General features: G+C 42.7%; 92 protein-coding genes, 1 tRNA gene, 2 pseudogenes and 2 other annotated features (1 of these 97 running past the window's edge). Of the genes and pseudogenes, 28 read left to right on the top strand and 67 right to left on the bottom strand.

Annotated features, from left to right (window positions below; all coding sequences use genetic code 11):
* Positions 1–96 precede the first annotated feature (96 nt).
* Together TY16_RS21425 and TY16_RS21420 are read right to left on the bottom strand one after the other, a co-directional pair.
* Entirely contained in the window at positions 97–375 is a 279-nt protein-coding gene (locus TY16_RS21425; protein WP_043933799.1) for a DUF1292 domain-containing protein, read from the bottom strand.
* Positions 376–450: 75 nt separating this feature from the next.
* Positions 451–711 (bottom strand): hypothetical protein, encoded by a 261-nt coding sequence (locus tag TY16_RS21420; RefSeq protein WP_043933798.1) that lies wholly within the window; start codon positions 709–711, stop codon positions 451–453.
* Positions 712–827: 116 nt separating this feature from the next.
* On the opposite strand from TY16_RS21420, the gene TY16_RS21415 reads away from it, so the two are divergent.
* Both TY16_RS21415 and TY16_RS26385 read left to right on the top strand, forming a co-directional pair.
* Positions 828–1127 (top strand): hypothetical protein, encoded by a 300-nt coding sequence (locus tag TY16_RS21415; RefSeq protein ID WP_043933797.1) that lies wholly within the window; start codon positions 828–830, stop codon positions 1125–1127.
* Positions 1128–1172: 45 nt separating this feature from the next.
* Positions 1173–1256, top strand: a tRNA-OTHER gene (locus TY16_RS26385).
* Positions 1257–1334: 78 nt separating this feature from the next.
* On the opposite strand, the gene TY16_RS21410 is transcribed toward TY16_RS26385, so the two are convergent.
* From TY16_RS21410 to glgB, 14 genes and pseudogenes are all read right to left on the bottom strand, one after another.
* The gene (locus TY16_RS21410; protein WP_043933796.1) at positions 1335–3260 is read right to left on the bottom strand and encodes an endonuclease MutS2; all 1926 of its coding nucleotides are present in this window, start codon (positions 3258–3260) and stop codon (positions 1335–1337) included.
* A gap of 434 nt (positions 3261–3694) precedes the next feature.
* Positions 3695–4354, bottom strand: a complete 660-nt coding sequence (locus tag TY16_RS21405; RefSeq protein WP_269320316.1) for a 3-oxoacid CoA-transferase subunit B — start codon at positions 4352–4354, stop codon at positions 3695–3697.
* Positions 4355–4506: 152 nt separating this feature from the next.
* The gene (locus TY16_RS26380; protein ID WP_155922296.1) at positions 4507–4668 is read right to left on the bottom strand and encodes a hypothetical protein; all 162 of its coding nucleotides are present in this window, start codon (positions 4666–4668) and stop codon (positions 4507–4509) included.
* A gap of 350 nt (positions 4669–5018) precedes the next feature.
* Complete coding sequence (locus TY16_RS21400; RefSeq protein WP_043933795.1) at positions 5019–5783, bottom strand: DUF429 domain-containing protein; 765 nt, start codon at positions 5781–5783, stop codon at positions 5019–5021.
* Position 5784: 1 nt separating this feature from the next.
* Entirely contained in the window at positions 5785–6753 is a 969-nt protein-coding gene (locus TY16_RS21395) for a ring-cleaving dioxygenase (RefSeq protein WP_043933794.1), read from the bottom strand.
* Positions 6754–7217: 464 nt separating this feature from the next.
* Complete coding sequence (locus tag TY16_RS21385; RefSeq protein WP_043933792.1) at positions 7218–8072, bottom strand: manganese catalase family protein; 855 nt, start codon at positions 8070–8072, stop codon at positions 7218–7220.
* A 152-nt stretch (positions 8073–8224) separates the two neighbouring features.
* The gene (locus TY16_RS21380) at positions 8225–9217 is read right to left on the bottom strand and encodes a zinc-binding dehydrogenase (protein ID WP_043933791.1); all 993 of its coding nucleotides are present in this window, start codon (positions 9215–9217) and stop codon (positions 8225–8227) included.
* 123 nt (positions 9218–9340) lie between these two features.
* Complete coding sequence (locus TY16_RS21375) at positions 9341–9790, bottom strand: DUF6376 family protein (protein ID WP_043933790.1); 450 nt, start codon at positions 9788–9790, stop codon at positions 9341–9343.
* A gap of 71 nt (positions 9791–9861) precedes the next feature.
* Positions 9862–10442 (bottom strand): annotated as a pseudogene (locus TY16_RS21370) (YdcF family protein).
* A 78-nt stretch (positions 10443–10520) separates the two neighbouring features.
* On the bottom strand, positions 10521–12923 hold the full coding sequence (locus tag TY16_RS21365; protein WP_043933789.1) for a glycogen/starch/alpha-glucan phosphorylase: 2403 nt from the start codon (positions 12921–12923) through the stop codon (positions 10521–10523).
* A complete protein-coding gene (gene glgA, locus TY16_RS21360; protein WP_043933788.1) occupies positions 12913–14364 on the bottom strand; it encodes a glycogen synthase GlgA in 1452 nt (483 codons plus the stop codon). Before glgA ends, TY16_RS21365 begins: the two co-directional genes overlap by 11 nt.
* On the bottom strand, positions 14364–15389 hold the full coding sequence (locus TY16_RS21355) for a sugar phosphate nucleotidyltransferase (protein ID WP_043933787.1): 1026 nt from the start codon (positions 15387–15389) through the stop codon (positions 14364–14366). The genes glgA and TY16_RS21355 overlap by 1 nt, the downstream gene beginning before the upstream one ends.
* 20 nt (positions 15390–15409) lie before the next feature.
* Entirely contained in the window at positions 15410–16555 is a 1146-nt protein-coding gene (locus tag TY16_RS21350) for a glucose-1-phosphate adenylyltransferase (protein ID WP_043933786.1), read from the bottom strand.
* Entirely contained in the window at positions 16473–18431 is a 1959-nt protein-coding gene (gene glgB / locus TY16_RS21345) for a 1,4-alpha-glucan branching protein GlgB (RefSeq protein ID WP_043933785.1), read from the bottom strand. Before glgB ends, TY16_RS21350 begins: the two co-directional genes overlap by 83 nt.
* Before the next feature lie 572 nt (positions 18432–19003).
* Between glgB and TY16_RS21340 the strand changes: the two genes are divergently transcribed.
* Positions 19004–19837 carry a superoxide dismutase gene (locus TY16_RS21340; protein WP_081773161.1) on the top strand — a complete coding sequence of 278 codons (834 nt, stop codon included), beginning with the start codon at positions 19004–19006 and terminating at the stop codon, positions 19835–19837.
* 360 nt (positions 19838–20197) lie between these two features.
* Here TY16_RS21340 and TY16_RS26995 read toward each other — a convergent pair whose 3' ends face one another.
* The 22 genes and pseudogenes from TY16_RS26995 to TY16_RS21240 all read right to left on the bottom strand — a co-directional run bounded on the left by TY16_RS26995 (position 20198) and on the right by TY16_RS21240 (position 42177).
* Positions 20198–20320 carry a putative holin-like toxin gene (locus TY16_RS26995; RefSeq protein ID WP_231505660.1) on the bottom strand — a complete coding sequence of 41 codons (123 nt, stop codon included), beginning with the start codon at positions 20318–20320 and terminating at the stop codon, positions 20198–20200.
* 70 nt (positions 20321–20390) lie between these two features.
* The gene (locus tag TY16_RS21335) at positions 20391–23000 is read right to left on the bottom strand and encodes a helicase-related protein (RefSeq protein WP_043933784.1); all 2610 of its coding nucleotides are present in this window, start codon (positions 22998–23000) and stop codon (positions 20391–20393) included.
* Between the two features lie 287 nt (positions 23001–23287).
* Positions 23288–23965: a TerC family protein gene (locus tag TY16_RS21330; RefSeq protein ID WP_043933783.1), complete on the bottom strand. Its 678-nt coding sequence runs from the start codon at positions 23963–23965 to the stop codon at positions 23288–23290.
* A gap of 557 nt (positions 23966–24522) precedes the next feature.
* Positions 24523–27192, bottom strand: a complete 2670-nt coding sequence (gene ppdK / locus TY16_RS21325; RefSeq protein ID WP_043933782.1) for a pyruvate, phosphate dikinase — start codon at positions 27190–27192, stop codon at positions 24523–24525.
* Positions 27189–28010 (bottom strand): pyruvate, water dikinase regulatory protein, encoded by an 822-nt coding sequence (locus TY16_RS21320; protein WP_043933781.1) that lies wholly within the window; start codon positions 28008–28010, stop codon positions 27189–27191. The genes ppdK and TY16_RS21320 overlap by 4 nt, the downstream gene beginning before the upstream one ends.
* 23 nt (positions 28011–28033) lie before the next feature.
* A complete protein-coding gene (locus TY16_RS21315; RefSeq protein ID WP_043933780.1) occupies positions 28034–28657 on the bottom strand; it encodes a helix-turn-helix transcriptional regulator in 624 nt (207 codons plus the stop codon).
* A 591-nt stretch (positions 28658–29248) separates the two neighbouring features.
* A complete protein-coding gene (locus tag TY16_RS21310; protein WP_043933779.1) occupies positions 29249–30643 on the bottom strand; it encodes an FAD-binding domain-containing protein in 1395 nt (464 codons plus the stop codon).
* A gap of 99 nt (positions 30644–30742) precedes the next feature.
* Positions 30743–31495, bottom strand: coding sequence for an exodeoxyribonuclease III (locus tag TY16_RS21305; RefSeq protein WP_043933778.1), 753 nt, complete (start codon positions 31493–31495; stop codon positions 30743–30745).
* Between the two features lie 151 nt (positions 31496–31646).
* Positions 31647–32084, bottom strand: a complete 438-nt coding sequence (locus TY16_RS21300; RefSeq protein ID WP_043933777.1) for a peptidylprolyl isomerase — start codon at positions 32082–32084, stop codon at positions 31647–31649.
* 208 nt (positions 32085–32292) lie between these two features.
* Positions 32293–32802 carry a mismatch-specific DNA-glycosylase gene (locus TY16_RS21295; RefSeq protein ID WP_043933776.1) on the bottom strand — a complete coding sequence of 170 codons (510 nt, stop codon included), beginning with the start codon at positions 32800–32802 and terminating at the stop codon, positions 32293–32295.
* A gap of 122 nt (positions 32803–32924) precedes the next feature.
* The gene (locus TY16_RS21290) at positions 32925–33194 is read right to left on the bottom strand and encodes a hypothetical protein (protein WP_043933775.1); all 270 of its coding nucleotides are present in this window, start codon (positions 33192–33194) and stop codon (positions 32925–32927) included.
* A 144-nt stretch (positions 33195–33338) separates the two neighbouring features.
* On the bottom strand, positions 33339–33524 hold the full coding sequence (locus tag TY16_RS21285; protein ID WP_043933774.1) for a hypothetical protein: 186 nt from the start codon (positions 33522–33524) through the stop codon (positions 33339–33341).
* Positions 33525–33681: 157 nt separating this feature from the next.
* Positions 33682–34410 (bottom strand): ATP-binding cassette domain-containing protein, encoded by a 729-nt coding sequence (locus TY16_RS21280; RefSeq protein ID WP_043933773.1) that lies wholly within the window; start codon positions 34408–34410, stop codon positions 33682–33684.
* Positions 34411–34436: 26 nt separating this feature from the next.
* Positions 34437–35201, bottom strand: coding sequence for an aliphatic sulfonate ABC transporter permease SsuC (ssuC, locus tag TY16_RS21275; protein ID WP_043933772.1), 765 nt, complete (start codon positions 35199–35201; stop codon positions 34437–34439).
* A 17-nt stretch (positions 35202–35218) separates the two neighbouring features.
* Complete coding sequence (locus TY16_RS21270) at positions 35219–36187, bottom strand: sulfonate ABC transporter substrate-binding protein (RefSeq protein WP_043933771.1); 969 nt, start codon at positions 36185–36187, stop codon at positions 35219–35221.
* A 247-nt stretch (positions 36188–36434) separates the two neighbouring features.
* Complete coding sequence (locus TY16_RS21265) at positions 36435–37109, bottom strand: RNA-guided endonuclease InsQ/TnpB family protein (RefSeq protein WP_081773067.1); 675 nt, start codon at positions 37107–37109, stop codon at positions 36435–36437.
* A gap of 18 nt (positions 37110–37127) precedes the next feature.
* Positions 37128–37595, bottom strand: coding sequence for a hypothetical protein (locus TY16_RS21260; protein WP_043933769.1), 468 nt, complete (start codon positions 37593–37595; stop codon positions 37128–37130).
* A gap of 27 nt (positions 37596–37622) precedes the next feature.
* Positions 37623–37694, bottom strand: a pseudogene (locus TY16_RS27345) (helix-turn-helix domain-containing protein); the annotation flags it as partial.
* Positions 37695–38143: 449 nt separating this feature from the next.
* Entirely contained in the window at positions 38144–39250 is a 1107-nt protein-coding gene (locus tag TY16_RS21255; RefSeq protein WP_043933768.1) for a GerAB/ArcD/ProY family transporter, read from the bottom strand.
* Positions 39247–39471 (bottom strand): hypothetical protein, encoded by a 225-nt coding sequence (locus TY16_RS21250; RefSeq protein ID WP_043933767.1) that lies wholly within the window; start codon positions 39469–39471, stop codon positions 39247–39249. Before TY16_RS21250 ends, TY16_RS21255 begins: the two co-directional genes overlap by 4 nt.
* Positions 39472–39475: 4 nt before the next feature.
* Positions 39476–40624 (bottom strand): Ger(x)C family spore germination protein, encoded by a 1149-nt coding sequence (locus TY16_RS21245; protein WP_043933766.1) that lies wholly within the window; start codon positions 40622–40624, stop codon positions 39476–39478.
* Positions 40621–42177 carry a spore germination protein gene (locus TY16_RS21240; RefSeq protein ID WP_043933765.1) on the bottom strand — a complete coding sequence of 519 codons (1557 nt, stop codon included), beginning with the start codon at positions 42175–42177 and terminating at the stop codon, positions 40621–40623. Before TY16_RS21240 ends, TY16_RS21245 begins: the two co-directional genes overlap by 4 nt.
* A gap of 137 nt (positions 42178–42314) precedes the next feature.
* Here TY16_RS21240 and TY16_RS21235 point away from each other — a divergent pair, with 137 nt between their 5' ends.
* From TY16_RS21235 to TY16_RS21225, 3 genes are all read left to right on the top strand, one after another.
* Positions 42315–42587 (top strand): YqhV family protein, encoded by a 273-nt coding sequence (locus TY16_RS21235; RefSeq protein ID WP_043933764.1) that lies wholly within the window; start codon positions 42315–42317, stop codon positions 42585–42587.
* A gap of 245 nt (positions 42588–42832) precedes the next feature.
* Positions 42833–43333 (top strand): DUF3231 family protein, encoded by a 501-nt coding sequence (locus TY16_RS21230; RefSeq protein WP_043933763.1) that lies wholly within the window; start codon positions 42833–42835, stop codon positions 43331–43333.
* 18 nt (positions 43334–43351) lie between these two features.
* Positions 43352–44602, top strand: a complete 1251-nt coding sequence (locus tag TY16_RS21225; protein WP_231505721.1) for an MFS transporter — start codon at positions 43352–43354, stop codon at positions 44600–44602.
* Between the two features lie 9 nt (positions 44603–44611).
* Here TY16_RS21225 and TY16_RS21220 read toward each other — a convergent pair whose 3' ends face one another.
* Positions 44612–45229 (bottom strand): YitT family protein, encoded by a 618-nt coding sequence (locus TY16_RS21220; RefSeq protein ID WP_331281068.1) that lies wholly within the window; start codon positions 45227–45229, stop codon positions 44612–44614.
* A 679-nt stretch (positions 45230–45908) separates the two neighbouring features.
* On the opposite strand from TY16_RS21220, the gene TY16_RS21215 reads away from it, so the two are divergent.
* The 3 genes from TY16_RS21215 (at position 45909) to TY16_RS21205 (ending at position 48173) form a co-directional block, all read left to right on the top strand.
* Positions 45909–46439 (top strand): D-glycero-alpha-D-manno-heptose-1,7-bisphosphate 7-phosphatase, encoded by a 531-nt coding sequence (locus TY16_RS21215; RefSeq protein ID WP_043933761.1) that lies wholly within the window; start codon positions 45909–45911, stop codon positions 46437–46439.
* Positions 46440–46456: 17 nt separating this feature from the next.
* The gene (locus tag TY16_RS21210; protein ID WP_043933760.1) at positions 46457–46705 is read left to right on the top strand and encodes a sigma-G-dependent sporulation-specific acid-soluble spore protein CsgA; all 249 of its coding nucleotides are present in this window, start codon (positions 46457–46459) and stop codon (positions 46703–46705) included.
* A gap of 196 nt (positions 46706–46901) precedes the next feature.
* Complete coding sequence (locus TY16_RS21205) at positions 46902–48173, top strand: erythromycin esterase family protein (RefSeq protein ID WP_043933759.1); 1272 nt, start codon at positions 46902–46904, stop codon at positions 48171–48173.
* 39 nt (positions 48174–48212) lie between these two features.
* Here the strand turns inward: TY16_RS21205 and TY16_RS21200 are convergent, their stop codons facing one another.
* From TY16_RS21200 to TY16_RS21190, 3 genes are all read right to left on the bottom strand, one after another.
* The gene (locus TY16_RS21200; protein WP_043933758.1) at positions 48213–48821 is read right to left on the bottom strand and encodes a hypothetical protein; all 609 of its coding nucleotides are present in this window, start codon (positions 48819–48821) and stop codon (positions 48213–48215) included.
* A gap of 27 nt (positions 48822–48848) precedes the next feature.
* Entirely contained in the window at positions 48849–49877 is a 1029-nt protein-coding gene (gene ltaE / locus TY16_RS21195; RefSeq protein WP_043933757.1) for a low-specificity L-threonine aldolase, read from the bottom strand.
* A gap of 319 nt (positions 49878–50196) precedes the next feature.
* Positions 50197–50850, bottom strand: a complete 654-nt coding sequence (locus tag TY16_RS21190; RefSeq protein WP_081773066.1) for a potassium channel family protein — start codon at positions 50848–50850, stop codon at positions 50197–50199.
* 306 nt (positions 50851–51156) lie between these two features.
* On the opposite strand from TY16_RS21190, the gene TY16_RS21185 reads away from it, so the two are divergent.
* The gene (locus TY16_RS21185; protein ID WP_043933756.1) at positions 51157–52644 is read left to right on the top strand and encodes an MFS transporter; all 1488 of its coding nucleotides are present in this window, start codon (positions 51157–51159) and stop codon (positions 52642–52644) included.
* Positions 52645–52696: 52 nt separating this feature from the next.
* Here TY16_RS21185 and TY16_RS26375 read toward each other — a convergent pair whose 3' ends face one another.
* On the bottom strand, positions 52697–52843 hold the full coding sequence (locus tag TY16_RS26375) for a lmo0937 family membrane protein (protein ID WP_139070012.1): 147 nt from the start codon (positions 52841–52843) through the stop codon (positions 52697–52699).
* Between the two features lie 434 nt (positions 52844–53277).
* Complete coding sequence (locus TY16_RS21180) at positions 53278–54048, bottom strand: LysM peptidoglycan-binding and 3D domain-containing protein (RefSeq protein WP_043933755.1); 771 nt, start codon at positions 54046–54048, stop codon at positions 53278–53280.
* A 237-nt stretch (positions 54049–54285) separates the two neighbouring features.
* Between TY16_RS21180 and TY16_RS21175 the strand changes: the two genes are divergently transcribed.
* Entirely contained in the window at positions 54286–55284 is a 999-nt protein-coding gene (locus TY16_RS21175) for a DoxX family membrane protein (RefSeq protein ID WP_043933754.1), read from the top strand.
* A gap of 184 nt (positions 55285–55468) precedes the next feature.
* Here the strand turns inward: TY16_RS21175 and fdhF are convergent, their stop codons facing one another.
* Together fdhF and TY16_RS25415 are read right to left on the bottom strand one after the other, a co-directional pair.
* A complete protein-coding gene (fdhF, locus tag TY16_RS26985) occupies positions 55469–57526 on the bottom strand; it encodes a formate dehydrogenase subunit alpha (protein ID WP_442853236.1) in 2058 nt (685 codons plus the stop codon).
* 337 nt (positions 57527–57863) lie between these two features.
* Positions 57864–60404, bottom strand: coding sequence for a PAS domain S-box protein (locus TY16_RS25415; protein WP_081773159.1), 2541 nt, complete (start codon positions 60402–60404; stop codon positions 57864–57866).
* Positions 60405–61008: 604 nt separating this feature from the next.
* On the opposite strand from TY16_RS25415, the gene yhfH reads away from it, so the two are divergent.
* The 3 genes from yhfH (at position 61009) to TY16_RS21140 (ending at position 61821) form a co-directional block, all read left to right on the top strand.
* Entirely contained in the window at positions 61009–61143 is a 135-nt protein-coding gene (gene yhfH / locus TY16_RS25925; RefSeq protein ID WP_081773065.1) for a protein YhfH, read from the top strand.
* A gap of 127 nt (positions 61144–61270) precedes the next feature.
* Entirely contained in the window at positions 61271–61588 is a 318-nt protein-coding gene (locus TY16_RS21145; protein ID WP_231505659.1) for a hypothetical protein, read from the top strand.
* A 47-nt stretch (positions 61589–61635) separates the two neighbouring features.
* Positions 61636–61821: a hypothetical protein gene (locus TY16_RS21140; RefSeq protein WP_043933750.1), complete on the top strand. Its 186-nt coding sequence runs from the start codon at positions 61636–61638 to the stop codon at positions 61819–61821.
* 29 nt (positions 61822–61850) lie between these two features.
* On the opposite strand, the gene TY16_RS21135 is transcribed toward TY16_RS21140, so the two are convergent.
* The gene (locus tag TY16_RS21135; RefSeq protein WP_043933749.1) at positions 61851–62036 is read right to left on the bottom strand and encodes a cold-inducible protein YdjO-related protein; all 186 of its coding nucleotides are present in this window, start codon (positions 62034–62036) and stop codon (positions 61851–61853) included.
* Between the two features lie 165 nt (positions 62037–62201).
* On the opposite strand from TY16_RS21135, the gene TY16_RS21130 reads away from it, so the two are divergent.
* Positions 62202–62927, top strand: a complete 726-nt coding sequence (locus tag TY16_RS21130) for a Crp/Fnr family transcriptional regulator (RefSeq protein WP_231505658.1) — start codon at positions 62202–62204, stop codon at positions 62925–62927.
* A 52-nt stretch (positions 62928–62979) separates the two neighbouring features.
* Here the strand turns inward: TY16_RS21130 and TY16_RS26705 are convergent, their stop codons facing one another.
* Entirely contained in the window at positions 62980–63117 is a 138-nt protein-coding gene (locus TY16_RS26705; protein WP_197028437.1) for a hypothetical protein, read from the bottom strand.
* A gap of 241 nt (positions 63118–63358) precedes the next feature.
* On the opposite strand from TY16_RS26705, the gene TY16_RS21125 reads away from it, so the two are divergent.
* Positions 63359–64975, top strand: a complete 1617-nt coding sequence (locus tag TY16_RS21125; RefSeq protein ID WP_043933748.1) for an ABC-F family ATP-binding cassette domain-containing protein — start codon at positions 63359–63361, stop codon at positions 64973–64975.
* Between the two features lie 269 nt (positions 64976–65244).
* On the opposite strand, the gene TY16_RS25920 is transcribed toward TY16_RS21125, so the two are convergent.
* Positions 65245–65376 (bottom strand): YuzL family protein, encoded by a 132-nt coding sequence (locus TY16_RS25920; RefSeq protein ID WP_081773064.1) that lies wholly within the window; start codon positions 65374–65376, stop codon positions 65245–65247.
* Between the two features lie 106 nt (positions 65377–65482).
* Between TY16_RS25920 and TY16_RS21120 the strand changes: the two genes are divergently transcribed.
* The 3 genes from TY16_RS21120 (at position 65483) to TY16_RS21110 (ending at position 67357) form a co-directional block, all read left to right on the top strand.
* On the top strand, positions 65483–65725 hold the full coding sequence (locus TY16_RS21120; protein WP_043933747.1) for a YkuS family protein: 243 nt from the start codon (positions 65483–65485) through the stop codon (positions 65723–65725).
* A gap of 144 nt (positions 65726–65869) precedes the next feature.
* Complete coding sequence (modB, locus tag TY16_RS21115; RefSeq protein ID WP_043933746.1) at positions 65870–66529, top strand: molybdate ABC transporter permease subunit; 660 nt, start codon at positions 65870–65872, stop codon at positions 66527–66529.
* Between the two features lie 120 nt (positions 66530–66649).
* Positions 66650–67357: a DUF421 domain-containing protein gene (locus tag TY16_RS21110; protein ID WP_043933745.1), complete on the top strand. Its 708-nt coding sequence runs from the start codon at positions 66650–66652 to the stop codon at positions 67355–67357.
* On the opposite strand, the gene TY16_RS21105 is transcribed toward TY16_RS21110, so the two are convergent.
* The 3 genes from TY16_RS21105 to hutU are packed head-to-tail and all read right to left on the bottom strand — an operon-like array spanning position 67329 to position 71262.
* Positions 67329–68312: an agmatinase family protein gene (locus TY16_RS21105; protein WP_043933744.1), complete on the bottom strand. Its 984-nt coding sequence runs from the start codon at positions 68310–68312 to the stop codon at positions 67329–67331. The genes TY16_RS21110 and TY16_RS21105 overlap by 29 nt on opposite strands.
* Positions 68306–69583: an imidazolonepropionase gene (gene hutI / locus TY16_RS21100; protein ID WP_043933743.1), complete on the bottom strand. Its 1278-nt coding sequence runs from the start codon at positions 69581–69583 to the stop codon at positions 68306–68308. Before hutI ends, TY16_RS21105 begins: the two co-directional genes overlap by 7 nt.
* Positions 69577–71262: a urocanate hydratase gene (hutU, locus tag TY16_RS21095; protein ID WP_043933742.1), complete on the bottom strand. Its 1686-nt coding sequence runs from the start codon at positions 71260–71262 to the stop codon at positions 69577–69579. The genes hutI and hutU overlap by 7 nt, the downstream gene beginning before the upstream one ends.
* A gap of 134 nt (positions 71263–71396) precedes the next feature.
* Between hutU and TY16_RS21090 the strand changes: the two genes are divergently transcribed.
* The 7 genes from TY16_RS21090 (at position 71397) to yidC (ending at position 78509) form a co-directional block, all read left to right on the top strand.
* A complete protein-coding gene (locus TY16_RS21090; protein ID WP_043933741.1) occupies positions 71397–71843 on the top strand; it encodes a cupredoxin domain-containing protein in 447 nt (148 codons plus the stop codon).
* Between the two features lie 342 nt (positions 71844–72185).
* The gene (gene pflB / locus TY16_RS21085; RefSeq protein ID WP_043933740.1) at positions 72186–74438 is read left to right on the top strand and encodes a formate C-acetyltransferase; all 2253 of its coding nucleotides are present in this window, start codon (positions 72186–72188) and stop codon (positions 74436–74438) included.
* A 262-nt stretch (positions 74439–74700) separates the two neighbouring features.
* Positions 74701–75447 carry a pyruvate formate-lyase-activating protein gene (pflA, locus tag TY16_RS21080; RefSeq protein ID WP_043933739.1) on the top strand — a complete coding sequence of 249 codons (747 nt, stop codon included), beginning with the start codon at positions 74701–74703 and terminating at the stop codon, positions 75445–75447.
* 320 nt (positions 75448–75767) lie between these two features.
* Positions 75768–76496: an urease accessory protein UreH domain-containing protein gene (locus tag TY16_RS21075; RefSeq protein WP_043933738.1), complete on the top strand. Its 729-nt coding sequence runs from the start codon at positions 75768–75770 to the stop codon at positions 76494–76496.
* 132 nt (positions 76497–76628) lie between these two features.
* Positions 76629–77207, top strand: coding sequence for a biotin transporter BioY (locus TY16_RS21070; protein ID WP_043933737.1), 579 nt, complete (start codon positions 76629–76631; stop codon positions 77205–77207).
* 209 nt (positions 77208–77416) lie between these two features.
* Positions 77417–77698, top strand: coding sequence for a hypothetical protein (locus TY16_RS21065; protein ID WP_043933736.1), 282 nt, complete (start codon positions 77417–77419; stop codon positions 77696–77698).
* Positions 77699–77726: 28 nt separating this feature from the next.
* Complete coding sequence (gene yidC / locus TY16_RS21060) at positions 77727–78509, top strand: membrane protein insertase YidC (protein ID WP_043933735.1); 783 nt, start codon at positions 77727–77729, stop codon at positions 78507–78509.
* A gap of 38 nt (positions 78510–78547) precedes the next feature.
* Here the strand turns inward: yidC and TY16_RS21055 are convergent, their stop codons facing one another.
* Genes TY16_RS21055 through TY16_RS21035 form a run of 5 tightly spaced genes read right to left on the bottom strand, consistent with a single transcriptional unit; the run spans position 78548 to position 80449 of the window.
* Complete coding sequence (locus TY16_RS21055) at positions 78548–78889, bottom strand: fluoride efflux transporter FluC (protein WP_043933734.1); 342 nt, start codon at positions 78887–78889, stop codon at positions 78548–78550.
* The gene (crcB, locus tag TY16_RS21050; RefSeq protein WP_043933733.1) at positions 78886–79275 is read right to left on the bottom strand and encodes a fluoride efflux transporter CrcB; all 390 of its coding nucleotides are present in this window, start codon (positions 79273–79275) and stop codon (positions 78886–78888) included. Before crcB ends, TY16_RS21055 begins: the two co-directional genes overlap by 4 nt.
* Positions 79276–79334: 59 nt before the next feature.
* On the bottom strand, positions 79335–79931 hold the full coding sequence (locus TY16_RS21045; RefSeq protein ID WP_155922295.1) for a GNAT family N-acetyltransferase: 597 nt from the start codon (positions 79929–79931) through the stop codon (positions 79335–79337).
* A gap of 51 nt (positions 79932–79982) precedes the next feature.
* Entirely contained in the window at positions 79983–80177 is a 195-nt protein-coding gene (locus tag TY16_RS21040) for a DUF6501 family protein (RefSeq protein WP_442853261.1), read from the bottom strand.
* A 38-nt stretch (positions 80178–80215) separates the two neighbouring features.
* Positions 80216–80449, bottom strand: coding sequence for a hypothetical protein (locus TY16_RS21035; RefSeq protein ID WP_043933731.1), 234 nt, complete (start codon positions 80447–80449; stop codon positions 80216–80218).
* A gap of 256 nt (positions 80450–80705) precedes the next feature.
* Between TY16_RS21035 and sda the strand changes: the two genes are divergently transcribed.
* On the top strand, positions 80706–80834 hold the full coding sequence (sda, locus tag TY16_RS21030) for a sporulation histidine kinase inhibitor Sda (protein ID WP_043933730.1): 129 nt from the start codon (positions 80706–80708) through the stop codon (positions 80832–80834).
* A 91-nt stretch (positions 80835–80925) separates the two neighbouring features.
* Here the strand turns inward: sda and mnmH are convergent, their stop codons facing one another.
* The 10 genes from mnmH to TY16_RS20980 form a co-directional block, all read right to left on the bottom strand.
* The gene (gene mnmH, locus TY16_RS21025) at positions 80926–82002 is read right to left on the bottom strand and encodes a tRNA 2-selenouridine(34) synthase MnmH (RefSeq protein ID WP_043933729.1); all 1077 of its coding nucleotides are present in this window, start codon (positions 82000–82002) and stop codon (positions 80926–80928) included.
* A 137-nt stretch (positions 82003–82139) separates the two neighbouring features.
* Positions 82140–82712, bottom strand: coding sequence for a hypothetical protein (locus tag TY16_RS21020; protein ID WP_043933728.1), 573 nt, complete (start codon positions 82710–82712; stop codon positions 82140–82142).
* Positions 82713–83033: 321 nt separating this feature from the next.
* Positions 83034–83819 (bottom strand): tryptophan synthase subunit alpha, encoded by a 786-nt coding sequence (gene trpA, locus TY16_RS21015; RefSeq protein ID WP_043933727.1) that lies wholly within the window; start codon positions 83817–83819, stop codon positions 83034–83036.
* On the bottom strand, positions 83812–85020 hold the full coding sequence (gene trpB, locus TY16_RS21010; protein WP_043933726.1) for a tryptophan synthase subunit beta: 1209 nt from the start codon (positions 85018–85020) through the stop codon (positions 83812–83814). Before trpB ends, trpA begins: the two co-directional genes overlap by 8 nt.
* Positions 85017–85637 (bottom strand): phosphoribosylanthranilate isomerase, encoded by a 621-nt coding sequence (locus tag TY16_RS21005; RefSeq protein WP_043933725.1) that lies wholly within the window; start codon positions 85635–85637, stop codon positions 85017–85019. The genes trpB and TY16_RS21005 overlap by 4 nt, the downstream gene beginning before the upstream one ends.
* Positions 85634–86425, bottom strand: coding sequence for an indole-3-glycerol phosphate synthase TrpC (gene trpC / locus TY16_RS21000; RefSeq protein ID WP_043933724.1), 792 nt, complete (start codon positions 86423–86425; stop codon positions 85634–85636). Before trpC ends, TY16_RS21005 begins: the two co-directional genes overlap by 4 nt.
* Complete coding sequence (trpD, locus tag TY16_RS20995; RefSeq protein WP_043933723.1) at positions 86425–87447, bottom strand: anthranilate phosphoribosyltransferase; 1023 nt, start codon at positions 87445–87447, stop codon at positions 86425–86427. The genes trpC and trpD overlap by 1 nt, the downstream gene beginning before the upstream one ends.
* Positions 87413–88030, bottom strand: a complete 618-nt coding sequence (locus tag TY16_RS20990; protein ID WP_043933722.1) for an anthranilate synthase component II — start codon at positions 88028–88030, stop codon at positions 87413–87415. Before TY16_RS20990 ends, trpD begins: the two co-directional genes overlap by 35 nt.
* Positions 88027–89433 (bottom strand): anthranilate synthase component I, encoded by a 1407-nt coding sequence (gene trpE, locus TY16_RS20985; RefSeq protein ID WP_442853235.1) that lies wholly within the window; start codon positions 89431–89433, stop codon positions 88027–88029. The genes TY16_RS20990 and trpE overlap by 4 nt, the downstream gene beginning before the upstream one ends.
* 56 nt (positions 89434–89489) lie before the next feature.
* Positions 89490–89731 (bottom strand) — a binding site (T-box leader).
* Positions 89732–89771: 40 nt separating this feature from the next.
* Positions 89772–90018 (bottom strand) — a binding site (T-box leader).
* 69 nt (positions 90019–90087) lie between these two features.
* Positions 90088–90753, bottom strand: coding sequence for an MOSC domain-containing protein (locus TY16_RS20980; protein ID WP_043933720.1), 666 nt, complete (start codon positions 90751–90753; stop codon positions 90088–90090).
* Between the two features lie 125 nt (positions 90754–90878).
* Here TY16_RS20980 and TY16_RS20975 point away from each other — a divergent pair, with 125 nt between their 5' ends.
* Positions 90879–92103, top strand: partial view of an MFS transporter gene (locus TY16_RS20975; RefSeq protein WP_043933719.1) — the 5' portion only. It continues 47 nt past the right edge of the window; only the first 1225 of its 1272 coding nucleotides appear in the window; the start codon lies at positions 90879–90881; its stop codon lies beyond the right edge, outside the window.

The following is a 92103-nucleotide window of genomic DNA, read 5'->3' as shown; positions in this document are numbered from 1 at the left end:
GGACAATAAATGATGTAATTAAACAAGATGGGCTAGTGACTAAGAATTAGGCACAAAAATAGGGAGAGCTTGGTTTTATAAGCTCTCCCTTGTTTTTTACTCGTTATCTTCTTCCTCGTCCATTACTCTCTCGAATTCTGCCGCCACTTTATCAAACTCTTCATCTGTTTGAATTGCATCGAGGTCGCCTTCCTCATCAACTTTCAGGAAGAAAATGTCGATATCGTCCTCGGTATCTTCCTCCAGATCCTCGATAAAGCTTACTGCAACGTATTCAGCACCATCAAGTTCCATGACAGCAAGTACTTCAACCTGCTGTTCTTCATCATTTTCATCAGCAATGGTGAAAATTTCACCAACTTCAATCTTTTCCATAAAACGTCTCCTCTCTACAGATGGTTAGGACATTCCTTCATTATTTTCCCAAAAAGAGAAGAATTCATGCCCTGATCACACATCAAATTCTTTAACTTTTTCTAACTTCTCGACAAGCACCATGCAGCGTTTTTCGCCAAGTTCATAAATGTACATCGAGTTTTCTTTTTCGACAAGCAGTTTTTTAAACTGGATGTCGCCTTCAATATTATACTGATTGAGCAACTCAATCAACTTATTATAGATTTGTTCCTTCTTCGGCTCAATGGTTGAAGCAATCTTAATCGGCATCGGCAGGCCGGGAATTTTATAGGTTGTTAAAATCACTGTCTCCAATTGGCTTCACTCCTTACTCTTGCAATTCGACATTTCCCCGGATTTCCCTGCATGAACGTGAAAACTTTTTATCAATCGCGTATACTTAAGCTAACATGGCAGAAGGAGAACAAGAGATGAATAACAAAGAACTTCAGGATAGAATCATCGAGAATTACCAGGCCGATGAGAAAATGATGATCCTAGTTTTCGCGCAGTGGTGCATCAACAATGACCTTGACCCTGAGGAAATCTATTTAAAAGCCTATCCCCATCAAGGCTCCAACCATGCCTTGCGGGAAGCGCTTGAATTGACTGTATCAAAAGACGAAGCCGGCGAAGTGCCTGATCAGACCTTACTTGGCGTATTATCACTTTTTGGTAATGACGATCTTGCATTTATCGTAACCGAAGAAATCTCGAAAAGAAAAAGATAGGGAAATTTGCATAATTTCCCTTGATTGTCCCTATACTTATTATGAAAGCTTGTAGCTCAACGGCAGAGCAGCCACCAGCCTAATCGCAGGCTGATGTGCATCTTGCGGGTTCAAGTCCCGCCAGGCTTTCTTTTATTTTGTCCTAAAAAAGCTCTCGAAATGGTATCTCCGAAATAGTAGACACCATTCCTCTAATACCCGGTTTCCCTACTCCTCATGCTCTATCACAATATCCCCATGCCGCTTTGACATGATTTTGCTCTTTTTTCGATAATCCTTGGACTTAAACACAATATTAAAATCATAGTCCTCGGGATAAAGTTCAGCAGCTGCTATTTTCAGCGTTAATCGTTTGTGGTTGATTATTCGCTTTTCACCTTTAATCTGGACAACGTAATTTCCTTGCTCATCCGGACCCTTATAAACGATACCAAATTCATTGTCAGGAGATATCGTGACATTATCACCCATGGAATAGTGCTGGACATGCCCTTGGGCCTTTTGCACCTGTTTTTTTCGCTGCTGGTGACGATTAACGATTATTTGCCTATCCATATCTTTCTTTTTACTATCCTCAATGCGGATATCTCCGTATACCTTTTCTTCCTTATACGTTATTTGATGTGCCCTTTCAATCAGCTTCGGGTGGACCCCAAGCTTCAATGCGATGGCAAATGCCTGGCTTTCCCCGCCCTTGCCGATAGTGAGCCGATATGTTGGCTTCAGGGTATTGATATCAAACTCCATCGATCCGTTTATGAATCCCTCATGGCGGTCCGCAAAATCCTTGATTTCACTATAGTGGGTCGTCGCCAGCAGGGTTGCCCCTTTAGCGTAAAGCTGTTCAAGTATAGCTGTGGCAAGCCCCATTCCTTCACCAGGATCAGTTCCGGATCCCAGCTCATCCAGCAAGACGAGGGACCTGTCATTTGTTTCTTTTAAAATCTCTATGATGTTGACGATTCTTGAACTGAACGTGCTTAGATTTTCTGTAATACTCTGGCCATCACCGATATCGACGAGAATATTCTGGTAGACGGCGATTTCACTTCCTTCCTCCACCGGTAAAAATAGACCCGATTGAGCCATGAGTGTCAAAAGTCCGACAGTTTTAATGGAAACTGTTTTTCCTCCGGTATTGGGGCCGGTAATGACCAATGCATTTTCCGGAACACCAAGCTCGATGGTAAGCGGGACTGCTTGCTCACCGAGTAATGGATGTTTCGCGCCCTTAAGTCTGATGATATGAGATTCGTTTACTGAAACCTTCTTCCCATCCATTGCCCGGCTGTATTTTGCTTTTGCAAACAGAAAGTCGTAATGGACCATAGTTTCGACAGCGAGGCGCAATTGCTGCTCATTTGCCTCCACAAGTCCGGTCAAGTAACTAAGGATTTTTTCTACCTCCGATTCTTCATCGGACTTTAGCCAAAATAATTCATCATGGTAAGAAGATATTTCCTCGGGCTCAATATAAACGGTCGAACCGGAAGCCGATGTATCTAGAACTGCACCTTTTATCTTTGTCCTGTATTCCTTTTTAACAGAAATAACATAGCGGCCGTCTCTTAATCCTACTGTATTCTCCTGCAAATACGTTTTGTATTTAGCGGAGCGGACCAGCTGCTGAACCTTCTCCTTTAGACGTTCTTCCTGGACAGCAATTTGCTTTCGTATTTTTAATAGCTCCTTACTGGCGTAGTCATCCACACCGCCATGGCGGATGCAGCGGATAATTTCAGCACCAAGTGCAGGCAATTCATCGATGGCAAAAATATAACTGGTTACCCTCGGTGCAACAAAATCCTTATCCTTCATAAACCGCTTCATTTTAACGCAGCAATCCAAAAAATCATACAGGCGGCTGAATTGCTCCGGCTTCAAGGCTGAACCTTTATTGATTCCCTTAAGTATTGAATCAATTCCTTCGAGCCCATGAACAGGGACGCTCGTACTGATCTTCATAATCTCCACGACTTCGGAAAGTTCGTCCAGTAAAGATTCAATTTGGTTTATATTCGTTGATGGCATCAAGTTAACAAGTTTTTCTTTTCCCGCAGTCGTTAATGCATATGCCGCAAGTTCTTCTCTAATTTTCTCAAAATCGAGAACCTTAAACGTATGAGTATTCATTTTTTCCAATCCTCCAAAAATAAAAATAGCCGCGCTGAACAGATCAGCGCGGCTTAAAAATGGCGGTTATTATCCACCACTTCTCCTCAAAAAAACCAAAATAAATAGCATATGCACATTGTACACAGCTACAGTCGGTTTAAGGAATGCATGCTTGTATGTCCATTTGTTCTTAACTACCATTCCTGACCATAACGAAATAAACCTGCTAAATGAGGCTTTCTGGCCTGAAACGAGTTATCCAATTGTGTTGGATTAGTTAAGAACGGCTCCCGACATAAAACATACTCCCTTGGTAAAGTAATCATTTTCCAATGAAAGCGTACCACATGACTAAAATGAAGTAAAGCGGCAGCTGCCTAAACTTTCAGACAGCTGCAAAATATCCTTTCTGCCGGATTCATTTTCCCCGTTTATAATATTACTTCTAAAAATCACCACTTCTTCAAGCTGTCTGAAATACTGAAATCCGCGCCAGTTTTTTTCCTGAGCTCTTCAATAGAGATGCCATCAGCTATCTCAATCAGCTGCATCTCCTCATTATTGAGGATAAACACACCTAGTTCGGTAACGATCATCTGCGCACACTTTAACCCTGTAACAGGATAATCAAGTTCTTTCACAAGCTTAGGTGTGCCATCCTTGGAAAGATGTGTCATCGCAACAATGATTCTTTTCGCCCCTGGCACAAGATCCATTGCTCCGCCGACTCCAAGGATATCGGACCCGGGCACAGCCCAATTGGCAACTTCACCTTTTTCGCTCACCTGGAGCGCTCCGAGGACGACAACATCAATATGCCCGCCGCGAATCATTCCAAATGAATCGACACTTGAGAAAATCGAAGCACCTGGATCGAGTGTGACTGGATGCTTGCTGGCGCTAATGCAATCCATATCCATCTCGTCAGGAAACGGCGGCGGGCCCATGCCGAGGATACCGTTCTCCGAGTGAAGATAAACTCCCTGGTCCTCCATTAAATAGTTTGGGATAAGCGTTGGAATCCCAACACCAAGATTAACTATCTCCCCCTTTTTTAACTCCATTGCCACTCTCTTGGCAATTCGTTCTTTAGAACCTAACTGTTTTTCCAACCACACCGCACTCCTTGGCAGTAAAAATGAATTAACAAACTGTCTCTATAGGTATTGTTCTTGAAAAAGGTGACCCCGCTCCGAAGACACCTGAAAAATCATTAACAATTCTTTTTTAAATTTAAAATTTCCGTGGACTTTCCTCGCTGATGTCATCCCGATTCAATAGCCCCATCCATAAAGCTGGCCCATCCATTTACAAAGTAGTTCCCGCCAGGAAAACATAATTCTCCAATCTGTACCACTCTGCTGTCAGCCCGCAAAAACCTCCCCCCCACACCTATAACATCGTAGTCTTGGTTTCCTGCCTGCATGCGCCTCCCCTCTTGCTGCAATCTGCATTACTATAAATATTTATGAATTAAATTAGGAGATAAGTAGCTTAAGCCAGAAAAAGTGGCTTTTTTACTTTATAAACAGGTAAAATGACCAGACAGCACTTTAATGTTCACAGGGGCGGCGAAGGGTCATATTTATTGCCGGGGGCACGCTTTTGGCTATTAGAACAAAGCTCAAAAAGCCAGCCAAGACATGTCAAGATAAATTGTTACGCACGAACCAATTTATTAACTAAAAAAATAGGGAGGCATCCTCCTTGAGGACCCTCTCCTATTAATCTTGTTTTGTTCGCACTTTGAATTTTAAATTAAACCCACTAGTACAGTTATATACATTTCATTTTTTCCAAATCCTCTTTGGAAAAATGATAAATCCAGCCATCACATTTTCCAATCGGCCCAACATGGGCAGGAAGGAGCGTGCCGCTGCTTCCAAAGGCTATCGCATATAGCGCGCAGATAGCTGCATCGTATGCATCTGTACCCGGCACTAATGCTGTAGGGAGAAGCTGTTTAATTCCTGGGAAAGCTTCTGCTGACTTCCGTTCTTTTACAAGAGCAGGATAAACCTCCAGAATAACCTTATTGGTCTCAGCATTCAAAGCATGAAAAGGGTATGTCACAAAATCCCCATCTTTTTCCCACATTTTAATATGTGCCATTGCAACGGTAGCATTATTGCCAATCCTGTCGAACGTGGCGGAAAGAGGCTTTTTTCCAAACACCGCATGAATATGGCGATCTGTATCCCGATAGGCAAAGATATTATCGATTTCCCTAGCTGGCTTCGTAATATCCACATCAGCCCCACCGAGTAATTGCGCGAAGGCAGACGGAAATGAGAGCGGTGCATCCACGCCAATCACAACCATCGTTTCATCGTCCTCAATCAGCGCGTACTCATTTGAAACAGCTTTTACCAATTCGGGAATTCCGAGCAGCCTGCCTTCCGGGAGTGCAATGGTGGACGGTAAGCCAATCCACTCAACCGACCCCATCTCCTCTTCCCAAACGCATACTGCAACGCCATGGTTATTACCCAGCCAGCCCCCGACGTCCCAGCCAATTCCAATTACCCTAGAATACTTCATGTCATTCGAGATCCAGAGGCCGCAGATTCGCTTCGATATCAGAGCGTTTAGGTTCTAGGTAAGGAGGCAGCGCCAATTTTTCACCAAGGGTATCGACCGGTTCATCGGCAGCAAACCCTGGTGTATCCGTCGAAAACTCAAATAGAATATGATTTGGCTCCCTGAAGTACAACGCTTTAAAATAGTATCGCTCTACCTCCCCAGAATTCATCAGTCCGCTTGCCTTTATTTTTTCAACCCACTGAGCAAACTCCTGTTCATTAGGAATCCGGAATGCAACATGGTGAACACCGCCGCGGCCAAGCCGTTCTCGCGGCAGATCCGGCCTTGACTCGATATGTACTTCCGCACCAGCTCCGCCCTCACCTGTAGCAAAAACCTGAATATCAGGGAAATCACCTGCCGGGGAAGGAAAAGAACCAACAGGCCGAAAGCCCATAATATTCGTAAGCACATTAACGGTTGGCTCTGGATCACCCACTGTCAATGTTACAGGGCCTAATCCAAGGATTGCATGCTCAATAGGAATACCAGAGCCATCCCATGTTTTGCCAGGAGCCACTCCTTCCTCGCCATTATCAGCTACAAGAAGAAGTTTAGTACCCTCATAATCCTGAAACTCCAGTACATAACGTCCCGCGCGCTCCGAAATGTCTTGATGATAAACACCCAGTTCATCGAATCGGTTTTTCCAAAACTTGAGTGATTCTGTATTCCGCACACGCAGCGATGTGGACGAAATGCTCGATTTACCCGGATGTGTCCTTCCAAGCGAAGGAATATCGAAGAATGTAATTTCCGTCCCCGGGCTGCCTACCGCATCCCCATAAAAAAGGTGGTATGACTCGGTATTATCCTGATTCACCGTCTTCTTGACAAGCCGCATCCCGAGCACCTTTGTATAAAACGCATAATTTTTTTCAGCTTTTGCTGTTAACAGCGAAACATGATGGAGCCCTAGAAGATTCAACTCTTTCACCCTTTCCGTTAAAACTTATTTTTATAGTAGCAGTTTGCCATGGTATATGGAAAACATCCACTTTATCCGGTGGACAATACTAGCAAGATTCCTAGTTACTAGAAATTCCCTCCATTACCATTACAGGTACATCTGAGGGTTCCCTTCATTTTGTTTATGAAGACGGGAACAGACCTTATAATTATCCTTTGTCATCCTTCATTCGGCTTATGAACGGGAACAGACCTATAAATCATGCCTTGTCATCCTTCATTCGGCTTATGAAGACGGGAACAGACCTATTAATCATCCCCTGCCATTCTTCATACGGCCTGGAATTATCTAAACAGAATCCCGCGTTGTAAATACGAAACACCATAAAGGCCATATACAAATTTAGCCCCTGACAGGCACTTTTCCTTTCCAATATGCCCCTAAAAGCAAAGACCCCGCCAACCAAGGGCGGGGTTCCTTACCTATCTGTTCAAATCACTTATTCCAGGGGCATGTTCATTAGGCATCTCAGGCATCATCGGTACCGGGAAGCCCTCAGGCGGCGGGCCAACCTGAAGCTCACCGTCATTCCGGCTCGGGGACTTGCCGCTAAAGATTTCAGCAACCAGCGTATCATCAAGCCTGAAGTTAAAGAACGCATTATGAAAGCCCATGTCCACATACTTCTTACATTCAGGGTATTTGTTAATATCGTAATTCGGGACCGGGAACACTTTCCCCCAATCAACCCCCAGCGTCTCAAGCGCCTTCGCAAACGCATTTTGGTGCGCACTATCACGCACAATCAAGAACGCGAGCGTTTCACGGAAAGTCTTATTCGTGCTCATCTCATAAATCCTCGATTTCTGAAGCACCCCTGTCGACTCCAGCGTTAAATTGGACAACAAATTCCCAACCAGATTGCCATGGTCGTACACCCACGAACCATTCCACGGATTGCCGGCAGCATCCTCAGGAACCGAAGCCTGCGCCCCAATAATATAATGATGAGGATTCGAATGCATAATCGGGTCCTGAAGTGGAGCACCGCTTTGACTAGCCGAACCAACACCAGGCTCGCCCGACTCATTCAGTAAATGATTAATTGTCGTCTGCACAAGCTCAACATGTGCAATCTCCTCCAGGAAAATTCCGCGTAGCAAATCCCTGAACTTCTTGTCTTTACCACGGAAATTCGAGCTTTGGAAAAAGTACTGCATCATCGTCCGCATTTCGCCAAAATGCCCGCCGAGAATTTCCTGCATCACCTTCGCAGCTGCCGGATCCGGCTTGTCCGGCGTAATAATATTAATCAAATCTTCCCTGTAAAAATACATACCTCTAACCCCACTTTCAGATTACAGCCAAAACCTGGCCGTTTCTGTTAGCTTGCACAATCGAACATTAAACATGCGCAAAAATGGGTTTTTAAGGCTTTTTTGGAAAAAGGGTCGACACCTTAATGGACCCCGTAACACTTTATATGCCATCAATCTACTATAAAGCCAACCTTACCGAGCTGTTCAGCCTTATTAAGCAAATCAAATGCCTTCTTATAATCTTCCAGGGAAAACATCGCTTCAATTACAGGACGTACATTATGCTTTTCGATGAAACCAAGCATGTCCCTGTATTCTTCCCCACTTCCCATTGTCGAACCAAGCAGATTGTATTGCCCATAAAAGAAACTGCGCAAATCGAAATCTACCACATCACCTGCAGATGCGCCGAACGTAACCATTGTACCACCCGGCCTTAATTGGGATAGTGACTTATTAAAGGTTGCTGCACCAATCGATTCAATGACAACATCCATCTTTTCCCCGCCAAGGGATTCAGTCCACTCGCTGCCGCTGTCAAACGCCTTATCAGCTCCAAGTTCGAGCGCTCTACTGCACTTGACCTCGGAACGTGAGCTGACATAGACGGTTGCCCCAACCGCTTTTGCCATTTGCAGCATGAAAGTCGCAACCCCGCCTCCAATCCCCGGGATAAGGATTTTCATTCCTTCACGGATCTTGGCTCTGGTGAACAGAACCCGGTATGCAGTTAGTGCAGCAAGAGAAAGGACACCTGCCTCCTCCCAGGTCAGGTACGCCGGCTTTGGAAAAGCATTTTCCGCTGGAATGAGAACATAGTGGGCGAACGTACCGTTGGATGGATGGCCAAGGATTTCAAATCCTGCAGGAGGTGCCTCTGTATTATGCTTCCAGCCCAAGCCCGGATTAATGATAACCTCATTACCAATAGAAATGCCTTTCACCCCTTCGCCAACTTCATCGACTACGCCTGCTCCGTCAGAACCGAGCACTAGGGGCGGTTCTGTTTCTTTGTGCCGCTCCAGGGTTATCAAGTCGCGATGGTTCATGCCCGCAGCCTTGAGGCGGATCCGTACCTGGCCAGGGCCTGGTACAGGTGTATCAAATTCTCTGTAAATCAATCCTTCCATTCCTGTTTTACTTTCGTGTACTAGCGCCTTCATTACCTCACCCCGTTATCTTATTTTCTATGTCTCTATTTTGGCTTAATTCACCTGAAAAAGCACTTATTTTACTCTAATAAAAAAAGCGCCCGAATATTTATTCAGGCGCTCTCCGTCTCCGTATTAGTTCCCCAGCTCCTTGATTTGGTCAAGCAAGCTTTTGATATCAGCGATTGGCTGAGCAAGTTCTTCACTATTTAAAACCTTTTCATCAAGAGTTCCATTCTCAATATAGCCAAGGTATTCATCAATTTTCCCTTCAAGCTGCTGATTCTTTTCAAGGATGTTGTTATGCAAATCCTCAGCTACTCCGGGTGCTTTAAGCTCTGCGAACTGGTCAATTTCCGTTTTCATCGTTTCCAGCTCTTTTTTCAGGTCTTCAACAGCTTGTTCATCCTGCATTGCTTTTTCAACCTTTGCAGGTACTTCCTTTGCGAAATCCGCAGCTTTGTTTACATACTCAGTAGCATCATTTGCGTATGAAAGGGTGTTATTCGCCTCTTCAAGGAATGAACAACCCGATAGGAAAAGTGATAGACTTAACAACAATACTCCAACAAGTTTACTTTTCATCCCGTCACCTCCTTTGGTTAATCATAAAGCAAAATGAGCTTTTTTGCCACACCACTCCTCTTTAAGCGCTTTCAGAATATCTGTGTCAAATAATATTTTGTGATGGCCAAATACTCACGTGCATACGATTTTACTAAAGCCTGAGCAGGCGTTTCCCCGGGCAGCCCTTCTGCATCTAACCCATAATCCCCAGCAATCATCTTCGCGCGATAAATATGGAAGTCATTTGTCACGACAAGTCCCTTGGCTGCATTTTCCGGTATCAGCTTTTTGGAAAAAGCGATATTCTCGTATGTACTTGTTGATTTGTCCTCAAGGATAATCCGCTCTTCTTCAATACCCCTTTTTATCAGCTCGCTCTTGATTGACACTGCTTCCGATATATTCTCCCCTTTTCCCTGACCGCCTGAAGCAATCGCAACAGTTTGCGGATTATCTTGCAGATAGTCAGCGGCGCCTCAATCCTGGCCTTTAAAGCCAGAGATGGAATATCCCCTTTTACCCTTGCACCAAGGATAATCATGTAATCCGCCCCAGCTTTTGGTGTTTCGTTTCCATTCCTTGTAATAAAATAATGCAGGACTGCCACATAAATAAGTCCTGCCACGAATAAAAACAGCACTAGTTTTTTGATTAGCATGCGCTTCCTCATCCTTTTTCTCCCTGTCCCCAAATCGTATATAACACTTAATGGGAGGCCAGTTTCCTGCGGCCTCCCTATTCTCTATTTTTATTTAATGATGACCGGCTCAGTATGCCAGATGTCGTCCGCATATTCACGGATGGTTCTGTCACTTGAGAAGAAACCGGATTTCGCAATGTTAACAAGACTTTTCTTTTGCCAATTCTCCTTGTTACCGAATTCGCGGCCAATTTGTTCCTGGATGTCTGCATATGATGCAAAGTCCCTGAACACGAAATATTGGTCATTATAGGCAAGAAGCGAATCATAGATTTCTGTGAATTCCCCATATGTATCTGGGAAGAATCCGTTCACAAGCTGATCGACAACCATTCTGATCCGCCTGTCATAGTGATAATACTCATGGGCATGATAACCGCCGTTCCTCTGGAATTCCAGGACTTCAGCAGCGCTCAGGCCAAACAGGTAGATATTGTCCCTGCCAACAAGTTCAGTGATTTCGACGTTTGCACCATCAAGCGTCCCGACGGTCAGTGCCCCGTTCATCATGAACTTCATGTTCCCCGTGCCGGACGCCTCCTTGCTAGCGGTTGAAATCTGTTCGCTCACATCCGCAGCCGGGAAGATTTCCTCACCCAATGACACTCGGTAATTTTCAAGGAAAATCACTTTGATTCGCCCATTTATCGCCGGGTCGTTATTTACCTTTTCAGCAACTGAATTAATCAGCTTGATAACCTTTTTGGCAAAATAGTAGCCGGGTGAAGCCTTCGCACCAAAAATGAACGTTCTTGGATGCATCTCATAATTCGGATTTTCCTTTATTCTGTTGTATAGGTACATGATATGAAGGACATTCAAGAGCTGGCGTTTGTAGGCATGCAGCCGTTTGACCTGGATGTCGAAAATCGAATGCGGATCGACAGTAATACCTGTTTGTGTATGAATCCTTTCAGCGAGCCTTTCCTTATTGCCAAGCTTGATATCAGCAAGTTTTTCAAGGAATGCGCTGCTGTTCTTGAATTCCATCAGCCGTTCGAGCTGCTCGGTATCCTTAATCCACGTATCACCAATTGACTCAGTTATAAGATTGGTCAGGCGAGGATTCGCTTTCATGAGCCAGCGCCTGTGCGTGATGCCGTTTGTCTTATTATTGAACCGGTCGGGGTATACCTGATAGTACAGGTTCATCTCACGTTCCTTCAGAATATCCGTATGAAGCTTCGCAACACCATTGATGCTATGGCTGCCTACAATAGAAAGAGGAGCCATGCGCACCTGGTCATGAGCGATGATTGCCATCTCCTCGATTCGCTTCCAGTCACCCGGGTATTTTTCCCAAAGGCTCCGACAGAAGCGTTCGTTGATTTCCTCGACAATCATATAAATCCTTGGCAGCAGCGGCTGGAAAATCCGAACCGGCCAGCGTTCAAGCGCTTCAGAAAGTGTCGTATGATTTGTGTATGATAGCGTATTGACTGTTAAATGCCATGCCTCATCCCAGCCAAGGCCTTCATCATCCATGAGAATCCTCATAAGCTCGGGGACAGCGAGGGCGGGATGTGTATCGTTAATATGGATACTCGTATGCTCATGCAATTCAAAGATGCTTTTGTTTTTCTTTTTAAAAGATTTAATAATTGCCCTTAGCGAAGATGCAACCAGAAGATACTGTTGTTTCAGGCGAAGGATTTTCCCATCATCGTGCGTATCATCCGGGTAAAGGAATTCACAGATCGCTTCTGTATCCTTCTTATACTTCAGAATATCAGTACCCGCATTGAATTTGGAAGGCTCGGCACTCCAAAGCCGAAGTGTGTTAACGGTTTTTGTGTTATGGCCCAGGACTGGCATATCATAAGGGACGGCCATGACCACTTCCGCGTTGACATGGCGAAATACCAGACGGCCATTTTCCATCACGCTTTCCACTTTGCCCCAGAACGGTATATCCTCTGCTTCATCGCCCTTTCGGACCTCCCAGACGTGGCCATGCTTCAGCCATTGTTCAGGAAGTTCGACCTGATAGCCATCGACTATCTTTTGCTCAAACAAACCGTGCCTATATCGGATCCCGCATCCATGGCCAGGAAGGCTCAGGGAAGCAAGCGAATCAAGGAAGCAGGCAGCAAGCCGGCCAAGACCTCCGTTGCCAAGCCCCGCATCAGCCTCATATTCCTCAAGGTCATCGAGGTCGACACCGAGCTCATTTAAGCCTTTGCTGACAACTTCCTCTATGCCAAGATTCATAAGATTATGGCGGAGAAGCCGGCCAAGCAAGAATTCTATTGAAAGGTAATATACCTGCTTTTTCCCTGATGACCGGTATGCTTCATTCGTTTTAATCCAGTTCGTGCTCACATGCTCCCTAATCATTGTCCCGAGTGTCTGGAACTGTTCCCTTCTTGTACTCTCATCAAAAGTAGTACCATAGGACATTTCCAGCTTTCTTAAATATGCTGATTTGAATTCAGGGACATTAGAAAACATGAGAATCACTCCTTTTTACAAGACTGCTGTACAACTTCCCGTATTCACGAGCAGACTGAGTCCAGCTGAAGTCGAGTTCCATCATTTTTTTCACAATATTTTCCCACTCATTTTTATGGTGATAGAAAGATAGTGCGCGTTCAATTGTATAGAGCATATCATGCGCGTTAAAGTTGGTGAACGTAAAGCCGTTCCCTTTACCGGTAAATTCGTTATACGGTTTGACCGTGTCATTAAGGCCTCCGGTTTCCCTAACGATCGGGACAGCCCCGTACCGCATTGCGATTAGTTGGCTAAGGCCGCATGGCTCAAATTTTGACGGCATCAAAAACAGGTCAGCGCCGGCATAAATCCGGTGGGCAAACGATTCATCAAACCCAATGAATGCTTTGCATTGTTCAGGATACTGGCTGCTCATCTGACTGAAAAAGGTTTCGAATTCCCTATCGCCTGTTCCAAGTACAATCAGCTGTGCGCCAGTAGCCATAATTTCATGAAAAACACCCCGTACAAGTTCCAGCCCTTTCTGCTTCGTAAGCCTTGTGACCATTGCAATCAGCGGCGTCCCGTCCTCCTGCGGCAGTCCGAAATGATCCTGAATGGCCCGCTTGTTCTTAATCCTGTCTTCCAAATCCCCGGAAGAAAAAGGTGCGGCCAAAAACGGATCATCCTCGGGATTATATAAATCATTATCGATGCCATTCACAATTCCTTCGAGATCCCAGCTTCTCATTCTGAGGACACCATCCAGCCGCTCCCCAAAATAAGCTGTTTTAATTTCTTCCCTATAGGTAGGACTGACTGTGGTGATCTTATCAGCGGAAATCAGTGCGGCTTTCATAAAGTTGATGTTTCCGTGAAATTCAAGCTGTTGAGAATTGAAATACCTGTCATCAAGGCCAAGCAGATCATTCATGACTTCCTTTGGAAAGATTCCTTGAAACTGCAGGTTATGAATCGTAAAAACAGTCTTGATGGTTTCGTAGCCTTCCCTATGGCGATATTGCTCCTGCAAAAGGAAAGGAATCATCCCTGTATGCCAATCGTGGCAATGGATGATATCAGGGTAAAAACCAAGCTGTTCAATGCTTTCAAGAACGGCCCGGTTAAAGTAAGAGAATTTCTCTCCTTCATCATAATCGCCGTACATTTGGCTTCGATAAAAATAATATTGGTTATCGATAAAATAGTATGTGATCCCTTCATGCTCAAGCTGTTCAATCCCGCAATACTGGTTTCGCCAGCCGAGCTGGACAGTGAAATCGGTCACCTTCCGCATTTTTTTCCTGAATTCATCAGGAATCAGTGTATATTTAGGAAGCATAACCCTGACATCATAGCCCAGTTTTGTTAATTCTTTCGGGAGGGAACCAGCAACATCTGCAAGACCGCCAGATTTTATGAATGGTACACACTCCGATACTGCAAAAAGAAGTTTCACTAGTTTTTCCACACTCCCTGTACTCTGCCCTTGCGGATAACATTCGGATTACCTTCTTCGCCTCTCAGCTCCGTGCCATTCGCTATCTTTACATCTTTATCCAATATAACATGGTCGAGGACGCAATTTTCACCAATCTTTGTCTTTTGCATAATGATGCTATTTTTTACAATCGAGCCTTTGCCAATAGTTACACCTCTGGCAATAATGCTGTTTTCAACAACACCTTCTATATAGCTGCCGTTTGCAATCATCGCATTATGGACAGAAGAGGTAGATGTGTACCTTGCAGGCGGTTCATCTTTAACCTTGGTAAGAATTGGTCTTCCTTTTACGAAAAGGCGCTGCCATATTTCAGGCTGAAGCAGGCTTTTGCTAGCTTCAAAATAGCTGCTGATTGAATCAACCATGATAGCGAAGCCTTCATATGAAAAATAGTCGATTTTAAATGGAGCATTTAAATCTGTTACAGCATCGCGCATGCTTAAATAGCCTGTTTCATTCCTTTTTTCGATCAAGTCTAGCAACAGGTCCTTTTTCATCAAATAAATCCCAAGCGAAGCGCCATCTTTCCGAACTTCAGTAATATCACTTTCATTTCGAATATGGTTTTCAAGGACCTCCCTGAAATCCATACTGAATACGGTATAGGAGTTGGCGACCAGGGCATACTTTTGATTGCTTCGTTTAAAAAAGTCAATATTTGCAGCAAAATCCTCAAATGGCCCTATGCCCGTCACCGGCTTATCAAGGCTTGTGGACGGGAAGAAAAACAGACCATCCCTCTTTCTATTCAGATCCCAGTTTCTTCCTGAACCAAGATGGTCCATCAATGACCTGTATTGGTATTTCGAAAATATCCCGACACTTTGAACGCCAGAATTCACCATGTTGGAGAGTATAAAGTCAATCAGGCGATACCTGCCACCAAACGGAATAGCGGCGACGGAACGGTGAATTGTCAGTTCTTCAAGACCTTTATGAACGGTCGTTGCATCTATAATACCTAGCATATCCTTGTTCAAGAATGGCCCCTCCTTTTCTACTATTTTTTAGATAATAGTTCTTCCAATGTGTCTTCAGAGATTAGTACTACTTCCTCATCGCTGCCTTTAATAACAGCTCCCTCAGGAATGGAAATGCCAGGTGAAACAATAGCTTTCTCGATTACGCTGCCAGAGCCAATCACTGCATCCGGCATAATAACAGATTCTTTTACAAACGCTCCTTCTTTAATGGAAACGCCCTGGAATACAACCGTCTTCACAACTTCTCCTTCAATAACACATCCCTCATTGACAAGAGATTCCGTCAACCGAGCTTCCGGACAAATATATTGCGGCGGCTGATTCGGGTTAACCGAGTAAATCCTCCACGACTGGTCAAACAGATTCAATTCCGATGTTTCATCGAGTAAATCCATGTTTGCTTCCCAAAGGCTTTGAACAGTACCAACGTCCTTCCAGTAGCCCTTGAAAGGATAAGCCACAAGTTTCTTTTCATCCCTTAACAGCAGCGGAATAATATCCTTCCCGAAGTCATGGGACGATTCAGGATTTTCATCATCGCGAATCAAATATTCCTCAAGAACCTTCCAATTAAAAATATAAATACCCATCGATGCAAGGTTGCTCTTTGGATTTTTCGGTTTTTCATCGAATTCCACAATCGACAAGTCCTCATTGGTATTCATAATGCCAAATCGGCTGGCTTCGTCCCAAGGGACCTCGATAACTGATATTGTGACATCAGCGTTATTTTCAATATGATGGTCAAGCATAAGTTCATAATTCATTTTATAAATATGGTCTCCTGATAAAATCAGTACATATTCAGGGTCATATTGCCTAAGATAATTTAGATTCTGGAAGATGGCACTTGCTGTTCCGTCATACCATTTCACTTCCGATGAGACACTGTATGGCGGAAGTACGGTTACTCCCCCATCCATCCTATCGAGGTCCCAGGCGCTTCCAATCCCGATATAACTGTTCAGGACAAGTGGCTGATACTGGGTCAGTACCCCAACCGTATAAACTCCTGAATTCGTGCAGTTGCTAAGCGGAAAATCAATGATTCTGTATTTGCCCCCGAACGGGACTCCCGGCTTAGCCAATTCTTTTGTTAGTGAGTTTAGCCTGCTGCCCTGGCCTCCCGCCAGAAGCATGGCTACCATCCTCTTCTTTGACATTGGCATTTATCCCCTTTCTTTTTTTAACAGGCCTTAAAATCGATATTCCGTACGGCGGTACATCCATAACAACCGAAAATGGCTTGCCATGATACGGAATCTCCTCTGCCTTAATTACTTTTTTATTGATAACACCTGAACCGCCAAATTCCACATCATCGCTGTTGAGGATTTCCCGATACCTTTCCGGAGCGGGAACTCCTATCCTGTAATTGGAATAAGCCTGCCAGGTAAAATTGCAAACCACAACTAAGAATTCATCATCTCTTTTGCCGATCCGAAGAAATGAGAAAACAGATTGATTATGGTTGTTTGGGTCAATCCATTCGAAGCCATCGGGTGAGGAGTCTAATTCATATAGCGGTTTTGATCGCTTATATAATTTGTTAAGCTCTTTTACATAATGGTTCAATTCCGCATGCTTCTCATAATCAAGAAGATGCCAATCCAGCTGCTCCTTATCTTTCCATTCGGAAAATTGGCCCAGCTCTGTTCCCATGAAAGTCAGCTTTTTCCCGGGATGGGTTGTTTGGTATCCAAGAAGCAGTCGGAGTTGGGCAAATTTCTGCCAATAATCTCCCGGCATTTTATCGAGAAGCGACTTCTTACCGTGAACCACTTCATCATGAGAGAAAGGTAGAACAAAATTTTCGGAAAAAGCATACATAAGTGAGAAGGTCACCTTATTATGATGATGCCTGCGCTGGTTTGGATCTGTTTCCATGTACTTGAGCATGTCATTCATCCAGCCCATATTCCACTTAAAAGTAAATCCAAGGCCGCCATTGTCCGGGGACTCAGTTACTTTTGGCCAATCCGTGGAATCCTCGGCAATCATGAGGATATTAGGTGAAAATTTAGTTATAGCGGAGTTGAGTTTTTTAAGGAATTCGATCCCAAATGTGTTGACCGCCCTTTCAGAGTTCGGCCAATAAATGATATTGGCAACGGCATCAACTCTGAAGCCATCAATATGGTAGTGTTCAATCCAAAAAATCGCACTCGAGATCAGGAAGCTGATTACTTCCGTCCTCCCAAGATCAAAATTGGCTGTTCCCCATACATGATTTTCCCTATCGATTTCTTTCTTATATTCATAGGCAAATCCGCCGTCGAACCGGTATAGGCCATGGGCATCCTTACAGAAGTGTCCAGGAACCCAATCAAGAATGACCCCTATGCCATTCTGATGACATTTATCCACGAAATACATGAAATCATGCGGAGAGCCGTATCTGCTAGTAACCGAGAAATAGCCTGTGGTCTGGTAGCCCCATGAAATATCCAGGGGGTGCTCGGTAACAGGCATCACTTCAATATGAGAGTACCCATGTTCAAGAACAAAAGGTATCAATTCATCAGCAATTTCCCGGTATGTGAGGAATTCCCCATCTTCTTTCTTTTTCCACGACCCAAGATGCACTTCATATATCGCTGTCGGTTCACCGATGGGTTCCTTTTTCGCCCTTTTCTTCAGCCAGGACTGGTCATTCCATTTATACCCATCAAGCGGCTGAACGACTGAAGCTGTATTTGGCCGAAGTTCCGAGAAGAATGCGTATGGATCAGCCTTTAAAAGCTTTTCTCCTGTCTTTGAGGTTATTTCATATTTGTAGATGGCACCGGTCATATCCTCTTTTTCGTAATAGACCCATACACCTTCTTTATTCACTCTTTCAAATGAGTAGCCCGCGGAATTCCAGTTATTAAAATCCCCTGCAAGTCGGACTTCAACAGCGTTTGGAGCCCAAACGCAGAATCGGGTGTATGGCTGGTCCCCATCATTCAGGACATGGGCCCCAAATAGTTCGTGGCCTTTGTATAGCGCTCCTTCATGAAATAAATGAAGCTGGTATTCTGTTGGACGAAATACCATCCCGTTCACCTGCCATTTTTAATAGTATTCTAGTTTCCTTATAATTACTTGCATAAACATAATAATTATTTCCTGCATAACCATCCTACAGGTCATACATTACTTTTCGACATATCGACTGTAAAAACCTCTTATAATTATCCGAAAACTTATTATTTTTTAATAATATTTTTATAAAGCGGTTCCATACGGACTATACCCAAGCTTTTCTATACCCCACTTTCTAAAAAAGAAAACCTGTGCTCAATAAAATAATATTATCTAAATATAATTTCTCGTCAGATTTTCGGACACTCAAGAGACCTTCTAATCAGAGAGAGTTTAAGAGAATGCTGTCGTAAAGTACATCGAAACACTCTGCCACGAAAGATTTACTAGCATTTCGTTTAGATTTTTGTACCTTCGTTTCCAGTAAAATAAAACTATTTAGTTCAACTGAGAAAATAAAAAATAAAAGTGCTAAATATTGGATTCAAACATACTATTTATGTTGGCAGGATGAATAGGGAGGGATGGTAGTGCGAACAGATGCAATTCACTACATTAACGAACTTAAGAATTGGGCTGTGGGAATGAAAATTCATTCAACGGCTTTACTGCAAGATAGGGCCGCACCTGGTACCTTGCCTGATTTTACTCGTTCACTGGACCTTTTTTTAGAAGAATTAGAGAGCAGCCTACAACAGAGAAGTGAACAATCACCTGAATATGCACTGGTTGCCGAAAATAAGGCAAATGTTCTTTATGAAAAATGGCTGCAGGTTGAAGAACAACATACAGGAGGAGGTCTTGCCCGGCAAATACCGATAGGCAGGCATGTGCTTCCACGACTTCCATACGAATACGGGGCACTCGAACCGTATATTAACAGGCGGATCATGCTGCTCCATCATACTCAGCACCATCAAGCTTATGTAGACGGCTTAAATAAGGCAGAAACTGAAATGGCAAGGGCGAGGGAAACAAACGATTTTACTTTATTGAAGCACTGGGAAAGGGAAGCAGCTTTCAATGGAGCGGGACATTATTTGCATACACTCTTTTGGGAAACGATGGCACCAAATGCTGGCGGGAGGCCCCAGGGTGAGCTTTTAAATGAAATAAACCGTGCATTTGGCAGTTTCGATAAATTTAAAGCACATTTTAGTGAAGCAGCAAAAAAAGTGGAAGGCTCAGGCTGGGCAATCCTTGTTTGGTCGCCAAGGGCAAGGCGCTTCGAAATCCTTCAGGCAGAAAAGCATCAAAACCTCAGCCAATGGGATGTCATTCCACTTCTGCCACTTGATGTTTGGGAACATGCTTATTACCTTCAATACGAAAACAACCGCGGTAAATACGTAGATAATTGGTGGAATGTCGTCAATTGGCCTGCTGTCACGAGGAGATACAATGAGGTAAAACGATAAAAAGGTGACCAAAGCCAAGTGTAACAACGGTACTCCGATGATGCAGCGGAGCTTAAGCATATGGAAACCCAATTATTTTACTCTGATACTATGAAAGGCCTACTAAAGGCTTGTTCCGTTTCGTTATAACTATCTGAATAAAATTCCAAATTACATTATTAACATACTTCCTTTTTGGTTTCCTAAAGGCAACGATATTTTCTTTTTTAAGAATTTCAGGTATAATGAACTAAAGAAGAAATAAAAATAAGAAGGCCATGCATGGTTACAGCATGCACAGCCCCATCGATGGTTCCCGGTTGAGGAATCGGAATTAAAGTCAATTAACCCGCCTTTATCGCTTGCCGGCTGAAGGGTGGGTTATTTTTTATGGGCAGCTGCAATTACAGCAACAATCAGGCTTGCAAATGAAATGGCTAACATCAAACCTTGAAAGACCGTCATATAAGCATCACCCCCTTTCACCGGGAGTGCTTGTCCCACCCTTTTGAACCACCGATTATGTTAATTATACCATATAACCCACTAAATTACGAACATAAGTTCGTATTCATTAAGGTTTTCTCTTTGTACTTCTTCGCATTTTCCCAAACTTTCTCCCCCCGTATTTTCTGTTCTTTTGATGTGAGTGGCATTCATTGCATATTCCATATGGGAAATCCGCTGGAAGAGGCTTGCCGCAGATCTTACATTTTTTTTGAATACTTTTTCCTACATCATTCAGTTCCTCATGGACTCCATCGCTAACTTGCTCACGCATTCTTTCCCAATAAATAGCTTCTGTCCTCATTCCAAGCTTATATAAAAATAACAAATGAAGGCCGATTGCCTTATACGTCAGTTCCATATCCTCCAGATTGCGTCGTTTTATCGAGGGTTCAGGAAGCTCCCTTCCAGTAGCAATTGCTTCCATAGTCTGAAGCCATTGTTCGGTAAGCTGCGGTTCCTTTGCCGAGAAAGGCAAATGGAGAAAGCCATAAAGCTCCATCATAGGAAACTTTGATTCAAGAAAGGTTCCTTCAATTAACTCATAACGGCTGCGCTCTTCGGCCAGTTCTGCCTTTTTCGTCCCAGGCGGGCTCTGGTATTTTTCCCAAAGCTCAAAAAAATCGCCAAGGTTACGGCTGTATCGTTGAAATCGCTCAAAGACTGCGTTTGTTGGTGCAATCGCGAAAACATTGACTGGCTTATCCTCAGCTTCCAGCAGCCTTTTCATTCTTTGTATATCTGACACGAATGCGACTTTACCGATATTATAGATGCCTTTTCTCCCTGCCCGCCCGGCAATCTGCTTAATTTCCTGTGAAGTAAGCCTCCGTCTGGATGTGCCATCAAATTTTTCATTTTCCAAAAATACAATCCTGCGAATCGGCAAGTTAAGACCCATGCCAATTGCATCTGTAGCGACAATTACCGCAGTTTCCCCGTCGATGAATCTTTGCATTTGTTTCTTTCTAGTCTCTGGAGGCATACTGCCATATATCATACTAACCTTATGGCCATTACCTTGAAGGGCTGCAGCAGTTGAAAGGACTTGTTTTCTGGAAAAACAAACAAGCGCATCTCCCTTCCTTGTGTTCCTCAGGGAAAATTCTTTATCCTCAACTTGAAGCGGAATATCCCTGGTATATTCAATCATCTCGTAGTCCGCATTCCCAAGCAGATGAAGCACCATTTCTTTAATATTCCTGCTGCCAATGATGTGGACCTCACGTGCATTCGCCTTTGTGATAGCCTTATACCAGGAAAATCCCCTGTCCCGGTCCGCTACCATTTGTGCCTCATCGATAACTACCACTTCATAAAAATCTTTTTCATGGAACATCTCAACCGTACAGGCAAAATGATTGGCATTTGGTTCAAGCTTTTCTTCCTCACCTGTTTTGAGTGAACACGGTACCCCCTGTGAATTCAGCCTGTCATAAACCTCGAGGGCGAGTAGACGGAGCGGTGCCAAATAAAGGCCGCTCGATGCCGCCATCATGCTTGTCAGCGCATGATGTGTCTTGCCGGTATTGGTTTCACCAATATGAAGAACATAGTTTACATTTCGGACACTTGATATACGGTATTCAACACCAAATACCTCATCAAGCATCCTCTGTTCCTCTGCAGCCTGTCTCTCAGCCTCAGCTTCTTCTTCAGCCTGCCTTTTCTCGGCTTCCTTCAGGTTCTGTTCATAAATAGCCAGGTGTTTTTCCGGATCAAACGGAATGTCAGTCAGGTTTATCAAATCGTCCATGTATTCATCCGCAATCCGTTCAATAAAATCCCTCGAAAGATCCTCTGCCATTTCAGCAATGAGGAATGAAGCATAATTTCCATTTTGAGGTCTTTCATCTCCGCCAACAAAAAATCCGGCCAGTTCGCCAGGGAGACTTTCCGATATTAATTTAGCTGATTCCCTTAGCACAAAACTGCCTATTAGCCTCTCGTACGGGTAATAGTAGGTTTCGTATTCAAAATAATACCTGCCGCGGTCGTTTGTTTTATGAATATCACCAGTAAATTCATCAAAAAATTCATAAACATGTAAATAATCATCTACAGAGAATGGACCAATTTCGGTTAACTTTTCCTCAAGCCTAAAACTATCAATTCTTTTATATTTTTTCCCCTGCTCCATATCTTTCTTAAGCTCTTGCGCGACCATATGTCTTGTTAGCAGGTAAAGCAGCATCTCATGGTCATGAAAAACTGCTTCAGCGTGTTCGACGATACTTCGTGTATTTTTTTCACGCTGCTGTTGCACTTTTTCAGCTTCTAGCCTTTCCTTATAATTCTTCCTGGCCCGGTCATACATTTTTCGCCACTTCTCTGGCGCTTTTCCAATTTCAGAGTCCACCCACCCATTGACATCAAAGGGCGAAAAGTCACGTATTTCTGTTCTGAAAAGGCGATTAATTAGCTTCCGGTCCACTCCCTCGGTGTCAAAGCCTTTTTCAGCGAGGAATTCCTTTTTGGCTTTCTTGGAAACGCTATTTGTCGCCTTGTTCAGCCAGACATTCACCCAGAGCTGTTCTAAATAATGCATACGATCTTCAGCATATTGATTAAAAGGCGGCAGAGCTTCCTTCGTTTCAAGGTATTTGCTTATATCTTCTTTAATTTTCTTTTTAGTTTGTTCGACTGCCAATTTATAAGCATCGACGATTTCCTGCATGAGGGTAACTCCTTTTTAAATTTTGCTTTTTACTTAGTTTACCCCAGTTGGGGAATAATGAGCGAATGAGCGTCATTTCGTTCAAACGATTTCGGGGAAGTTTCTTTGTGGCAGCCTCCTCGTCGCTTTACTTCTGTGCCGTCTCCCACCTGTTTGACCGATAAACTTTTTCCTGGACCGATAAATTTCTGATTAGACCGATAAATTACGTTGAATAACCTTCCTCGAAAAGATATGACGACGAAAAAAGGACTGGATTCATATCCAGTCCCCGCCAACACAACCTACTAGGATGCCTCGTGCACTTTCTCTTGTTTGTTCTTTTTCATCGTTCCAGCTGCTACAACGACTACGACAACAAGCAGCTCAAATCCATATTTAACAACTGGATTCACAAAGAAGTCTGCAAGGAAAGGCTCGTCAACAATCATCTTTGAAGCCGTCCATGCAAGGATCGCAGCACCAATCGTAATAATGATTGGAAATCTGTCAACCCATTTCAGGATAAGAGTGCTTCCGTAAACGACAATCGGAACTGAAATAAGCAATCCCAGAATGACGAGCAGGTAATTTCCATGCGCCGCACCCGCGACAGCAAGGACGTTATCCAGACCCATCAATGCGTCCGCAATGATGATTGTTCGAATAGCCGCCCAGAAGCTGTCGCCAGCCTGAACATCATGGCCTTTTTCTTCAACGAGCAGCTTGTAGGCAATCCAGATAAGGAGGACGCCGCCAATAACAAGAAGGCCCGGGATTTGCAGAAGCCATACCACGATTACAGTTGCTAGGGCCCGGATAGCGATTGCACCGACAGTACCCCAGATGATAACTTTCTTTTGCTGATGCTTAGGCAAATTCCTTGCCGCCAGCCCGATGACAATTGCATTGTCACCTGCAAGCACCAAGTCAATCATGATGATCGACAACAGTGCTGTCAAAAATTCCATTGATAAAATTTCCACTCAAGTTCCTCCTTTAGTGCCTTGCAGCAATTAAAAAAATCAATTGTACCGCATAATGAGAGTTGAACATGGTATTAATGTTCCCTTAGGTTCCCTCACTAAACCGGTACTATTTTTGCCCAAAAGAAAAGGGCCCCGACAGCGGCTCGGGCCCTTTTTTTCCACAAAAAAGACCCTTACCCTTTGACAGGTAAAGGTCTTGCTAACAACATGACTGTTGCCAACAAAGCCGGAGGCATATACCTCGAACTGACGACTTTGCTGTAAAAGCTACTCCCCTTTATGCTCATCCTAAGATAGAAAAATAGTATACTATCTTTCCGAAAAATTCAAGCAAAAAGATTTTGTCACATTTTATCCCGCATTAACGGGCAGTAAGACCCTCACATCAAATTTCCAAGTAAAAATGAAAAGGAAATATGGGGATCAACTGCCCGTAAAAGCCCGATTAGTGAATTAAGATTTTTCTTGGGCTTCAGCCCTTAGAAAAATCAATCGGGCTTCGCGCGGCTAACAATCAGTGGGGGATGAAGCCCCCCACTGATTGAAGATTCACTTTATACTTTGACAACGGTAGCTTTTTTGGTTTTACCATGGCGAATGGTTGCCTGGGCAGCAGCCAGCCTCGCCAAAGGCACTCGGAATGGAGAGCAACTCACATAGTCAAGGCCCGTTCTGTAACAGAAATCGATTGAATTCTTTTCGCCGCCATGTTCGCCGCAAATCCCGGTTTTAAGAGTTGGCTTAGCAGTACGGCCAAGCTTGACACCCATTTCAACAAGCTTGCCGACACCATCCTGGTCCAGCACAGCGAAAGGATTTTCCGGAAGCACCTTCTGCTCAATATAAGCTTGGAGAAACTTACCTTCTGCATCATCACGACTATAACCAAATGTCGTTTGGGTTAGGTCATTTGTGCCAAAGGAGAAGAAATCTGCTTCCTGAGCAATTTCATCGGCAGTAAGGGCAGCCCTTGGGATCTCAATCATTGTTCCGATGGTGTAATCAAAAACCCTGCCTGTTTCCTGCTGGATTTGTTCTGCCGCTTCGATGACAAGTTTCCGCATTTCTTTAAGCTCATTTATATGCCCCACTAGCGGGATCATGATTTCCGGCTTAACTTCAATCCCCTTTTCAGCAACCTGGGCTGCTGCATAAAAGATTGCTTTTGCCTGCATTGAGTAAATTTCAGGATGAATCATACCAAGCCGGCAGCCCCGGTGGCCAAGCATTGGATTAAATTCATCGAGCTGGCGTACCTTTTTCAATAAAAGTTCCTTTTCCTTTAGTTCAGGCGCTTCTGGACTGAGGATTTGAAGTTTGGTTATCTCCACTAATAATTCTTCCTTATCAGGAAGGAATTCATGAAGCGGAGGGTCAAGCAGCCTGATTGTTACTGGGAGATCTTTCATCACTTCAAAAATTCCCTCAAAATCACTCTGCTGCATTGGAAGAAGCTTCTCAAGGGCAGAGATGCGATCCTCGTAATCATCGGCAAGAATCATTTCCTGAACAATCGGATGCCTTTCCGGATCCATAAACATATGCTCAGTCCGGCATAATCCAATTCCGCCCGCTCCAAATTCAAGTGCTTTTCTCGCATCTACAGGATTATCTGCATTTGCCCTGACTCCAATTTCCCTTTCCTGGTCAGCCCATGCAAGCAGCAGCTGAAACTCGTCTGAGAGCTCTGGTTCAATCATAGGGATTTCCCCAAGCATGATTTCACCAGTTCCGCCGTCAATTGTAATGATATCCCTATGATTGACAACCGTATCGCCGACATAGAACTTCTTTTCCCTTAGGTCAATTTTCATAGCTTCGCATCCGCATATACAAGCCTTGCCCATACCGCGGGCTACAACGGCGGCATGGCTCGTCATGCCGCCACGGCTCGTTACTACAGCCTCGGCTGCAATGATGCCGTGGATATCATCCGGAGTTGTTTCAGGCCGGACCAGGATCGTTTTCTTTCCTTCCTTCGCATAGCTTTCTGCCTCATCAGCATCAAAAACAACTATACCGGTCGCTGCCCCCGGAGAAGCAGGCAATCCCTTGGCCAGACGGATACGTTCGAATTTATCATCAATCCTTCTGTGCAAAAGCTGGTTCAATTGGTCAGGGTCTACACGAAGAAGGGCTTCCTGCTTTGTAATAAGGCCTTCTTCAACCATCTCGACCGCAGTCCGGATGGCTGCCTGGGCTGTCCTTTTTCCAGTCCTCGTCTGAAGAATATACAGCTTGCCGCGTTCTACAGTGAATTCAATATCCTGCATATCCTGGTAATGCTTTTCAAGCTTTTCACATGTATCGGCAAACTGGCTGTATACATCAGGCATTTCCTCTTTTAAGGTGCGAATTGGCAATGGCGTACGGATTCCCGCCACCACATCTTCGCCTTGGGCATTAATAAGATATTCGCCATAAAGGGTCGCTTCACCTGTGGAAGGGTTTCTGGTAAATGCTACCCCAGTGCCGGAATCATCGCCCATATTGCCGAAAACCATACTTTGTATATTTACAGCTGTCCCCAGATGGTCAGGGATTTTATTCAGGCGCCTGTATACAATTGCCCTCTGGTTGTTCCATGAATTAAAGACTGCGTTGATTGAAAGGAATAACTGCTCCCTTGGATCTTCAGGGAAAGGCTTCCTCGTATGTTTTTGGACAATTGCCTTATAGCCCTCGATGACTTCGAGCCAATCTTCCGCCTTCATCTCGGGATCTGAAGAATAGCCTTTGCTCTCCCTTACTTCCTCAAGGAATTGTTCAAAGAAAAACACATCTACTTCAAGGACTACATCGCTGAACATTTGAATGAACCTTCTATATGAATCATATACAAATCGTGGATTATTGGTAAGCCTCGCCATACCTTCAGCTGTTTCAGCATTCAGACCCAAGTTAAGGATTGTATCCATCATGCCTGGCATGGAAAAGACCGAACCGGAACGGACAGAGACAAGCAGCGGATTAGCAGGGTCGCCAAGTTTTTTCCCCATTTTAGATTCAAGACTTTGGAGTGCTTCCAGTACCTGCGAGGTCACTTCTGCTGGAATAGCCTCACCCGCTTGGTAATAGGCATTACACGCTTCTGTGGAGATAGTAAACCCAAATGGTACCGGAAGGCCAATGTTGGTCATTTCAGCCAGGTTTGCACCCTTTCCACCAAGCAGGTCCTTCATCTGGCTATTTCCTTCATCGAACTGAAAAACATACTTTGTCATCGTCTCGTACTCCTCTCTTTTTTCAAGACATCAATAATCAGGCTTGCAGTTTCCTCTATTGCCTTATTGGAAACATTGATGATTGGGCAGCCTACCCGCTTCATGATCCGCTCAGCGTAATCAAGCTCCTCCAGGATTCTCTCGAAGCTTGCGTAATTGGCTGACGAAGTCAGCCCAAGTGCCTTCAGTCGTTCTTTCCTTATCGAATTCAGCTTGTCGGGGGTAATGATTAACCCAACACACTTCCCCTTTGGCAAGCTGTAAATTTCATCTGGGGGTGGTACTTCCGGGACTAGCGGTACATTTGCGACTTTGTATCTATGATGAGCTAAATACATCGATAAAGGTGTTTTGGATGTCCTTGAAACACCGATTAATACAATATCAGCCTTGGATATTCCCCTTGAGTCACGACCATCATCGTATTTAACAGCGAATTCGATTGCTTCGACCTTGCGGAAGTAATCATCATCAAGCTTTCTCATTAGCCTTGGCTGATGCTGGGGCTCCTTGTTAAACTTTTTAGTAAAAGCCTCCATGAGTGGATTCAACAAATCAATTGCCATGATACCTTCTTCTGCGGCTCTCTTGTCGAGATAATCTTTCATGTTCTCGATGACAAGTGTGTAGGCTATGATTGAATTTCCCTTTTTGGCAAGCATGATGACGTCCTCCAGGTCCTCGAAGTCTTCAACATAAGAATGCCTTCGGATGTCGACGTATCCGCCATTGAATTGGGTTGCTACCGCCTTTACAACAAACTCAGCTGTTTCACCTACCGAGTCGGAAATGACATATACCGCTTCCTTTTCTGCCAAATTTGCGCTCACTCCTTGCGTTTTTATTGCCCGGACAGTTCCAGGAATGCTTTTGTTATGGTGGTTTTTGTAATCCTTCCAATTACCGTATATGTAGCTATATCAACACCAGAAGCTTTTACAACAGGAAGGGAGTCAATTTGATAGGTAATCATTTTTCTTGCCGCCTCAATCAAGGTTTCTTCCGGCTGTATAGTGACAACATTGGGCATCCTCGTCATGATAATGCTTACAGGCAATTCTTCCGGGCTCCGATTTCCAATTGAAGCTCTCAGCAAGTCCTTTCTGGAAATGACACCCGTTAAATGATTATCTTCATCCACAACGTATAAAGTCCCCACATCCTCCAGGAACAGCTGGACGATTGCGTCATAGACTGAGGCCGATTTTTGAATCACAATTGGATGTGCCTTATAATCCGAAACCTTTTGGGAAATTTGATTTCGAATTACGCCACTGTCTGGTGTTTCACTGTTAAGAAAATAGCCAACCCTCGGGCGTGCTTCCAGGTTTCCCGCCATTGTAAGGATAGCAAGGTCCGGCCTCAGAGCTGCACGGGACAATGAAAGCTTGTCAGCAATTTGCTTGCCAGTGATAGGCCCTGAATTCTTAACAATTTCGATGATATCCTTCTGCCGTTTGGACAGTTTAATAAAAACTCCCTCCTTTGGCGCCGAAATAAATGTGTGTTTTAAAAGAAGGCTGTGTTAATGATAATTGTAAATTTTTTAAGCAATGTTGATTGGAGCGAAAGGCGCGAAGACTCGTTCGAAAATGCAAAAAACGCATTTTCTCCTGCGGTGCTTTTTCAGGGACGATTATTCAATGTCCTGTGGGAACAGCGGGACAGTTGAGACCCCGCAGGAGCAAAGCGACGAGGAGGCTCACCGCCCGCCCCACGGAAAGCGAAGCTCCAGTAGCGGAAATCAACACACTTGTTTAACACAGCGTTAAATGTGTTACATCTTTTCTCAATTAGTATATTACATTGAACGAAAAAAGGGAATAATTAAACACACTTATTTGTGTCTAATTAGTAAAAAAGTAGACTTATAGGTTTTTTTACATGATTAATTTACTGTTTTTGGGGATTTCCTTGGAAGAAATAGAGGCTTTTGAGGCAATCCTTTTGTATATGCTAATCACTCTGTTAAAAAACAACTTTTTCTTTAACACAGCCTAAATTAAAAACAAGGCCTACGTTAAGGCCTTGTTTTGCAGAAAACATATATGTGAAATTAAATATCCAATGTGAGTTGTTCTGAATCATTTGCCATCTTATCCGGTTTTACCATGCCTGCAGCTTTTTCTATTTCGAAAATTATAGATTTGTTTTTCCTGGAAGCTTTAATGCAATCTATAATTGGCACATGATAACCGATAGTATAAAAGCCGGGATACTTCCACGGTTCATGCATGTAACGTGTAGGCAGGTTACCGAGCTGAGGAACATACCTCGCGATAAATTGGCCCTCTTGGTCAATTTTTTTCCCTTCCCGTACAGGATCAAGGATTTTTGCTTTTACCTTTCCTGGCAAGGCAAGACAATCCTGAAATAGAATATCGTACATTGCAGGCTCATAATCCAGCATTAGTCCTGCCAGCTTCTCTTTAACTAGTTGCGGCTCAAGCAGCAGCGTATTGCAAAGGAATGATACCAATAGCCTTCTCAAACCTTCAGGGAGCCATCCGGATTTCATCAGACAAAGCATAGAAGCGTCAATAATCGGAATTCCCGCCTTGCCATCAAAGACTTTATTCAAAGTGGCTTGGTCCAACTTCCTTCTTTCTTTTAAAAGTGGATCCTCATACAGAGTTACAGAAGTTTCTTTTTCAACCAGTAGGAATCGCTTGTACAGCTTGTCCAAGAAGAATTGATATTCTTTAACCTCCGATTCTGAAGCTGCGGGCAATGCTTCAAGTGTTCTTAGCACTACTGTTTTCAAAGAAACATTACCCCAGGACAAATATGCGGATAATCCACTTGAGTAGAGAGATGCTTTTAAAGGATTACTTATGCCTTCACTATACTTCCTTACTCTTTCATCAATAAAGGAATTCAGTGTCTCAAATGCATTCGTTTCTCCTCCTGATTGTCCAAAGCGGAGAGGTTCCCCTTTAATGGGATAAGAGCGAAACCTGGCAGTACTTTCTAGTAGCCAATCTGGTATTTCCTGAGGCGAATATAATTTTTCCGGCGGGGCATGCTCATTTAGCGTACCGATAATAGATATCCACCTTTTTTTAGAGGTCGCTTTGTAGAGTTCACCCGGCAAGGAAATCGGAATTTTGATGTCGATTTGTTTATCCTTAAACCATTCAAAGAGGTGTTTCAGCTTTGAGTCGTTATACAGCCACACTGTGTAAGAACCATATGCATCCAAGAGGAGCTGGAAAACCTCCTCCGCTTCACCTATCGCAACATACAGGTGCCCGCCGATTTCTTCCAGTTTTAGTGAAAGATCATCAAGGCTCTCTATGAGAAAGGAAAAGTGCCTTGAAGACAGAGGTCCGGTACCCCAGACAGATGGCTCAATAATAAAAAGGGGGAGTGTTTCTCCTCTTTTTGACGCCATGGCAAACAAAAGATTGTCCGTAAGCCGTAAATCCTTTCTTAGCCAGACTATATTCATCCGTCTCCCCTCCCTAAAGGTTTATACCCTACTGCCTACTGAGTATCAATCAACTCTGCTAAAGATTAATAATATCTATAACACAGCCTTTAATCAGCCTTAAGTTAACTCCAATATAATCGGACAATGGTCGCTTCCCATTATATAACAATCAATTTTCGCATCCTTCAGTCTATGCTCAAAATCTTTGGAGACGAGGAAATAGTCAATACGCCACCCAATATTTCTTTCTCTGACCTTGCTCATATACGACCACCAGGTGTAGGCTCCCTCTTCTTCAGGAAAAAAATAACGGAAGCTGTCAATAAAGCCCGCCTCAAGCAGGCTGGACATCTTCCCACGTTCTTCAGGCGTAAAGCCGGAATTCCCGACATTTGTTTTTGGATTCCTAAGGTCAATTTCGGAATGCGCAACATTTAAATCTCCGCACTTGACTACAGGTTTTATAGCATTAAGTGCAAGGAGGTGGGCTTTTATGCGATCCTCCCATTCGAGGCGGAACGGCAGCCTGGCCAGGTCACGCTGGGAGTTCGGGGTGTACACGTTAACGAGAAAGAAATCTTCAAATTCTAGAGTGATGATTCGTCCTTCAGGCTCACTCTCATCATCACCAAGTCCATAACGGACATTTAAAGGCTTTTGTTTTGTAAAAACAGCAGTCCCGGAATAGCCTTTCTTCTCGGCAAAGTTCCAGTATTGATGATATCCCTCAAGCTCCAACTCAATTTGGCCCTCTTGGCATTTTGTTTCCTGGATGCAAAAAATATCCGCATCCACCTCCCTGAAATATTCCAGAAACCCTTTATTAACACACGCTCTAATACCATTTACATTCCATGAAACCAATTTCAAGATAAATTCCCCCTACAAGAAAAGTGCATGCGCCTTGGGCAGGCGCTGGAGCTAGACAAGAAAAGCGCAAGCGCCTTCGTTACAGAATATTTCTGTTATGACAAAAAGGGGCCTGCCTATATAGCGGCAAGCCCGGTCGTTGTATAGTACCTTACGCGTCGAAAACTTCTACTTTTTCCATAACATCGCCATTCTTCATGGCTTTAACTGTTTCAAGGCCGGAAGTCACTTGTCCGAAAACAGTATGTACTCCGTCAAGATGCGGCTGTGGTTCGTGGACGATAAAGAATTGGCTTCCGCCTGTATCACGGCCTGCATGGGCCATAGAGAATGCTCCTGCAGTGTGGCGGTGCGGATTTCCTTCGGTTTCGCATTTAATCGTATAACCTGGTCCGCCAGTACCATTTCCATTAGGGTCGCCACCTTGGCTAACGAAACCAGGGATCACCCGGTGGAAAGTCAAGCCATTATAAAAGCCTTTATTTGCAAGTGTTTCAAAGTTTTCGACTGTCCCAGGTGCTTCATTCGGGAAAAGATCAAACTCAATCTTCTCGCCGTTTTGCATAGTAATTACGCCTTTTTTTGACATTTTTACAACTCCTTATTATTCGGATACACCATACTATACCATTTCTTTTAAAAAGAATGAAATGATACGAACCTAAAATTTGTTAATCCACTTTGAAAAAAAGCATAGAGATGCTACAATGAAATTGCCCCTTCCGAACATCGCTTGTTGCGGGACACTTAACCAGTTCGGACGGAAGTGGCTGGCGCTCACTAGCTGGGCGCCATTTTTATTTTCTATACTGCTCTCTTAAAGCAGGTAATTCCTTATAAATCTCAACAATCTCACTCAATTTCATCCTGACCAGGCCGCTTGATGACGGAGCTACAAAATCAATTGTTCCTGGGACCACACTTTCCTCTTGCACTCCCCATGGCAGACTTTTCTTCCGGCTGAACTCCTGGTATACGCCCTTACCTACATAACACACAATACGAGGATGATTAACCCGGATTTTTTCCCTAAGAATTTCTCTGCCTTCTATATATTCCTCCCTGGTAATTTCATCGGCTGCCTTAGTAGGCCTGGCCACAATATTCGTAATGCCGAGTCCTATTTCCGGCAAAAGAACATCTTCCTGGGGACTGTATTTTCTTGGGGTAATTCCTGCTTCAAAGAGGATTTTCCAAAACCGATTATTCGGGCTGGCAAAATGATGTCCCGTTTCTCCAGAAAGAAGGCTCGGATTAAAGCCAACGAATAAGATGTCGAGATTTTTTCTAATATGATCCTGTACCAACTTCCCACCACACTTTATAAATTCATTCACAAACTGTATGTACCATTTTACCCCATGTTAAAAGGCAGTAAGCTATATTTAGAATTTAGGCAAAAAAGCCGCAATAAATGCGGCCTTGATGCTTAACGTTTCCGGTTTTTTTGTTGACTGGAAGTATTGCCTGTAAATAGCTCCGATGAAAATTCGGCCATTGCGATATTGCCTCTGGATGCTGGAAGGTACCGTTGTGCCGTATGCTGGATTTTAGGGAGTACGTTACGGAAACGCGTCCTTCTTAATCCCATAGCGGCAGTACTCATTCCCAGGCCAATAAGTGAAGCCCAGAACACCCTTTTGTTCTGTCTTCCGCTTGCAATGTTGCTTAAGAACGAACCAATCATACGGAAATTCATTCGCTACACTTCCTTCCGGCGATTTGGAATCAGAAAAGATTCCTTTTTTATTATCCTGCCGTCAGAATCAATTCATACTGCTTCTTAATTGCCATTTTAGGTTCTATTTTTAATGATTGGTGCCAAAACTCGATGATTAATTTTCTACCGCTGCCTGCTTTTTTGCTTATTCATTACCTCAAAGGACTTTTCAATAATATCGGTCAAAACATCACCTTTATAAATTCGGCCAAGTTTAAGGTTTTCTTGATAATATTCAACGATTTCGTCAAGCTTGTCCGATGTTTCCTTTGTAATTCTTACATTGAGTTGAATCCGCTCTCCCGCCATATGTATTCTCCTTTATCACTTTGCTAGCACTTGATAGCAATTTGTTATCTGCTTTATATCACCTTCCTTAGTATAAACTTCCTTGAATTTAAGAACAAGAAAAAAACAAAGACGGTACAGTGTACCGCCAAACGTTTCCCCTATTTGCTAACAAGTTTTAATTCACCTTCATTGGCTGGTTCAAGAATCCTTCTACATGTGTTTGGAAGGCTTTTTGCGTACGCTGCCTTGGCCGTGGCAGATCAATCAATCTATTCATGACAATTTTTCCTGATTCGATTAGAATAACTCTGTCAGAAATGGCTACAGCTTCCTCCACATCATGTGTTACAAGAATGGATGTGAAATTCTTCTTCTTCCAAAGCCCTTCAATTAAATCCTGCATTTCGAGCCTGGTTAGAGCATCCAAAGCTCCCAATGGCTCATCCAGAAGAAGAATATCAGGTTCATGCACAAGCGCCCTCGCAAGAGCAACACGCTGCTTTTGTCCTCCGGATAATCTCGATGGCCAGTCGCTTTGTCTTTCCTCAAGTCCAACATTTCGCAACGCATCAATAGCTTTCGATTTCCATTCGCCAGATAACCCTATTCCTATATTTTCGAGCACATTTTTCCAAGGAAGCAGCCTTCCATCCTGGAACATGATTCTTGCTTGATGATTCAGACCCTCCAGCTTCTTTCCTTTAATAAAAATAGATCCTTCCTTAGCATTCTCAAGTCCAGCGACAAGCCTAAGTAAGGTGCTTTTGCCACAGCCGCTTTTTCCCACTATTGAAATAAACTCACCCTGTTGCGCATCAAGGCTAATTCCATCCAGTACAATCCTGTTCCCATATGATTTCTTGATAGCTTGTATGCTGACATAAGGTATTTTTCCATATATCATTACCCAACACCCCTTTAACGGTAAGCTTAGGCATTCCACTTTAGCCATTTTTCCTCAAGTGTTCGTGCGATTACATCAGATAATTTCCCAAACAGGGCATAGATTACAATACTTAAAACAATTACATCCATTTGATAAAACTCCCTGGCATTCATAGCCATATATCCAATCCCCGAATGGGCGGAAATAGTTTCAGCGACGATAAGGGTCAGCCACATAACGCCCAGTGAAAACCTGATTCCTACGAGGATTGAGGAGAGGGCGCCAGGAAAGATAATGGAAGAAAATAAGGATACCCCCTTAAGCCCGTAAGCCTTTCCCATTTCAATCAGACCTTTATCGACTGATTTTATTCCATGATACGTATTGATGTACACTGGGAAAAGGACACCAAGAGAGACTAAAAATATTTTTGAGGATTCATCTATCCCAAACCATAAAATTACGAGCGGAATCATAGCAAGGTGAGGGATCGTCCTTAGCATTTGTATGGACGTATCAAACAGAAGTTCGGACATCCTAAAAATACCGTTGAAAAGTCCCAGGAAAAAACCAATGGTTCCTCCGATTAAAAAACCTATCACCGCTCTGCCCAGGCTAACAGAAATGTGATTTGCCAGTTCTCCAGATTCAAAAAGCTCTATACCCGCTTTAAAAACAGAAGTAGGGGCAGGGAGTATCCTTGATGGAATCAAGCCTTTCGATGATAATACCTGCCAGACACTTAGAAGGAGCAACGGGAATACCCAGGGGACGGTTTGATTAATAAATCGTTTAGACACATTCCTCATAGGAATGCCCCCTTTCTTTACTTTTGCAACGCCTCGGTTACATCAATTTCTTTAGGGATGATTTTAAGTTCGTAAAATGTGTCGGCTATTGCCTGCTGCTCACCCACAATAAGATCCGTCATTTCGTCTACCCCGTAAACCCTTCTTTTAACAGCCATATCAAGTGATGGTTTATCGATTTTCAAAATGGGCGCGAGCATATCTACCAGCTCCTGGTGATGAGTGTTTGCCCAATCAGATGATTTCTTAATTTCATCAACAATCTCGGCTACAATATCCTTGTGTTTCGCAAATTCCGTGCTAGCAAGAAGGAAGTCTCTATCTGTTGTCAGTCCTTCACCATCTGTTAATGTTCTTGCTTTTGAATTCACTTCCGCAGATGAAGTGAATGGATCCCAAACAACCCAGGCATCAATATTCCCTTTTTCAAAAGCTACCCTGCCGTCACCCGGGGCAAGAAATGCCGGAGTAATATCTGAGTATTTTAGTCCGGCGTTCTCCAATGCTTTTATCAATAAGTAGTGGGAACTGGAGCCTTTAGCAAATCCGATAGTTTTTCCTTTTAAATCCGCGATGGTTTTAATTGGTGAGATTTCTTGGACGAGGATTTTGCTTCCCTTGAATTTCGGCTTTCCGGCTGCAATATAAACAAAAGGGGCATCGGCAGCCTGTGCAAAAATAGGAGGGGAATCACCCGTCCGGCCAAAATCAATGCTGCCGGCATTCAGAGCCTCGACCAAAGCGGGACCCGCCTGGAATTCCTTCCATTCAACTGTAATTCCTTTTTTAGAGAGTCGTTTTTCTAAAGTACCTAGGGATTTAAGGATAACAAGTGGGCCGTTTTTCTGGTAGCCAATTTTAACTGTAGTAAGTTCTTGCTTGGAGCTTTCTTTCTTCTCTTCTGAAGAGCAGCCAGATAAAAAAGTAACAACAGCAAATAGGGAAATCACCATAATATACCATGGTTTTGCAACGTTTAGTTTCATTTGGGCTATCCGTCCTTTTCTGTAGGTTTTAGGCAATTGTCGACCTGTTTTAACCTATGAAAAAATGACAGATAGGTTCCTGTCCCTGAGTGAACTACCCACCACTTATTTTCTACGAAATTTGAAGTGGGGGCTTCCAAAGGCTTTCACCTTTTTCTTTTATTGCTAGGTCATCCACAAGACTAACGCCTTATGTCACTAGCCTTGAATTCGTGGCGTCCCTGCCACTACTGAAAATGGATACAGCCTATACGGGCACTGGTACCCCAGCCATAAAACCTAAATCCGACAGTTTCCTGATTCCGTACTGTTTTAGGTTTCTGGCCGCATTATAGTCTCTATCCATTTTTGTGCGGCAATGCTCGCACACATACACTCTCTCTGAGAGTTTTACTGTTTCCTTTTTTGAATTGCATTCACTGCATAGTTTTGTGGAAGGAAAGAATTTATCTGCGAAGATAAGATGCTTTCCTTTTTTCTTCGCTTTATACTCCAACATGGTTCGGAACATGCCGAACCCGTTGTCGTGCAATTTCTTGCCCAGGGACAGGCATTGTGCCAAATTGCTCAAATCCAGGTCTTCCACCACAATAGCGGCATAATCATTGGTTATCTGATTGCTTCTTTTGTGGAGAAAATCTTTCCGTTGGTTTTTTGCCTTGGCCATGGTTTTTTGATAGTTCTTAAGCATGTTTTGATAAGTAGTTGAGTAAAGAATCCTGCCCTCTGAATCGACCAGGGCTTTATTCCTTTTCCTGGCCAATGACTTGTTCAACCGTCTTTGGCGCTTTTCAATGATCTTATGGTACCTGGGATACCCGTCTTTACCCCCCTCGCTATCCATGTATAAATCAGTTTGGCTATAATCCAAAGCCAGCACTTCATCAGCCATGATGTTACTCCGTAAAGGCTCTTGTTTCATTGGAAAATCCACAGACAGTTATACCATATAGCGATTTCCTTCCCGTTTAATGGTCGCCTTCTTGATAACCGCTTCTTTAGGTAACTCACGATGCATGGCAATCGGGATTCCATTACGAAACTTCGGGATACATAGCAGGGATTGGTCGTTACGTTGGACGATTTTAATATTTCCATTCGTTTGATTGGTGGTGTAGCTGAACTTTCCTTGCTTCTTGCTGTGGAATTTGGGGAGGCCTTTCATGTCTCGCAGAGTCGGAACATAACCAGTCGTTCGCATCTTTTTCCGGACCGCTTTTTTGTACTGCATCGACTTTTTGGCGAATCCATCATTATATTTCTTTACCGCAGCCTGAAAACGGATTTTCGCATCATTGTAAACAAACGAATCGTTGGATTTATCGAGAAATTCATATTTCTGAGTGATGGTGGTGTAGTTAGGCGTCTTATATTGAATATAGCCGCCTTGAAACCCGATTTTCTCCAAGTGTTCGTAGAGTCCAGCTACATACTCGTTGTATACCTTTCGTTCGCATCCGAAAGAGCGTTCTAATACTCTTCTATCTTCCTCAGCCGGAAAAATTGTATAGCGAAAGCCATACGTAACCTAACCTTCAGGCAGTTCTTTTTTGGTACCTTTTATATAGTTTCCATTCTTGTCGGTAGCCATCTTTTCACCTCCCTTGTCCATGTTTGAGCGAACATACTATGTAAGAATATTTTACCAAATAGAACGTATGTTTGTCTTGTGGTAGCTATATTTTTAACCGTTTTTATTTTTATACCAAAACAGAAAACTCACACCATTCATCCCCCACCTAAAATCTCTTTCGGATTTTTGAGGAAGGGGACTTCTGGCTAAAATTCGTTAAATTGCCTAATCCAAATTAAAAGTTCTTATTGGAAAGACATTTAGGAATTCTCGATCCCTTCCCTCATAGAAATATACTGTTTTAGAAGCTTGGCATTGTATTATTACTTTAAGTCCTGAGCGTCTCCTTTATCACACAAAAAAGCCTGCGATTGCAGGCCTTCTTACGTTTTATTTTCTGAAGGTTTCCATTTCTTAATGGCTTGTCTCTTAATTAAGAGGAACAGAAGAATTAATACTAACTCTAGTGCCAGCCCCAGGGTCGGCCATGTGAAAAAGGAAAAATTCAAATGTTCAACATTGTTGCTAAAAAGAAGAATGGTTAAAATGCCCATTATCAAGGATAGAGGAACCAAAAATATATCTGTGCTTTTTCCGATTATTACTCTTAGACATCTATTGACCAAATAAAGTGACAAGGCTATTTTTGACAAAATTGTCGGCATCCACAAAGTCACCAAAAATAAATCAAGCCTATCGAGAAAATCAGTAATATTGATTTGTTGAATAAGTGTAATAGTCGGGTACACCGAAATTGACACGAGCTTGACCCCTAGTACCGCCACTTCAGTAAATAGCAGGATAATCATTAGGGCAAAACCTAATGCTACCCCTGAAATAAGGCCTTTCCTTGCCTCTTTTACTGGATGGATAAACAGGAAAACAAACAGTATGAACACGAATTCAGCTGTCCAGCCGAATTGAATATATATCGATTTAGCCATTGGCGGCAGCATTTCCATTGCCAGGATCGGCTGTATATTCCCTAACTCAATTTCATTTAAAAGCATAAACGGTATGCTTAGGACTACTACCGTCAAAAAAACAAAACTAACCGAAGAAACGCGTACAATAACTTCAAAACCTGATGCGACAATATAAATTAACGTCAGGATAGTCAGGAAAGTCAAAATTTCGAGTGGAGTGGTTGGCAGCAATTTGGTTGCCATAAAATCAATCAGTGCTCTTAAATCCTTTATAAAAACTAACGCGATAAATAGCAGGAACAAAACGGCAAATAATTTTTCCGTCCATTTCGTTTTCCTTTCCGAAACGTTAGCAAAAACTTTGCAATATCTTTCCCAATTCGCCTTTTTGCCTACAATGACCCATATGAGCACAACTTGGACCGGAAAAATGATAAGGGGGACAGTCCACGTATTTTGTCCCCCTATATCAACCGCTATTTGGTACATATTGATTAAGGTTGAGGTAAAAACAAAATTAGCGGTGATTAACGAAAGCTGAAGAACAGATATAGATAATTTCATTTTTTCACCACCATTCTTGTAAAATCACCCACTGTTCTATTAAGTAACACAGAAAATCCGTCAAATGAGATGTCCATGAATATGAACACCGAAAGACCTCCTGCTAGCAAAGCTGCAAGGAAAGCCCACTTTTTAAGATTCTTATCTACCGTATTTGTCCTGGCAACCACAATGCAATACACTATTAGGACAATTCCTAATAAAGCTAACCCTTTACCCATAACGTCATTCCTTTACTTGAAGACCTGAATTACTCATTCTCTGAATGTCGCAGTCGACCTGAACGGTAAAATCCAGTTCTGGAAGCTTTTCATACCAATTTTCTTTCCATTCAGAATCCCATCTAGAATGGTGTGATTTATATAGGTACCATCCCAGCCCTGCAACATCAGCTTTCTCTTTATGTGCACGATTAAGAATTGCCTCGACTTGCCCTTTTATTTCTTTTTCCAACATTTTTTTAATATGTCCGTACGTTTTGGCATCATCCAACTCTATATTTGAATCATTGTCCATTAATATACTTGCAGCCTCTATGCGGATAGTGAAGCTAGGCTTTCCCTTCTTCAAGGCATAGATTGGCCTGAATCTGCTTTCGATTATTTGAAGGCTCATATGTCTGCCAGGCTGGACTGGGAATGTGATTGCTTTTGTATCCATTTTTTCAAAAAGCCAAAGAATTCCTAAAGATTCCTTTTTATTTGTTATAAATTTCATCCTATCCCGCCAGAAAACAGCATAATCCTGCATAATAATTTCCTTGCCTTCTTTTGCTGAACCCTTTTCATCAGCAGTACTAATAACTGGTACAACGGCCACCTTGCCAGGGCGTTCGATATCAAGGATTACATCTTTTATAGTCATTCCAAGGTTACTTTTCGCCATTTCACGTATTGCCTCCCCAGGAAGCTTTTCCATTTTAGGCTGGGTTGACAACATATCGAATGCTTTCCCTTTGGAAATCACTAAAAAGGTAGAAAGCCTTGATTGCGGCTGCAGAAGGATTGTTTCAATCGGCTGGCGAATTCCTTCTCGGGCCATATCTTCACCTATGACGATTACTCGGCGGTGAGCGAGGTAAAGCTCCCTTGACATTCTGATTTGCATATCATCATAGCTTTCCTTAATGCTTCTTCCCTTGCCCATTATCACAAAGTATGGTCCTCCAGTGGTTCCTCCACCGCCGCCGCTCGATCCAGCTCCCCCCATTGCACTCGGAAGGGGTATCTGCGCCGAGACACTGTAGTTATCCTTCTCTCCCTTATCTACACCAGTAGCAATAACAAACGCCATGTCATTGATTTCAGTACGATCCCAGCAGCCAGTAAGAACGACTGTACATATGATTGAATAAAGGAGTTTCAACCTGCTCATGAAGTTCCTCCTTCTTCACCCAATTTTCCTGGCGTAGGTTTTAAATTTGATGCTTCTCTAACACGATTTTCCTTAACAAATTGTTTAGGCCTCAAATCGTTTGCCCACCATGGAGCCCTCAGAAAAACGTCCTTTAACTCCTTGAAGGACAAGGGTGCAAACGGTGAAAAGTATGGTACACCGAATGATCTCAAATTACAAAGATGAGTAAAAATAATCATTGATCCGATCACGATACCAAAAAGGCCAAACATACCAGCCAGAATCATTAAAGGAAACCGCAGCAATCGAATAGAAATTGCTAAGTTAAAACGTGGAATTGTAAATGATGCAATCCCTGTTATGGACACAATGATTACCATGGGGGCGGAGACAATCCCTGCTTCAACTGCAGACTGGCCGATGACTAGTGCCCCAAGGATACTTACCGCCTGTCCAACTATTTTCGGGAGTCGAATCCCGGCCTCTCGCAATGCCTCAAAAGAAAGCTCCATGATCATAGCCTCGATAAAAGCCGGAAATGGGATAGCCTCCCTGCTGGCAGCAAAACTAAATAACAAATTAGTAGGTATCATTTCCTGATGGAAAGTTGTAACGGCAATATATAAAGCTGGTAGCTCAAGAGCAATTACAATAAAAATAACCCTGATGAGCCGAAGAAAAACGGAAATATGGAAGCGATTGTAATAATCCTCGCTTGCCTGCAGAAATTGCCAGAACACTACTGGCAGGATTAAAACAAACGGTGTCCCGTCAACAATAATTGCAATCCTGCCTTCCAATAGGTTTGCCGCAACCGTGTCCGGTCTTTCAGTATTTTGAATTTGTGGAAACGGGCTCCATGGATTATCTTCAATAAACTCTTCTATATAGCCGCTTTCGAGAATCCCGTCAATTTTGATCCGATCAAGCCTTGATTCCACTTCTTTAACAAGCTCAGGAGCAGCGAGCCCTTCAATATACAACACAGCAACCCCTGTGGCAGTTTCTTCTCCAATTTCCTTCGAAATGATTTTGAGCCGATTAGAACGGATTTTATGCCTGACAAGCGACGTGTTCACCCTTAAGCTTTCTGTAAAACCTTCACGCGGCCCACGGACAGCTGTTTCACTTTCAGGCTCGGCAACACTTCTCCTGGCCCCGCCCTTCGAATCAAATGACAGTGCTTTTTCTAATCCTTCAATAATTAGGATTGTATTTCCGGCGAGTACTTTCTTAACAGAGTCATCCAATGAATCCGTTTCTTTTACTGAGTTAATCGAAACAATTTCATCCATTACATATTTAGCTGTCAGGTTATTTAGGTCACTGCTGTCCAAAAGCTGTTTAATGGCATGGAGCTGTATGCTTGGAGAATCAATGAGGCCATCCACAAAGATTAAACACGATTGCCTATCACCTGTTCGAAATTCCCTAAACACTATGTCCGAACAATCTTTAAAGAGACGCTTTAGGGTTTCTATATTTTCTTGATACTCCTTGCTTATTGGCTTTGACGTTTCCTCATTCAATATTTCCTTTTTACTTATCGGCTTGTTTCTTCTAAGTTTCATATACCTAACCCCACGTATGCAAGATAGTCATTTTTATCGTTCCTAATGTATCCTTAATATGTTTTTTTATCCAAAGGCGGGTGCTTGTCTCAAAGGTTTGTGCATATAGTGTAGAGACATAGAAAATGGAGGGCGTTATGTTTACAGTAATTGAAAAAACGGTTCTGGCCATGGCGTTGCTGCGCCTCGTATCCGGAGGGATAGAAATTTTTGCCGCCCTCCTGATGATTAAATTCAATGCAATCGAAAAGGCACTTTTGATTAATAGTTCCCTTGCCTTAATAGGTCCAATTATTCTTTTGTCTACAACTACCATTGGATTAATAGGTATAGTAGAAAAGGTATCACTAATAAAAATGTTTTGGGTATTTGCTGGAGTTGGCTGTATTTTATATGGCGTGAAAAGTTAAGGGGGGCAAAAATGCCGCCTTTTTTATTTTGGCAATAGTTGAAAAAACTTCTGAGAATAGTACTTCTGAGAATAATCATCGCAAACACAAAGGAAAGCACCTTTTGAATTAACATAGAAGAGCAGGCGGCTCCATGCCTGCCATGAAGGCGCTTCCGCATTTGTTCTATACCAAGAAATGGTACGTAATTTTCTTTTCAGTTAAACGAAGACTAATCACATGATTTTAAGAATGGAGTGAATTGAATGGGAATCATGAGTGGCAACCCCCAGGATGAACCCCTCCATGCAGGGGAAGTTTTTCATCTATGGTCACATCTTCTTGGGACAAAGGCATACCTGGTCGCCTTGCAGGTGTTCTCTAATCATTCAGGGGACCATGATTTAAAGGTTTTTATTGAAGATTTGATGGAAAATTGCGTTAAACAGGAAGAACAGCAGGTTGAAGCAGTACTAAAAGAAAATGGCATCCGTCTCCCCCCTGCTCCTCCGGATAGACCAAATGTATCTGCAGAGGACATCCCTGCAGGAGCACGCTTCAATGACCCTGAAATTGCCGCCCTCCTTTCCAGGGATATTGGAGGAAGCAACGTGTTGGCAAGTTATATAATGAGCCTTGCAATCAGGGAAGATATTCGTTCCATGTTTGGCGATTTCCTGACACAAAAGGCTGAATATGCCGATAAGCTCGCTGAAATCATGAAGCAAAAAGGATGGCTAATTCTGCCTCCATTAAACTTAAAATAATTGATTTTAAGGAAGTGAATCCCGGTGACAAAAAAAAATAACGGCATGACAGTTGCCGCGATCGGTTCAATCCCATTGATTATGACACTGGGGAATTCAATGCTTATCCCTATATTGCCCCAGATGAAAACCGAGCTGGGATTATCACAACTGCAAGCGAGCCTTACTATTACAGTTTTTTCGATTGCGGCTGCTATCTTTATTCCGATCCTTGGCTACCTTTCAGACCGCTATTCAAGGAAAATCATCATTTTGCCTGCGTTGCTTCTTTACGGACTTGGGGGGCTTCTAGCCGGTTTCGCTTCATCAGCTTTAGACGACCCGTATATATGGATTCTTGTCGGCAGGGTCTTTCAGGGGATTGGTGCAGCAGGGACAGCCCCAATTGCAATGGCCTTGACTGGAGATCTTTTTAAGGGTGGACAGCAAAGCAGGGTTCTCGGAATTGTTGAGGCTTCCAATGGACTGGGAAAGGTTCTCTCTCCTATATTGGGCTCGCTATTCGGTCTTATCACCTGGTTTGCAGTCTTTTTTGCCTTCCCGGCTATATGTGCAATATCCATATTGCTAACGTTATTTTTCATTAAAGAAAAAAGCCATCGGCAAGCACCGCCACCATTTGGGAAGTATATGAGAGGCCTTGCAAGTGTATTCAAGTTTGAGGGACGCTGGCTTTTAACAACCTATTTAGCAGGTGCTACTTGCTTGTTTACACTTTTCGGCATCCTTTTTTACCTATCAGATGTACTTGAAAAGCAATATAAACTTGACGGAGTGATGAAAGGGCTTGTCCTAGCTATCCCTTTATTGGTGATGGGCATAACATCCTACATTACCGGCAGCAAGATAGGAAAAAATACTACGGCTATGAAAAGGCTTATCGTCTTAGGATTATTATTAATGACTGTCTCGTATTCTTTGCTCGTTTTCTTCGAAAAATTAATTCCTTTCCTAATCGTACTGGTACTAAGCAGCGTGGGAACTGGCCTTGTGCTGCCATGCCTGAACAGTTTAATTACTGGGTCGGTTGGAAAAGAACGGCGTGGATTTGTAACCTCGCTATATGGATCAGTAAGATTTATTGGCGTAGCCATCGGACCGCCTATTTTTACTCGGCTCATAGAATGGTCCAGAACGGGAATGTTTCTCACAATTGCTTCCTTAACATTGATAGTAGGTCTATTATGTTTGCTGCTTATCCATGTCAAGTCCAGTAATGATGACAAAAAGGATAAAAGCAAATTCTCCTTCCGTTACAATTATGTATAAGCCCAGGGATTACTTTTTCCTAAATGCAAGTGAATACGCACTATAAAGACGGACTTTGAAGACGATATCGATAATCTTTGCTGAAATCCACTGGCTGATCAATGCCTGAATAATGATCTCCCAAGCAATGATTGAGGCTGTCAGGATAAAGATGCAGCCATTTATCCAAAACAACGGTTTCCCAGGTAAGATTCCTTTTATATTTGAAATAATAAGAGCAAGGACTCCAACTCCTCCATTTGAGACCCCCTGCCTTAAAAGCAGGCCGACTCCCACTCCGAGAAAGAGTGAGCCAATCAGTAAGTCTAACCAGACATTCCGAAATGGGATGTCTATTGTTTTTTGACTAACATATATCGATGCTGACGTCACTGTAATGGAAACCATTGTCCAAATCGTACTTTCATTGCCGAGGTATTTGATTGCCAATACTAGCATAGAGAAATTGACGGCCCAAAGGGCAATTCCCATATCTAAGTGGAGAAAGTAATGCAACAGGACTGCAAGGCCGCCAGCCCCTCCCGAAGGAATGCTATGAGGAAACAAAAAAAGGCCCATGCCAATCCCCTGAATCGCACCACCAGCAAAAACTAATCCACCCTTCCTTATAAAACGCATCATTTCCATTTAGGTTCTCCCCGGCTCTTAAGTATGTTCCATTTTATTCAATAAAGTAAAAAAATAGTACAAGCGGTGCCAGGGGCCGGCATTGGTCTGAATCGTTTAAGAGACTTTAAATGATTAACCGTAAGTCTTGATAAATTTAATTTTGTATTTCATAAATTTTTGGAAGTGTTACATAAAACTTGAAAAGTGCGCATAAAACCAAGACAGTGTCTCATAAAGCCCAATAAATGTGCAAATCCCGAAAAGTATTGCAAGCTTTACTGATGAGTTACGCTAGAATACCCAAGATAGGGAGACTAGTCCATTTATTTATGGTCGATCATGATTAACCGTAAGTCTTGATAAAACTAATTTTGTATTTCATAAATTTTTGGAAGTGTTACATAGAACTTAAAAAGTGCGCATAAAACCGAGACAGTGTCTCATAAAGCAAAAAAAATGTGCAAACCTCGAAAAGATATGGCGGGCTTTACAAAAGGGAGTCCATAAGATACTAGAATGAAAATGACTGGAATAGTGTAATTGATCATTGTGGACATCTCTCCTGCTGGTTTCTTTATATAATTGCAGCTTATTCTGTTTAGACATAATCTGAAAAAGGAACAGACTTTATAAGTTCTTTGCCCAATATTTAAGGACGCTTCAGGGCATTTTATTAAAAGAGTGCGGAGGTGGGCCATTGAAAAGTGCAGTATTTCTGGATAGAGATGGTGTTTTAAATGAAGTCTTGACAACACGGGTGAAATTTGTTAATACCCCAAAGCAATTATTCTTGCTCGAGGGTGCCGCGGAGGCTGTAGCTGAACTTACAAAAGCAGGCTATCCAGTCTTAATCGTAACAAATCAAGGAGGCATTGGCCTTGGGTTTATGACTGAGCAAAAATTGGAAAAGGTACACGATCATTTAATTGAATTGATTAAGGAAAAGGGTGGAGCTATTTTAGATATTGCTTATTGTCCTCATAAACCGCACGAAGGCTGTATTTGCCGAAAACCAAACCCTGGGATGCTGGAAGAATTGGCGAAAAAACATAACATCGATCTGCAAGCTTCTGTTATGGTGGGAGATCACGAGCGGGACATCGAAGCCGGGAAGGCTGCTGGCTGTAAAACTGTATTCATTGGAGACGGTGACACTTCCGCGGACAACAGTGCACCCACACTCCTTTCCGCAGTCAAACCAATATTGGAACTCATAGGAAAAGAGTAATTAAAGGAGGAAAAAACATGGATCAATCACTGCAATACTTAAGGGAAATTGTTTCGAACTATACTGAAGGACATGGTCAAGGAAAGCGTATTTACGACTTGCTCGAAAAAAATTATTCATCAGAGGAAGAATTCGTAAGTTCTTTATCAGAAAAGGACATTCAATTCCTGAATACGATCCTGCCAGAGGAAATTAATTATGCCCGTGACGAACAAGATGATACCAGAGCTGAACACTTGAATAATGTTTTCGAACAACTCATTTAAGAAATTAAATTTACTCTCCTGATACTGACGGAAAAATAATCGAGAAAACAGGAAATATTACTACATCTATTTCCCAGGCAAGCGCAAGTACTGACAAATTGTGATGATAAAAATAAGGAACTTTCGGCAGGCAAAGACAAACTATGCTGATTTTCAACAAGTATTAACACAGATTTATGCCAAAAGAGGTGTATATATGAAAATACCCTTAAAGGAATCAATTGAGAAGTGGTCCCACCCGTTCGAAAATATAGAAGGCCTAAATTCTCTTATTGATAAAATGGGAGAGGCCCGGATTGTGCTCCTTGGCGAAGCTTCACATGGAACGTCAGAGTTTTATACACTTCGGGCGGAAATCACAAAGAGGCTGATACAGGAGAAAGGATTTTCATTTATTGCTGTTGAAGGAGACTGGCCAGCTTGCCACACCGTAAATTCCTATATAAAATCTCAAACCGACAATAGAAGCCCTGAAGAAGTTTTAAAAGCATTTCACAGATGGCCGACCTGGATGTGGGCTAACAAAGAAATCGTATCACTGCTCGAATGGTTGAAACAGCATAATAAGAATCTGGAGGAAGGAAAGAAAGCAGGATTTTATGGGCTGGATGTATACAGTTTGTGGGAATCAATGGATGAAGTAGTCTCGTACCTTAAAAAAATCAACTCTCCAGAGATGCCGGCTGCCATAAAGGCATTCTCCTGCTTCGAACCTTTTAACCGGAACAATGAAACGTACGCAATCTCCGCTGGTTATCTGTCTGAAGGATGCTCAAATGAAGTTGTTGACTTATTGTCGAGAATCCGTAAGTCAGTTGAAACAGACCCAAATGATTCGGAAGCAGCTCTAAGCCTTGAAGTGAACGCGCTTGTCGCTGCCAATGCCGAACAATATTATCGATTAATGGTTTTAAGCGATTCTGAATCCTGGAATACACGGGATATGCATATGGTCGAAGCTTTGAATGCGATTTTGAAATTTCATGGTCCCGACGCCCGCGCTATAATATGGGAGCATAATACTCATGTTGGGGATGCAAGGGCCACCGATATGAGGGAAGCCGGTATGATCAATGTGGGCCAGATCGTCAGGGAACAAAATCGAAAGAAGGATGTATTCATCACCGGATTCGGCACCCACCGCGGGACCGTCATCGCGGGGGAAGCCTGGGGCTCACCTTATGAAGAAATGGACGTGCCACCCGCACAGGCTTTCAGTTGGGAAGATGCTTTGCACCAGGCTGGCGACTATAATAAATGGCTTTTATTTACCGAGGAGAACCGTAACCTGTTTTCCGAGCGTATTGGCCATCGCGCAATTGGTGTTGTCTACAATCCCGAGTACGAGCATTATGGTAATTATGTTCCTTCGGTTATTTCCGAAAGGTATGATGCATTTATATATGTTGATCAATCCTTTGCCCTAGAACCGTTGGACATATTTAAAGGACCCGAGACCCTTTCTTAATAGAAGAAGCGCACTTCATTTTGAAGGCGCTTCTTTTGATTATTGTTTTTCCATAATCGGATTATCGAAGTTGTCTGAAACCTTTAATCCCTGTCCTTCAATAACCTCGTCAATCCGCGGCTTGGCATCATAAAATTTATTGGAATTTCTCAGTACAACCTTTTCCCCGCCCTCAGTTGTAAAGGTATAGTTATCAAGGCTCACCTGGCCCTGATTGCTTTTAACATAAACCATCTTTACCGCCGTAAATTTAGTCCATTTATATTCCTTTGTACCAACTCCGGCAGCCTCATTTAAATAAACACCTTTTTCATTCGCGTAGTAATAATGATCAATCCCAGCGGCAAGCAAAGGAATACATAAAACAAGTCCTCCAGCTAAAATCCACGGCAATCGTTTATGTTCCCACTTCCAATTCAATATCAAATAAGCGGACATTACAATCGCAGCTAGAAACATCCCTCCCATGAAGATCAAATAAGCTGATGCGGGAGTTTCAAAAAACCAATATTCCCTTTTATAGAAGAACATGCTTTGTATTGAAGCAACAATTATAAATGGAGCAAATAAGCTGCTAATAAACAGGATAATAGTATAAGCAACCATTTTAACATTCTTATCTTCCGCAGCACCGGTATTCGCAAACACTCAACATCCCCCTATAATCCATTCTTTTTATTTTGCTCGAACTACACCCTGAATCGAAGTCAATGCTGATTGGATATCGTCCTTGCTAACATCATAATTCGTAACAAGTCTGATTAGCCCAGAGCCTACCGACCCAGTAAGGATCCCTTGTTCTTTAAGTTTCTCTACAAACGCCTTTTCGTCCAAATCTGTCTGGCTTACATCGGCCACAACAATATTCGTTTCGACATTATTGGCAATGCGCAGCCCAGCAATATTCATTATCCCCTCAGCAAGAACTCTCGCATTTTCATGGTCCTCCGCCAGTCGATCGACCATTTGTGTTAGGGCAACCAACCCAGGTGCCGCTATGACTCCCGCCTGACGCATTCCTCCCCCAAGGCGTTTACGCCACTTCCTGGCCTTTCTAATAATCTCGCTGCTCCCAGCCAGCAAAGACCCTACCGGCGCGCCCAGACCTTTGGACAAGCACACTTGTAATGTATCGGAATGGCGGGCAAGATCGGCAATAGGAACACCAAGTGCCACTGCCGCATTAAAGAGCCTTGCTCCATCAATATGTACCGGTACCAGGTTTGTTTTTCCAACAGTATGTATGGCTTCCATATGTACTAAAGAAAGGACTGCTCCTCCTGCTCTGTTGTGCGTATTCTCGAGGCAAATCAAGCCTGTCTCTGGAAAGTGAATATCGTCCTCCCTGATGGCTGCAGCGACAAGAACCGGATCCATCGCCCCAAAGTTTCCCTTAATTGTTCTAGTTTGCACTCCAGCAAGCGCGGATGCAGTAGCTGCCTCATAATAAAAAATATGCGAATCCTCTTCAAGGATGATTTCTTGACCTGGTTTGCAATGGACTAAAATTGCAAGCTGATTTCCTTGCGTCCCGCTCGTCACAAACAGGGCTTCTTCCTTGCCAAGCATTTCCGCCGCTGTTTCCTCAAGTTTTTTTACAGTCGGGTCTTCACCGTATACATCATCCCCTACCTCCGCCCTATAGGAAGCAAGCCTCATTTCTTCTGTCGGTTTTGTTACAGTATCGCTTCTTAAATCAATCACCCTGCCAATCCCCTTTTTAAAAAATATATATTTCTTTCCTATATTTTACCTTACAGGAAGTGGAAATGGGAAGAGCAAAAGCGCAAGCGCCTTGATCATCGCTGTACAAACTGGAGGGGATTCGACTGAGATAAAGGAACCACGAAGAGCAAAGCGAATCGATGATGACTTATCGTAGGGAGGAGACCTGAAGTTTGCTAAGCGATAGGCGCTGGAGCTAGAGGTAGAAAACGCTTGATAATAGAGTTTACCACAGTCGTGAAATATATAGCATGCTAAATATAAATAAGGAACGGACCAACGTGCATCCGTTCCTCTTTCATGTTAGATTTCCAAATCGTTCAAGATCCTTTTTTTCACCGATTACGACAAGGACATCACCTTCCAGGATGGCTTCATCAGGAGAAGGTGATATATTTATTTTCTTTCCATGTCTGATTGCAATGACACTTAGATTAAATCTTGCGCGGAGGTCCAGGTCCCTCAATGTTTTATGGGTCATTGAACCAGGGATTTTCATTTCCTCGACACTATAATCCTTGGATAATTCGATAAAGTTCAACACATTAGGGGAAAGCAGCATATGGGCTACCCGTTCCCCCATATCACGTTCAGGGAATATCACCCAATCTGCCCCAACCTTTTCCAGCACCTGTCCGTGCGGCTTATTGATTGCCTTAGCAATAACCTTTTTTACTCCTTCTTCTTTTAAAAGAAGAACACTAAGGATACTCGCCTGAATATCATTTCCTATTGCTACAACAACAGTATCGAAGTTCCGGATCCCAATTGATTTAAGTGCATCCGGGTCAGTGGAATCAGCAATAACCGCATGTGTAAGTAGAGCCTGGGCGTCCTCAACCCGTTCTGCATTTGTATCAACACCCATCACTTCTTGTCCTGCTTCAACTAAACTTTCCGCAAGCCCCATGCCAAACCTGCCTAAGCCAATTACAGCGTACTGATTAATCACTTTTTTTCACTCCTTTGGTGGCCAAACAATTTATAATCTTTTCTCTTTCGGTTTTCATAGGCTTGATTGATACCTAATCGTATACCACCTTCAATTTCTTTATAATCATAAATCCAGCTTTTAAAAAAACCAAGAGAAACTATTCATTTGTGTTTTATTAAGGCTTCCTAATCTGCTTGCAACTGGATATTTCTATTTACTTAATGGTTTTTTGGACACCGATTTAATATACTTATATTATTGTTAGCTTATAAAAAGTAAATACAGTCATTCCCAAGTGCTGTATGTTAAAAAAAGGGGATCTTTATGAATCAGGGAGTAAGGCAATTAGTTTTGCAAACAGCTAGCCTCATCGGCGGATTTATGGTGTGGGTGATTATTGCCTCATTAATGCCCTTTATTGAGGTTGATTTAAACATAACTACAACTCAAACAGCTTGGGTTATTGCCCTCCCTGTTTTTCTTGGGTCTCTATTCAGGTTGCCTGCCGGATATTTGACAGGGAGATTTGGGGCAAGAATATTGTTTAGTGTCAGTTTCTTCATATTGATTGTTCCTATATTGCTCGTCCAATATTCCAATTCAGTGCTTCCCCTGCTCGCTGCTGGCTTGTTTCTAGGTTTCGGAGGAGCGGTTTTCTCAGTGGGAACAACATCCTTGCCAAAGTATTTTCCGGATACAAAGCATGGAATGGTCAATGGAATTTATGCAATCGGCACCATCGGTACTGCCTTGACTGCCTTTATCGCACCAGTTCTTGCTTCAAAAATTGGCTGGAGAGATACGGTAGAAATTTATCTTTATTTAGTACTATTTTTAGCGTTGCTAAACTTCCTATTGGGTGACAAATATGAAAAGACTGAAGAGGAACCTTTAAGAGACCAATTTTTTAAAGTATACAAGAATAAAAGGCTCTGGCTGCTTAGCTTTTTTTACTTCATTACCTTTGGGGTATTTCTAACCTTCACTATGTACTTGCCGATCTTCATGGTTAGGAACTTTAGCTTGCTAGAGATAGATGCAGGTTTAAGGACTGCTTTGTTTATATTCACCAGTATTGTATCCCGTGTTGTCGGTGGCTGGCTCGCTGATAAGTTCAATCCCTGGCATATCCTAATGATTAGTTTCTTAGGTCTAATGCTTTCAGGCGTCCTTCTATCCTTTACTCCATCCCTGCCGATTTTTTCTTTTGGCTGTTTAGTCGTAGCGATTTGTTCAGGATTAGGAAGTGGAGCAATATTCAAGCTGGTGCCGCTTCATTTTTATAAGCAGCCGGGTATTGTAAATGGCGTGGTTACAGCAATTGGCGGTCTTGGAGCTACATTTCCTCCAATAGTTGTTGGTGCAATGTATCAGTATACACACCAATATACGTTCGGTTTCATGGTATTGTCGCAGTTTGCACTTGCTGCACTTATCTTTGTTTGGTGGATAATCAGTTATGAAAAGCTGCGCGTTTCTGAAGAGATTATTTCCCTCATGAATGAAGGAATCACATTGACAGATCCGCATGGAATCATCCTAAAAATCAATCCAGCTTTCACAAGGATTACCGGATACACGATTGACGAGGTACATGGAAAAACCCCAAGCGTCCTCCAGTCTGGTGAACATGATATTGAATTTTACAAAAGAATGTGGCAAGACCTCAAAATTAAAGGCCATTGGGAAGGGCTTATTTGGAACAAGCGAAAAAATGGTGACATTTATCAGGAATATTTGATCATCAGAGCAATTAAGGATGAAAACGGAAAAACAATAAATTATGTAGGCATGTTTAGGGAGACAGATTGAACAAAAAGGGCTGCATCCAAAAGTGGATGCAGCCCTATTGTTTTACTTACAGTCACCGGTTTGCCCTGTTTTTAAACATATTGAATAAAAACACTACAACAGCTGCTACAAGTAGTAAATGAATTAAACCGCCAGCGATGTCGAATAGTAATCCGACGATCCAGAAGAGTACCAGCAGCCCTACAATGGTCCAGAGCATATTAATCTTCCTTTCATCTGTTTTAATAGTAGTTTACCCACTACTCATGTATTAAAAACAAATTCAATAAGATGATATGCTTCAGAACAAAAGCGCAAGCGCCTTCGTGACAGGCAAAAACCGCCTGTCCCTGCGATGATTATTCTCAGAAGCTTTCCTTAGTGGTCATCGCCGTACAAACTGGAGGGACTTCGACTGAGATAAAGGAATCACGAAGAGCGCTAGCGCATTCGTGCATGACTTATCGTAGGGAGGAGGCCTGAAGTTTGCGCACGCGTAGGCGCTCCTCATTACGCTATCGCGTAATTTCGTGCGATGGAATTTCGAGGAAGTTTTCCTTGTGGAGCTAGACGTAGATACGCTCAGTAAAAAAGTTATCACAGTCGCGAAATTTGTTATTTCCTAAAAAAAAACCGCCCTCAGGCGGCATTTGATTATTCTACTATTGTGACCTTCACCGTTTTGACTCCCCATTTAAGAGCAGCATCCCTGGAAGGTATAAATACATCAATCTTATTTCCTTTAATAGCGCCGCCTGTGTCGCCGGCAACTGCATAACCATAACCCTCAACGTAGACCTTGCTGCCAAGTGGAATCACGGATGGATCTACGGCGATCACCTTTGCACCTGGGTTATTTTTTAAGTTAATTCCGGTAGCAGTTGTTCCGGAACAGCCCTCACAGTAGGCTGTATAAGCGGTCGCTGTGGCAACAAGCTGTTTTCCTGCTACTTCACTCGCTGGCGCTTCCTTTTTGACTTGTTTAACTTGCTTAACAGCTGGTTTGGATACAGCCTTAACATTATTCACTTTCTTTTCCTGCTTCGCAGCTATCGCATTTGTACCTGTCGTTGGACCTGTAATTGATAGTTTCATTCCGGGTACAATTAAGTCCCCTTTCAGATCATTCCAATCTACTAATTTCTGCAGGGATATAGAATGCTTCTCTGCAATATTCCAAAGAGTGTCACCTTTTTTCACAACGTACATTGTTTCTGGATGAATGTTTAACATTTCACCTGCATAAATCATATCTGATGTAAGCCCGTTCCAAGCTATGATATCATCAACTGTTGCATTATGTACTTGTGCAAGTCCCGATAAGGTGTCGCCTTTTTGTACTGTAATTTCTTCAGCCTGTACATTGACGCCAATCGTTCCAGAGAGTGCAGCCGCCGCTAGTAAACTTCCAAGCTTCTTTTTCATAATCAATCATTCCTCCCAAAGTTCTTTTGGCTAACAAAACTAATAGTAGCACGAAAAAATAAAATCCAAAGAACAGGGACATGATAAATGAGTAACAAGAATGACCGGAACTTTACATTCCGGTGACTAATTGACAGAATATTCTTATTTAATCCAACCGATTTTGTGCGAAAAAAGGATGTGTATTCCTCCCAGTGGGTATAAGATACGAAGAACGAAAAGGAGGTATATAGATAGATGAAAAAAAGAATTTCAGCTGCAGGTATAGGACTTGTTATATTACTGACTCCCATTTTGGTTTTCGGCCATGTTAAATGGTTTACTGATGTTGAACCTAAAAAGGTACCTATTGAGGAAATATTATCACCATTATTTATTTCCATTTCTTTAGTTGTCGCCCTTGGTTTAGCAGCACTTCCCCAGTTGCTTCCCTGGATTATGAAATGGGAACCGCTCGCAAGGATTGACAGATATCTTGAAGGTTTCAGGAAGTATTCACGGAAAATACTGAAATATGGTACAGCCGTAGCGCTAATAATCCAGGTTTCTTTTGGAACAATTTTTGCGCCAGAAGTTATCATTCCATCAACTTCAATTGCCATTATTTCCTGGATTGCAATCGCCTTGCTTCTCATACCACACCATTACGCAACTAAAGCAGGTGCACTATTTTTACTTGGTTTATTTATATACTTAACCCCTCAATACGGCTTTTTCCATATGCTTGATTATGGGTTTTATCTTGCTATCATCTTCGTTTTATTAATAGGAAATACTAAATGGGAAGAGTGGGGATTTCCATTCTTGTATCTTGGTACTGGTCTTTCCCTCTGCTGGGTAGCCGTTGAAAAATGGGTGTTCCCGGGAATGTCTCTTGATATTATTTCAGGGCACAACGTCCCTACTTTTGGTTTTCCACCAGAAGTGTTTATTATCCTGAGCGCATTTATTGAATTTGTTGTAGGGTATCTCCTTGTTGTGGGGGTATTGAACAGGCTGCTGGCTTTTGTTTTGACTATCATTTTTGTTTTAACAACCACCTTGTTCGGTTGGCTTGAATTGGTGGGGCATTTTATGATTCATGTTATTTTGATTATCTTCATTATTGAAGGTGTATCTTTTTACAAGCCGCCAATTACAATTCATAAAACCGTTATGGATCGGGTTGTTTTTGTATTTCTGAATTTTATATTCGTCCTTTCGACATTTCTGCTAATTTATTATAGGTTTGCTTAATTAATTTATAAAATCTATATAGGATCAAATTATGAGTTTATCCTTTGCTTTCCACTTCAGGTTAGATTCTTTAGTTCATCCTATGGCACACAATATCGAAAAAAATGGTATATAAAAAGCTGTCCCAGAAGTCGTTAGGTAACGACCTTTTCGGACAGCTTTCTTCATTAGTTTAAAATTTTTATTAAGCCGGGCGGATGGCAAGTGCACATGCCTTGAATTCCGCTGTTCCGGATATTGGGTCATATTCATTTAATGTCAGCACATTGGTCGGTGTTTCATGCCAGTGGAAGCTCATGAACACAAGACCAGGAACTACCTGTTCGGTTACTTTGCACTTAACTGTCAACTCACCCCGCCGTGAGCTAACATGGACAAGGTCACCATTTTCAATGCCAAGTTTCTCGGCATCTGACGGGTGGATATCAACAGTTTCCTCGGTCTGTTTAATTTTAACTCCCGGAGCATAGTGGCGGGTTTGTGTATGAGTGTTATAGGATTCGTACCTCCTGCCGGTTGTCAGTGTAAATGGATACTCCTCATCCGGCAATTCAAGCGGTTCAGTATAATCAACTGGAACAAACGGCGACTTACGGATATTCTCTGCTTCCGTGTGGAAACGTTCATGCATCACGAACGTTCCTGGATGGCTTTCGTCCGGGCAAGGATAATGCAAAGAGTAATTCTCGTCAAGCCTCTGATAAGATATCCCGCCATACATTTCCCATGCGAGTTTTCTTACCTCATTCCAGATTTCTTCACTGCTTTCATAACTCATTGGGTAGCCCATCAATGTGGACAATTCACAAAGGATTTGCCAATCTTCCTTCGTATTCGGATGTGCTTCAACAGCTGTACGGACACGCTGAATCCTTCTGTCTGTATTCGTGAATGTTCCATCCACCTCTCCCCAGGAACGGGCGGGAAGGACTACATCTGCCATCTGTGCTGTTTCGGTTAGGAAAATATCCTGAACAATCAAAAGTTCCAAGTTTTCCAGCAGTTTTCGAGTATGATTCATATGAACATCCGCCAACAGCGGATTTTCTCCGATAACATAAAGAGCCTTCAAGCTTCCATTCTCAATCCGATCGAACGTTCTTGTTTGTGTATCTCCCGCTATTGGATTGATCGCCATGCCCCATTCACTCTCATAACGTGCCCGGTATTCTTCATTGGCAAGGCTGATCGCTCCTGTAAGCTGGTTAGGAAGGCAGCCCATATCTCCGGCACCCTGAACATTATTCTGTCCGCGCAAAGGCATAATCCCAGTGCCTTCTTTTCCGATATTGCCTGTTAAAAGAGCAAGGTTGGCGATGTCAAATACATTATTTACTCCGCAATGATGTTCAGTAATCCCAAGAGTATATGCAATCATTGAGCCATTAGAGCCCGCATATTCACGAGCTGTTTCCCTGATATCTTCAGCCGGTACACCGGTGATTTCAGAAGCAAATTCAGGCGTATACAATTTCACACGTTCCTTCAATGCCTCAAACTCATCAGTATGCCTTAAAATGAAACCAGTATCATATAGACCTTCATTAATAATCACATTCATGAGGGCGTTAATTAATGCAATATCAGAACCGACATTAAGCTGAAGATGACGGTGAGATTGTTTGACCATATCTATTTTTCTTGGGTCGATTACAATCATCTTTAAGCCTGATTTAACCGCTTTCTTGATGCGATTTGCAATAATCGGATGCGCTTCTGACGTATTTGAGCCCATCAGGAGAAGCACTTCCGCCTTATCAAAATCCTCAAGCGTATTTGTTGGAAATCCGCTTCCGAACACAGTTGCCAGACCGGCAACACTAGGAGCGTGTCACGTTCGGTTGCAACCGTCGATATTATTGCTGCCAATTGCCGTTCTCATAAATTTTTGAGTAACATAATTTGATTCGTTTGTAGTCCTTGCACAGGCAAACATGGAAATGGCTTCGGGGCCAAATACAGATTTTATTGATCCTAGCTTTTCAGCAATGAAATTCAAAGCTTCATTCCAGGAAACCTCCACAAGTTCTCCAGCCTTGCGAACCATCGGGGCCTTTAGCCTGTTTGGTGCATGAACATACTCATATGCGAAGGAGCCCTTTACACATGTCTGGCCTTTATTGACAGGTGCGTCTTTATCACCGCGAATTTTCACAATTTTATTATTCACCACTTCAAGAACCAGGCCGCATCCTGTTCCGCAATAGCCACAGACTGTTTTGACGAAATTCGATTCTCCCATTTTCCGCCCTCCAATTTACTAATATTTTCCCTGTATAAATATAATAATCCAAATGAGTTGTGAATGACTCATATTTTCCAGGCGTTTGTGACGTTTTAATGAAAACTTTCCTTCCTCAAAAGTATGGCAAAGAATCTTTAAATATGCAGTGATTCGTGTCACTTTGCATAGTGGCAAACTGGGTAATACCTTAAAAAAAGTCTGTTGATTTCAGCTGCAAAAGATAATTGAGAATTTTCGTCTTCCTCTGTATTTCAACTTTGTTTAAACAACCACCTCACTAATTATCACTATAAAAAAAACAGGAAATGGTTTTTCCATTCCCTGTTGTTTAGTCTTATGCAGTCTTTGCCGGAAGGACAATATTGAAGGTTGTTCCTTTATTTTGCTCACTTTCGACAAATACCTTTCCATTATGGCTCTCAATAATTTTAAAGCTGACCATGAGGCCAAGGCCATTTCCGTTCTTCTTCGTTGTATAAAAAGGTTCACCTAGCTTCTTTAACTTTTCTTCCGGTATCCCAACCCCTGTATCCTGGATGGAAATCTGTACATTTCCTTGGACAATTACAGTTTTAACGTGAAGGTCTCCCCCATTCGGCATAGCTTCAATACCGTTTTTAATGAAGTTAAGAAAAACCTGCTTTAGCCTGTTTTCATCACATTCAATCTGGATAATTTCACTGTTGCAGTCAAAATGCAATCTAACATTTTTCTTGCGGGCTTCAAACTCCAGCAAGGAAACTACATTGCGTAATACCGGAACGACATTCTTTTCTTCAAGTTCGACCGCTTTTGGTTTTGCAAGAACCATAAAGTCTTCAACAATACCATTTACCCGGTCAATTTCATCAAGAATAATATTTAGGAACTCCAAACGCTCTGGATCTTTCTCATCAAGCTGGAGGAATTCGGCATATCCTTTCATCGAAGTAAGCGGGTTCCGGATTTCATGGGCAACACCTGCAGCAAGCTGACCTACAGCAGCAAGCTTATCCTGCCTGTGCAGCATTTCTTCAGTCTTCTTCCTCTCCGTAATATCATTGCGGATTGCAAGATACTGGTACGGCTTCCCCTTATCGTTCAGGAACGGGACAATGGTTGTATCCACCCAATAAGAGGTTCCATCTTTGGCAGAGTTTTTAATTTCACCTTTCCAAACATTCCCCTGGCCAATTGTCCGCCACAAATCTTTAAAGAATTCCTTTGAATGATAACCCGAATTCAGGATGCTATGATCCCGGCCGATTAATTCTTCCCTGCTATAGCCTGATATTTCACAAAAATTATCATTAACGCTTTGAATGATGCCCTGAGCATTTGTAATCGCTACAATAGACGATTGATCAAGCGCGAATTTAAAGTCACTGATTTCCTTCATGGATTCCTTTAAGTTTTGCTGGGCTATCTTCCTATTGGTAATATCAGTCCTAATCGCTACATATTGATATGGCTTCCCTTTATAATTCAGAAAGGGCACAATAGTTGTGTCCACCCAATATAAAGATCCATCCTTTGCACGGTTACAGATTTCCCCTTTCCATACATCACCTTGCCCAATGGTTCTCCATAATTTTTTAAAAAATTCTTTATCATGGGTGCCGGAGTTGAGAATCCGATGGTCCTGGCCAATCAATTCTTCGCGGCTATATTTCGATATTTCACAGAATCTGTCATTTACACTGGTAATCATACCTTTTGCATCCGTTATCGCAACAATCGAGGACTGGTCGAGAGCAAACGTGATATCGCTTATTTCCTTATGCCTCTCAAGCAGTTCAGCTTCGGCTCTCTTCCTATTAGTAATATCAGCACGGATTGAAACATACTGATACGGCATACCTTTCGAATCGAGGAATGGAACAATGGTTGTGTCGACCCAATAAAGCGATCCATCTTTCGCTCGATTGCAAACCTCACCTTTCCATATTCTCCCTGACTGAACAGTTTCCCATAAATTTTTAAAAAATTCACGGGAATGATAGCCTGAATTCATTAGACGATGATTCTTTCCAATAATTTCTTCCCTCGAATATTTAGTTACTTCAAGGAACCTATCATTTACCTCAATCAAATTACCTTCCCTGTCTGTAATTCCGACGATGGCAGCCGCATCCAAAGCTGCAAGAATATCCTTTAGATGACTATCTGTAGAAGCAAGTTTTTTGCTTATTAATGTACTTGATATGATTAGGCCGCCGAATATGAGAAACGCAACAAACAAGACGAGATATATAATGAAGGAATCATCTGGGATTAAACCGTTCCCAGTTGAGGTCTCTATACCAAAATTGGACGCCCTTTTCAAAAGAAAATGCCCCTGGGCAACAGCTATCGTAATGATAGCAGCGCTGACAGGCTTCAACCAGGCAGTATTACGATTAAAACTTTTGGAGTAAAAAAGCATCCAAAGTGCGAATAAAAAGGAACAGTAAATTAGTAAACCAGAAACAATAAAAATTGGCGCATGGAATTCGATGCTGACATTCATTGAGTACATTCCGATAATATGAATTGAAAACACCGCTACTGTAAGGAATAAACTGCTTAAAACAAGGCCGGTCAGTCTGACCTTACTCCCTGTCAAAGGAATGAATGCCATACCAGTCAGTGAAATTCCAATAATGATTGACAACAATGTTAGTGGAATCTGGTAAGTTGCGAATCTGCCAAAATCCTCTGACAAAAGTCCGAGGAAATTCAGTATCCAAATGCCAATGCCCATAGCAAGAGTACCGCCAAGGAACAACAAGCCTTTATTTTTTTTAGAGGAGTGAATTAAAGTGAACATGTCCAATGCTGTATATGAAGCCATCACTGACAATGCGAAGGCGATAATGAGCAATACGGGACTGAATGAAGCTGTCATGTCAATCATTGTCAAGTATCAACCCCTGAATTTTTAATAGATATAATACAATTGTAATAGAAAGTTCACATTTAAGATAGTAGAAATACCCAGGATATAGTTGAAAATCACTACTTTATTTACAAAACTATACTTTATTACTATGAAAAGGTTGAAAGTCTCATTTTTTAAAAACTTTTCTAAAAAAATCGTAATTCCAATAACCCCTGGCGTCACTTCACTTAATTGTTGGGAATCATTCTTATGCTTAGTGGCAAGTACTAAAACCTTCATCTCCTCTTCTATTGATGATTAATTCTGTACTTCTTTCATTAATGAAAGTGCACTATCCGTATCTTTTTTGACCATTCAATACCTACGGAAGTTTTCTTTAACTCCTCCACCCCAATTTCTTGATATCTCAAACTCCGAGGAAATTTGCCCTGTATTCAAGACTAGTAGGGATAACATCCGGTTGCTTCTCAGTTAAATACTTTTTTCTATACTCCCTATTCTCTTTTAAAAAAATTTAAGAATTTTTCAAAAAACTATTCACTTTTTTTAAAAATGTGTTTATACTGTACTATAATAGGATAAACAAATTAAAACTGTTATACAAAAGGAGAGGGTAAATATGATGATGAGTCCAGTTGAATTTTTCCGTAGCCTGCCAAAAAAGGTGTGCCCTGAATGTGGAGAGCAAGTACATGAAATGGCAGAATCTTATTTGCACGAATGCGATCGCTGCCTTTCAAAACGTGAGGAATAGAAACTTAAAAACCGGAACCTAATGGGGTTCCGGTTTTTATTTTTATTAGATTGTTTGAAATGCTCCTGGGTCGTATAAATACTTATATATACAATTGGCTTGCCTAACACCGTAATAACAGGCTACATTGGATGTAGCACAGATTAAGCTTGCATACCCAAAGAAGGATGTGCTGCTGATGAAACTTCTGCATTGGAGTTATACCAAGAGATATAACCTAAAAGGGATTTTTGATACCCATCCGAATTCGACGGTCCTTTTTAGGCAAATCAAGGATTACTATTTCATTTACACAGTAAAATGGGACCTTCTGGATCCTCCTGTTAAAAGGGACGACCTTGATATGATGGAGATCCTTATGAATACTGAAATGGGAACCTTTGAGCATTACCGCAAGAGAAAAGCGTATCGTTACGCACACGAGATTTACCGGCCTAACGAATAAAGTCATCGCTGATAGCACAAGCTTCATTTGAGGGAGCTGAAAAATCAATGGCAAAAAAATTAAACTATACTACCCCGGCAATAAAGAATCCTGTTATGACTGTTGAGACAGGCGACACCTTTCCGAATCCCGAAAGTATACCAGGAGATTCAGTTGAAGAACACAAGCATCTTGAGGAAGCAAATATCATGTTGACAGGCGATGAAATTAAACAGCAAAACGAAAACTTATAGCTTACTTTGAAGCCGGTCGAACCCGGCTTTTATATTTTAGGGAGATCACGGACGCCCATTTCCATTGAACTGCCGCACATTGGACAGAGAAGATCCTCGGAAACAAAAGCCTTTCTCATCCAGCCATTGCATGCATCCCCTATACACGAATAGACTTCTGTCGCAACAAATGGTTCCACTTCTTTTTCTAGTGGAAGCTTTTTCCCAAAAAACATACATATCCTCCCTTTCCAGATTCAGAACTAACCTGTTAGCTAGTATGCTCTTTTTACCAGGAATTATTGAGAAATTTACCCTTTCCCTAAAATGTTTCTTATATTTGTAAGAAAAACGGCAAAATTGCTGTTCATTTTTACTGTAAAATGAAAGGTGAACCCAAAATGGAGAAAGTCCAGGTGATTTACATGGAACAAACTTTCAAAAACCCATCGCTTTCATACGAAATGAATGAATTGCTGAGATATGCATCAAGAACCTTCGTAAGCAACAAAGGGTCCTATTTGTTCCGGGAAGGTCAGGATGCGGAAGAGATTTATATTATCCTTTCAGGCAAGGTGCAAATATCAAAAATGAACGCAGAGGGACAGGAGCTTGTCCTTCGTCTCGCTAGCCATAACGACATTGTGGGTGAACTTACCCTTTTTACTCAGGAACCAAAGTATATATTTAATGCAATGGTGAATGAAAGTGCAAATATTGCCGCAGTTCATATCAAGGAACTTGAAGCCGCACTTATCAATAACAGCAAACTTTCCTATGAATTTCTTCGCTGGATGAATGACCATATGCGGAAAACGATGACCAAATTCAAAGATTTGGTACTCAATGGAAAAAAGGGGGCACTTTACTCGACACTTATCCGGATCAGCAATAGTTATGGGGTCGAGCAGGAGGATGGCATCCATATTTCGGTGCAGCTCACCACACAGGAACTCGCGAATTTTTGCGGAACCGCCCGTGAAATTGTCAGCAGGCTTCTTTCGGAGCTAAAAAGGAAGAAAATTATAAGCGTCGAATCAAAGAAAATCATCATTCATGATATCGCCTTTCTTAAAAGGGAAAATAATTGTGATAATTGTCCGATAGAATATTGCAATATTGATTAACAAGAGAAGATAAAATTAAAGCGGATACCCTTATCAGGTATCCGCTTTGTGTTTAGCTATGAACTGTCGAAGGAGTATTATTGAGGTGCTGCAGATTGGACAGATAATCGGCCTTTGGTTTAGTCAAACTGGCATTGATGCCCGATTCCTTCAGTTTATTGACCAACTCTGTAATTTTCTGTTTAGCCATAAGGTTCACCTTCTCTTCTAGGCATTTCCTAAACCAATTCTACAACAAAATTATGAATAAAGTGTGAAAAAATTATAATTTTCTTAGAAAAATTTTAAAAGCTGGAAAAAAATATTTTGAAAGGTCCGCTTTCCTTTTTACCCATCGGAAACGGTGGAAAAACCCTCTTTTTTTCAAAAAGTTCGCTTGAAACCAGTAAACATGGTATACTTTCGTAGATTATTTTTTCTTGGAGGCATATATGATTACAGTTAGCAACGTAAGTTTACGCTTTGGAGACCGTAAACTATTCGAAGATGTCAATATAAAGTTTACTCCTGGCAATTGTTATGGATTGATCGGAGCCAATGGCGCCGGAAAGTCCACATTCCTGAAAATTCTATCAGGAGAAATTGAAGCACAAACCGGAACAGTTCAATTGGGACCTGGTGAAAGAATGGCAGTCCTGAAGCAGAACCATTTCGAGTATGAAGAAAACGAAGTCCTGGAAACAGTCATTATGGGCCATACAAGACTTTTTCAAGTAAAACAGGAAAAAGAAGCTATTTATATGAAGGAAAACTTCACTGATGAAGATGGAATGCGGGCAGCAGAACTAGAGGGCGAATTTGCCGAACTGAACGGCTGGGAAGCAGAATCTGAAGCAGCCATCCTCCTCAAGGGACTTGGAATTGAAGAAGACCTGCACTATAAGAAAATGGCTGAGCTTGATGGTTCTGACAAAGTAAAGGTCCTTCTTGCTCAGGCACTCTTTGGCAAGCCGGATGTCCTTTTACTTGATGAGCCTACAAACCATCTTGATATAAAAGCAATACAATGGCTAGAGGAATTCCTGATCAATTTTGAAAACACGGTTATCGTCGTTTCCCATGACAGGCACTTCCTTAATAAAGTGTGTACCCATATTGCCGACCTGGACTACGGCAAAATTCAGGTTTATGTCGGAAACTACGATTTCTGGTATGAATCCAGCCAGCTTGCAGTTAGAATGGCACAGGACTCCAACAAGAAGAAGGAAGAGAAAATTAAAGAATTACAAAACTTTATTGCTCGATTTAGTGCAAATGCTTCTAAATCAAAGCAGGCTACTTCCAGGAAGAAGCTCCTTGATAAAATTACACTTGATGATATCAGGCCATCTTCCCGTAAATACCCATACGTCGGATTTACTCCAGACCGGGAAATTGGCAATGACCTGCTACGAGTTGAAGGTCTGTCAAAAACGATTGACGGGGTAAAAGTCCTTGATAATATTAGTTTTGTTATGAATAAGGGCGACAAAATTGCTCTAGTTGGAACAAATGAATTAGCCAAAACCACTTTATTTAAGATTCTCATGGGTGAACTTGAGGCGGACGAGGGCACATATAAATGGGGCATAACCACTTCCCAGGCCTACTTCCCAAAGGATAACTCCCAATTTTTTGAAAACAGCGAGCTTAATCTTGTGGATTGGCTGCGACAGTTTTCTCCAAAGGATGAAAGTGAAAGTTTCTTGCGCGGTTTCCTAGGCAGAATGCTTTTCTCTGGCGAGGAAGTTATGAAAAAAGCGAGTGTATTGTCAGGAGGAGAAAAGGTTCGCTGCATGCTTTCAAAAATGATGCTGTCTGGATCGAACGTTCTCATTCTTGATGAACCAACAAACCACCTTGATCTTGAATCGATTACTGCCTTAAACAACGGCTTAATCAACTTCAAAGGCTCACTTTTATTTGCATCCCATGACCATCAATTCATTCAGACAATCGCAAACAGGATTTTTGAGATAACACCATCAGGCCTGGTCGATAAGCAAATGAACTATGATGAGTACCTGGAAAACAAAGAACTACAAGAACAGATTGCTAAAATGTATTAAATAGCTCCAGTGCCTTGGCGCTGAAGTTAGATATAGCCACGCTAAAAACGCTTAAACAGGGCTTTAATAGTGGAAGGCAACCTTAGAAAAGTTGATACCATTTTTTAGTTCCTTGGATCAGTACATTTTTTAAAATATTCAGGACAGATTTTAAATTTTACAGACAACTCCATTCCACCACAATAAACTGAGGACATTAGGCAGCTGGACTTTTTAACAAAGGCTATATAGAAAGAAACAGGGGCCACAACCCCTGTTTCTTTTCGTGTTTAATGCCTTTTCTGTTTGTTCCTTGAAGATGGGGCCTTCACTTTTCCTGTTTCCTGATTGGTAGTTCCCTGTCCCTCAACCTGTGACGAATTCAAACCGATTGTCGAGGGGTCATGCTTTCGCTTTCCCATCATATCCACCTCCTATTCTTAGCGTTTCCTTATAAGTTAACTTATACAATTAGGAATAATTTCACTTCCCCTAGGCATGATATGGACATAGGAGGTGTAGTTCTTAATGGCAAAAGTAGGAGTTGAACAATCCCTGACTAATGTACAACAGGCATTAAGGGAACGTGGACATGATGTCGTTGAGTTGAAACAGGAGTCGGACGCGGCAGACTGCGCTTGCTGCGTGATTACTGGTTTTGATTCCAATGTAATGGGAATGCAGGATACAGTGACAAAGGCCTCTGTTATAGAAGCAAATGGCCTGTCAGCAGATGAAGTTTGTTCACTTGTGGAAAATAGACTTTCATAATCACTTGTCCAGAGCTTACACTCTGGACTTTTCTTTTTATAAGGTGTGACACAGGCATCAAACTTTGATAAATTTAGACTGTCATGGTATTCAATTTACCTATTCAACAGGGATACCGAATATATTTCGACAGGATGGAAAGCTGTGTTTCAAACTGATTTAGTAAACCCAATTCTTCTTTCATTGCAAACTGCAGTGATTGCACTTGCGCTGGCGTTTCCGTTCGGAATTCTGTTTGCCAGGCTGATGGCCGGGAAAAAATTCAGGGGCCAATTAGTGGCAGAGACCTTCTTTTTATTGCCAATCGTACTCCCCCCGACTGTAAGTGGATTTTTGCTGATTATATTATTTGGCCAATCTAGCCCAATTGGAAAACTGGTTTATGACTTTTTTGGGGGCGGCATAATGTTCACACCCTGGGCTGCGGCAATAGCGTCCACGGTTGTTGCTTTCCCGCTTATGTATCAATCCGCAAAGAGCGGCTTCGAATCAATCGATCCCGGAATTGAAGAGGCTGCTAAAATGGATGGCGCAGGCATTCTGAAAATCTTTTATTATATTACCCTCCCTCTTTCGGCACGTGCCCTTATCACTGGGGCAATCCTCAGCTTTGCCAGGGCACTCGGGGAATTCGGTGCAACACTTATGTTTGCCGGCAATATTCCCGGTCGTACCCAAACTGTTCCAACGGCCATATATGTAGCAATGGAATCGGGGAATATAGACACCGCCTGGTTCCTTGTAGCAATTATGGTGATCATATCCTTTATTATGCTGTATGCCGCCTCTTTGCTCCGTAAATAGGTTGAACTAATTTGGCTTTTCAGCACGTAATGAAATCTGGCAATTATACTTTTGAATTCTTTCTCTCCCCTTTAGGCAAACTTAGAACAATGACTCTTTTTGCCGGAGGGGATGCCAGGCATGGAAGCTACATTTTCATCCATCTTAAGAACTGCAGTTTCGTTCATCCTTTTATTGGTTATTTCCTATTTTTTCGGAAGACAAATTAATGCACACAGAAACCACTTCAATATGGCTATGGCGATTACAATCGGTTCATTGGTTGCCAATATGGGTTTCAACATTAACTTGAAATTCTGGCCAATGGTCTGGTCATTTGTCACCACGGTCCTGATTTATTATGCAGCCGCAAATGTCAGTTTCCGGGCAAGAATTTTGGAAAAATGGCTATCCGGAACGCCTAGTATCCTGATAGAAAACGGCCAAATCAACTCCCGGAACTTAGCGGCCGCCAAATATACAGAGGAAAGCCTGCTGCAGCAGCTTCGTGAAAAGGACATCTTTTCCATTAAAGATGTTCAGACAGCTATTCTTGAACCAAGCGGAGTGCTTTCAGTTCAAAAAAAAGAGCCCCCTAAAGAGGGCAATTTCGTGACTCAGATACCTTTATCCTATCTAAAAGGTTTAATAGGGCCATCCGAACTTATTATTGATGGAAATATCGTCACAGCCGAAACAGCTCCCGAGCTCTATTCATGGCTTGATGGCTATCTTTACGGACTGGGGTACACAAAAGAGGATGTCGCATATGCTGTTCTTTCCTCCCAGGGCACCCTATTGGGTACTGTAAAAAAATCAATCAGCCCCTCCTCTGCTCAAGGCCAGTAAGGAAGCTTAAAAATGTATACACGCCAGTCTTCACCGTTGCCTGGGCTAATGTATCCCTTGTTGGGTCCAGGCAGACGATGTCCATCGCCTGTACTTTCGGATGAAGCGCAGCCTCATGTACTGCTTCAAACAACTCAAAGGACATCATCCCGCCGGGTGTTGAAGCGGGAACACCCTGGGCATAAGCAATATCAAGCACATCCATATCTACGGTTACATATATAGAATCAACCTTGCTTGATAGCATTTCAATAACACGCCTTACCATTTCTGTGATTCCTTGTTTTCTTGCTTCTCTCAATGTAATCATATTGACGTTTTGTTCCTGGGCATACGCAAGGAGTGATTGCCCGTTAAAAAACCCATGCAGCCCTATATTAAATACATTCTCGCCCTTCACCACCCCATTTTCCAATAGATTACGGATTGGGGTGCCATTTGTAGGGCCGTGTTCTGACAAATCTCTCAAATCGAGATGTGTATCAAACTGGAGAATACCGATCTCTTTTTCTGGCTGAGCTTCCTTCAATCCAGAAATCAACATCGCTGTCACTGAATGGTCGCCGCCAATTGAAATCGGGAAGGAGTTTGGAAATTGACTATGAACCGACTTTATTGCGTTCTTGATCGTGAGGTGGGATTTTAGGATATCGGTAAAATGCATCCTGACGTTCCCAAGATCCAGGACCTTCAAGTGCCGCAAATCCACTCCGTAATCAAGATTATAAGTAGAAAAACCGCCCCATGCCCTCCTGAAGGCATCCGGGAACTCGGATGCCCCCGAAACGGATATCGATGATCGTGACAGAGGTACGCCAAGGATTATTACATCCCAATCCCCTTCAAGGTCATCCTGCTCGGTCCGTTGACTAATCCAATCCTTCAGCTTTGGATCCCCTGTTGCTTCGTCACGATTCCAATAACTTGAGACAGAAGATATATATTCATTTAGCAAAGTACTCCACCCCTAACAACTACCTTGCCTTTTTTAATAACAGAATGGGTATGGTTCATTCCATAATAATATAGAAGCTGTTTATAATTCGGGACATCAGCAATCAATATGTCGGCCTGTTTCCCCGCTTCAAGACTCCCAATCTCTAATGCTTTTCCAATCGCATGTGCAGCATTAATCGTCGCAGCAATTATCGCTTCCTCGGGCGACATTCCCATTTTCATACAGGCAAGGTTCATGATTAGAGGCGTTGAAACCGTTGGGGAAGATCCAGGATTGAAATCAGTTGAAAGTGCTACAGCCATACCGGCATCAATCATTTTTCTGCCATTCGCACTTTCAGCCATCAGAAAAAATGCTGTCCCCGGTAAAAGGACGCCAATGACTCCCTCCTCCGCCATACGTTCTATCCCATGATCGGTTGCCTTTAATAAATGGTCCGCGGAAATCGCCCCAACATCTGCTGCAAGCTCCGCGCCTTCATAGGGCTCTATTTCATCTGCGTGGATTTTTGGAATCAGACCGTATTGTTTCCCCGCCTCAAGCAGTCTCCTGGATTGTTCAGGTGTAAAAACCCCTCTCTCGCAAAATACATCATTAAACTGAGCAAGTTTTTCCTCAGCGACGCGCGGGAGCATTTCGTTAATGATAAAGGTAATGAAGTCATCAGGATTTCCCTTATATTCAGAAGGCACAGCATGGGCAGCCATGAAGGTGCTGATTACGTCTATTGGATGCTTCTCGTTTAATTGCTTTGCTACTCGCAGCTGTTTGTATTCTGTTTCCCAATCGAGTCCATAGCCACTTTTTGCTTCAACAGTCGTGACACCATGCTTAAGGAAGGCATTTAACTTAGTCCACGCTTCATCAAAAAGCTGTTCCTGAGACGCTTCCCTGGTTTTGGACGTAGTCGCATGGATGCCGCCCCCTGCCTCCATAATTTCCATATAGGTAGCTCCGTTCAGCCTCATCCCAAATTCATCTTCCCTGCTCCCGGCATGGACAAGATGGGTATGCGGATCAACAAAGCCTGGAAGGACAATCATTCCAGTGGCATCAATAATCTCAAACTCCGGATAGTGATCGGCATGCTTCTCTATTTCAGCCTCCATACCGATTGCTTCAATCTTCCCTTCACGGATAAAAAGCGAACCCCCTTCCATAACTGATAGGTCGCCCATCCTCTTTCCCCTTGCTGGCTGTTCAGAATGTCCTTTTACCGTCACAATTTGAGCAGCATTTTTTATCAGAATAGGTTTTTCAGTTAACATTGCGTCCCTCCTCTGGTTTTGTTCAGCATTGGGATATCGATGCCATTTTTTCTGGCAGCATCGGCAGCCAAACTATAACCGGCATCCGCATGACGGACTATTCCCATTCCGGGATCAGTAGTCAAAACCCGCTCAAGCCTTCTTTCCGCTTCCGGGGTACCATCAGCCACTATGACCATGCCTGCATGCAGCGAATATCCCATGCCTACACCACCTCCATGGTGGACCGAAACCCAGCTCGCCCCGCCAACAGCATTAATCATTGCATTAAGAATTGGCCAGTCAGCAACCGCATCGCTCCCGTCTTGCATTCCTTCCGTCTCACGATTTGGGGATGCAACTGACCCGGAATCAAGATGGTCGCGACCAATGACAATAGGGGCTGAAAGTTCTCCGCTGGCCACCATATCATTGATGATTTTGCCAAAACGGGCTCTTTCACCGTATCCCAGCCAGCAAATCCTTGATGGAAGCCCCTGGAATTGGATTTTTTCCCTGGCCATCCTGATCCAGTTGCATAAGTGCTCATTATAGGCAAATTCCTTTAAGATGACTTCGTCGGTTTTATAAATGTCATTAGGATCTCCCGAAAGTGCCACCCAGCGGAACGGGCCTTTCCCTTCGCAAAAGAGCGGCCGGATATAGGCCGGGACAAATCCAGGAAAGTCAAAAGCATTTTCAACACCGGCATCCTTGGCAACCTGTCTGATGTTGTTTCCATAATCAAACGTTATCGATCCTTTTTCCTGCATGGCAAGCATGGCCTTCACATGCACGGCCATGCTCTCGCACGATTTTTGCACGTACGCATCAGGGTCATTTCGCCTTAGTACGGATGCTTCTTCAAGTGAATATCCGACAGGTATGTATCCATTTAGAGGATCGTGTGCCGATGTTTGATCAGTAAGAATATCAGGAATAAACCCTATTTTTATCATTTCCGGCAAAAGTTCTGCTGCATTACCTTCAAGGCCGATTGAAAGCGCAATTCCTTTTTCCTTTGCTTGTCTCGCCCTTGCAATCGCATCTTCCAATGAAGTTGCTACTTCATCCAGATATTTTGTATCAATTCTTCGCTGGATGTGATGCCTGTCAACATCAATAGCAATGCAAACTCCCCCATTCAAGGTTACAGCAAGAGGCTGTGCCCCGCCCATTCCACCCAGACCGGCAGTCAGTGTAATGGTTTGCTTCAAGCTTCCTGAAAAATGCTGTCTTGCAAGCTCGGCGAATGTTTCATATGTTCCTTGGACTATCCCCTGGCTGCCTATATAAATCCAGCTCCCAGCAGTCATCTGGCCGTACATCATCAATCCTTTTTTATCAAGTTCATGGAATGTGTCCCAGTTTGCCCAGGCAGGAACAAGATTGGAGTTCGCTATCAACACTCTTGGAGCATCCGTATGTGATTTAAAAATGGCTGCTGGCTTTCCGGATTGAATGAGCAATGTCTCATCATTGTCAAGCCGTTGCAGGCATTCTGTGATGGCTTGAAAGCTGTCCCAATTCCTTGCCGCCTTTCCAATACCGCCATAAACCACAAGCTCGGCTGGGTTTTCCGCGACTTCTTCATCAAGATTGTTCATAAGCATCCGTAAAGCAGCTTCCTGAATCCATCCTTTAGTATGCAGCTCAGTTCCTCGGTACCGTTTAATAAATCCTTTTGTATCCGCTTTCATAAATCAACCTCCCCTTCCCTTAACTGGCAAAATTGTACCTATATTTTATTATAATGGAACCTTCAGAAAAAATAGACAAGTTTCACCCCCTATACTGCATAAATTATAGAAGGACAAACTATAGGAGGGAAAGCATGCAGTTTTGGACGATTAAAAAGAATACAGTCATTTTTATTCTTGTGATTGGCTTGGCTTTGGTATCAGCCGCATCCTGGTGGCTTTTAAAATCCGGTGATGCTGTTGTGATTAACCAGCAGACTGAGATAAGGGAAATCCACATGGTTACTGGAGAATTTTCTACAACACTGAAAAACGGGAAAAAGATTGAAGCATATCGCTGGGATCCGGGTACGATTTTTATGGAAAAAGGAGAAAAAGTCCGACTCGTCATATATGGAGTCAATGGCGAAGAGCATCCATTCCATATTGAAAATACAGATATTAAAGGAACTGTAAAAAAGGGTGCTGAAACAGTTGTGGACCTTTCCCTTACAAAGGAAGGCGTATATAGGCTCATTTGCGAAGTCCATCCTGATAAAGAACACAATGGCCCAATGATTGCCTATATTATTGTCGATTAATTAATTTAGACGCTGTGCTGCCAATCTGGTGCACAGCTTTTTTGTTGTACTCTTTCCATATATGCTGTTTTCCCTATGAATATAGTAAATACCTTGATATCGGTAGTTTTTTCTTATATAACAGTTTTGCTATATTACTAATTAATTATAGTACAGTTTTCGAACCAACCTAAAAAACTCTCTCAGAAAAAAATCAATGAGAAAGCATGAAACCCTTAAATTCTAAGATGTTAACAAAATTGCCTTAATTAAAGTGATTTTTGTCACTGGCTACCTGTTATACTCGGAGTATGATATACAGAGGAAACAGATTAACCTAAATTATTCGATGAGGTGACCAGGATGGTTCAATTTATTGAAAAAACAAAAGCAGAACCTTGGAAAGGGTTCGTAAAAGGCAAATGGTCCAGCGAAGTTAATGTACGCGATTTTATTTTAAGCAACTTCACAGTATATAGCGGAGATGACTCCTTTTTAGCAGGTGCTACTGAAGCTACTAACAAGCTTTGGGAGCAGGTAATGGAATTAACTGGACAGGAACGTGAAAACGGCGGTGTCCTTGATATGGACACAGAAACTGTTTCAACCATCACTTCCCATGGCGCAGGCTACTTAAACGAAGACCTCGAAAAGGTTGTCGGCGTCCAGACTGACAAACCCTTCAATAGATCAATGCAGCCTTTTGGCGGTATCCGCATGGCGAAAGCTGCCTGTGAATCATATGGCTATAAGTTAAATGAAGAAGTCGAACGAATCTTCACTGATTTCCGCAAAACACACAATGCTGGTGTTTTCGATGCTTATACTGATGAAATGAAGCTTGCCCGTAAAGCAGGTATCATTACTGGCCTTCCTGATGCATATGGCCGCGGCCGTATCATCGGAGACTACCGCAGGGTTGCGCTTTACGGCGTTGATTTCCTGATTGAAGAAAAGAAAAAAGACAAGAAAAACACTAGCCCAGTAATGACTGAGGACAACATTCGCCATCGCGAGGAGCTTTCCGAACAAATTCGTGCGCTTGGCGAATTGAAAGAACTTGCAAAGAGTTATGGCTACGATATCTCAGGCCCGGCTACAAACGCAGCGGAAGCATTCCAATGGCTATACTTCGGCTACCTTGCAGCAATCAAAGAACAAAATGGTGCAGCAATGAGCCTTGGCCGCGTATCAACATTCCTTGATATTTATATGGAACGCGACCTGAAAAATGGCACTTTGACTGAAATTCAAGCTCAAGAATTAGTCGACCATTTCGTAATGAAGCTTCGCCTTGTAAAATTCGCACGTACACCGGATTATAACGAATTATTCAGCGGCGACCCAACCTGGGTAACTGAATCAATCGGCGGTATGGCTTTGGACGGACGCCCTCTTGTAACAAAGAACTCGTTCCGCTTCCTGCATACTCTTGATAACCTGGGCCCTGCTCCGGAACCAAACCTGACAGTTCTTTGGTCCACTCAGCTTCCCGAAAACTTCAAGAAGTATTGTGCGAACATGTCAATCAAAACTAGCTCGATCCAATATGAAAATGACGATATCATGCGACCTGAATGGGGAGATGATTACGGAATCGCATGCTGTGTATCCGCAATGGAAATCGGCAAGCAAATGCAATTCTTCGGCGCCCGCGCCAACCTTGCGAAAGCATTGCTTTACGCAATCAATGGCGGTGTCGATGAAAAGCTTAAAATCCAGGTTGGACCAGAATTTACTCCAATCACTTCCGATGTCCTAAATTATGATGAAGTATTGAAGAAGTTTGAAGGCATGATGGATTGGCTCGCTGGCCTATACATCAACACATTGAACATCATTCACTACATGCATGACAAATACAGCTATGAGCGGATTGAAATGGCGCTTCATGATTCCGAAATCCTGCGTACCATGGCAACTGGCATCGCCGGCCTAAGTGTAGCAGCTGACTCACTCAGCGCAATCAAGTATGGCGAAGTTAAAGTCATTCGTGATGAAAATGGTCTTGCAGTTGACTTTGAAATTAACGGCGACTACCCTAAATACGGCAACAACGACGACCGTGTGGATGACATTGCAGTCAAGCTTGTCAAAACATTCATGACTAAGCTGAAAAAACACCAGACTTACCGCAATTCAATGACAACGATGTCCGTATTGACCATTACATCAAACGTTGTTTATGGTAAGAAAACAGGCAACACTCCAGATGGCCGCCGTGCTGGCGAACCATTCGCACCAGGTGCGAACCCAATGCACGGACGCGATACAAAAGGTACACTTGCTTCCCTTGCCTCTGTCGCGAAGCTTCCATACGAATATTCACTTGACGGTATCTCAAATACCTTCTCGATCGTACCAAAAGCTCTTGGCAAGGAAGATGAAACTAGAATCAACAATCTTGTATCCATCCTTGACGGCTATGCCAAAAAAGATGGCCACCACTTGAATGTTAACGTCTTTAACAGAGAAACATTGATGGATGCTATGGAACACCCAGAACTGTACCCGCAATTGACAATCCGGGTTTCCGGCTACGCTGTTAACTTCATAAAGTTGACAAGAGAACAGCAAATGGATGTTATCAATAGGACATTCCACGAATCTCTATAAGAAAAGCGAAAGCGCCCGTTTAGCGCTGTATGGCCTGGAGGGCCTCGATATGAGATAAAGGAAACACGAAGAGCGCTAGCGAATCGATGTTGACTTATCGAATCTGAGAGGACCGAAGGACACTAAGGGCTGGGCGCAGTAGCTGGACAATAGAAAAGCGAAAGCGCCCGTTTAGCGCTGTAGCTGGACAACAAAAGCACGAATCCAGGGAAGCCGGGCATTTTATCCCGGCTCCTGTTTTAAATCGAAAGGGGTAATTTTTATGAACGGAAACATACATTCAATTGAAACGTTTGGAACAGTCGATGGCCCTGGTATCCGCTACGTTATTTTCACACAAGGATGCCTGCTGCGCTGCCAGTTCTGCCACAATGCCGATACCTGGGAAATTGGCACAGGACGAAAAATCACTGTTGACGAAATAATGGATGACCTCCGTTCATACCTCCCTTTCATTGAATCATCTGGCGGAGGTATCACTATCAGCGGCGGTGAGCCCCTCCTTCAGGTCCCTTTCCTCGTCGAATTGTTTAAAGCATGCAAAGCTGAGGGAATCCATACGACTATAGATTCATCCGGCGGCTGTTTCTCCAGTTCAAGGCATTTCCTTGACCCTCTTGATGAGTTGATGGACTATACCGATCTTATCTTGCTTGACCTAAAGCATATTGACAGGAAAAAGCATATTAGCCTGACAGGAATGGCCAATGACCATATCCTTGAATTCGCAAAATATTTGTCCGACAAAAATAAACCAATATGGGTCAGGCACGTGCTTGTTCCTGGAGTTACAGACGACCCGGCTGATCTGGCTAAACTCGGTGAATTCATTGGCACACTGAAAAATGTCAATAAGATTGAAATTCTGCCTTATCATAAACTCGGTGTCTATAAGTGGGAAACACTCGGGCTCGAGTATCAATTGAACGATGTTGAACCTCCGAACGAGGAAAAAGTTCAAGAAGCCTATGAGCTTATCACCAAACATTGGTTAGCTCCAACAGTTTAATAGTGTCGAGGTAAAATGCTGTCCCCGTGGGCAGCATTTTTGATTTTGGGAGCCTAACGTTTGTGTCTAAGTTGTGAACTTTTCCGATAAAATCATAAAAGCAGGCGATAAATTCCGAAAACCGTCCGATAAATTTGTGAACAAGGGATAAATAATCAAAAAAGCAGGGGATATATTTGTTACTTTGACCGATATATTTTTAGAACCGCCAGAAAATCGCATTAATATATTTCTTTAACCTGACATTTTTTCTGCACAGTTTCTTCAAAAAATTATGATATCCTCAACATATAAAGCAGCATGATTGGAGTAATGAACCGATGTACCAAATATTAAGTGATATCAGCAATTTCCTCAGCTCCCCTTTCCATGCTATGGTGAGTGGAACTGAGTCAATTCCGCTGCTGGCTGCATTCATTCTTGGAATTGTCGGTGCACTGGCTCCCTGCCAATTAACCGGAAATATTAGTGCGATTACGTTCTATGGAAATAAAAGTATGCAGACAGCCGGACAACTCGTTGATGCCCTTTTCTTTATCCTTGGTAAAATTGCCGTCTTTTCAAGCCTAGGCTTACTTGTATGGTTCGCGGGCAGGGAATTTCAGGACGGGATTATCAGCTTTTTTGCCGCTGCCCGGAAAGCAATTGGCCCGTTCATTATTATTCTAGGAATTTATTTGGCTGGTTATTTAAAACTACCTTTTTTAAATAAGCTGTATTCTTTTGTCCCGGAAGTAAAGGCTGTTGGCAAGTGGGGGCAATTTTTGATGGGTGCGGCCTTTTCAATCTCCTTTTGCCCGACAATGTTCATTTTATTTTTCATGACCTTGATGCCTATAGTACTGGGGACTTCTTATGGGTTTGTCCTCCCTCCTGTATTCGCAATTGGCACATCACTGCCGCTCATTCTCTTCCTGGGTGTAGTTTGGTTTATGGGAATGGACGGGGCGTTAGTTCGAAAAAGCAGGAAAATAGGAAGTGCGTTCCAGAAAACAGCAGGCTTCTTTCTCATCATCATAGGTATATTCGATACAATAACCTATTGGTAAAACCACAATCCTTCATTCAGCATGAAGGATTTTTTATTTTCCAACATAGTTGACAATCTATATATCTCTGATTTATTTTATATATGTTAACCAAATCTAATCATAGGTTAACATACATAAGGGGGAAAACGTATGTCAACTGAGCAACAAAGACTAAGAAAAATGATTATGGCTGCATTATTTGCTTCAATTATTGCTGTTCTTGCACAAATAAGCATTCCAATGCCAGTTGTGCCGTTTACAGGCCAGACACTTGCAATTGGGCTTGCAGCAACTATTCTTGGAGCCCGTTATGGCACTTTATCTGTTTTATTGTATTTGGCTTTAGGTGCTGCAGGTGTCCCGGTGTTTGCAGAGATGAAAGCAGGACTGGCGGTTTTGATCGGCCCTACCGGAGGATTCCTTGTCGGATTCATCCCTACAGCTTTTATAATTGGACTCATACTTGAAAAAACAAGCTTCTCAGTCAAAAATGCATTGATTGCCAATATTATCGGCATGTTTATCACACTTGCATTCGGGACAGCATGGCTGAAAATCGCACTAAGCCTTGAGTGGCAGGGAGCAATGAAAGCAGGCTTTTATCCGTTCATTCCTCTTGGTTTGCTAAAAGCCTACCTTGCATCTGTTGTGGGAATAAATGTAAGGAAAAGACTATCAGCCTCAAACCTTATATCAATCCCTACTGGAAAAATTGATCATGGAGCTTAAAAAACAAGAGGCAGGCTATTGTCTGCCTCTTACTAATGCTCATCCTTCAGACATTCGACAGCTGTGTTACTTCTCTAGCTAGTTAAGTTCAAACACTCTTTTTCCACAATAAAATTTAGGCAGTTTTCCCCCTCCTCTTCCATTGCTTCTCATTGCTCTTTCCCTCTTTCTCACGTATAATTTTTATATAAGAGGAGGTGTATCCAGGTATGGACTTTTCAGCTGAATTATATGACATAAATGCCTGGGTGGCACTCTATACCGGATTTTACCTGGCGATTGCGTTAAAATACCTGCTACTATGGGCCATAGAAAATCCAGTATCAATCTTGGACAGGCCAAACCAGCCTGCAGGGTTGGGATTTTCTGTATACCAACAGACAAATAGCAGGCTTAACCAGAATTTTATCGTCATGTGGATAGGCAAGTATATCCGGATGAAGTACTGTCCCACTGAAGACCCTGAAGCTTCCCTTTCCTTCCTGAACTGACCATATTTTTAAAAAAACAGGAGGAACTATGAAAGGGAAATCAAATCTTTTACTTTTAACTATTCTTACGCTAACTATCGCCACTCTTGCAGGATGCTCATCAGGTCCTGGAGACACGGGCTTTTTTACCACTTACTTCGTCAATCCTTTTACGGCTGCCATTCACTTCCTAGGTGAATTATTTGCCGGAAGTTACGGGCTGGCCATTATTGTTGTTACCCTTATCATCAGACTTGTGTTGATGCCGCTTATGCTCAAGCAATACAAGGGGCAGATTGCGATGAAGGGCAAAATGGAGAAAATGAAGCCGGAAATGGATGAATTGCAGAAAAAAATCCAGGCTGAGAAAGACCCTGCCAAGCAAAAGGAATTGCAAACGCAGATGATGGGAATATATCAAAAGCATGGCATCAACCCTTTGAATATGGGCTGCCTGCCGATTTTAATCCAGATGCCTATCTTAACAGGATTTTACTATGCCATCCGTAATTCGGCTGAAATTGCTTCGCATGATTTCCTTTGGTTCAGCCTGGGCAGTCCTGACCTTGGGATCACCTTACTAGCCGGAGTTGTTTATTACTTGCAATTCAAGTTCTCACAGTCTGCAATGACTGCAGAGCAGCAAAAACAAATGAAACTTATGGGACTGATGTCTCCAATCATGATTGTGATGTTTTCCTTTAATGCGCCGGCAGCGCTGCCCCTTTACTGGACAGTGGGCGGGATGTTCCTGATCATTCAATCATGGATCAGCAGAAAGCTGTATCAGGAGCCAAAGGAACAGCTAGTATTACCATCACTACAAAAATAGTTAGAAGCCCTTCAGGCATCCTGAAGGGCTTTTGATTTTTATTTTCCTAGAAACATTCCTGCAGTCAGCAGTAATAGACCTGCTCCAAAACTTATCAGTGCATATAAAATGGCCTTCAAGTTCAGCTGCAGCTTATTGAGTTCGAGCATTAGCGTTGAAAAAGTTGTTAGCGCCCCAGTAAAGCCAATACCGACAAACGCATAAACACTCCCATTCGCTGCTTTAACTATCAAAAAGCCAAGCAGAAAGGCACCTATAAGGTTTGCAACCAGGGTCCCATACGGAATTCTGGAAGAATGGTTTGAATTCAGCCATCTGGAGAAGGAATACCTCGTGACAGCGCCAAGAAATCCCCCGGCAGCAATGAAAGCAACTGTCATCCCTTCCCACCTGCCTTTTCCGCCTGCTTTTTCCCGATAGAGATACCTAGGGAAACAAGGCCAAGACCCCCGGCAAGACTAAGCAGCAAATAGAAACTTGCAATCAGAAAATGTCCCTTATCGAGGAGCAAGACTGTTTCCAGACAAAATGCTGAAAAAGTTGTAAATGAACCTGTAATCCCGGTAGTAAAGAACCCCGCCCAATTTGTATGTATTTTTCCGGGTGATAGTATACGGGCGGTGAACCAGCCGAGAAAAAACGACCCCGAAAGATTAATTGCAAGTGTACCAATTGGAAACACAAGCTCGGGATCATTCAAACCAGAAAGTATGTACCTAAGCAGGCTCCCGATTGCTCCGCCAAGCCCCACAAAAAGGTATTGCATCCAAACACCTCTGTTTTTGGCATTATAACAGCTTAAAGAAGGGATTGAAATTATTGCTATTAGTATGCCTGGTCCTCTAGAATCTTTTCGAGCTTTAATTTTACATCCTGCCACTCAGAGGCAAGGATGCTATACATGACAGTATCTCTTATGTATCCGTCAGCCAGCTTTCTATCCATACGAAGCACGCCTTCTCTAACAGCACCGATCCGTTCAATTGCTTTCTGCGACCGATTGTTTCTGCCATCAGTCTTTAGCAGGACCCGGTTCATGCCTAGTTCCTCAAAGGCATGCTTCAGAAGCAGGTATTTACATTCCGTGTTAATGCTTGTTCTCCAAGCTGAAGGATTGAGCCATGTCCAGCCAATCTCAAGGCTCTCATTTCTTAATGAGATATCAAGATATCTCGTACTTCCTATTATGGCCGCATCTCTTTTCCTAATGATTGTAAAAGGGATTTGCGTACCTTTTTCTTTTTCTGCAATCGCTTCGGCAACCGTCCTATCCATTTCCTCGCGGCTGCGAACCCTGGTGGCCATGAATTGCCATATCTCCTCTGGTTCTGCGGCCGCCCACAAGCCAACTCTGTGGCTTTCCTCCATGGGAACGAGTAAAACCGTCTGCCCCTCTAATCTGATACTTGTATTTTTTATCACAATTCTCCCCCTAAAATAGAAAAACCGCCGGTTAGGCCGGCAGTTCAACCGTTATGCTTCCTCGAAATATTCCTTGTAATATCCGCCCACTTTGCCGGTATTATCCACAACAAAATAAAACTCATCGGTTTCATTTTTAACATCATATTCTTTACCGGGTGTCAGTACATTGTTTACGATGTACTTCTTAGCATCCGCATGCACACATTTTACCTTTTTAATAGTGGTTTTCGTTTGCCAGTCCATATGTTGCACGTCTATTCCCCCTGATTCTTGGTATACTATTAGTATAATGAATGACGGGGGGTGTCTGCAAGCGGCTCTGTATAATACCCTTGCAATAAATCAATTCTAAAGCACGGTTTAACATTCATATTTTTATCAAAATCAAAGGTTAGTACTTCCTCAGTTAAATAATCTTTAAAGGTTAAATATACAGTATTGCAGATTGTATCTTTCCTGATAAAGCGGAGGTTTGTAAATGCCATATCCTCATACTCTAATCCGTATAATTCCATAATCCTCGCCTACTTTCAAAAAACGTTCTGCTCCATATTTACCACGCGGGAATATTGTCCAAAACATCTCAGAAAACTTAGAATTTGAAAATTAAGCTTCCCAGGGCAAAACTAGGAGGAAAGTCAGCGAAGCTCGTCCGAAAGTACCTTTTTAAAAAAATTCCTTAAAAAGGGTTCTCAAAAGTACTGTTTTGCTTTACAATAGTAAAAACTGAATATTCAATCCATTATTATTTCCAAGGAGGCAATGCAATCAATGAGAATTATGAGCAATGAGCAGCTTGTCGTTTCGTACCGTGATGCAATGAAGTCTGGGGAAAAAGAATGGATTAAGATCCTTAAGGATGAAATTCAGAGGAGAGGGCTAAGGCCTTTCAAAAAGTAACGTAAATTCTAATATTGCTAAGCCATGCGAACAGCCGCTGGGGTTCCCCCCAGCGGCTACTTATTTTTTATAGGCAAAGCGCGCTATTTTGTCATGACTGATTAACTGGTACAGTTGGCATAGGTGCCATCCCGTCTAAATAATCTTCGATCTTCTTCGCTGCATCTTCAAAGCTCTCCGCAGCAAAATTTATAAACTTACCATCATATTCTTCTTGTTTATGCCCATACATCGAATCATAATACGATTCCAGAAGTATTTTAATCATGCCTGTATAGTCCCTTGCGTTAAGAAGCTCAAATAGCTGGACTTTTGCCTCATGGTCCTTGATTCTTTTTTCAATTCTCTCAAGAGCTGTTTTTACATTATCATAGTACCATGGTTCATTTTGGTATGGAGTAATGTATTCAGCTTTGATAAGCGCAATTCGCTTGTCCATAGGGAGGTTCGTTTGAATATTGATGCCATTCTGCTTAACTTCCATAAGTTCATCTGGAAGCACAACACGGCCAATTCGCTTGCTTTCTGCTTCCATAATGACATATGGCGAACCCTTTAATTCCATTAGCCTGTCATGCAGCAAGGCATCAAACGTTTTCTGGCTGTTCCCTTGGCCTAGCCCAATAGCCCCAAATATTGAACCTCGGTGATTGGCAAGTTGTTCAAGGTCAAGGACAGGATATCCTTTGGCGGAAAGGATTTTGAGTATTTCAGTTTTTCCTGTACCTGTCATGCCATGCAGGACAACCGCTTTTTTCGGCATAAGCTCAGGCAATTCTTTTAAGATGGACTGCCGATAAGCTTTATAGCCGCCTTGCAGGCGTCTTGCGTTTATACCCGAGAATTCAAGGAAGCTTGTAACAGCCTTGCTTCTCGAACCTCCGCGCCAGCACTGGATGATTAGATTGTTCCCCTGCCCGCCGAATTTGCGGATTTCAGACAGCATGTCCGGCAATTTTGGCGATACAATTTCCATTGCCCGCCATTTTGCGGCATCTGTCCCTTCTTTTTTATAGATTGTACCGACTTCGCTCCGCTCTTCATTAGTGAACAGCGGAATATTAACTGCTCCTGGTATGGCACCTTCCTCAAATTCGATTGGAGAACGGACATCTATGACAACAGGATTTTTAATATTGAACATTTCTTCTATTGTAATGTCTCTCAAGATTCTATCGCACCTCTAATTTCTATACTCTACTTCCTTTATTTTAAAGAATTTGTGAGTAATTGCAACCCGGCGCCTTTTTTAGCACATCAATACTGGGTAAATAAAATAAAAAAATATCACTAAAATAAAAAAGCTCACCAATATGGGGAGCCAGTCAAAACGTGTAATGCCCTGCATAACGATTGCCAATTTTCAGGATAGCCGTTATGTCCAGAGACTTTATATTCCGTTGTTTTTGTTTTAATATGCACAAACCAGCTATTTCCATTCAGAATAATACCCTCACCTGTTATATAGGTTTGTTCCCAGTCCCAAATTGCTAGCTTGTAAACCGCTGCCTTGAATAAACGAATGTCACCGAAAGTACCGGGGAAATGCTTTGGTGAATGGTTTGGAAAACCGTTATCAAGCCATTCTGTATAGACAAATCTTTCTTTTTCAAAATTAATGATACACTGACAGGCTGGCTTTCCAGGCATTTCAGCAAAAACATGAACTTGAAGCAAATCCTTATCAGGATGAATTGAAACAATCTCGTTATTAATGAGAAATAAATCCCTTTTACGTGCTACAGCATTTTGAACTTCACCTGGGTCGAAAGCTGTCTCATTGGAATTAAAAAGATTCCTTGCTTCATTGTAAATGAATGAAAAAGGAAGCGGCCCTCTCTCATCCAGGATTCTCAATATTCCTTCATACAGCTTCATCCTGCCCACCTCTAATTCCTTAATCTCCAAGTAAATTAATTCATTATTAGTATAGTGGAATATCAGAATTGTCTCTGTAACAAATGGCACTATTTATATTTGTACGAGAAATTTTAGGAGGTCCAACTGGCAAACGCTAATTCCCCATTATAAAGAGAACTACAAAAGTTGGCAGCCCCCACAGCTTTCCCCCCTATTTTAAAAAAATCTCTGTTACTTGCGAAATAATGAAACTTTATACTCCTGGAAGCTTTTAAATGGGGCCGCCCATTTCAAAATACCAGAAAAGCCGCATCAGCGCGGCTTTTCTGCTAGCGTTTATCAATGATCTGCAGCAATTTTTTTGAATGACGAAACAAGCTCCTCGACTTCAGATATATTTCCTTCATGGAACAGTTCAACCACCCTGCTTCCGACAATCACCCCGTCACAATGATCAGCCAACTCAATAGCCTGATCCCTTGTGGAAATCCCGAAACCGGCCAAAACCGGAATCGTGCTTACTGCTTTTACTTTTTCAAGAAATTCTTTCAGCTCTTCCTGGAAGCTTCGTCTGCCTCCGGTCACTCCTTTTACTGTCACCGCGTAAAGGAACCCATTTCCTTTCTTCGAGATTTGCTCAATTCTCTCGAATGGAGTTGTCAATGTAACGAGGCGGATCAGCTCAATTCCCGCCTGAGTAAACTGTGGTTCTAAGAGAGATTCCTCCTCTATCGGCATGTCTGGAATAATACAGCCGTCAACTCCAGCTAAAATACATTCACTTACAAAATGATCAATCCCGAAAGCGAGGATTGGATTTAAGTAGGTCATGACAACGATTGGTATGGAAACAGACCCTCTTGCCACTCCAATTTGCTGCAATGCACCCTTTAAGGTTGTGCCTCTCTTCAGTGCCCGGATGCCGGCTCTTTGAATGACCGGTCCATCAGCAACCGGATCAGAAAATGGTATGCCTACTTCAACCGCTGAAGCTCCGAATTCTTCAAGCTGTTTTATTCGCTCGCTTAGGATTTCAATACCTCCGTCACCCGCCATAATATATGGAACAAAAGCTTTTTCGTTTTCTATTGCAAGCTGTTGAAATTTTCCTGTCAGCCTATTCATCAATGCTCACTCCCTTCAGTTTGTCCTTTACCGAATCTATGTCTTTGTCGCCCCTGCCTGACAGGCACACGACAACTGCTTCTTCCTTAGGCATTCCAGCTGCAAGCTTTACCGCAAACGAAACAGCATGGGCACTTTCAAGAGCCGGTATGATTCCTTCCTTTATGGATAGCAGCTTAAATGCTTTTAACGCCTCTTCATCTGTAATCGAGTCATACTTAACCCGGCCTGTATCATTCAAGTAGCTGTGCTCTGGACCGACCCCTGGATAATCAAGGCCAGCTGAAATTGAATGGGCCTCCTGAATCTGGCCGTCCTCATTTTGCAAAAGATACATGAATGCACCGTGAAGCACACCTGGTTTCCCTTTTGTCAGCGACGCCGCATGATATGGTGTATCAATACCGCTGCCCGCCGCTTCAACTCCGTAAAGCTTCACTTCTTCATTTTCAATAAAATCATAAAACATCCCCATCGCATTGCTGCCTCCGCCAATGCAGGCGACAACTGCCTCAGGAAGCCTTCCCTCTTTTTCAAGGAATTGCTTCTTTGTTTCTTTCCCAATCACACTCTGAAAATCTCTAACAACAACGGGAAACGGGTGTGGTCCCATTACCGAACCCAACAAGTAGTGGGTATCATCCACATTTGCGACCCAGTACCTTAATGCTTCGTTGACAGCATCCTTCAAGGTGGAACTGCCGGAATTGACGCTAATGACCTTCGCGCCAAGGAGCTCCATTCTGAAAACATTCAAGGCCTGCCTTTTCACATCCTCCGCTCCCATAAACACAATACATTCCAAATTCAGTAAGGCACAAACTGTAGCCGTAGCGACGCCGTGCTGTCCCGCCCCGGTTTCCGCAACAATTTTACGTTTGCCCATCCTTAGTGCAAGCAAAGCCTGGCCGATGGTGTTGTTGATTTTATGTGCTCCAGTATGGTTCAAGTCCTCCCGCTTAAGGTAAATCCTTGCTCCGCCTGCATATTTGGTTAAATTCTCTGCTAAGTACAGCGGCGTTTCCCTGCCGACATATTCCCCCAGCAGCCTGTGAAATTCTTTTTGAAACTCAGGGTCATTCTTTGCCTCACTGTATGCCTCTTCCATTTCAAGAATAGCCTTCATCAATGTTTCTGGTACATATCTCCCGCCGAAGGTTCCAAAATGTCCCCGTTCATCCGGCAATGTATAAATCGTCATATCTCTTTCCCTCCCGCTAACTTTGCTGAATCAATAAATGTTTTTATCTTGGCTACATCCTTTTGCCCATCTGTTTCGACCCCGCTCGAGACATCAACCATAAATGGTTTAGCTATCTCAATTGCCCGTGCTACATTGTTGGGATTTAAGCCACCTGCCAGAATGACTTTCTTTCCCAAAAATTCCACCCCTTCAGCCGACTTCCAGTCAAAGGGAATTCCTGTCCCTCCGTTATAGGCGCCTTTTGGGCTGTCAAACAAAACATACTCTGTCTCGTATTCTTCCATCCTCTTTATATCCATTGGAGCATTGATAGAAATAGCTTTTATGACTGGATATCGGAACGATTTGCTATACTCTGGTGATTCATCGCCATGAAGCTGTATATGTGTCAGACCGCAATAGCTTGCAATTTCCTCAATGTTCTCCCTTGCCTCATTTACAAACACACCAACTTTCATCACTTCGTCAGGAAGTTCCTTGATGATCTTGCGTGCATCTTCCATACCGATTTTCCTTTTACTCTCAGCGAAAACAAATCCAAGGGCATCCGTACCGTATTCAACTGCCTTCAATGCTGTGGCTGCATCCTTTATTCCGCAAATTTTCACCTTCATTTCTTGGCCGCCTCCAGCTTCGGTACTGTGAAGGCTGCGAAACTCTCTTTCAAGCTGTTGCTTTTCATCAGGGATTCCCCAACCAATACTCCATCAGCACCTGCAGTTGCAGCAATTCTTGCATCCTCAGCTGTTTGAATCCCGCTTTCGCTGATAAAAAATGCACCTGCTTGCTTTACTTTTGGTCCAAGTGATGATGTTGCATCAAGCGATACTTTAAAGGTGCGTAAATCCCTGTTGTTTACGCCGATCAGCTCGGCTCCGGCACGAAGGGCGCTAGCCAGTTCCTTTTCATCGTGCACCTCGACCAGCACCTCTGCCCCGTTTTGCCTCGCATGGGAATAAAGCTGAATCAGCCTCTCCTCTTCAAGAGCAGCAACTATCAATAAGATCAAGTCTGCTCCGGATTCGATTGCACAATCTATCTGGATTTCATCAATGATGAAGTCCTTGCACAAAATCGGAAGCCCGACTGCTTCCCGTACAGCCCTTAAATCTTCGAAAGACCCTTTGAAGAAAGTGGAATCCGTCAATACTGATATTGCCTGCGCCCCTTCGAGTTCATATTGCCTGGCCTGACCGGCTGGATCGAGAGTATTGTTTATCAATCCCTTGGAAGGAGAGGCACGCTTATACTCAGCAATAATCGATAGCTCTGCCGAGTCCTTCAGCCTTTCGATAAGTGACCTTCTTGGTTCATGCTGTCCCGTTAAAGAACGTCGAGTTTCTTTTAGCTTACTAACTTCCTTTTCTTTTTCCTGTAAAATTCTCTGTAAGATCGTTTCCATCAAATTGCCTCTCTTCTAAACTGGTTTGAATATTTCCTTAAGCCTTCCAGTTTTTCATAGGCTGCACCTGAATCAATGACCTTCCTTGCCAACTTGACTCCTTCTTCGATTGACCCGGCTGCCCTGGCTGTAAATAATCCAATCCCTGCGTTAAAAAGGACTGTGTCTTTAAAAACCCCTTCTTCACCTTTTAGGACCCGATTTAAAATATCGGCATTTTGTTTCGCTTCTCCGCCTTTAATCGAACTATTTTCAAAGCGCTTTAAGCCAACTTCCTCCGGTGTGATTGATACATATGTGACCTCTCCGGCTTCAACAATTGCCAGTTGGTTTTCGCCTGCCAGGGAAGCTTCGTCAAGCGAGCCGGCTCCGTTGATAACAACTGCCCGCTTTCTTCCTAACCTTTTGAGAGTTTCAGCAAATAACGGCACAAAATCAGACCTATACACACCAACCAGCTGGTAATCCAGGTCGACCGGATTGGCAAGCGGACCAATCAAGTTGAATGCGGTTGGTATTTTTAGTTGCTTCCTCACCGTCATGATTCGTTTCAGCTTCGGATGTACATTCGGGGCGTAGAGAAATGTAATTCCGATATCCTCAAGCAGGGATAATGATTCAGCAGCTGACAAATTTAGATTGATGCCCAAAAATTCAAGGACATCGGCGCTGCCTGTTTTACTGGATACACTGCGGTTGCCGTGTTTGGCTACCTTCACTCCCGCGCCGGCAAGCACGAATGCCGATGTGCTGCTGATATTAAAGGTTTGGGCCCCATCACCTCCGGTTCCACAGTTGTCGATTGCCCCATTGACTTTCCCGAAGCTAACCGAATTTTCTCTCATGGCATTGGCCATTCCGGCGACTTCTGCGGGTGTCTCTCCCTTCATTTTTAATGCCATTAAAAATGCTGCAATTTCGCTTTCCTCGGCTTCTTCATTCAGCATCCTCCCCACAGCCTTCTTCATCTCTGGTTCCGATAGTGATTTACGCTCCGAAAGCTGAAGCAGATATTCCTTCATGTGTATCCATCCTTTCAATTCCTTTTATAAAATTCTTTAAAATTTGCTTGCCATCCCCAGTTCCTATTGATTCTGGATGGAACTGAAGCCCATAAACAGGGTAATTCTCATGGTGGAACGCCATTATTTCTCCGTCGTCAATAGCAGTTGCATCAACAATCAGCTCTTTTGGCAATGCCTGAAAAGTGACAGAAAGTGAATGGTAGCGCATCACTTCAAGCTCTTCTGGCAGTTTGGAAAAAAGCAGGCTTCTGTTATGCTTGATTGTCGATACTTTCCCGTGCATCACCGTTTTTGCCTTTGCCACAACACCACCAAGTGCTTTAGCAATTGCCTGGTGTCCAAGGCATATACCAAGGATCGGAATTTCTTTATAAAGGTCATTTACGATCTTCAAACAAATTCCTGCATCCTCCGGTTTCCCGGGACCAGGTGAGAGAACAATTGCTTTTGGCTGAAGTTCGCGGATTCCCTCTATCGAAATTCTGTCGTTCCTAATAACTGTGACAGCTTCCCCCAGCTCGCCCAAGTATTGATATAGATTGAATGTAAACGAGTCATAATTATCAATTAAAAGAATCATGACAGCCTCCCCAGGAATGCTTTCATTTTGTTTAAAGTTTCCTCGTATTCCTTTTCCGGGTCGGAATCATGGACAATACCTGCCCCAGCCTGGATATAGGCTTTTCCGTCCTTCACAATCATTGTTCGGATTGCAAGCGCGAAATCCATATTCCCATTTGCGGAGATATAACCAATTGCACCCGAATAAAGGCCCCTTTTTCTCTCCTCCAGGCTATTGATGATTTCCATCGCGCGTATTTTAGGTGCGCCTGATACCGTCCCTGCGGGCAGACAGGATGCAAGTGCCTCCAGGGGTGATACTTCTTCTTGAAGTTCGCCTTTTAACTCAGATACAAGATGCATCACATGCCGGTATTTTTCTATCCCAAGGTATCTGCTTACACTTACTGTCCCAAACTTGCAAATACGCCCCAAATCGTTTCGGCCGAGGTCCACCAGCATACGATGTTCAGCAAGTTCCTTTACATCTTCTTTCAGCTCTTGTTCTAAATGCGAATCAGAATGAATATCTTCGCCCCTCGGCCTTGTTCCGGCAATCGGGTTTGTGAAGACTGTCCTGCCGGAAACCTTAACGAGACTCTCAGGCGACGTGCCAATTACTGTATAATCACCAAACTCCAAGTAATACATATACGGTGAAGGGTTATGAGTTCTCAATTTCCTGTAGCAGGAAAACGTATCTCCGGAAAAATCAGTCTGGAGCCTTTGCGAAAGGACAGCCTGAAATATATCGCCTTCTTCGATGTGGTGCTTTACCGATTCAACCTTTTTAATAAATTCTTGTTTGGATATGGATTGCTTGAAAGGTTCCAATTTAAATGGTTTCTCATCTTGTTCAGATAGCTGCTTCCTTAATTCTGCTTTCCTGAATTCCAGCCTGGCCTTCAAGTCGATTTCAGTCGTAGATTCTATAAGTGGGTATCCCGTTAGGTAAACTTTTTGTTCCATATGATCAAACACAATGATTTCCTCAAAAAACATGAAATGAGCATCTGGCATGCCCACCTCATCCGGAAGGCCTCGCCCGATATTTTCGTAAAGTCTGATCAGATCGTAACCCGCATAACCTGCAGCCCCTGAAAAAAACGGAAAAGGTAAATCAGCTGCTTCAAGTTCTGGCATCAAGGACTGGATAATGACAAGTGGGTTACCCTCGAGTATCGTTTCTACTCCATCCTTGTTAATAAGCCTGTTCCTTTTCCCCTCTGTAATCAGTTCAAAGACTGGATCAGTTCCTATAAACGAAAATCGTCCAGCATCCTGATGCTTCAACGAGCTTTCGAGCAAGAATTTTTTGGAGCCCGATAGCTTCTGGAAAATTGATACTGGAGTCAATGTATCTCCGTTAAGTTCAATTATGTGCGGCTTCGCCTTCGGTGTTAGCTGTTGTTTCAAAATCACAACTCCTTTCTTTTTCAGAAATAAAAAAGTCCCCTATACACATTGAAATAATGTGTATAGAGGACGATTAAGTAACCGCGGTGCCACCTCGATTGAAGCAGCATATTTGCCGCTTCCTCTTTTCAGGTACAGGAAAAATCCGATACCCTATCCTTTTAACGGCGGAACCCGTGCATTCCTACTCCATTCAGAACGCCTCTCGCAAGCCCATTCGATGCTTTCTCCTGTACCGGTTTCCACCATCCCGGCTCTCTGTGACAATCTGAAAACATGTACTCTTCTTGCTCGACGATTTGCTATATCTATTTTTTTAAAACGCAAAAAAGGGCTCCAGTCCAAAAAAGGACGGGAAACCCGTGGTGCCACCTTTGTTGGCTGAAAACAGCCCGCTCAGTCCGTATCAGGCCATAAGCCGGCCGAATACGCGCCTATAATAACGGTAAGGCTTACCGCCTGAGCCTACTGCCCTAAGGGTTCGGTCAGGTGCTCGGAAGTCCATTCACCCAATCATCCGCACTGATTCGCACCATCCATCAGCTCTCTTTAGCTTCCGCTCGGGTTACTACTCTTCGTCTTCGCTTTATATTGTTTTTAATCTTAAATCGTTTCATTTTAAAAGTCAACCAAAATAATTAAAAATTTCATAAATTCAAACTAAACCTTTATCATCTTCTTCAGCCTGCTTCGCCATTCACCGGCCAATTCCGGAATATTTATATACCGCTTAATAGCATCCTGATTTTGGCGATTTTTGTGAAGAATAACCTTGGAAACCTCAAGAACTGAAACTGCTTCGGGATGAGTTTCAAGAAGCTCAATAGAGGAATTCCGGTTGATTGACCCTTCTTCAAGTACCCTGAAAAAATAGCCTGTCAGACAGGTTTCCATCGCCCTTTTTAAAAAAGGATCAATGTTGTTGAACCTGGAAATGGTCGAACAAGGGATTCGGCCATGCGTTACTTGTACTATAGCCTCCCCAATTTTAAAAATATCACCAATATGTACGTCTTTTTCAAGCATACCGGTCGCTGTAATATTTTCCCCAAAAATAGGCGGCTCTAATCTTTTGCCGAACTCAGCTTCCCACTTTGCATAATGTTCAAAAGGATAAAAACAAATAGCCCGGTCGGGGCCACCGTGAAATTCCGGATGTGCAACCCCATCTCCAATAAGGCCATCCTTGTAAAGGTACGCCTCCAGAACAGGTTCTTTTCCAATTGCTGAACGAAACGACTTTTCTTTGTATGTATAATGCTTTGGTTTCCCCAATGAAAACTGTACTATTTCCCTTTTCGTCACCCTTACTCCTCCTAATCCCATTAAAAGGATGAGATTTTATTAACTACATTTTCTAAAATAAGCAAATAGTAAAGATACAATCAGTATACACGTCCATTGCCACAAGGCAAAGGAAAGAAATATGTTGCAAAGGCGGTTCAGTAAAAATGGATCACATTGATCAACTTTGTATAGGGACAGAAAAAAAGCAGAAAGGTAAGTCATCAGAACTTACCAAACAAAAATGGGCAATTCTTTCCCTTTCCTCCATCCCACTCGTAATGACTTTGGGAAATTCAATGCTTATCCCGGTCCTTCCGAGGATGGAAAAAGAATTGGCTATTTCACCCTTTCAGTCGAGCATGATCATTACTGTCTATTCAATCGTGGCCATTCTCTTAATTCCTTTTGCGGGGTATTTATCCGACCATATTGGAAGGAAAAAAGTAATCATCCCTAGTTTGATCATCGCAGCAATCGGGGGTATCATTTCCAGCTGGGCTTCCTGGAAGGCAAATGATGCCTATTGGATTATTCTAGCAGGGAGAGCGCTTCAGGGGGTAGGTGCAGCGGGGGCTTTTCCGATTGTTCTGCCGCTTGTTGGCGACCTTTTTAAAAATGATGATGATGTGAGCAGTACCCTGGGTATGATTGAAACATCCAACACGCTGGGAAAGGTACTAAGCCCTGTGCTTGGAGCTTTCTTAGCGGGAATTCTCTGGTATTTACCGTTCATATCCATACCGATATTTTGTTCAGTATCAATTATTATGATGATGTTTCTTGTACATTGTCCTGAAATCAAAACCAAACCAATACCGTTTAAGGAATTTTTCAAAAATGTCAAAGACACCTTTACAAAAAAGGGACGCTGGCTATATGCTATCTTTTTTATAGGCGGCATTCTCATGTTTGTATTGTTTGGAATCCTTTTTTACCTATCGGATATTTTCGAAAAACAATACGGGATTAAGGATATTAAAAAAGGTTTGTTTCTGGCCATTCCTTTGGGGGCGTTATGCCTAGCTTCCTTTATTACAGGAAAAGTGATTAAAAAGAATAAAGTGCTTATGAAGTGGCTGATTTTGATTGGGATCGTGATGGCTGGCGCTTCGATAGGCGCATTGTATTTTTCCGATAAGCTTTGGTATTTGCTCTTGATGTTTACGGTAGCTGGTATTGGTATCGGACTCAGCCTGCCCTGCCTGGATTCACTGATTACAGAGGGTGTTGAGAAGGAAGAAAGGGGAACGATCACTTCCATTTACAGTTCGATGCGGTTTATCGGCGTAGCGGCAGGCCCTCCTGTCATAGCTCTTTTGATGAAAGTGTCGAATATCTGGATTTTTGTTTTATTAGGTGGCGTGTGTGTAATATCGGCCTTTGTGACAA

The organism is Bacillus sp. EB01 (genome assembly GCF_000613125.1).
Classification (GTDB): domain Bacteria; phylum Bacillota; class Bacilli; order Bacillales; family Cytobacillaceae; genus Bacillus_D.
The sequence above is the reverse complement of the archived record's forward strand: the minus strand, read 5'-3'. Positions and strand labels throughout refer to the sequence as shown.

Bases quoted from the DNA above. Each gene is read 5' to 3' on its own strand.
- sda (WP_043933730.1), top strand. From the start codon at position 80,706: ATGAGAATTATGAGCAATGAGCAGCTTGTCGTTTCGTACCGTGATGCA.
- trpA (WP_043933727.1), bottom strand. From the start codon at position 83,819: ATGAATAGGCTGACAGGAAAATTTCAACAGCTTGCAATAGAAAACGAA.
- TY16_RS21240 (WP_043933765.1), bottom strand. From the start codon at position 42,177: ATGAAACTTAGAAGAAACAAGCCGATAAGTAAAAAGGAAATATTGAAT.
- TY16_RS21285 (WP_043933774.1), bottom strand. From the start codon at position 33,524: ATGGCGGGAGAGCGGATTCAACTCAATGTAAGAATTACAAAGGAAACA.
- TY16_RS21365 (WP_043933789.1), bottom strand. From the start codon at position 12,923: ATGTTTTCTAATGTCCCTGAATTCAAATCAGCATATTTAAGAAAGCTG.
- TY16_RS21290 (WP_043933775.1), bottom strand. From the start codon at position 33,194: ATGAATTTCCGTATGATTGGTTCGTTCTTAAGCAACATTGCAAGCGGA.
- TY16_RS21090 (WP_043933741.1), top strand. From the start codon at position 71,397: ATGCAGTTTTGGACGATTAAAAAGAATACAGTCATTTTTATTCTTGTG.
- TY16_RS21075 (WP_043933738.1), top strand. From the start codon at position 75,768: ATGTACCAAATATTAAGTGATATCAGCAATTTCCTCAGCTCCCCTTTC.
- trpD (WP_043933723.1), bottom strand. From the start codon at position 87,447: ATGAAGGAATATCTGCTTCAGCTTTCGGAGCGTAAATCACTATCGGAA.
- TY16_RS21280 (WP_043933773.1), bottom strand. From the start codon at position 34,410: ATGATATATGGAAAAATACCTTATGTCAGCATACAAGCTATCAAGAAA.
- TY16_RS21140 (WP_043933750.1), top strand. From the start codon at position 61,636: ATGGCAAAAAAATTAAACTATACTACCCCGGCAATAAAGAATCCTGTT.
- TY16_RS21130 (WP_231505658.1), top strand. From the start codon at position 62,202: ATGGAGAAAGTCCAGGTGATTTACATGGAACAAACTTTCAAAAACCCA.
- TY16_RS21270 (WP_043933771.1), bottom strand. From the start codon at position 36,187: ATGAAACTAAACGTTGCAAAACCATGGTATATTATGGTGATTTCCCTA.
- TY16_RS21110 (WP_043933745.1), top strand. From the start codon at position 66,650: ATGGAAGCTACATTTTCATCCATCTTAAGAACTGCAGTTTCGTTCATC.
- TY16_RS21350 (WP_043933786.1), bottom strand. From the start codon at position 16,555: ATGTCAAAGAAGAGGATGGTAGCCATGCTTCTGGCGGGAGGCCAGGGC.
- TY16_RS21185 (WP_043933756.1), top strand. From the start codon at position 51,157: ATGAATCAGGGAGTAAGGCAATTAGTTTTGCAAACAGCTAGCCTCATC.
- TY16_RS21250 (WP_043933767.1), bottom strand. From the start codon at position 39,471: ATGGGTAAAGGGTTAGCTTTATTAGGAATTGTCCTAATAGTGTATTGC.
- TY16_RS20990 (WP_043933722.1), bottom strand. From the start codon at position 88,030: ATGATTCTTTTAATTGATAATTATGACTCGTTTACATTCAATCTATAT.
- TY16_RS21380 (WP_043933791.1), bottom strand. From the start codon at position 9,217: ATGAAGGCGCTAGTACACGAAAGTAAAACAGGAATGGAAGGATTGATT.
- TY16_RS21385 (WP_043933792.1), bottom strand. From the start codon at position 8,072: ATGTATTTTTACAGGGAAGATTTGATTAATATTATTACGCCGGACAAG.
- TY16_RS20980 (WP_043933720.1), bottom strand. From the start codon at position 90,753: ATGGGATTAGGAGGAGTAAGGGTGACGAAAAGGGAAATAGTACAGTTT.
- TY16_RS21020 (WP_043933728.1), bottom strand. From the start codon at position 82,712: ATGAAGCTGTATGAAGGAATATTGAGAATCCTGGATGAGAGAGGGCCG.
- hutU (WP_043933742.1), bottom strand. From the start codon at position 71,262: ATGAAAGCGGATACAAAAGGATTTATTAAACGGTACCGAGGAACTGAG.
- trpB (WP_043933726.1), bottom strand. From the start codon at position 85,020: ATGACGATTTATACATTGCCGGATGAACGGGGACATTTTGGAACCTTC.
- TY16_RS21400 (WP_043933795.1), bottom strand. From the start codon at position 5,783: ATGAAGTATTCTAGGGTAATTGGAATTGGCTGGGACGTCGGGGGCTGG.
- TY16_RS21125 (WP_043933748.1), top strand. From the start codon at position 63,359: ATGATTACAGTTAGCAACGTAAGTTTACGCTTTGGAGACCGTAAACTA.
- TY16_RS26375 (WP_139070012.1), bottom strand. From the start codon at position 52,843: ATGCTCTGGACCATTGTAGGGCTGCTGGTACTCTTCTGGATCGTCGGA.
- yhfH (WP_081773065.1), top strand. From the start codon at position 61,009: ATGATGATGAGTCCAGTTGAATTTTTCCGTAGCCTGCCAAAAAAGGTG.
- TY16_RS21065 (WP_043933736.1), top strand. From the start codon at position 77,417: ATGGACTTTTCAGCTGAATTATATGACATAAATGCCTGGGTGGCACTC.
- TY16_RS21120 (WP_043933747.1), top strand. From the start codon at position 65,483: ATGGCAAAAGTAGGAGTTGAACAATCCCTGACTAATGTACAACAGGCA.
- TY16_RS21340 (WP_081773161.1), top strand. From the start codon at position 19,004: ATGAAAATTCATTCAACGGCTTTACTGCAAGATAGGGCCGCACCTGGT.
- pflB (WP_043933740.1), top strand. From the start codon at position 72,186: ATGGTTCAATTTATTGAAAAAACAAAAGCAGAACCTTGGAAAGGGTTC.
- glgB (WP_043933785.1), bottom strand. From the start codon at position 18,431: ATGGTATTTCGTCCAACAGAATACCAGCTTCATTTATTTCATGAAGGA.
- TY16_RS21005 (WP_043933725.1), bottom strand. From the start codon at position 85,637: ATGAAGGTGAAAATTTGCGGAATAAAGGATGCAGCCACAGCATTGAAG.
- crcB (WP_043933733.1), bottom strand. From the start codon at position 79,275: ATGCAATACCTTTTTGTGGGGCTTGGCGGAGCAATCGGGAGCCTGCTT.
- hutI (WP_043933743.1), bottom strand. From the start codon at position 69,583: ATGTTAACTGAAAAACCTATTCTGATAAAAAATGCTGCTCAAATTGTG.
- TY16_RS21175 (WP_043933754.1), top strand. From the start codon at position 54,286: ATGAAAAAAAGAATTTCAGCTGCAGGTATAGGACTTGTTATATTACTG.
- TY16_RS21135 (WP_043933749.1), bottom strand. From the start codon at position 62,036: ATGTTTTTTGGGAAAAAGCTTCCACTAGAAAAAGAAGTGGAACCATTT.
- TY16_RS21235 (WP_043933764.1), top strand. From the start codon at position 42,315: ATGTTTACAGTAATTGAAAAAACGGTTCTGGCCATGGCGTTGCTGCGC.
- ppdK (WP_043933782.1), bottom strand. From the start codon at position 27,192: ATGACAAAGTATGTTTTTCAGTTCGATGAAGGAAATAGCCAGATGAAG.
- TY16_RS21245 (WP_043933766.1), bottom strand. From the start codon at position 40,624: ATGAGCAGGTTGAAACTCCTTTATTCAATCATATGTACAGTCGTTCTT.
- TY16_RS21410 (WP_043933796.1), bottom strand. From the start codon at position 3,260: ATGAATACTCATACGTTTAAGGTTCTCGATTTTGAGAAAATTAGAGAA.
- TY16_RS21055 (WP_043933734.1), bottom strand. From the start codon at position 78,889: ATGACAGTTGCTTTCATTGCTGCCGGGGGATTTCTTGGCGCTGTCACG.
- TY16_RS21255 (WP_043933768.1), bottom strand. From the start codon at position 39,250: ATGAAATTATCTATATCTGTTCTTCAGCTTTCGTTAATCACCGCTAAT.
- trpC (WP_043933724.1), bottom strand. From the start codon at position 86,425: ATGGAAACGATCTTACAGAGAATTTTACAGGAAAAAGAAAAGGAAGTT.
- TY16_RS21230 (WP_043933763.1), top strand. From the start codon at position 42,833: ATGGGAATCATGAGTGGCAACCCCCAGGATGAACCCCTCCATGCAGGG.
- TY16_RS21210 (WP_043933760.1), top strand. From the start codon at position 46,457: ATGGATCAATCACTGCAATACTTAAGGGAAATTGTTTCGAACTATACT.
- TY16_RS21220 (WP_331281068.1), bottom strand. From the start codon at position 45,229: ATGGAAATGATGCGTTTTATAAGGAAGGGTGGATTAGTTTTTGCTGGT.
- yidC (WP_043933735.1), top strand. From the start codon at position 77,727: ATGAAAGGGAAATCAAATCTTTTACTTTTAACTATTCTTACGCTAACT.
- TY16_RS21180 (WP_043933755.1), bottom strand. From the start codon at position 54,048: ATGAAAAAGAAGCTTGGAAGTTTACTAGCGGCGGCTGCACTCTCTGGA.
- TY16_RS26380 (WP_155922296.1), bottom strand. From the start codon at position 4,668: ATGCAGGCAGGAAACCAAGACTACGATGTTATAGGTGTGGGGGGGAGG.
- TY16_RS21070 (WP_043933737.1), top strand. From the start codon at position 76,629: ATGTCAACTGAGCAACAAAGACTAAGAAAAATGATTATGGCTGCATTA.
- TY16_RS26705 (WP_197028437.1), bottom strand. From the start codon at position 63,117: ATGGCTAAACAGAAAATTACAGAGTTGGTCAATAAACTGAAGGAATCG.
- TY16_RS21310 (WP_043933779.1), bottom strand. From the start codon at position 30,643: ATGAATATAGTCTGGCTAAGAAAGGATTTACGGCTTACGGACAATCTT.
- TY16_RS21040 (WP_442853261.1), bottom strand. From the start codon at position 80,177: ATGGACTGGCAAACGAAAACCACTATTAAAAAGGTAAAATGTGTGCAT.
- TY16_RS21205 (WP_043933759.1), top strand. From the start codon at position 46,902: ATGAAAATACCCTTAAAGGAATCAATTGAGAAGTGGTCCCACCCGTTC.
- TY16_RS21300 (WP_043933777.1), bottom strand. From the start codon at position 32,084: ATGTCAAAAAAAGGCGTAATTACTATGCAAAACGGCGAGAAGATTGAG.
- pflA (WP_043933739.1), top strand. From the start codon at position 74,701: ATGAACGGAAACATACATTCAATTGAAACGTTTGGAACAGTCGATGGC.
- TY16_RS21035 (WP_043933731.1), bottom strand. From the start codon at position 80,449: ATGGAATTATACGGATTAGAGTATGAGGATATGGCATTTACAAACCTC.
- TY16_RS21415 (WP_043933797.1), top strand. From the start codon at position 828: ATGAATAACAAAGAACTTCAGGATAGAATCATCGAGAATTACCAGGCC.
- TY16_RS25920 (WP_081773064.1), bottom strand. From the start codon at position 65,376: ATGGGAAAGCGAAAGCATGACCCCTCGACAATCGGTTTGAATTCGTCA.
- TY16_RS21265 (WP_081773067.1), bottom strand. From the start codon at position 37,109: ATGAAACAAGAGCCTTTACGGAGTAACATCATGGCTGATGAAGTGCTG.
- TY16_RS21375 (WP_043933790.1), bottom strand. From the start codon at position 9,790: ATGAAAAGTAAACTTGTTGGAGTATTGTTGTTAAGTCTATCACTTTTC.
- TY16_RS21425 (WP_043933799.1), bottom strand. From the start codon at position 375: ATGGAAAAGATTGAAGTTGGTGAAATTTTCACCATTGCTGATGAAAAT.
- TY16_RS25415 (WP_081773159.1), bottom strand. From the start codon at position 60,404: ATGATTGACATGACAGCTTCATTCAGTCCCGTATTGCTCATTATCGCC.
- ssuC (WP_043933772.1), bottom strand. From the start codon at position 35,201: ATGAGGAATGTGTCTAAACGATTTATTAATCAAACCGTCCCCTGGGTA.
- TY16_RS21335 (WP_043933784.1), bottom strand. From the start codon at position 23,000: ATGCAGGAAATCGTCGATGCTTATAAATTGGCAGTCGAACAAACTAAA.